105 protein-coding genes and 1 pseudogene (2 of these 106 only partly in view) are annotated in these 111,783 nt (G+C 69.3%); 59 read left to right on the plus strand and 47 right to left on the minus strand.

From position 1 onward, the window contains the following. The 5 genes from M2351_RS28420 to M2351_RS28440 all read left to right on the plus strand — a co-directional run. Positions 1-612: the 3' portion of an SDR family NAD(P)-dependent oxidoreductase gene (locus tag M2351_RS28420; RefSeq protein ID WP_264659393.1), read on the plus strand. The gene continues 168 nt to the left of window position 1, outside the view; 612 of the gene's 780 nt are visible here — the last part of the coding sequence; the start codon falls outside the window, past its left edge; it ends in the stop codon at positions 610-612. Positions 613-646: 34 nt separating this feature from the next. Then, on the plus strand, positions 647-1,843 hold the full coding sequence (locus M2351_RS28425; protein WP_264659394.1) for an acyl-CoA dehydrogenase family protein: 1,197 nt from the start codon (positions 647-649) through the stop codon (positions 1,841-1,843). Beyond that, entirely contained in the window at positions 1,840-2,883 is a 1,044-nt protein-coding gene (locus M2351_RS28430) for a phosphotransferase family protein (protein WP_264659395.1), read from the plus strand. The genes M2351_RS28425 and M2351_RS28430 overlap by 4 nt, the downstream gene beginning before the upstream one ends. After that, a complete protein-coding gene (locus tag M2351_RS28435) occupies positions 2,880-3,248 on the plus strand; it encodes a DUF6285 domain-containing protein (RefSeq protein WP_264659396.1) in 369 nt (122 codons plus the stop codon). Before M2351_RS28430 ends, M2351_RS28435 begins: the two co-directional genes overlap by 4 nt. Positions 3,249-3,355: 107 nt before the next feature. After that, a complete protein-coding gene (locus tag M2351_RS28440) occupies positions 3,356-5,539 on the plus strand; it encodes a tetratricopeptide repeat protein (RefSeq protein WP_264659397.1) in 2,184 nt (727 codons plus the stop codon). A gap of 117 nt (positions 5,540-5,656) precedes the next feature. Here M2351_RS28440 and M2351_RS28445 read toward each other — a convergent pair whose 3' ends face one another. The 6 genes from M2351_RS28445 to M2351_RS28470 form a co-directional block, all read right to left on the minus strand. Continuing rightward, entirely contained in the window at positions 5,657-6,595 is a 939-nt protein-coding gene (locus M2351_RS28445; protein WP_264659398.1) for a BKACE family enzyme, read from the minus strand. Between the two features lie 26 nt (positions 6,596-6,621). Continuing rightward, positions 6,622-7,413 carry an SDR family oxidoreductase gene (locus M2351_RS28450; RefSeq protein WP_264659399.1) on the minus strand — a complete coding sequence of 264 codons (792 nt, stop codon included), beginning with the start codon at positions 7,411-7,413 and terminating at the stop codon, positions 6,622-6,624. Positions 7,414-7,440: 27 nt separating this feature from the next. Further along, complete coding sequence (locus M2351_RS28455; RefSeq protein ID WP_264659400.1) at positions 7,441-8,382, minus strand: 3-hydroxyacyl-CoA dehydrogenase; 942 nt, start codon at positions 8,380-8,382, stop codon at positions 7,441-7,443. 25 nt (positions 8,383-8,407) lie between these two features. Next, entirely contained in the window at positions 8,408-11,047 is a 2,640-nt protein-coding gene (locus M2351_RS28460; protein WP_264659401.1) for a branched-chain amino acid ABC transporter ATP-binding protein/permease, read from the minus strand. A 10-nt stretch (positions 11,048-11,057) separates the two neighbouring features. Further along, positions 11,058-11,933 (minus strand): branched-chain amino acid ABC transporter permease, encoded by an 876-nt coding sequence (locus M2351_RS28465; RefSeq protein ID WP_264659402.1) that lies wholly within the window; start codon positions 11,931-11,933, stop codon positions 11,058-11,060. Positions 11,934-12,064: 131 nt separating this feature from the next. Next, complete coding sequence (locus M2351_RS28470) at positions 12,065-13,330, minus strand: ABC transporter substrate-binding protein (RefSeq protein WP_264659403.1); 1,266 nt, start codon at positions 13,328-13,330, stop codon at positions 12,065-12,067. Between the two features lie 216 nt (positions 13,331-13,546). Between M2351_RS28470 and M2351_RS28475 the strand changes: the two genes are divergently transcribed. Then, on the plus strand, positions 13,547-14,260 hold the full coding sequence (locus M2351_RS28475) for a GntR family transcriptional regulator (protein ID WP_264659404.1): 714 nt from the start codon (positions 13,547-13,549) through the stop codon (positions 14,258-14,260). Here the strand turns inward: M2351_RS28475 and M2351_RS28480 are convergent. Next, on the minus strand, positions 14,232-14,489 hold the full coding sequence (locus M2351_RS28480) for a tautomerase family protein (RefSeq protein WP_264659405.1): 258 nt from the start codon (positions 14,487-14,489) through the stop codon (positions 14,232-14,234). The genes M2351_RS28475 and M2351_RS28480 overlap by 29 nt on opposite strands. Positions 14,490-14,518: 29 nt before the next feature. Beyond that, positions 14,519-15,229: an SDR family NAD(P)-dependent oxidoreductase gene (locus tag M2351_RS28485; protein ID WP_264659406.1), complete on the minus strand. Its 711-nt coding sequence runs from the start codon at positions 15,227-15,229 to the stop codon at positions 14,519-14,521. 180 nt (positions 15,230-15,409) lie between these two features. Between M2351_RS28485 and gcvA the strand changes: the two genes are divergently transcribed. Then, on the plus strand, positions 15,410-16,318 hold the full coding sequence (gcvA, locus tag M2351_RS28490; RefSeq protein ID WP_264659407.1) for a transcriptional regulator GcvA: 909 nt from the start codon (positions 15,410-15,412) through the stop codon (positions 16,316-16,318). Here gcvA and M2351_RS28495 read toward each other — a convergent pair. Next, the gene (locus tag M2351_RS28495) at positions 16,315-17,535 is read right to left on the minus strand and encodes an alpha/beta hydrolase family protein (protein WP_264659408.1); all 1,221 of its coding nucleotides are present in this window, start codon (positions 17,533-17,535) and stop codon (positions 16,315-16,317) included. The genes gcvA and M2351_RS28495 overlap by 4 nt on opposite strands. 195 nt (positions 17,536-17,730) lie before the next feature. Here M2351_RS28495 and M2351_RS28500 point away from each other — a divergent pair, with 195 nt between their 5' ends. Genes M2351_RS28500 through arsB form a run of 4 tightly spaced genes read left to right on the plus strand, consistent with a single transcriptional unit; the run spans position 17,731 to position 20,177 of the window. Next, positions 17,731-18,132 (plus strand): ArsR/SmtB family transcription factor, encoded by a 402-nt coding sequence (locus M2351_RS28500; RefSeq protein WP_264659409.1) that lies wholly within the window; start codon positions 17,731-17,733, stop codon positions 18,130-18,132. After that, positions 18,098-18,601: an ArsI/CadI family heavy metal resistance metalloenzyme gene (locus tag M2351_RS28505; protein ID WP_264659410.1), complete on the plus strand. Its 504-nt coding sequence runs from the start codon at positions 18,098-18,100 to the stop codon at positions 18,599-18,601. The genes M2351_RS28500 and M2351_RS28505 overlap by 35 nt, the downstream gene beginning before the upstream one ends. A 38-nt stretch (positions 18,602-18,639) precedes the next feature. Then, complete coding sequence (gene arsC, locus M2351_RS28510) at positions 18,640-19,086, plus strand: arsenate reductase (glutaredoxin) (RefSeq protein WP_264659411.1); 447 nt, start codon at positions 18,640-18,642, stop codon at positions 19,084-19,086. 50 nt (positions 19,087-19,136) lie between these two features. Continuing rightward, positions 19,137-20,177, plus strand: coding sequence for an ACR3 family arsenite efflux transporter (arsB, locus tag M2351_RS28515; RefSeq protein ID WP_264660367.1), 1,041 nt, complete (start codon positions 19,137-19,139; stop codon positions 20,175-20,177). 31 nt (positions 20,178-20,208) lie between these two features. On the opposite strand, the gene M2351_RS28520 is transcribed toward arsB, so the two are convergent. Beyond that, the gene (locus M2351_RS28520) at positions 20,209-21,774 is read right to left on the minus strand and encodes an aldehyde dehydrogenase (NADP(+)) (RefSeq protein WP_264659412.1); all 1,566 of its coding nucleotides are present in this window, start codon (positions 21,772-21,774) and stop codon (positions 20,209-20,211) included. A gap of 31 nt (positions 21,775-21,805) precedes the next feature. Then, positions 21,806-22,432, minus strand: coding sequence for an isochorismatase family cysteine hydrolase (locus tag M2351_RS28525; RefSeq protein WP_264659413.1), 627 nt, complete (start codon positions 22,430-22,432; stop codon positions 21,806-21,808). Between the two features lie 106 nt (positions 22,433-22,538). Between M2351_RS28525 and M2351_RS28530 the strand changes: the two genes are divergently transcribed. From M2351_RS28530 to M2351_RS28590, 13 genes are all read left to right on the plus strand, one after another. Beyond that, on the plus strand, positions 22,539-23,039 hold the full coding sequence (locus M2351_RS28530; RefSeq protein ID WP_264659414.1) for a winged helix-turn-helix transcriptional regulator: 501 nt from the start codon (positions 22,539-22,541) through the stop codon (positions 23,037-23,039). Positions 23,040-23,086: 47 nt separating this feature from the next. Continuing rightward, positions 23,087-24,253, plus strand: coding sequence for a winged helix-turn-helix domain-containing protein (locus M2351_RS28535; RefSeq protein WP_264659415.1), 1,167 nt, complete (start codon positions 23,087-23,089; stop codon positions 24,251-24,253). Positions 24,254-24,438: 185 nt separating this feature from the next. After that, positions 24,439-25,476, plus strand: coding sequence for a TRAP transporter substrate-binding protein (locus M2351_RS28540; RefSeq protein ID WP_264659416.1), 1,038 nt, complete (start codon positions 24,439-24,441; stop codon positions 25,474-25,476). Positions 25,477-25,687: 211 nt separating this feature from the next. Next, positions 25,688-27,604, plus strand: a complete 1,917-nt coding sequence (locus M2351_RS28545; protein WP_264659417.1) for a TRAP transporter large permease — start codon at positions 25,688-25,690, stop codon at positions 27,602-27,604. 33 nt (positions 27,605-27,637) lie between these two features. Beyond that, positions 27,638-28,681 (plus strand): LacI family DNA-binding transcriptional regulator, encoded by a 1,044-nt coding sequence (locus M2351_RS28550; protein ID WP_264659418.1) that lies wholly within the window; start codon positions 27,638-27,640, stop codon positions 28,679-28,681. A 125-nt stretch (positions 28,682-28,806) separates the two neighbouring features. Continuing rightward, a complete protein-coding gene (locus M2351_RS28555) occupies positions 28,807-29,568 on the plus strand; it encodes an SDR family NAD(P)-dependent oxidoreductase (RefSeq protein ID WP_264659419.1) in 762 nt (253 codons plus the stop codon). Between the two features lie 104 nt (positions 29,569-29,672). Beyond that, the gene (locus M2351_RS28560) at positions 29,673-30,110 is read left to right on the plus strand and encodes an RbsD/FucU family protein (RefSeq protein ID WP_264659420.1); all 438 of its coding nucleotides are present in this window, start codon (positions 29,673-29,675) and stop codon (positions 30,108-30,110) included. 144 nt (positions 30,111-30,254) lie between these two features. Then, complete coding sequence (locus tag M2351_RS28565) at positions 30,255-30,884, plus strand: MEDS domain-containing protein (RefSeq protein ID WP_264659421.1); 630 nt, start codon at positions 30,255-30,257, stop codon at positions 30,882-30,884. Between the two features lie 90 nt (positions 30,885-30,974). Further along, positions 30,975-32,687, plus strand: a complete 1,713-nt coding sequence (locus M2351_RS28570) for a PAS domain-containing sensor histidine kinase (RefSeq protein WP_264659422.1) — start codon at positions 30,975-30,977, stop codon at positions 32,685-32,687. Beyond that, a complete protein-coding gene (locus tag M2351_RS28575) occupies positions 32,687-33,103 on the plus strand; it encodes a response regulator transcription factor (protein WP_264659423.1) in 417 nt (138 codons plus the stop codon). The genes M2351_RS28570 and M2351_RS28575 overlap by 1 nt, the downstream gene beginning before the upstream one ends. Continuing rightward, entirely contained in the window at positions 33,100-33,792 is a 693-nt protein-coding gene (locus M2351_RS28580; RefSeq protein ID WP_264659424.1) for a response regulator transcription factor, read from the plus strand. The genes M2351_RS28575 and M2351_RS28580 overlap by 4 nt, the downstream gene beginning before the upstream one ends. Positions 33,793-33,925: 133 nt before the next feature. After that, positions 33,926-34,765: an enoyl-CoA hydratase/isomerase family protein gene (locus tag M2351_RS28585; protein WP_264659425.1), complete on the plus strand. Its 840-nt coding sequence runs from the start codon at positions 33,926-33,928 to the stop codon at positions 34,763-34,765. Between the two features lie 35 nt (positions 34,766-34,800). Continuing rightward, positions 34,801-35,319, plus strand: a complete 519-nt coding sequence (locus M2351_RS28590; RefSeq protein WP_264659426.1) for a VOC family protein — start codon at positions 34,801-34,803, stop codon at positions 35,317-35,319. Positions 35,320-35,396: 77 nt separating this feature from the next. On the opposite strand, the gene M2351_RS28595 is transcribed toward M2351_RS28590, so the two are convergent. From M2351_RS28595 to M2351_RS28630, 8 genes are all read right to left on the minus strand, one after another. Beyond that, entirely contained in the window at positions 35,397-36,302 is a 906-nt protein-coding gene (locus M2351_RS28595) for an alpha/beta hydrolase (protein ID WP_264659427.1), read from the minus strand. Further along, positions 36,289-37,299 (minus strand): ABC transporter substrate-binding protein, encoded by a 1,011-nt coding sequence (locus M2351_RS28600; protein ID WP_264659428.1) that lies wholly within the window; start codon positions 37,297-37,299, stop codon positions 36,289-36,291. The genes M2351_RS28595 and M2351_RS28600 overlap by 14 nt, the downstream gene beginning before the upstream one ends. A gap of 64 nt (positions 37,300-37,363) precedes the next feature. Further along, positions 37,364-38,209, minus strand: a complete 846-nt coding sequence (locus tag M2351_RS28605) for an ABC transporter permease (RefSeq protein ID WP_264659429.1) — start codon at positions 38,207-38,209, stop codon at positions 37,364-37,366. Further along, positions 38,206-38,976 carry an ABC transporter ATP-binding protein gene (locus tag M2351_RS28610; RefSeq protein WP_264659430.1) on the minus strand — a complete coding sequence of 257 codons (771 nt, stop codon included), beginning with the start codon at positions 38,974-38,976 and terminating at the stop codon, positions 38,206-38,208. Before M2351_RS28610 ends, M2351_RS28605 begins: the two co-directional genes overlap by 4 nt. Before the next feature lie 142 nt (positions 38,977-39,118). Next, positions 39,119-39,916: an SDR family NAD(P)-dependent oxidoreductase gene (locus M2351_RS28615; RefSeq protein ID WP_264659431.1), complete on the minus strand. Its 798-nt coding sequence runs from the start codon at positions 39,914-39,916 to the stop codon at positions 39,119-39,121. Between the two features lie 9 nt (positions 39,917-39,925). Further along, positions 39,926-40,717 (minus strand): SDR family NAD(P)-dependent oxidoreductase, encoded by a 792-nt coding sequence (locus M2351_RS28620; RefSeq protein ID WP_264659432.1) that lies wholly within the window; start codon positions 40,715-40,717, stop codon positions 39,926-39,928. A 10-nt stretch (positions 40,718-40,727) separates the two neighbouring features. Next, positions 40,728-41,522 carry an SDR family oxidoreductase gene (locus M2351_RS28625; protein ID WP_264659433.1) on the minus strand — a complete coding sequence of 265 codons (795 nt, stop codon included), beginning with the start codon at positions 41,520-41,522 and terminating at the stop codon, positions 40,728-40,730. A gap of 134 nt (positions 41,523-41,656) precedes the next feature. Then, complete coding sequence (locus M2351_RS28630) at positions 41,657-42,367, minus strand: dienelactone hydrolase family protein (RefSeq protein WP_264659434.1); 711 nt, start codon at positions 42,365-42,367, stop codon at positions 41,657-41,659. A gap of 226 nt (positions 42,368-42,593) precedes the next feature. On the opposite strand from M2351_RS28630, the gene M2351_RS28635 reads away from it, so the two are divergent. The 3 genes from M2351_RS28635 (at position 42,594) to M2351_RS28645 (ending at position 47,804) form a co-directional block, all read left to right on the plus strand. Beyond that, positions 42,594-43,289 carry a GntR family transcriptional regulator gene (locus M2351_RS28635; RefSeq protein ID WP_264659435.1) on the plus strand — a complete coding sequence of 232 codons (696 nt, stop codon included), beginning with the start codon at positions 42,594-42,596 and terminating at the stop codon, positions 43,287-43,289. Between the two features lie 217 nt (positions 43,290-43,506). Then, positions 43,507-44,625 carry an efflux RND transporter periplasmic adaptor subunit gene (locus tag M2351_RS28640; RefSeq protein WP_264659436.1) on the plus strand — a complete coding sequence of 373 codons (1,119 nt, stop codon included), beginning with the start codon at positions 43,507-43,509 and terminating at the stop codon, positions 44,623-44,625. Positions 44,626-44,651: 26 nt separating this feature from the next. Further along, on the plus strand, positions 44,652-47,804 hold the full coding sequence (locus M2351_RS28645) for an efflux RND transporter permease subunit (protein ID WP_264659437.1): 3,153 nt from the start codon (positions 44,652-44,654) through the stop codon (positions 47,802-47,804). 37 nt (positions 47,805-47,841) lie between these two features. Here M2351_RS28645 and M2351_RS28650 read toward each other — a convergent pair whose 3' ends face one another. Continuing rightward, the gene (locus M2351_RS28650; protein ID WP_264659438.1) at positions 47,842-50,424 is read right to left on the minus strand and encodes a hypothetical protein; all 2,583 of its coding nucleotides are present in this window, start codon (positions 50,422-50,424) and stop codon (positions 47,842-47,844) included. A gap of 422 nt (positions 50,425-50,846) precedes the next feature. Between M2351_RS28650 and M2351_RS28655 the strand changes: the two genes are divergently transcribed. Next, a complete protein-coding gene (locus M2351_RS28655) occupies positions 50,847-50,999 on the plus strand; it encodes a hypothetical protein (RefSeq protein ID WP_264659439.1) in 153 nt (50 codons plus the stop codon). Between the two features lie 135 nt (positions 51,000-51,134). Here M2351_RS28655 and M2351_RS28660 read toward each other — a convergent pair whose 3' ends face one another. From M2351_RS28660 to M2351_RS28670, 3 genes are all read right to left on the minus strand, one after another. Beyond that, positions 51,135-51,317: a hypothetical protein gene (locus M2351_RS28660; protein WP_264659440.1), complete on the minus strand. Its 183-nt coding sequence runs from the start codon at positions 51,315-51,317 to the stop codon at positions 51,135-51,137. A gap of 131 nt (positions 51,318-51,448) precedes the next feature. Beyond that, the gene (locus M2351_RS28665) at positions 51,449-51,850 is read right to left on the minus strand and encodes a hypothetical protein (protein WP_264659441.1); all 402 of its coding nucleotides are present in this window, start codon (positions 51,848-51,850) and stop codon (positions 51,449-51,451) included. Between the two features lie 68 nt (positions 51,851-51,918). After that, on the minus strand, positions 51,919-53,040 hold the full coding sequence (locus tag M2351_RS28670; RefSeq protein ID WP_264659442.1) for a CaiB/BaiF CoA transferase family protein: 1,122 nt from the start codon (positions 53,038-53,040) through the stop codon (positions 51,919-51,921). Positions 53,041-53,267: 227 nt separating this feature from the next. On the opposite strand from M2351_RS28670, the gene M2351_RS28675 reads away from it, so the two are divergent. Next, on the plus strand, positions 53,268-53,645 hold the full coding sequence (locus tag M2351_RS28675) for a response regulator (RefSeq protein ID WP_264659443.1): 378 nt from the start codon (positions 53,268-53,270) through the stop codon (positions 53,643-53,645). Between the two features lie 9 nt (positions 53,646-53,654). On the opposite strand, the gene M2351_RS28680 is transcribed toward M2351_RS28675, so the two are convergent. Beyond that, complete coding sequence (locus tag M2351_RS28680) at positions 53,655-54,074, minus strand: hypothetical protein (RefSeq protein ID WP_264659444.1); 420 nt, start codon at positions 54,072-54,074, stop codon at positions 53,655-53,657. A 152-nt stretch (positions 54,075-54,226) separates the two neighbouring features. Between M2351_RS28680 and M2351_RS28685 the strand changes: the two genes are divergently transcribed. The 13 genes and pseudogenes from M2351_RS28685 to M2351_RS28740 all read left to right on the plus strand — a co-directional run bounded on the left by M2351_RS28685 (position 54,227) and on the right by M2351_RS28740 (position 66,455). After that, positions 54,227-55,135: a LysR family transcriptional regulator gene (locus tag M2351_RS28685; RefSeq protein WP_264659445.1), complete on the plus strand. Its 909-nt coding sequence runs from the start codon at positions 54,227-54,229 to the stop codon at positions 55,133-55,135. Between the two features lie 327 nt (positions 55,136-55,462). Further along, a pseudogene (locus M2351_RS45305) lies at positions 55,463-55,630 on the plus strand (amidase); the annotation flags it as partial. A gap of 65 nt (positions 55,631-55,695) precedes the next feature. After that, complete coding sequence (locus M2351_RS28690; protein ID WP_264659446.1) at positions 55,696-56,625, plus strand: amidase family protein; 930 nt, start codon at positions 55,696-55,698, stop codon at positions 56,623-56,625. Further along, entirely contained in the window at positions 56,622-57,815 is a 1,194-nt protein-coding gene (locus M2351_RS28695) for a CaiB/BaiF CoA transferase family protein (protein ID WP_264659447.1), read from the plus strand. The genes M2351_RS28690 and M2351_RS28695 overlap by 4 nt, the downstream gene beginning before the upstream one ends. Further along, a complete protein-coding gene (locus M2351_RS28700; protein WP_264659448.1) occupies positions 57,815-58,612 on the plus strand; it encodes an enoyl-CoA hydratase in 798 nt (265 codons plus the stop codon). The genes M2351_RS28695 and M2351_RS28700 overlap by 1 nt, the downstream gene beginning before the upstream one ends. Positions 58,613-58,663: 51 nt before the next feature. Beyond that, positions 58,664-59,656: an ABC transporter substrate-binding protein gene (locus tag M2351_RS28705; RefSeq protein WP_264659449.1), complete on the plus strand. Its 993-nt coding sequence runs from the start codon at positions 58,664-58,666 to the stop codon at positions 59,654-59,656. A gap of 88 nt (positions 59,657-59,744) precedes the next feature. Beyond that, positions 59,745-60,629, plus strand: coding sequence for an ABC transporter permease (locus M2351_RS28710; protein ID WP_264659450.1), 885 nt, complete (start codon positions 59,745-59,747; stop codon positions 60,627-60,629). Between the two features lie 14 nt (positions 60,630-60,643). Beyond that, positions 60,644-61,411: an ABC transporter ATP-binding protein gene (locus M2351_RS28715; RefSeq protein ID WP_264659451.1), complete on the plus strand. Its 768-nt coding sequence runs from the start codon at positions 60,644-60,646 to the stop codon at positions 61,409-61,411. Continuing rightward, complete coding sequence (locus M2351_RS28720) at positions 61,408-62,286, plus strand: polysaccharide deacetylase family protein (protein ID WP_264659452.1); 879 nt, start codon at positions 61,408-61,410, stop codon at positions 62,284-62,286. The genes M2351_RS28715 and M2351_RS28720 overlap by 4 nt, the downstream gene beginning before the upstream one ends. 3 nt (positions 62,287-62,289) lie before the next feature. Then, a complete protein-coding gene (locus tag M2351_RS28725; RefSeq protein WP_264659453.1) occupies positions 62,290-63,060 on the plus strand; it encodes a short-chain dehydrogenase/reductase in 771 nt (256 codons plus the stop codon). Between the two features lie 113 nt (positions 63,061-63,173). Then, on the plus strand, positions 63,174-64,568 hold the full coding sequence (locus M2351_RS28730; protein ID WP_264659454.1) for an ethanolamine ammonia-lyase subunit EutB: 1,395 nt from the start codon (positions 63,174-63,176) through the stop codon (positions 64,566-64,568). After that, positions 64,565-65,344 (plus strand): ethanolamine ammonia-lyase subunit EutC, encoded by a 780-nt coding sequence (gene eutC / locus M2351_RS28735; RefSeq protein ID WP_264659455.1) that lies wholly within the window; start codon positions 64,565-64,567, stop codon positions 65,342-65,344. The genes M2351_RS28730 and eutC overlap by 4 nt, the downstream gene beginning before the upstream one ends. Positions 65,345-65,414: 70 nt before the next feature. Next, the gene (locus tag M2351_RS28740) at positions 65,415-66,455 is read left to right on the plus strand and encodes a M29 family metallopeptidase (RefSeq protein WP_264659456.1); all 1,041 of its coding nucleotides are present in this window, start codon (positions 65,415-65,417) and stop codon (positions 66,453-66,455) included. 7 nt (positions 66,456-66,462) lie between these two features. Here M2351_RS28740 and M2351_RS28745 read toward each other — a convergent pair whose 3' ends face one another. Further along, a complete protein-coding gene (locus tag M2351_RS28745; RefSeq protein WP_264659457.1) occupies positions 66,463-67,116 on the minus strand; it encodes a TetR/AcrR family transcriptional regulator in 654 nt (217 codons plus the stop codon). A gap of 127 nt (positions 67,117-67,243) precedes the next feature. On the opposite strand from M2351_RS28745, the gene M2351_RS28750 reads away from it, so the two are divergent. Further along, positions 67,244-68,488: an NAD(P)/FAD-dependent oxidoreductase gene (locus tag M2351_RS28750; RefSeq protein WP_264659458.1), complete on the plus strand. Its 1,245-nt coding sequence runs from the start codon at positions 67,244-67,246 to the stop codon at positions 68,486-68,488. Positions 68,489-68,522: 34 nt separating this feature from the next. Then, positions 68,523-69,137 carry a flavin reductase family protein gene (locus M2351_RS28755; RefSeq protein WP_264659459.1) on the plus strand — a complete coding sequence of 205 codons (615 nt, stop codon included), beginning with the start codon at positions 68,523-68,525 and terminating at the stop codon, positions 69,135-69,137. Positions 69,138-69,208: 71 nt separating this feature from the next. Here M2351_RS28755 and M2351_RS28760 read toward each other — a convergent pair whose 3' ends face one another. From M2351_RS28760 to M2351_RS28790, 7 genes are all read right to left on the minus strand, one after another. Then, entirely contained in the window at positions 69,209-70,930 is a 1,722-nt protein-coding gene (locus M2351_RS28760) for an ABC transporter ATP-binding protein (RefSeq protein ID WP_264659460.1), read from the minus strand. Between the two features lie 5 nt (positions 70,931-70,935). After that, positions 70,936-71,769, minus strand: a complete 834-nt coding sequence (locus M2351_RS28765) for an ABC transporter permease (RefSeq protein ID WP_264659461.1) — start codon at positions 71,767-71,769, stop codon at positions 70,936-70,938. After that, positions 71,766-72,719 carry an ABC transporter permease gene (locus tag M2351_RS28770; protein WP_264659462.1) on the minus strand — a complete coding sequence of 318 codons (954 nt, stop codon included), beginning with the start codon at positions 72,717-72,719 and terminating at the stop codon, positions 71,766-71,768. Before M2351_RS28770 ends, M2351_RS28765 begins: the two co-directional genes overlap by 4 nt. A gap of 82 nt (positions 72,720-72,801) precedes the next feature. Next, on the minus strand, positions 72,802-74,397 hold the full coding sequence (locus M2351_RS28775; protein WP_264659463.1) for an ABC transporter substrate-binding protein: 1,596 nt from the start codon (positions 74,395-74,397) through the stop codon (positions 72,802-72,804). A 109-nt stretch (positions 74,398-74,506) separates the two neighbouring features. After that, positions 74,507-75,379, minus strand: coding sequence for an alpha/beta fold hydrolase (locus M2351_RS28780; RefSeq protein ID WP_264659464.1), 873 nt, complete (start codon positions 75,377-75,379; stop codon positions 74,507-74,509). 11 nt (positions 75,380-75,390) lie between these two features. After that, complete coding sequence (locus tag M2351_RS28785; protein WP_264659465.1) at positions 75,391-76,563, minus strand: aromatic ring-hydroxylating oxygenase subunit alpha; 1,173 nt, start codon at positions 76,561-76,563, stop codon at positions 75,391-75,393. Positions 76,564-76,584: 21 nt separating this feature from the next. Beyond that, entirely contained in the window at positions 76,585-77,625 is a 1,041-nt protein-coding gene (locus M2351_RS28790) for a histone deacetylase family protein (protein WP_264659466.1), read from the minus strand. A gap of 129 nt (positions 77,626-77,754) precedes the next feature. Here M2351_RS28790 and M2351_RS28795 point away from each other — a divergent pair, with 129 nt between their 5' ends. From M2351_RS28795 to M2351_RS28805, 3 genes are read left to right on the plus strand one after another with little or no spacing between them, the layout of a single operon-like run. After that, complete coding sequence (locus M2351_RS28795; RefSeq protein ID WP_264659467.1) at positions 77,755-78,717, plus strand: LysR family transcriptional regulator; 963 nt, start codon at positions 77,755-77,757, stop codon at positions 78,715-78,717. Between the two features lie 54 nt (positions 78,718-78,771). Beyond that, the gene (locus M2351_RS28800; RefSeq protein WP_264659468.1) at positions 78,772-79,083 is read left to right on the plus strand and encodes a Rieske (2Fe-2S) protein; all 312 of its coding nucleotides are present in this window, start codon (positions 78,772-78,774) and stop codon (positions 79,081-79,083) included. Positions 79,084-79,131: 48 nt separating this feature from the next. Then, positions 79,132-80,535: an FAD-binding oxidoreductase gene (locus tag M2351_RS28805; RefSeq protein ID WP_264659469.1), complete on the plus strand. Its 1,404-nt coding sequence runs from the start codon at positions 79,132-79,134 to the stop codon at positions 80,533-80,535. 70 nt (positions 80,536-80,605) lie between these two features. Here M2351_RS28805 and M2351_RS28810 read toward each other — a convergent pair whose 3' ends face one another. The 4 genes from M2351_RS28810 to M2351_RS28825 all read right to left on the minus strand — a co-directional run bounded on the left by M2351_RS28810 (position 80,606) and on the right by M2351_RS28825 (position 85,917). Beyond that, positions 80,606-80,878 carry a hypothetical protein gene (locus tag M2351_RS28810; protein ID WP_264659470.1) on the minus strand — a complete coding sequence of 91 codons (273 nt, stop codon included), beginning with the start codon at positions 80,876-80,878 and terminating at the stop codon, positions 80,606-80,608. Next, a complete protein-coding gene (locus M2351_RS28815) occupies positions 80,872-83,679 on the minus strand; it encodes an aminotransferase class I/II-fold pyridoxal phosphate-dependent enzyme (RefSeq protein WP_264659471.1) in 2,808 nt (935 codons plus the stop codon). The genes M2351_RS28810 and M2351_RS28815 overlap by 7 nt, the downstream gene beginning before the upstream one ends. Then, positions 83,679-84,596, minus strand: coding sequence for a phosphoenolpyruvate mutase (aepX, locus tag M2351_RS28820; RefSeq protein WP_264659472.1), 918 nt, complete (start codon positions 84,594-84,596; stop codon positions 83,679-83,681). The genes M2351_RS28815 and aepX overlap by 1 nt, the downstream gene beginning before the upstream one ends. Positions 84,597-84,870: 274 nt before the next feature. Next, positions 84,871-85,917 carry a maleylacetate reductase gene (locus M2351_RS28825; RefSeq protein WP_264659473.1) on the minus strand — a complete coding sequence of 349 codons (1,047 nt, stop codon included), beginning with the start codon at positions 85,915-85,917 and terminating at the stop codon, positions 84,871-84,873. Between the two features lie 129 nt (positions 85,918-86,046). On the opposite strand from M2351_RS28825, the gene M2351_RS28830 reads away from it, so the two are divergent. The 4 genes from M2351_RS28830 to M2351_RS28845 all read left to right on the plus strand — a co-directional run bounded on the left by M2351_RS28830 (position 86,047) and on the right by M2351_RS28845 (position 92,559). Then, on the plus strand, positions 86,047-86,700 hold the full coding sequence (locus M2351_RS28830; RefSeq protein ID WP_264659474.1) for a YcbK family protein: 654 nt from the start codon (positions 86,047-86,049) through the stop codon (positions 86,698-86,700). Between the two features lie 136 nt (positions 86,701-86,836). Continuing rightward, positions 86,837-89,146 (plus strand): hybrid sensor histidine kinase/response regulator, encoded by a 2,310-nt coding sequence (locus tag M2351_RS28835; protein WP_264659475.1) that lies wholly within the window; start codon positions 86,837-86,839, stop codon positions 89,144-89,146. Positions 89,147-89,390: 244 nt separating this feature from the next. Next, positions 89,391-90,884, plus strand: a complete 1,494-nt coding sequence (locus M2351_RS28840) for an ATPase domain-containing protein (protein ID WP_264659476.1) — start codon at positions 89,391-89,393, stop codon at positions 90,882-90,884. Positions 90,885-90,894: 10 nt separating this feature from the next. After that, positions 90,895-92,559, plus strand: a complete 1,665-nt coding sequence (locus tag M2351_RS28845) for a response regulator (RefSeq protein ID WP_264659477.1) — start codon at positions 90,895-90,897, stop codon at positions 92,557-92,559. Positions 92,560-92,589: 30 nt separating this feature from the next. On the opposite strand, the gene M2351_RS28850 is transcribed toward M2351_RS28845, so the two are convergent. Continuing rightward, entirely contained in the window at positions 92,590-93,054 is a 465-nt protein-coding gene (locus M2351_RS28850; protein WP_264659478.1) for a hypothetical protein, read from the minus strand. A gap of 269 nt (positions 93,055-93,323) precedes the next feature. Between M2351_RS28850 and M2351_RS28855 the strand changes: the two genes are divergently transcribed. The 3 genes from M2351_RS28855 to M2351_RS28865 all read left to right on the plus strand — a co-directional run bounded on the left by M2351_RS28855 (position 93,324) and on the right by M2351_RS28865 (position 94,324). Then, positions 93,324-93,566: a hypothetical protein gene (locus M2351_RS28855; RefSeq protein ID WP_264659479.1), complete on the plus strand. Its 243-nt coding sequence runs from the start codon at positions 93,324-93,326 to the stop codon at positions 93,564-93,566. Positions 93,567-93,626: 60 nt separating this feature from the next. Continuing rightward, on the plus strand, positions 93,627-93,812 hold the full coding sequence (locus M2351_RS28860; protein WP_264659480.1) for a hypothetical protein: 186 nt from the start codon (positions 93,627-93,629) through the stop codon (positions 93,810-93,812). Positions 93,813-93,901: 89 nt separating this feature from the next. Next, positions 93,902-94,324 carry a cupin domain-containing protein gene (locus tag M2351_RS28865; protein WP_264659481.1) on the plus strand — a complete coding sequence of 141 codons (423 nt, stop codon included), beginning with the start codon at positions 93,902-93,904 and terminating at the stop codon, positions 94,322-94,324. Between the two features lie 61 nt (positions 94,325-94,385). On the opposite strand, the gene M2351_RS28870 is transcribed toward M2351_RS28865, so the two are convergent. Then, complete coding sequence (locus M2351_RS28870) at positions 94,386-95,324, minus strand: RNA polymerase factor sigma-32 (RefSeq protein WP_264659482.1); 939 nt, start codon at positions 95,322-95,324, stop codon at positions 94,386-94,388. A 172-nt stretch (positions 95,325-95,496) separates the two neighbouring features. Continuing rightward, complete coding sequence (locus M2351_RS28875; RefSeq protein ID WP_264659483.1) at positions 95,497-96,819, minus strand: App1 family protein; 1,323 nt, start codon at positions 96,817-96,819, stop codon at positions 95,497-95,499. A gap of 176 nt (positions 96,820-96,995) precedes the next feature. On the opposite strand from M2351_RS28875, the gene M2351_RS28880 reads away from it, so the two are divergent. The 4 genes from M2351_RS28880 to M2351_RS28895 all read left to right on the plus strand — a co-directional run bounded on the left by M2351_RS28880 (position 96,996) and on the right by M2351_RS28895 (position 102,655). Further along, positions 96,996-97,493, plus strand: coding sequence for a YciE/YciF ferroxidase family protein (locus tag M2351_RS28880; RefSeq protein ID WP_264659484.1), 498 nt, complete (start codon positions 96,996-96,998; stop codon positions 97,491-97,493). Positions 97,494-97,599: 106 nt separating this feature from the next. After that, positions 97,600-99,171 carry an ABC transporter substrate-binding protein gene (locus tag M2351_RS28885; RefSeq protein ID WP_264659485.1) on the plus strand — a complete coding sequence of 524 codons (1,572 nt, stop codon included), beginning with the start codon at positions 97,600-97,602 and terminating at the stop codon, positions 99,169-99,171. 11 nt (positions 99,172-99,182) lie between these two features. After that, positions 99,183-100,130: an ABC transporter permease gene (locus M2351_RS28890; protein ID WP_264659486.1), complete on the plus strand. Its 948-nt coding sequence runs from the start codon at positions 99,183-99,185 to the stop codon at positions 100,128-100,130. Further along, positions 100,127-102,655 (plus strand): ABC transporter ATP-binding protein/permease, encoded by a 2,529-nt coding sequence (locus tag M2351_RS28895; protein ID WP_264659487.1) that lies wholly within the window; start codon positions 100,127-100,129, stop codon positions 102,653-102,655. The genes M2351_RS28890 and M2351_RS28895 overlap by 4 nt, the downstream gene beginning before the upstream one ends. Positions 102,656-102,675: 20 nt before the next feature. Here M2351_RS28895 and M2351_RS28900 read toward each other — a convergent pair whose 3' ends face one another. From M2351_RS28900 to M2351_RS28930, 7 genes are all read right to left on the minus strand, one after another. Next, entirely contained in the window at positions 102,676-103,389 is a 714-nt protein-coding gene (locus M2351_RS28900) for an SDR family NAD(P)-dependent oxidoreductase (protein WP_264659488.1), read from the minus strand. 2 nt (positions 103,390-103,391) lie between these two features. Then, positions 103,392-104,606 (minus strand): sialidase family protein, encoded by a 1,215-nt coding sequence (locus tag M2351_RS28905; protein ID WP_264659489.1) that lies wholly within the window; start codon positions 104,604-104,606, stop codon positions 103,392-103,394. 36 nt (positions 104,607-104,642) lie between these two features. Next, entirely contained in the window at positions 104,643-106,058 is a 1,416-nt protein-coding gene (locus tag M2351_RS28910) for a sodium:solute symporter family protein (protein WP_264659490.1), read from the minus strand. Between the two features lie 79 nt (positions 106,059-106,137). Further along, positions 106,138-107,025 (minus strand): dihydrodipicolinate synthase family protein, encoded by an 888-nt coding sequence (locus M2351_RS28915; protein WP_264659491.1) that lies wholly within the window; start codon positions 107,023-107,025, stop codon positions 106,138-106,140. 44 nt (positions 107,026-107,069) lie between these two features. Next, on the minus strand, positions 107,070-108,206 hold the full coding sequence (locus M2351_RS28920; RefSeq protein WP_264659492.1) for an iron-containing alcohol dehydrogenase: 1,137 nt from the start codon (positions 108,204-108,206) through the stop codon (positions 107,070-107,072). Between the two features lie 11 nt (positions 108,207-108,217). Further along, positions 108,218-109,261, minus strand: a complete 1,044-nt coding sequence (gene pdxA, locus M2351_RS28925) for a 4-hydroxythreonine-4-phosphate dehydrogenase PdxA (protein ID WP_264659493.1) — start codon at positions 109,259-109,261, stop codon at positions 108,218-108,220. Next, entirely contained in the window at positions 109,258-110,496 is a 1,239-nt protein-coding gene (locus M2351_RS28930; protein WP_264659494.1) for a four-carbon acid sugar kinase family protein, read from the minus strand. Before M2351_RS28930 ends, pdxA begins: the two co-directional genes overlap by 4 nt. 191 nt (positions 110,497-110,687) lie before the next feature. Between M2351_RS28930 and M2351_RS28935 the strand changes: the two genes are divergently transcribed. After that, on the plus strand, positions 110,688-111,461 hold the full coding sequence (locus tag M2351_RS28935; protein WP_264659495.1) for a FadR/GntR family transcriptional regulator: 774 nt from the start codon (positions 110,688-110,690) through the stop codon (positions 111,459-111,461). A 13-nt stretch (positions 111,462-111,474) separates the two neighbouring features. Here M2351_RS28935 and M2351_RS28940 read toward each other — a convergent pair whose 3' ends face one another. Then, positions 111,475-111,783: the end of a 2OG-Fe dioxygenase family protein gene (locus tag M2351_RS28940; RefSeq protein WP_264659496.1), read on the minus strand. 414 nt of this gene lie beyond the right edge of the window; the window shows 309 of its 723 coding nt (coding positions 415-723); its start codon lies off the right edge, out of view; its stop codon occupies positions 111,475-111,477.

The raw sequence follows: 111,783 nt of genomic DNA on the forward strand, positions 1-111,783 counted from the left end.
ATCGGGGTGGCGGGCGGCAGCGCCGTCACCGTCGCCATGGACGTCACCGACCCGGACTCCGTGCGCGACGGCGTCGCGGAGGCGGCCGCGGCGCTGGGCCGGATCGACATCCTGGTCAACAACGCCGGCGTCACCATCACCCGCCCCTTCCTCGACATGGAGGAGGAGGAGTGGGAGCGCGTGGTCGACACCAACCTGACCGGCTGCGCCCGCGTTGCCCGCGCCGTGGCCCGGCGCATGCGCGACGACGGAACCGGCGGGGCGATCGTCAACATCGCCTCCATCCTCGGGCTGCGGGTGGCGGGGCAGGTGTCGTCCTACATCGCGTCCAAGGGCGGGCTGGTTCAGCTGACCCGCGCAATGGCGCTGGAGCTGGCGCGCCACAACATCCGCGTCAACGCGCTGTGCCCGGGCTATCTGGAAACCGAGTTGAACTCGGACTTCTTCGCCACCGACGCCGGCAAGACCTTGATCAAGCGCATCCCGCAGCGCCGCCTCGGCCGGTTGGACGAGTTGGACGTGCCGCTCCTCCTGCTGTGCTCCGACGCCGGGTCCTACATGACCGGGTCGATGCTGACCGTGGACGGCGGGCACATGGTGTCGTCGCTGTAAGAACAAACCGCCCCCGAGAATAAAGGCACACCCCATGGACTTCACCCTGTCCCCGGAGATCGAGGATTACCGGCGCCGCGTCCGCGCCTTCGTCGAGGAGGAGATCCTTCCCGTCGAGGCCGACCGTGCCAACTGGGACGAGCACGAGAACATCACCGACGCGGCGCTGGAGACCCTCCGCGCCAAGGTGAAGGCCGCCGGGCTCTGGTCGCTTCAGGTGCCAAAGGAGCTGGGCGGGCACGGGCTGCCGATGGTCGGTGTCGCCGCCTGCTACGAGGAGATGAACCGCTCCATCTTCGGGCCGGTCTGCTTCAACGGCGCCGCTCCGGACGACGGCAACATGCGCCTGCTCAGCATGGTCGGCACGCCGGCGCAGAAGGAACGCTGGCTGATGCCGATCGTGGAGGGGCGCGTGCGCAGCGCCTTCGCGATGACGGAGCCGCACCCCGGCGGCGGCTCCGACCCCTCGATGATGAAGACGAAAGCAGAGCGCAAGGGCGACCGCTGGGTGGTCACGGGCAGGAAGTGGTTCATCACTGGGGCGGACGCGGCGCAGCACTTCATCCTGATGGCGCGCACGTCGGACGACAAGCGCAAGGGGCTGACCGCCTTCCTGTTCGACCGGGACCAGCCGGGCTGGCGCATCGAGCGCCGCATCCCGATCATGGGGCCGGAGGAGCACGGCGGCCACTGCGAACTGATCTTCGACGGGCTGGAAATCCCCGACGAGAACGTGGTGATGAACGTTGGCGACGGGCTGAAGGTCACCCAGATTCGCCTCGGCCCGGCGCGGCTGACCCACTGCATGCGCTGGACCGGGCTGGCCAAGCGCTGCCTGGAGATCGCCGGCGCCTATGTGAAGGAGCGTGAAAGCTTCGGCATCCCGCTGGCCGAGCATGAGGGCGTGCAGTGGATGCTGGGCGAGGCGGCGATGCAGATCGAGATCGGCCGGCTGCTGACCATGAAGGCCGCTCACGCGCTCGACCACGGCAGCTACGCCCGCAAGGAAGTCTCGATGGCTAAGGTGCAGGTGGCCGACACGCTGTTCAAGGCGGTGGACACGGCCATCCAGCTGTGCGGCGCGCGCGGCTATTCCAAGGACACGGTGCTGGAGTGGATCTACCGCTACGCCCGTCAGGCCAAGCTGGTCGACGGCGCGTCGGAGGTGCACAAGATGGTGCTGAGCCGCAACTACCTGGCCGAGGGCGACGGCTTCTGGAGCTGGTCGTGAGCGGCGCGTCCGGTCTTTCCGCCGAGCGCAAGGACGCCCTGGAACGGTGGCTGGCTGGGCAGGCCGATGCGCGGGGCGTGACGGTGACCGACGAGGGGCGGCTGAGCGGCGGCGCCATCTCCCTGAACCTCGCCGTCACGCTGGACATCGACGGCGGTCCGCTGGCCGGGCGCCATGCCTGCGTGCTGCGCACCGGTGCGCCGTCCGGCGTGTCGGCCAGCCTGGGCAAGGCGGAGGAGGCGGCGGTGCTGCGCGCGGTGTTCGACGCGGGCGTGGCGGTGCCGGAACCGCTGTTCGTCGGGGACGACCCGGCGATCCTCGGCGCGCCCTTCTACGTCATGCGGCGGGTCGGCGGCGTGGCCGCGGGGCACCGCATGGTGAAGAGCGAGGCGCCGCGCCGGGATCTCGCCCGCAAGCTCGGCCGGCAGCTCGGCCTGATCCACTCGGTGCGGCCGGGGCGGGCGGACCTGGGCTTCCTGCCGACGCCGGCGCCGAGCCCCGCGCTCCAGCTCGTCGCCGATTGCCGGGCCTGGATGGGGGAGCGCGCTGCCACCGATCCGGTGCTGGCGCTGGGCCTGCGCTGGCTGACACTGAACGCCCCGCCCGCCGGGGAACTGGTGCTGTGCCACCGCGACTTCCGCACCGGCAACTACATGGTCGATGGTGAGCGGCTGACCGCGATCATCGACTGGGAGTTCGCGGGCTGGTCCGATCCGATGGAGGATATCGGCTGGTTCTGCGCCGCCTGCTGGCGGTTCGGGCGCCCCGACCGCGAGGCGGGCGGCATCGCCGACCGGGCCGATTTCTACGCCGGCTATGAAGAGGTATCCGGACGCCGGGTTGATCCGACCGCCGTCGCCTATTGGGAGGCGGCGGGGATCCTGCGCTGGGCCGCGGTGGCGGTGCAGCAGGGGGAACGGCACAGTTCGGGCGCCGAGCCGTCGCTGGAACTGGCACTCACCGGCCGGATGCTGCCGGAGATCGAGATGGACCTGCTGCGGCATTTGGACGCCGTGGCGGAGGCGGGAGGCCACGCATGATCAACGACGATCCCGACGCCCGCGACCTTGTCGCCATCGCGCTCCGCACCTTCCGCGAGACGGTCCTGCCGGCGGTGCCGGCGGAGCAGCGCTTCGCCGCGCTGATGATCGCCAGCGCGCTGGGCATCGCGGAGCGGGAATTGGAGGCTGGCACAGCGAAGGAGCCGGCGCTGGCCGCCGCGGTCGGCGCGTTGCTGAATGAGCAGGGCGATTTGGCCACGCTGCTGCCGCGCCTGTGCGCGTCCATCGACGCGGGGGCCTTCGACGCGCCCGACCGGCAGGCGGCCCTGCGGCCGGTGCTGATGGAGATCACGCGGGCGCGTTTGGCGGTGAGCAACCCGAAACGGCTGGAGAGCGGCGGGTAGGCGCGGAGTAGTTCCCTCTCCCCTCCGGGGAGAGGGTTAAACAGCCGCTTGCCTTGCTTGGCGGCAGCCGATAAGAGGGGCCGTGCCTACAGGACAAGGACGGCCCGATGGCGACGGTTGAGGAAGCGCTGGCCCTTGCGCTCGACCACCATATGGCCGGGCGTTTCGCGGAAGCGGACATTCTCTATGGCCGCATCCTCGACGTCGACGCCGACAACCCGCACGCGCTTCACCTTCACGGCGTCCTGTGCGCCCAGACCGGTCGGCTGGATGAGGCCGTGCCGCTGCTGCGGCGGGCGGTCCGGCAGAATCCGTTAGTCCCCGATTTCCAGGTCAACCTCGCCAACGCCTTCCGTGCGGCCGGCCAAGGCGCGGACGCGGTGGAAGCCTATCGCCGGGCCGTCATGGTGGCGCCGGAGCGCGCCGACGCCTGGAACGGACTGGGGCTTTCCATGGCGGGGCTCGGCCGAGGGGAGGAGGCGTTGCGGCTTTATCAACGGCTTTTGTGGCTGAACTCGGACGACGTCGAGGCTTGGATTGAGCATGGCCTGCGCCTGCGGCGCGCGGCCCGGCATGCGGACAGCGCCGACGCGTTCCGCCGCGCGGCGGCACTGCGGCCGGCGCAGGTCGAGGCCCATGGCAATCTGGCGCTGGCGCTGCGCGACCTCGGCCAACCGGATGCGGCGCTGCGGCACGCCCGCGCCGCGGTGGCGCTCGCCCCGGAGCGGCCGGACGCGCTGTACAATCTGGCGGCGGCGCTGGAAACGCTCGACCGGCCGGGGGAGGCCGTGGCCGCGCTGCGTCGGGTGGTCCGCGTGGTTCCCGGCGACGCCGAGGCGTGGTCGTTCCTCGGCGGCATGCTGCGGCGGACGGGGCGCATCGCCGCGGGGCGGGACGCCTGCGACCGCGCGATGGCGCTCGACCCCGCGCTGCTCAACGCCTTGGTCAACCGCGCGATCGTCCTGCAGGATTTCGGGGCGGTGGAGGACGGCGTCCGCCAGAACCGGCGCTCCGCAGCACTCGCTCCGGCCCGCGCTGACCTGCATTCCAACCTGCTGCTGTCCCTGCAGTACAGTGACCGCGTCGGGCCCGCCGACCTCCTGGCGGAGCACCGGGCGTGGGACGCGCGGCACGGGCGGCCCTGGGCGCCGCGGCCGGGCTGGTGCCACCCCAACGCGCCCGATCCGGAGCGGCGGCTGCGGATCGGCTATGTGTCAGCCGATTTCGGCTACCATCCCGTCGGCTATTTCCTGGCGCCCGTCCTGCCGGCCCACGACCGGGCGGCGGTGGAGGTGTTCTGCTATTCCGCCAAGGCGCGCGAGGACGGGATGACGCGGCGGCTGCGCGCGGCGGCCGACCAGTGGCGGTCGATCCTCGGCATGGACGACGACGCGGCCGCGGCGCTGGTCGCCGCCGACGGCATCGACATCCTGGTCGATCTGGCCGGCCACACCAGCGGCAACCGGCTGCCGCTGTTCGCGCGCAAGCCGGCGCCGGTGCAGGCGACCTGGGCCGGCTATGTCGGCACGACCGGGCTGTCGGCCATGGACGCGCTGATCGCCTGCGCGCGCCACATGCCGCCCGGCAGCGAGGACACGGCGGTGGAACGGGTGGTGCGCCTGCCCGACGATTATGTCTGCGTCCTGCCGCGCGAGCAGGCGCCGGAGGTTGGGCCGCTGCCGGCGCTCGCCAACGGCTTCGTCACCTTCGGCTGCTTCAACAACCGGATCAAGCTGTCCGGGCCGGTGCTGGCCCTGTGGGCGCGGCTGCTCGACCGCGTTCCGCAGGCCCGCCTGCTGCTGAAGACGCACCAGTTCGACGACGCGGGAGTGCGGGCCGGCCTGCTGGCGGAGTTCGCGGCGCTGGGCGGAGACCCGGCGCGCGTGGATCTGTCGGGCAGCGCGCCGCATTTCGATTTCCCGGCCTGGTACAACCGCGTCGACGTGGCGCTCGACCCCTTCCCCTATTCCGGCGGGCTGACGACGCTGGAGGCGCTCTGGATGGGCGTGCCCGTGGTGACGCGGGGCGGCGGTGACCGGTTCTGCGCCCGGCATTCCGTTGGGCATCTGACCGCGGCGGGGCTGGCGGCGTTGATCGCGCCGACCCCGGACGCCTATCTCGACATCGCGGCGGGGCTGGCGGGCGACCTGCCCGCGCTGGCGGCGCTGCGCGCGGGGCTGCGCGGCCGGATGTCCGCCTCGCCCCTGTGCGACGGGCCGCGCTTCGCCCGTAACCTGGAGGCGGCCTATCGCGACCTGTGGCGCGACTGGTGCGCCGCTGCGCCTGCCTGAAGCGTCAAAGCGGATTACAATCCGCTTTGGACCGCGACGGCGGTCCCGGCCGCACGTGCGGCCGAAGCCCGGCCGGCAAGTGAGGCCATGTGATTCTAAAGCGAACGTTAGTTCGCTTTAGAAATTCACGTTGTGCCCACCCTTCAGGCTGAGCATGGCGCGGGCTTCCTCCGGTGTCGCGACCTCCAGTGACAGGCCTTCGATGAGGGAGCGGACGATGCGCACCTGCTCCGCGTTGGAGGTGGCGAGGCGCCCTGGGCCGGCCCACAGGCTGTCCTCCAGCCCGACGCGCACGTTGCCGCCCAGCGCCAGCGACATGGAGGCCACCGGCATCTGGTTGCGCCCGGCGCCGAGCACCGACCAGACATACTGGTCGCCGAACAGGCGGTCGGCGGTGCGCCTCATGTGCATCACATCCTCCGGATGAGGGCCGATGCCGCCGAGGATGCCGAACACCGACTGCACGAACAGCGGCGGCGTCACCAGCTTGCGATCCAGGAAGTGCGCGAGGTTGTAGAGGTGCGAGATGTCGTAGCACTCGAACTCGAAGCGCGTGCCGTTGCCGGAGCAGGTCTTCAAGATGTGCTCGATGTCCTTGAAGGTGTTCTTGAAGACCAGGTCGCGGCTGTTCTCCAGGTGCTGGCGCTCCCACTCGTGCTGGAAGGTCTGGAAGCGGTCCAGCATGGGGAACAGGCCGAAGTTCATGGAGCCCATGTTGAGCGACGCCACCTCCGGCTTGAAGTGGGAGGCGGGGCGCAGGCGCTCCTCGATGCTCATGTGCGGGCTGCCGCCGGTGGTCAGGTTGATCACCGCCGCCGTGTTCTGCTTGATGCGCGGCAGGAACTCCTGGAAGGCCGCCGGATCCTGCGTGGGCCGGCCGGTCTGCGGGTCGCGGGCGTGCAGGTGGATGACCGTGGCGCCGGCCTCCGCCGCGGCGATGGCGTTCTCCGCGATCTCGTCCGGGGTGACCGGCAGGTGCGGCGACATGGAGGGGGTGTGGATGGCGCCGGTCACCGCACAGGTGACGATGACCTTGCGGCCGCTTTTCGAAGCCATGGCTGTTTCCTTCCCTGGATTTTTCGTCAGAGCGCGACGACGTTGCCGTCGACGCTGATGGCCTGCCCGCTGATGTTTCGGCCCGCGTTGGAGCACAGGAACAGGATGGTGTTGGCGATGTCCTCGGCCGTCACCATGCGGTCGAGCGAGGCCTTGCCGCGGTATTCCGCCTCCATGGTCTCGTGGGTGACGCCCAGCGTGGCGGCGCGGGCGGCGATTACCGCTTGGATGCGCGGGCCCTGCACCACGCCCGGCAGCACCGCGTTCACCCGGATTCCGGCCGAGCCCAATTCGATGGCGAGGCTCTTCACCATGCCGACCACCGCCCACTTCGTTGCGGCGTAAGGCAGGCGGTAGGCGTAACCGAGCCGCCCGGCGATGGAGGACAGTGCGACGATGCAGCCGTCGTTCGTCGCCTTCAGCATCGGCACGGCGCGGGTCAGCGCATAGAAATGGCTGTCGAGGTTGACGGCGATGGTACGGTGCCAGTCGGGGTCGGCGATCTCCTCCACCGGGGCGGTCGGGCCGGCGATGCCGGCGTTGTTGATCAGCACGTCCAGCCCGCCCCACAGGCCGTACACCTCGTCGAACAGCGCGTCGATCGAGGCGCGGTCGGCGACGTCGGTGCGGGTGGCGCTGTGGTCCGGGTGCGTGGCGCGGAAGTCGCCCAGCGCCTCGTCGGAGATGTCGCAGACATGGACGCGCGCACCCGCGGCGATGAAGCCGTCGGCGATCGCGCGCCCGATGCCCGCCGCCCCGGCGGTGACCAGCACGCGCCGCCCGGACAGGCCGAAATCCATTCCCTGTGCTCCCAGCATCAAATTCTCCTTATTCATTCGCCGCACTCATTCGTCGTGCGCGGCGCGGTCCTTCTTGTGGGCGAGCAGGCCCATCAGGCGGCGGTCGCGCCACAGTTGGCGGGCGGTCAGCGCGTCGGTGGGCAGGGCGGCGCGGCGGTCGGCGTCGATGCGCGCCACCACCGGGTGACCCCATCCCGCGTCCGGCAGCGGTTGCGCGGCCAGCCGGTCGTAGAAGCCGCCGTAGCGGGCGGCGTAGTCGGCCACCCCCTGCGGCGCGTTGAGGTCGATGGTCTCGAACGGCCCCATGAAGGACCAGCGCAGCCCCAGCCCGTCGCGCACCGTGCGGTCCAGATCCTCCGGCGAGACGTAGCCGTGCGCGACCAGCCGCAGCGCCTCGTTCAGCAGCGCGCCTTGCAGCCGGTTCAGGACGAAGCCCTCCACCTCCCGCTCCACTGTCACGGGAACCTGCCCGACCTGCTCCATCAGCGCGCGGGCGCGCGCGACCGCCTCGTCGGAGGTCCAGGGCGTGCGGCACAGCTCCACCAGCGGCACGAGGTGCGGCGGGTTGACCGGATGCGCCACGAGGCAGCGCCCGCGCCCGGCCAGATCCTCCGTGAAGGAGGAGCCGGGAATGGCGGAGGTGGAGCTGGCGAGGATCGCGCCGGCGGGGGCCAGCCGGTCCAGCTCCGCGAAGATCGTGCGCTTGAGGTCCAGCCGCTCCGGCAGGTTCTCCTGCACGTAATCCGCCGTGCCAACCGTCTCGGCGAGGTCGGCGCCCATGGCGATGCGGCTGAGAATGCGCTCCGGCGGCTCGTCCAGCAGGCCGGCGTCGGCGAGGTCGCGCAGGCCCGTGCGGATCAGGCCGAGTGCGGCTTGCGCGGTGTCATAGCTGGTGTCGACCAGCCGGACCTCGCAACCGCCCCGCGCGAAGACGATGGCCCAGGCGCGGCCGATCAGGCCGGCGCCGACGATACCCACTCTGGTCATGAAGGCACTCCCTGCGTTTCGCGCGTCACAGCCACAGAACCTTCCGCCGCAGGTCGAAGTCCTCCAGCAGCGGGCGGCTCGGCCCGCTGTGGACGACGCGGCCACGCTCCAGCGCGTAGGTGCGGTCGGACAGGGCCAGGACAAGGTCGAGGTTGTGATCGACGATGATGATGGAAATTTCCCGGCGCAGCCGGTCGAAGACGGTGAACAGCTCCTCCGTCACGGCGGGGGACAGGCCTTCGAACGGCTCGTCGAGCAGAAGCACCCGCACGTCGCCGTGCAGCGCGCGGGCGACGGCGACCATCTGCTGCTCGCCGCCCGACAGATAATCGGCGGGGGTGTTCAGCCGCTCCCGCAGGCGGGGGAAGAAGTCGAAGATGCGTTCCTCATCCCAATGGACACCGGCCCCGGTGCGCCGTTTCAGGCGGCCGAGCATCAGGTTCTCCGCCACCGTCATGCCGGCGAACAGCCCGCGCCCCTGTGGGACGTAGCCGATGCCGAGCCGGGCGATCTGCGGCGCGCTGAGCCCGGCGAGGTCGCGCCCCTCGTAGCGCAGCGAGCCGCTGGCCGGCGGGGCCGTGCCGATGATGCCCTTCAGCAGCGTCGATTTGCCCGCCCCGTTGCGGCCAAGCAGGGCGACGATCTCCCCCTTGTGCACGTCCATGGACACGTCGTTGATGATGTGGCTCTTGCCGTAGAGGACGTTCAGCTTGTCGAGCGACAGCACCACCTCCGGCGTGGCGGCAGTCTCGCGCGGGCGCGCCGCGATGGCCGAGGTTCCGGAGCCGATGTAGACCTCCTGCACGCGGGGGTCGCTGCGCGCGTCCTCCACCGTGCCGTCGACCAGCACGCGGCCCTGGTTCATGACGGTGACGGCGTCGGCGAAGCCGAAGACGCGGTCGATGTCGTGCTCCACGATCAGCACGGGGATGTGGCCGGCGATGCGCTGGATCAGGGCGGAGATGCGCTCCCGCTCCGCCGCGGCGAGGCCGGCCAGCGGTTCGTCCAGCAGCAGGATCGACGGCTTGGAGGCCAGCGCGATGCCCATGTCGACCAGCCGCTGCCCGCCGTAAGACAGGCTGCCGGCCAGCGCCCGCTCCGTCCCGGTCAGACCCATGAAGTCGATGACCGCGCGCGTCTCCGCGTTAATGTCGGCGAAGCGGTCGGCGCTGCGCCACGCGTTGAAGCGCGAGGCGTGCCGGGCCTGCGCCGACAGGCGGATGTTCTCCTCCACGCTGAGATCCGGGAACAGGTTGGTGATCTGGAAGGAGCGAGCGAGCCCCGCCTGGCAGATGCGTGCGGGGTCGAGACCGGCGATGGTCCGGCCGTTCAGCTGCACCGTGCCCTGATTCGGCGGAAACATGCCGGAGATCAGGTTGAACACCGTGGTCTTGCCGGCCCCGTTCGGCCCGATCAGCGCGTGCAGGCTGCGGTTGCGCACCGTGAAGGTCACGCCGCCGACCGCCTGGATGCCGCCGAAATTCTTGGCGATGCCATTGCAGGCGAGTTCCGTTCCGGCGCCGGCCGCCGCCGCGGCCAGGAAGGGCGGCACGGCGGTGGGTGCGGCGGAGCGGGCGGAAACGCGGTTGGCCATCGCCGCCTCTTCAGTCGCTTCCTTCCGCACGAGGCCCAGCAGGCGCCACCCGATGCCGACCAGCCCGGTGGGGGAGAACAGGATGAAGCCGACGAACAGCAGGCCGAAATAGAGCAGCCAGTTCTCCGTCCACATCGACAGGAACTCGCGGAACAGCACGTAGAACACCACGCCCAGCGCCGGCCCCAGGAAGGTCCGCATGCCGCCGATGACGACCATCGCCAGCAGTTCGCCGGAGAAGGACACGCTGGTCGGGTCGGCTGAGGCGAAGCGGTGGTGCAGCACGAACAGCGCGCCGGCGAAGCCGGTGATGGCCGAGGAGATGACGAAGGCTACCAGCTTGTACCGGCGCGTGGCGTAGCCGACAAAGGCCGACCGCTGCTCGTTCTCGCGGATCGCCACCAGCGTGCGGCCGAGGGGGGAGCGGATCAGCGTCCAGAGCAAAGCCGTCACGCAGAAGGCCAGCACGCCGACCAGCGTGTAGAAGGCCACGCGGTTGTTGAGGTCCAGGCCCAGGATCACCGGCCGCTCGATGCCGCCGAGGCCGCTTTCACCGCCGGTCAGCGCGGTCCAGCGGAAGGCGACGGCGTAGGTCATCGCGGTGAAGGCCAGCGTCAGCAGGGAGAAATAGACTCCGCGCCGCCGCAGGAACAGGAATCCCAGCACGACCGCCATCGCCGTGACCAGGACGACGGTCCCGAGCACCGGCAGCAGAAGCCCCTTCGGCGCCCAGTTCAGCTGGATCAGCGCCGCCGCGTAGGCGCCGATGCCCAGCCACGCGCCGTGCCCGAAGGACACCAGCCCGGTGTAGCCGACCAGCAGGTTCAGCCCCAGCGCCGCGATGGCAAAGATCAGGCAGTCCGTCGCCGAGGTGATGGTCAGCCCGATCCCCTCGAACAGGAAGGGCAGGGCCAGGATGCCGGCCGTGGCGATAACCAGCGGCCAGGGGAATTGCCGTTGCGCAGCGTCGGGAACCGGACGTTGCAGCGGGCCGGCGGCACCGGCGCCCGGCGCCGTGCGCCCGCCGGGCATTGGGTGGGAGCCCTCGCGGGCGAGTTTCTTGGCGACCATCGGCCGGTCCTCACTCGAAGCGCTGGATGCGCTCGCCCAGCAGGCCGCGCGGGCGCAGCAGCAGGACGGTCAGCATCAGCAGGTACATCGACGCCTCGGCGGCCGGCGGCATGAAGTAGACCGCAAGGCCGCGTACGATGCCGACCAGCACGGCGGCGATCACCACGCCCCAGAAGCTGCCCAGCCCGCCGATGACGACGACGACAAAGGCGGCGGTGATGATCTCCGTCCCCATGGCCGGGTGCACCCCGGCGATGGGCGCCAGCAGCACGCCGGCCAGCGCCGCCAGCCCGATGCCCAGCGCCACCACCGCCGTCATGACCGGCGCCAGCGAGATGCCCAGCACCGCGACCATGTCCGGGTTCTGCACCCCGGCCTTCACCACCCGCCCGAACGATGTCTTGTTCAGCAGCAGCCACGTCCCGCCGACCGCCGCCGCGGCGACCGCCAGCATGGCCAGCCGGTATTTGGAGTAGATGAAGTCGCCGACGAAGACCTGCCCCTTGATGAAGCCGGGCATCGGGAAGGGCAGGGGGGCGGCGCCCCAAATGATGCGGATCGCCTGCTCCAGCACCATGGCGAGGCCGAAGGTCAGCAGCAGGCTGTAGATCGGGTCGGTGCGGTAGAAGCGGCGCAGCATGGTGCGCTCGATCACGATGCCGATGGCGGCCACCAGCAGCGGCGACAGGACGAAAGCGCCACCGAAGCCCAGCCGCTGCTCCAGCTCGATCGCGAAATAGGCGCCCAGCGCGTAGAAGGCGCCATGGGCGAGGTTGACGACGCCGCCCAGGCTGAAGATCAGCGACAGGCCAAGCGCGATGAGCAGGTAGTAAGCGCTGACGACGAGACCGTTCAGCACCTGCTCCAGAATGAACAGCAGTTCCACGGGCACCTCTCAGCAACGGGCCTTGAGTTTCCCTCTCCCGCCTCTCGCGCAAGCGAAGCTTGCGCTGACGGCGCCAGGCGAATGCCTTGGCATTCGCTGAGAGCCGGGGGCGGGAGAGGGTTTCAGGTAGCTCAGCTGAAGGTGCAGGCGTTCTCCTGCTTCGTGGGCTGGATGGTTTCCAGGTCTTCGTTCGGGCCGGGAACCGCGGTGCCGAGCAGCAGCATGTCCCACTTGTCCTTCTGCTCGGCCTTCGGCTTGGGCGTGATGGTGTACATCTCCGCGATCAGCTGGTGGTCCCAGTTGCGGAAATAACCCTCGCGGCCCTTCAGCACGTCGAACTTGGCCTGGGATTCCAGGTGGGCGATGATCTTGTCGCTTTCGGTCGATTTGGTCTCGGCCATCGCCTGGGCCAGCACCTTGGCCGACAGGTAGTCGCCCCAGGCCTGGTTTTCCGGCGGCTTGCCCCAGCGCTTGGTGAAGGCCTGCGTGAAGGCCTGCGCGCTGGGCGACTGCACGGTGTGGTGCCAGATGCACGGCCAGGTGCCGGTGAAGGCGTCCGGCCCGGCGCCCCAAGCTGCGGCCGTGTCGAAGCCGCCGCCGGCGATGGGGAAGGGTAGGCCGTATTCGTTGTACTGCTTGATGAAATTGGTGATCTGGTTGCCGGCGAGGTTGGAGACGACGAGGTCGGGCTTGGCCTGCCGGATCTTCAGGATGAAGGGGCTGAAGTCGCTGGCGTCGGTCGGCACCAGTTCGCTGCCGACGAAGCTGCCGCCATTGTCCTCCGCGAACTTCTTGGTGACGCGCAGCAGGTCGTGGCCGAAGGCGTAGTCGGCGGTCAGGCCGAACCACTTTTTCCCCTTCACCATGCCGTCGCGCAGCAGGGCCTGCCCGACCGCCTTGACGTAGGCGGTGTTGGACCCCTCGATGTGGAACATGTAGCGGTTGCAGGACTTCCCGCGCAGCTCATCCGAATTGCAGCCGGTCTGGATGAACAGCGTCTTGTTGCGGCCGGCCACCTGCGCGATCGATAGGCCGGAGGCGGAGCTGATCTCGCCTAGGATCGCCGCGACCTTCTCGCGCTCGATCATGCGCTCCGCCTTGGTGGCGGCGGTGGACGGGTTGACGCTGTCCTCGGCCAGCAACTCGACCTTGCGGCCCAGCACGCCGCCGGCCGCGTTGATCTCCTCCACCGCCAGGGTCACGCCCATGACGGCGTATTCGCCCAGTGGCCCGAGGAAGCCGGTGCGCGGCGTCAGGTGCCCGACGCGGATCACGTCGGATTGCGCCCGGACGATGGCCGGGGCGCCGAGCGTGCCGACGACGGCAAGGCCGGCGGTGGATGTCAGAAGGGTGCGGCGCGTGAGTCCCGTGGTGTTTGGGCCTGTTGTGGTGGTCATTGAACCTGTCTCCTCCCATGGAGTCCGTGCGGCTTCTCGTTGGAAGCCTGAATCCGCCCCGTTTCTAGGGACGGGCGGTTCCTGCCGTTTTTCCGGTTGTCTTTGTCCGGTGCAGCCGCGATATGTTATCACAGTTCCAGCCCGGCGCCGCGGCGTCAAGCCGCGCAATCGGGCGAAGGGTTACGACGATGGGCCAAGGACCATAGGCCGAGGACGATGGGCATAAGCGGAGTCGGCGCGAGCGGGACCGGGATCGGCGCCCTGGACAAGGTCGACCGGGAGACGATGGGCGCGCGGGTCTACCGCGACCTGCGCAACCTCATCATGGCCGGGCAGGTGTCGCCGGGCGACCGGCTGACCATCCGGACGCTGGCCGCCGCGCTAGGCACCAGCATGATGCCGGTGCGCGACGCCATCACCCGGCTGGCCGCGGAGCAGGCGCTGGAGGTGCTGCCGAACCGCACGGTTCGCGTGCCGATCATGACCCGCGCACGGTTCGAGGAGGTGCGGACCATCCGCCTGATGTTGGAAGGCCACGCGGTGGAGACCGCCGCTGCCATCGTCACGGACGAGGCGCTGGCGCGCATCGGCGCGCTGCACGAGGAATTCACGGCGGAGCACAACACCGGCGATCCCGACCCGGCGGCGCTGATCCGCATCAACAAGGACTTCCACTTCCGCATCTACGAGGCCGCGGCGATGCCGGCGCTGTTGCAGATCATCGAGGGGCTGTGGCTGCAGATCGGGCCGGTGCTGAACTTCGACCTGCGGTCCAAGTCGAAGCGCCTGTCGGAACGGGTGGCCCTGCACCACCACGGGGACCTGCTCGACGCGCTGGGCCGCCGTGACGGCCCGGCGGCGCGGGCGGCGCTCGCCGGGGACATCGTCAGCGCGGGCGATTTTATCCTTCGCTGCGGCTCGCTGGTTTGACCCCAGCCGCCAGCCGGCGCCGGTATTCGGCCACCGGCAGGCCGCCCTGGCCCCAGTTTTCCAGGGGAACCTCGTCGATCACGACGAAGGTCACTTCGGGGGGCTTGTTCAGCACCTCGTACAGCAGGTCGCTGACGCCCTTGATCAGGGCCGCCTTCTGCTCCGGCGTCGCGGCGGTCTGGTCGGGGGTCGCACCCTCGCGGGTGATCTGGATGTTCACGTAGGGCATCGGCGTTGTCCTGTCCGTTCGTGGCTTTTTTACCAGCGACCGGCGTGCTGGCCGCCGTCGACATGCAGCGTCTCGCCGGTGACGAAGCTCGCCGCGTCGAGGTAGAGGACCGCGTCCACGATGTCCTGGATCGAGCCCATGTGGCCGACCGGGTGCAGGGAGGACAGGAACTCGTGCGTCTCCGGGGCGTGCATCGGCGTCTTGATGATGCCGGGCGCCACGGCGTTCACGCGGATGCCCTTGCCGGCGTATTCGATGGCGAGCGACCGCACCACCGCGTCCAGGCCGCCCTTCGACAGGGAGGCGAGCGCCGCCGGCACGCCGGTCAGGGGCTGGTCGACCAGCGTGGTGGTGATGTTGACGATGTGCCCGCTGCCCTGGGTCAGCATCTGCGCGGCGGCCAGCTGCGAGACGTGGAAGAAGCCGGCCACGTTGGTAGCCATGACCGCCGCGAAATCGGCCGCGGTGTATTCGGTGAAGGGCTTGGCGACGAAGATGCCGGCGTTGTTGACCAGCGTGTCGATGCGGCCGAAGCGCTCCTGGGCCGCCGCGACGACGCGCTTGGCGGTGTCCGGGTCGGCGATGTCGCCGGCGACGGCCAGGACGCCCGGGTCGCCGCTCGGCTGGATGGAGCGCGACGTGGCGACGACGGCGAAGCCGCGCTGGCGGAAGCCCGCCACCAGACCGGCCCCGATGCCCTGCGACGCGCCGGTAATCAGCGCAACCTTCTGCGTGCTCATGATGGATCCTCGATTTGGAACAGAACGATGAACTGTTCTTGCGTTTGCGGGGGCCGCAGGACCGTCGGAACCTTGCCGCCGAAGCCTTGGAACCACCCCGCTTTCCCGTTGAAAAATGCGCCGGAACGCGTAGAACGGCAAACGAGCTTTCCTCATCGAATCGACAAGGTGGATTTGTCGATGTCACGACCTTTGCTTCCGCTCGGCGGCTTCCGCGCCTTCGAGGCCGCCGCCCGCCACCTGAGCTTCGCCCGCGCGGCGGAGGAACTGCGCGTCACCCCGGCGGCGATCAGCCACCAAGTGCGGACGCTGGAGGACTACCTCGGCGTCGCGCTGTTCCGGCGAAGCGGCCGGCGCGTGCTGCTGACGGAGGCGGGGCAGATCATGCTGCCGGACCTGCGGCGCAGCTTCGACCTGATGGAGGCGGCCATGGCGCAGGCCAAGCGGCTTGCGGCGGGCGGCATCCTGACGGTCAGCATGTCGCCATCCTTCGCGGCCAAATGGCTGATGCCGCGCATCGAGCGGTTCCGGGCGCGCCATCCGGACATCGACCTGCGCATCGACGCGGACGTGCGGCTGGTGGACTTCGCCGCGAACGAGGTCGACATCGTCATCCGCTATGGCCCCGGCCGCTATCCGGGCCTGGACAGCGTGCTGCTGTTCGAGGAGGAGCTGTTCCCGGTGTGCAGCCCGCGGCTTCTGTCCGGGCCGACGCCGTTGCGCAGCCTGGCCGACCTGAAGCAGCAGACGCTGCTGCACGACGAGACGATCAACTACGCAGGGCCGATCCCGTCATGGCGGATGTGGCTGCAACGGGTCGGGCTTGAGCAGGCCGTCGACCTCACCCGCGGCCTGCGCTTCACCGCCACGGTGACGGCGACCCAGGCCGCGGTCGACGGGCACGGGGTGCTGCTGGGGCGCAGCCTGATCGTCGCCGACGACCTCGCGGCCGGGCGGCTGGTGCGCCCCTTCGCGGAATCTTGCCCCGCGGGGTTCGGCTATTACCTGGTGCACCCGCCCCAGGTCGCGGCGCGGGCCAACCTCCGTGCCTTCGTCGACTGGATCATGGAGGAGGCGCGCGGCCGTTAGCGTCCGCGCTCAAATTTCTCGTCGAGCCAGTCGAGGACGCGGAGGTTCAGCAGGGAGCGGTTCCCCATCTCGCAATGCCCGCCGGCACCCTCGGCGGCGGCGAAGCGCATCAAGGTCTTCGGCCCGGTGAGCGCGTCGAAGAACGCGCCCGCGCCGGCCGAAAGGCTATCGTTCTCCGCCTGGGTGATCAGGGTGGGGCAGGCGATGCGATCCGCCCGCCCGCGCATGGTGAACAGCTCCGCCGAGGCGAGGTAGGCGCGCAGGTCGCTGACGCCATGAACCCAGAATCCGCGCTGCACGACCTTCCAGTTCAGCGCGCGATGGCTTCTGATGAATTCGTCCATCCGGCCGATGACGGCTTGGTCCAGGGCGCCGAGATCCGCTGCCGCGTCCGGCGGAACGCCGAACATGCGCACCGCCACGTCGCGAAAGCCGTCCGCGATGCTCCAGGTGCCGGGATCGGCGATCAGCGCCGCGATGCGTGGTTCGCCTGACGCGCCGCGCGGGGCCAGATACCCGCCGAGGCTCCAGCCGTTGAGCGCGATGCGCGCCGGATCGACGAGCGGCAGCGTTTCGGCGACGTCCACCACCGCCTTGATCACCACCTCCCAATCCGGCCGCAGGGGAACGCCGCGTTCGTAGAGCATCGCTCCCTGGCCGGGGCCGTCGAACAGAAGGCTGTGGTAGCCGCGCCGGGAGGCCGCCACCGCGGACGCGAAATACATGTCCGTGATGGTGCCGTCGTAGCCGTTGGTGAAAATGATCAGGGGGCGAACCTTGGTCGGGAAGCCCTCCGCCGGAATGAACCAGCCGGGCAAGGACGTTCCGCTGAACGGAATGGCGAGCGGGGTGGCCGGGTGGGGGCCGAGCGACAACCCCTTGTCGAGCGCCAAGGTTTCCTTGTGGAACGCGGCGATCAGGCGCGGGTCGACGGGCGCGCCGTAGATCGGGTGGAAAGACGCGCCATAGAAGGCGCTCGCCCGCAGGTAGAGGGCGCGGGCGCTGGCCGTGCGCCCCCTGGCCAGCGCCGCGTCGGCCTCTTTCCGCAGCCGGTCGCCCGCCGCGGTCCATGCGTCGTAGTAGGCGCCATCGTCGCCGTCGCCGATGGCCTCCGCCACCGCCGCGATCTCACCGAAGTCGGCACCGCCGTAGGGAATGTAGGCGACGGGCCAAGTGCCGAATTCCTGGTGCAATTCGTCGTGGAAGAGGGTGGTCAAGGCGGTCGTCCTCACTCTTGCCAGCCCCATTGTCGCTTTGCCGGTGCCAGCCCGCCACGGCGCAAAAGGCGGGGCGGGCCGATGGGCATGGCGGCCGGCGGTTGACAGGCACACTCATTTCGACTATTCCATGATCGTCAAATCATCGAAGAATGAACGGGGTCGAAAGGCCGCGTTCGTCACGGGGGCGATCCGATGGAGAAGAAGGCGGTCCTGGCCGCGTTGACCGCGCTGTCGCAGGAGACGCGGCTGGACGTGTTCCGCCTGCTGGTCCAGGCCGGTCCCGAAGGGCGCTCCGCTGGCGCCATTGCGGAGGCGCTGGGCGTCGCCCCGGCGACTCTGTCCTTCCACCTGTCCAACCTGACCAACGCCGGGTTGATCGTGCAACGGCGCGAGAGCCGTTCGCTCATCTACTCCGCCGATTACGACCGCATGAATGCGGTCCTCGGCTTCCTGTCCGAGAACTGCTGCGGCCTTCCGGCCAACGCCGCCTGCGGCCCGGTCTGCGCTCCGGCCCTGCCGGCCGCCAACACCAAGGCCGCCAACATCGAGGAAAACAGCCATGAAGCGCCTGCACGTCCACGTCGCGGTTGCTGACCTCCAGCAGTCCGTACGCTTCTACTCGACCCTGTTCGCCGCCGAGCCGACCGTCCTCAAGGACGATTACGCCAAGTGGATGCTGGAGGATCCGCGCGTGAACTTCGCCATCAGCGCGCGCGGCGCCGCGGCGGGCATCGAGCATCTCGGCATCCAGGTGGAGGACGAGGCCGAGCTGGCCGAGGTCCACGCCCGCCTGCAGCAGGCCGAAGGCCCGATCCTGGACGAGGGCGCCACCACCTGCTGCTACGCCCAATCCACCAAGGCGTGGATCGCCGACCCGACCGGCATCGCGTGGGAGACGTTCCTGACCACCGGCGAGCACACGACCTACGGCGACAGCGCCCTCATCAAGGGCGCCAATGCCGCCGCGGTCACCGCCTGCTGCGGCCCGAAGCCGGACTTCGCCGCCGTCGCCCCGGCCGCCTCAGCAGCGGCCCCAGCGGCTAAGGGCTCCTGCTGCGGCTGAGCGGTCGCGATGCAGAATTGCCCCCAGGGAGAACTCCGATGACCGCGGTCACCATCTACCACAACCCCGATTGCGGCACCTCCCGCAACACGCTGGCGCTGATCCGCAACGCCGGGGTCGAGCCGACGGTCGTGGAATACCTGAAGACGCCGCCCGGCCGCGAGCAGTTGGCCGACCTGATCCGCCGGATGGGCGTGCCGGTCCGCGCCGTGCTGCGCGAGAAGGGCACGCCCTATGCGGAGCTTGGCCTGGACGACCCGTCGCTCACCGATGACCGGCTGCTCGACGCCATGATGGCGCACCCCATCCTGATCAACCGGCCCATTGTCGTGACTCCGCTGGGGGTGCGCCTGTGCCGCCCGTCGGAAGCGGTGCTCGACATCCTGCCCGACCGGCAGCGCGGCGCCTTCGCCAAGGAAGACGGCGAGCCGGTCGTCGACGCGGCGGGAGAGCGGATCGCCAAGGACCAGGACACGGCGCCATGACCGCCGCCCCTCTTGAAGACGAAGGGGCAGCCCCGCCGGCCCGCCCGGCCATGGGCACCTTCGAGCGTTACCTGAGCGTCTGGGTGGCGCTGTGCATCGTCGCGGGCATCGCGCTGGGCCACCTGATCCCCGGCCTCTTCCGCGCCGTCGCCGCGGCCGAGCTGGCCAAGGTCAACCTTCCGGTCGCGGTGCTGATCTGGCTGATGATCGTGCCGATGCTGCTGAAGATCGACCTCGCCGCCCTGGGCCGGGTGCGGGAGCATTGGCGCGGCGTCGGCGTCACGCTGTTCATCAACTGGGCGGTCAAGCCCTTCTCCATGGCCCTGCTCGGCAGCCTGTTCATCGGCCACCTGTTTGCGCCGCTGCTGCCACCGGACCAGATCCCGTCATACATCGCCGGCCTGGTCCTGCTGGCCGCGGCACCCTGCACCGCGATGGTCTTCGTCTGGTCGAACCTGTGCGAGGGGGAGCCGCACTACACGCTGAGCCAAGTGGCGCTGAACGACCTGATCATGGTCTTCGCCTTCGCGCCGCTGGTCGGGCTTCTGCTCGGCGTCGCCTCCATCACCGTGCCGTGGGACACGCTGCTGCTGTCGGTGGTGCTCTACATCGTCATTCCCGTGGCCGCGGCCCAGCTGTGGCGCCGCCACCTGCTGGCAACGGGCGGCGAGGGTGCGTTGACGAGTACGCTGGGCGTGCTCCAGCCGGTCTCGCTGGTGGCGCTGCTCGCGACACTGGTGCTGCTGTTCGGCTTCCAGGGCGAGGCGATCCTGGGGCAGCCGCTGGTCATCCTGCTGCTGGCGGTGCCGATCCTCATCCAGGTCTACGCCAACGCCGGGCTGGCCTACTGGCTGTCGCGCCGGTTCGGCGTGGCCTGGTGCGTGGCCGCCCCGGCGGCGCTGATCGGCGCGTCGAACTTCTTCGAGCTGGCCGTCGCCGCGGCGATCAGCCTGTTCGGCCTGGGATCGGGCGCGGCGCTCGCCACCGTGGTCGGCGTGCTGGTCGAGGTGCCGGTGATGCTGTCCGTGGTGCGCATCGTCAAGGCGACGCGGCCCTGGTACGAGCAGCGGGCGCCGCACGGCGGTCGATGACCTCCATGCGGCAGCACACCGGCGTCGACGGTCACGCCCCGTCGACGATCCTTGGAACGCCGAGCGGGTTGTCCTGGCGCAGCGCCTCCGGCAGCAGCGCGTCCGGGAAGCCCTGGTAGGAGACCGGGCGCAGGAACCGGTCGATGGCGCTCATGCCGACCGAGGTGAAGCGGCTGTCCGAGGTCGCCGGGAACGGGCCGCCGTGGATCGAGGCGTGGGACACCTCCTGGGGATGGGCGAAGGCGTTCACGACGATGCGGCCGGTGCGCCGCTCCAGGATGGGCAGCAGGCGCCGCGCCAGGGCGGCGTCGGCGTCCTCCATGTGCATGGCCGCCGAAAGCTGACCGCGGAAGGACTTGGCGACGGCGATCAACTCCTCCTCGTCGCGGACCTTCACGAGCAGGGCGGCCGGGCCGAACACCTCCTCCGACAGGGTGGAGTCGGCCAGGAAGCCTGTGCCGTCGACCTCGAACAGCGCCGCGCGGCCATCGAGGTCCGCCGACGGTGAGGCGCCCTCGGTGATGCGCGCGGCGCCGCCCGCCTCCAGCCGTTCCAGGCCGGTCCGATAGGCGCCGTGGATGTCCGGCGTCAGCATGGTGCGCGCCGGGGCGGACGCGATGCGCGCCGACAGGCCTTCCCGCAGGGCGTCGAAGCCCGGGCCCTCGACCGCCAGGAGGATGGCGGGCTTCAGGCACGCCTGCCCGACGTTGACCAGCATCCGTTCAGCGAAGCCGTCGCCGATCGCGCCGCCGCGCACCGACAGGGCGTGCGGCAGGACGAAGGTGGGGTTGACGCTGGTCATCTCGGTAAAGACGGGGATCGGATCCGGCCGACGCTGGGCGCGCCGGTACAGCGCCATGCCGCCGCCTTCCGACCCGGTGAAGGTGACGGCCTTGATCAGCGGATGATCGACCAGCGCCTCGCCCACCGCGTTGCCCGCCCCGCGCACCATCGAGAACACGCCCTGGGGCAGTCCGCACTCCTGGACCACCTTGCGGATGGCGCGGGCCATGATCTCCGACGCGCCGGGGTGGGCGTTGTGCGCCTTCAGCACCACGGTGCAACCCGCCGCCAGCGCCGAGGCGGTGTCGCCGCCAGCGACGGAGTAGGAGATCGGGAAGTTGCTGGCGCCGAAGATGGCGACCGGCCCGATCGCGATCTTCTGCATGCGGTGGTCCATGCGCGGGCGGGGCTGCCGTTCGGGCTGGGCCGGATCGATGGTCGCCTGCAGGAAGCGCCCGCGGCGCACCACCTCGGCGAATTGCCGGAACTGGGTCGCCGCCTTGGCGGCCTCGACTTCCAGCTGCGCCGCGGGCAGCCCCGTTTCCAGCGCGGCGCGCCCGGCCAACTCCGCGCGCACGGCGTCGAGATTGTCGGCGATGCGCTCCAGGAACGCCGCGCGCGCCGCGAGCGTCGTGTGGCTGTAGGCGTCGAACGCCTCGTCGGCGAGGCGGGCGGCCAGATCGACCTCCGCCCGCCCGCCGAGCGTGAAGTCCGGTTCGATCTCCCGGTTGGTGGCGGGGTTGAGCGCCTTCATCGTCCCCTCGGTGGCCGCGATGTCCGCGGCGCCGATGGGAAGCATTCCGGTCAGTGTCATGTGCGTTTCGCTTTCACAAATGGCGTGCCGGTCACGCCCCGGGCAGGGCCGCGATCACCTCGTCCGTCGTCAGGATGGCGTGGGCGAAGGTGGGACCGTTCAGCGCGTGCGCGGCGTGCATCATCTCGTGCGAGAAGGCGGCCGTCGCGTCGCGCACCAGGGTGACGTGATAGCCCAGCTCCATGGCGAAGCGGGCGGTGGATTCGATGCAGGTGTTGGCCAGCAGCCCGACCAGGATCACGTGGGTGATCCCCTTCTGCTTCAGCTGGAAATCCAGGTCGGTGTTGGCGAATCCGCTCTGCGCCCAGTGCTCCTGCGCGACGATGTCGCCGGGCTTGGGCGCGAAGTCAGGGTGCCATTCCCCGCCCCATTCGCCGCGCGCGAAGTGGTGCATCTGCATGATCTTCCGGTGCGTGGGGTTGGGGTGGTCCCACTGTTCATAGTCGCCGGGCTCCCAGCGCCGGTGCGGGACGATCACGACCTGGACGCCGGCCGCCCGCACCGCGCCGTCGATCCGGCGCAGGTTGTCGAGAAGCCCGACCTCGTCAGCGATCGGCTTGATGTGGGGGTGGACCTTTCCACCCTCGGAGAGGAAATCGTTGTAGGGGTCGACGAGGAGAAGCGCGGTCCGCCCGCGCGGGTAGGTGGTTTCGGCCATTGGCCAACTCCTTCGGCCGCTACGCGGCCCTTGCGTTTGCGTCAACGGCGCCCCACACTACCTATGAAAATCATAGTGTCAAGTCCCTATGAAAAGGAAAGTGATAATGACCGGGAAAAGCCCTGCCGCCGAAACCCTGTGTCCGGTGGCCCGAACCGAGGCGGTCGTGGGCGATCGCTGGACGGTGCTGATCCTGCGTGAGCTGTTCATGGGCGGGCACCGCTTCGAGGAAATCCAGGCCCAGACCGGAGCCACGCCGCAGATGATCGCGGCGCGCCTGAAGACGCTGGAGGCCGACGGCCTTGTGGAGCGCCGCGTCTACAACAAGCGGCCGCTGCGGCACGAGTATCACCTGACGGAGAAGGGCGAAGCCTTTCACCCCGTGCTTCTGGCGCTGCGCGCCTGGGGGGAAATGTGGTGTAAATCGCCGGACGAGGGTGTTGCCGTGCACTACACCCACCGGCCTTGCGGCCAACCGGCCGGGGTCGGCACCGTGTGCGAGTCCTGCGGCCACCCCCTGCGCCGCGCGGACCTCGTCGCTGAGCCGAGCCCTGCATACCGGGCCGAACGCGAGGCGCGGTGGGAGGCGTTCAAGGGCGTCCGTTAACAATAGGGCCGGGAACAATGACGACCGGTAACGAAAGGGACAGCGACGTGAGCCTTTCCTCCTTTCCGATCACTTCCTCCTTTTCGATCACTGGGCAACAGGCGCGGGCGATCTGGCTGCGCGCGCAGCGCCTGGACGAGGCGGCGCCGTTCGGTTCCGGCGCGGAGGCGGCGCGTCGGGCGGTGGAGCATCTCGGCTATGTCCAGATCGACGCCATCAACGTCATCAAGCGCAGCCACCACCATATCCTCTTCACCCGCATCCCCGACTACCGGCCGTCGGACCTCGACCGGGCGCAGGCCGCCGACAAGACGGTGTTCGAATACTGGACCCACGCCCTGTCCTATGTCTCCGTCGGCGATTTCCGCTTCTTCCGGCCGGCGATGGCCGCGTTCCGGGCCGCGCCGCCCAAGTCCTTCGAATCCCTGGACCCGGCCGACTACGCCGCGATGCTGAGGCGGATCGAGACGGAGGGGCCGATCGCGATCCGCGACATCGATGACGATGTGCTGGTGGAGAAGACCCACCCCTGGGGCAGCCGCAAGCCGTCGCGGCGGGCGCTGCGCTACGGCTTCTTCGCCGGTGACCTGGTCGTCAGCAAGCGGACCGGCATCGAGAAGACCTACGATTTGACGGACCGCCATTTCGGCTGGCCACAATCCCCACAGACGGCCACGGAAGAGGAGGTCGCGGCCTATCTGCTGGACCGCGCCCTGCGGTCACAGGGGCTGGTCAGCCTGGACTCCGCCAGCTACGGCGTCACGCGGGCGAAGGCCGCCCTGTCCCGGATCATCGACGCCCGTGTCGCGGCGGGCGCGCTCGTCCCGGTCCATCCCGACGGGCAGGAGAAACTGCGGCACTGGACCACGCCGGAGGCTTTGGAGGACAGCCGGGACCGCACCGTCGCCCGACGCGTCCACATCCTGTCGCCCTTCGACCCGCTGGTGATCCAGCGCAAGCGCTTCAAGCTGTTCTTTGGTCACGAGCACCGCTTCGAGGCCTACGTGCCGCCCGCGCAGCGGGTCTACGGCTATTTCACCCTGCCGGTGATCGCCGGCCAGCGCCCGGTGGCGGTCCTGGACCTGAAGATGGACCGGCCGTCGAAGACCCTGCTGATCCAGAAGTGGTCGTGGCTGGTCGACCCCAGCCCATCGCTGAAGGGCCGGATCGACCGGGAACTCCAACGCTTCGAGGCGTTCCAGCGCGGCGCCTGACCGGCCACGATTCCACCTGTGGATTCCACCTGGGAGCACCCGGCTTCCGCCGCATGGCTATGCGTTCCGCCATGCCCTTCCGTCATTGGTGCAACGTTACACTAAACCGCTTTTCAAGCGCGCGGCGTTGGTGTAACGATGCACCAAATGGTTTCGCATGAATGAACCAGATCGGAGGAAGGTCCATGAAGAGCTTGTCACGCCGCCAGTTCGTCGCCACCGGAGCGACCATCGGGGCGGCCCTTGCGTTGGGTCCGGCACTGAAGACCGCGCAGGCTGCACCGGCCGTCAAGCTGCTGGTGTCGTCGTCGATGCAGAAGGACGCCCAGACGAGCGCGCACTACGCGTGGTTCGAGCGGTTCGCGTCGAACGTCCAGGCCAGCCTCGGCGACAAGGTCGAGCTGACCTACTTCCCCAACGGCCAGTTGGGCAAGGAGGCGGATGTCATCCAGCAGGTCAAGTCGGGGGGCGTCGACATGGCGGTCACCGGCTCGTCCAACTTGGCGACGATCTGTCCCGAGTTCGGCATGCTCGATTACGGCTACGTGTTCGACAGCTACCAGCATGCGGCCAAGGCCCTGGATTCCGGCGTCAGCGAGCAGCTCGGCAAAATCATCCGCGACAAGACCGGCGTGAGCGTCGTCGGCTGGGGCTTCCATTTCGGCGCGCGCAGCGTCTACACCAAGAACAAGCTGGCCACGATGGCCGAGCTGAAGGGCGTGAAGCTGCGCGTCCTCCCGGCCCCGGCCTTCCTGCAGACCTTCTCGCTGCTCGACGCCATCCCCACCCCGGTGCCGGTCAACGAACTCTACACCGCCCTGCAGACCGGCGTGGTGGATGGGTTCGAGCATGACCCGGGAACCGCCATCGACGGCAAGTTCTACGAGGTCGCCAAGAACTGCCTGCTGACCGAGCACCTGTTCAGCCCGATGTGCGCGATCATCGGCAAGCGCGCCCTGGCCAAGATCCCGGCCGACCTGCAGCCGGCCTTCCTCCAGGCGGCGCGCGACGCGACCATCGGCCAGCGCGACTACGCTGTCGGCAAGGCCAAGGAGACCCTCGACAAGCTGGCGCAGCTCGGCGTGGCGATCACGCCGGTCAGCCCGGACGAGCGCAAGGCCGCGCAGAAGGTCATCGCGGAACAGCTGTGGGCCAAGTTCGGGGAGCAGTACCCGGCCACCAAGCCCGCCTTCGCCGTCATCGACCAGACGCGCAGCATCTAAAGCGAATTTGCATTCGCTTTAGATTCAAACGGCCTCATTCGCCGGCCGGGCTTCGGTCGCACGTGCGACCGGGCCCGCCGTCGCGGTCCAAAGCGGATCTCTGTCCGCTTTGACGCTCCGGCGAACGCCGACCGACTCCGAGGCGCCCTCGGGTCGCGGATTCCGGTCCGTGCCCCGGGGGTGCGCGTGAAGCCCGCGCGAGAGGTGAGCCATGGCTCCGAGCACCCCCACCCACAACGCGTCCACGGTCGACCTCGCGACCGTGCCGCCCGCGCTATCCCTGTCCGGCCCCTTTTCCGGCAGGGCCGGCGACCTCCTGGCCAAGGTGGTCCGGGCCACGGAGCTGTTCTCCGCCGTGGCCCTCGCCGTGGACGTCGTTATCGTCTTCGTGTCCGTGGTCCTGCGCTACTTCCTTCATTCGCCGGTCAGCTGGGCGGAGGAGGTAGCGAGCGCCCTGATGGTCGTGCAGGTCTTCCTCGGCGCCGCGACGACGCTGGCGCGCGGCGGGCATTCCGGCATCGACGTCTTTCGCGGGCATTTGCCGGCCTCCTGGCAGGCCTCGATCGTGCAGCTCTGCTACTGGATCGTCCTGGCGGTCTCCGTCGGCCTGTTCCTGTCGATGGCCGACCTCACGCTCGACACCATCGAGGACACCACCCCGTTCGGGCTGTCGACCGGGATCTTCACCTACCCGGCGCTGGTCGGCAGCCTGTTCATGGCGGTCTTCGCCACGGCGAACGCGCTGGCCGGGCCGGCGCGGACGGTGTGGGCGACGCTGGCCGGGGCGGTCGTCCTCGTGGCCGGGGTGTGGGCGTGGAACGGCGCCGTCCCCGACCACGCCGTCACGCCCGGCTTCCTGCTCTGCGGCGGCTTCGTCGTCACGCTGTTGATGGGCGTGCCCATCGCCTTCGCGCTGGCCTTCGCGTCGCTGCTCTACTTCCTGACGAACCCGAGCCTGCCGATGCTGATCTACGCCCAGCAGGTGCTGTCGGGGTCGGAGCATTTCGTCCTGCTGGCCATTCCCTTCTTCGTCCTGGCCGGCTTGGCCATGGAGGTCAACGGGATGTCGCTGCGGCTCATCGAGCTGCTGCTGCGGCTGATGGGGCGGGTGCGCGGCGGGTTCAACCTGATCCTGATCATCGCGACGGCGATCTTCTCCGGCATCTCCGGGTCGAAGCTGGCGGACGTCGCGGCGGTCGGCGGCATCCTGATGCCCGCCATCCGCAAGACCCGCCAGGACCCCAACGACGCGGCCGGCCTGCTGGCCTGCACCGCGATCATGTCGGAGACGATCCCGCCCTGCGTGAACATGATCATCTTCGGCTTCGTCGCGAACATCTCGATCGGCGGGCTCTTTGCCGCCGGCCTGCTGCCCGCCGGCGTGCTGCTGGTGGCGCTGGCGGTGGTGGCGGTCTATTGCGGCAAGCGCGTCAATCCCGACGAGGCGTTCGAGGTCCGCACGCCGTGGCCGTCGCTGATCGCCGGCGCGCTGGTCGGGCTCGTCATGATCGTGATGATCGGGCGCGGCGTCATGGCTGGCATCGCCACCTCCACCGAGATTTCCGCCTTCGCCGTGGTCTACGCCCTGGTCATCGGCGGCATGGCCTTCCGTGAACTCACCTGGTCGTCGGTCGTCGCCCTGTTCGTCCGTGCGTCGTCGCTGACCGGGGCGATCCTGTTCATCGTCGCCGCGGCGTCCAGCGTCTCCTTCGCGCTGACCATCGAGCAGATCCCGCAGCAGCTGTCGGCGCACCTCGTGGCCTTCGGCGCCAGCTACGGCAAGGACGTGTTCCTGGTCGCCGCGTCGCTGATGATGATCGCCTTCGGCGCGGTGCTGGAAGGCGCGCCGGCGCTGATCATCTTCGGCCCGCTGCTGACGCCGATCGCCGCGCAGTTGGGCGTCGACCCGCTGCATTTCGGCACGATCATGGTCATTTCCATGGGCCTTGGGCTGTTCTCGCCGCCGGTGGGGCTCGGCCTGTTTGCCACCTGCACCATCACGGGGACCCAGCTGAAGGACGTCGTCCGGCCGATGGGCAAGTACCTGGCGGTGCTGTTCCTCGCCCTTTTGGTTCTGATCTTCGTGCCGACCTTCTCATTGCTTCTGCCGCGCCTGTGGGGATTCTAGAATGCGGACCGGCCGAGACGCGGAGGAAGCGCCATGAGCACCATACAGGACGTCGCCCGGCGTGCGGGGGTTTCCAACAGCACGGTGTCGAACGTGCTGAACGGCCGCACCAACCGCATGCGCGGCGACACGCTCGCCCGCATCGAGGCCGCCATCGAGGAACTCGGCTTCCAGCCGAACCGCGCGGCGCGCCTGCTGAAGACCGGGCACACGCCGCTGATCGGGCTGCTGGTGCCGTCCATCGCCAACCCCAGCTACGCCGCCCTTGGGCAGGAGGTCGAGACCGCCGCGCGCCGCCACGGCCACCGGGTGCTGATGGGCAACACCCACCGCAGCCCCGAAAACGAGATGGAGTTCTTCGCCGACCTGCTGTCGCACGGGGCGCGCGGCGTGATCGTCTTCTCGTCCCTGCTCGACGACAGCTACTTCCAGCAATATGTCGAGCGCGGGCTGGTGGTGGTGAGCTTCGACAGCCGGCCGGGGCATGACCGGACGCCGCTGGTCGATTACGTGTCGATGGACAACTTCGTGGCGGGCCGGCTCGCCGTCGATCACCTCCGCGGCTTCGGCCACAGCCGGCTGGCCTTCCTCAGCGCCAGCGGGCAGACGACCAGCCGCCGGGAGAAGATCGCCGGCTTCCTGGCTGCGGCGGAGGAGGCCGGAATCGCGGACAGCGTCCAGGTGCTGTCCGGCCGGACCTGCTCGGAATACGGCGACGCGGAAATGGCCGAGGTCGGCCGCGCCCTGGCCGCCGAGGTGATGGCGGCCGAAGCGCTTCCGACCGGCGTCGTCACCATCAACGACATGCTGGCCATCGGCTTCATCGCCGGGCTTGCCGAGCGCGGCCTGAAGGTGCCGGACGACGTCTCCGTCGTCGGCATGGACAACATCCTCCTCGCGACCCTGGTCAGCCCGCCGCTCACCTCAATCGGCGGACCGCTGACGGACATGGCGGACACCATGATCGACCGCGTGGTCCAGCGCCTTGCCGATCCCGGCATCGCACCGGCTGAATTCCTGTTCGCGCCGGCGCTGGTCCCACGCGGATCGGTCGGGCCGCCGCGCCCGGCGCGGTAACGCCCGAAGACAGCACACACAGCGGAACGGACATCCCCCGGCGCGCGCGATCGCGGCGCCGACGGGAGGCGTCTGCCCGCGGACAACGACAGAACGACTGCAAACATCATTCGAAGGAGCAAGCCATGGGTTCACTGGTTGGCAAGCGCGCTCTCGTCACGGGAGCCGGGCATGGCATCGGCAAGGCGGTCGCGGAGGGTCTCCTCCGGGCGGGCTGCGATCTGGCGATCCACTATCACTCGGGGGACGAAGGGCCGCTGGAACTTGTCGCCCTGGCGGAGTCGCTCGGCCGCCGGGCCAGCCACTTCCGGGCCAACCTGACCGATGAGACCGCGGCGGCCGCCCTGGTGAAGGATGCGGTCGGCTTCCTCGGCGGGCTCGACGTCCTCGTCAACAACGCCGGCGGCCTGGTCGAGCGGCGCCACCTGGAGCAGGTGGACCTACCGTTCTGGCAGAAGGTCATCGACATCAACATGACCACGACGATGCTGATCACGCGCGAGGCGGTGCCGCACCTCGCCGACGCGAATGGGGCCTCAATCATCAATCTCTCGTCGCTCGCCGGACGCAAGGGCGGGCACGGCGGGTCGCTCGTCTACTCCATGACCAAGGGCGCGATCCTGACCCTCACCCGCGCGTTGGCCGCCGAACTGGCGCCGCGCGGCATCCGCGTGAACGCCGTGGCACCAGGCCTCATCCTCGGCACGCGCTTCCACAACACGCACACGACCAAGGAGTCCGCCGACGAGACTGTCCGAGGGATTCCGCTGGCGCGCGCCGGCGACGTCAACGACGTCGCCCGACCGATCGTCTTCCTGGCCTCCGAATACGATGGCTTCATCACCGGCGAGACGATCGACATCAACGGCGGCGTGTACTGCGCCTGACCCCGCGATGACGGTTCGCCGCTCCCCGCCGCCTTGGGGGTTCCCAAGAGGACACCCCCGGGGCGGCGGAGAGCCATCCGGTCCCCCCTTCCACGAGTCCTCTAATGCTCAAGACCAAGCTCCTCCACCCGGAGATTCTGCGCGCACTCGCCAGTTCCGGACACTTCTCGCAGGTGTTGATCGCGGACGGGAACTACCCCGTCGCGACGCACGCCGGGCCGAACGCCGCGAAGGTGCACCTCAACTTGGCGCCGGGCCTGCTGAAGACCACCGACGTGCTGCGGGTCCTCGTCGACGCCATTCCGATCCAGGCCGCCGCGCTCATGCAGGTCCCGACCGGAGAGACGCCGGCCATCCACGGCGAATACGCCGGGATGCTGCCGGAGGGCGCCGAGGTGACCCGCCTGGAGCGCGCCGCCTTCTACGAGGCCGTCCGCTCCCCGCTGACGTCGCTCGTCATCGCGACGGGCGAGACCCGCCGCTTCGCGAACCTGCTGCTCACCGTCGGCGTGGTGAAGCTGGAGCAGAGCGAGGATTATTGAGCCCCGGTCCACGCTGGGGCGAACCGACACCAAGGTATAATGGGTAAGGGGTGCCACGGGGCGTATCCTCCTCCGCCACACAGCAATCGGCCCGCGGATCGGCCGACCGTGCCGCGGGCGCGCTCCGCACAGGAGGTGTCCTGGATGAGGAAGCCCCCGGCGCCCATTCCCTTCGCGGGATCGACGCTCGACCGGACGCGGCACGTCTGCGCGTTCTTCAACAGCGAGGACGAGGAATACCGCGTGCTCCTGCCGTTCATCAGGGACGGCTTCGCGTGCGGCGACAAGGCGGTCCACATCGTCCATCCCGGCCGACACCACGACCATCTCCGGCGCCTGACCTCCGTCGGGATCGACGTGGCGGACGCGCAGCGCCGCGACCAGCTGGAGCTGCGTACGACCGACGAGGTCTATCTCAGCGACGGCCGCTTCGACCAGGACCGCATGCTCGCCGCCTTCGAACGGATGGCCAGCGGGAACGCCGGGGGAGCCTACGGGCCCAGCCGCATCATCTGCCAGATGGAGTGGGCGACCGAGGACCGATCCCATCTCGACGACCTGGTCGAGTTCGAAGCCCGCGTGAACGGCGTGTGGAGCCGGCACGACGACGCGGTGATCTGCGTCTACGATCTGGCGAAGTTCGGCGGAGCGACGGTGATCGACATCATGCGGACCCATCCCATGATCATCATTGGCGGCATTCTCCAGGAAAATCCCTTCTTCGTGCCCCCGCAGGATTTCCTGCGCGAGATCAGGGAGCGGCGCGCCAGGTAGGCACCACCGCCCGGGACCGCCAGGACCGCCACAGGGGACCGCCACAAGGGTCCGCCACAAGGGTTCGCCACCCGGGACCGCCGTCCGACCATGGAACCGGAACAGCTTGGGGCGGAGATCCAGCGGCTCCAACTCTGCATCAACGATCTGGTCGGCATCCTCGCCCTGCCGGCGACCTGGGTCCGCGGCGAACCGCAGACGATCGTCCAGAGCCTGCTGGACTCGCTGATGCGCATGGTGGACCTCGACCTCGTCTATCTGCGGATGACGGATCCGGTCGGCGACGCGCCGTGCGAGCTGGTCCGGTTCGACCGATCGGGAAGGGACGGGCCACGGCCGCAGGAGGTCGGGCGGCTGCTCGCCCCCTGGCTGGACGCCGATCCGCAGGCGTGGCCGGCGCGGCTTGCCGTGGGAGGCACAGACCTCGCGATCCTGCCGCAGCGCCTTGGGCTCCATGGCGAGATCGGCCTGCTGGTCGCCGGCGCGACGCGCAAGGGCTTTCCGCGGGAGACGGAACGGCTGCTGGTCAGCGTCATGGCGAACCAGGCGACGGTCGGCTTGCAGGGCGCCCGGCACCTCAGCGAGCAGAAACGGGTTGCCGAGGAACTCGACCGGCGCGTCGCGCAGCGCACCGCCGAGCTTGCGGCGGCCAACTCCGAACTGCGGCGGCAGATGGCCGAGCGACGGCAGGCCGAGGAGGCGTTGGCGGCGAACGAGCGGAACCTCGACCAGACCATCAACTCGATCCCCGGGCTGGTGTGGTCGACGCGCACGGACGGAACCGCCGAGTTCTTCAACCAGCACTACCTCGACTATGTAGGCCGGCCGTCGGACGCCATGCAGGGCTGGGGCTGGATCGCCGCCGTCCATCCGAACGATCTGCCCGGCCTGATGGACGCCTGGCAATCGATCAGGGCGCAGGGATGCACCGGAGAGGCCGAGGCCCGGCTGCGCCGCGTCGACGGGACGTATCGCCGGTTCCTGCTCCGCGTCAACCCGTTCCACGACGAAGGCGGTGCCGTCGTCCGCTGGTTCGGCATCAACACCGACATCGAGGACTGGAAGGAAGCGCAGGACGAGCTGCGCGACACGCAGGCGGAACTGGCGCGCGTCACGCGCGTGATGACCATGGGGCAGCTCACCGCCTCCATTGCGCACGAGATCAACCAGCCCCTGTCGGGCATCATGACCAACGCCAGCACCTGCCTGCGCATGCTCGCCACCGATCCGCCCAACGTGGCGGGCGCTCTTGAGACCGCGCGCCGGACGATCCGGGACGGAAAGCGCGCGTCGGACGTGATCGCGCGGCTGCGGGAACTCTTCGGCAAGCGGGGCACGGCGGCCGAGGCCGTGGACCTGAACCGGGCGACGGAGGAGGTGATCGCCCTGACATCGACGGAGATTCAGCGGTGCGGCGTGAGCCTGCGGATGGAACTGGCGGGCGATCTCCCGCCGGTGACCGGGGACCGCGTCCAGCTTCAGCAGGTCATTCTGAACCTGATCCTCAACGCCACGGAGGCGATGCGCGACGTGGACGAGCGGTTGCGGGAGCTTCGGATCGCGACCGGCCGCATGGAGGCGGGCGGCGTCGGTCTGACGGTGACAGACAGCGGGGTAGGGTTCGACCCGGCCACTGTCGAAACGCTCTTCAACCCGTTCTACACCACCAAGAGCGACGGCATGGGGATCGGGCTGTCGGTCAGCCGGTCGATCGTCCAGAACCACCAGGGACGCCTCTGGGCGGAGCCCAACGAGGGGGCGGGGGCGACCTTCCGGCTGTCGCTGCCAGCGGGGCATCCGTGATGCAGGATCGCGCGTTCGTAGCCGTCGTCGACGACGACGAGTCCGTCCGGGAGGCGCTACCCGATCTGGTTCGCGAGTTCGGCTACGAGGCCGCGGCCTTCGCGTCGGCGGAGGAATTCCTGACGTCGGGCTGCCTTCCGCGGACCCGCTGCCTCCTGCTCGACATCGCCATGCTCGGCATGTCCGGGCTGGATCTGCAACGCGAACTGGTCCGCCGCGGGCAGGCGGTCCCGATCGTGTTCATCACCGCCCACGGGGATGAGAGCGTGCGCGTGCGACTGCGCGAGGGCGGCGCCGTCGAATGCCTGTTGAAGCCGTTCAGCGACACGGCCCTGCTGGAAGCGCTGGACGCGGCGGTCGGATCGGGCGCACGGGCGTCGGCCCTGCGCCCCGGAATGGGAGGGACCCAACAATGAACAACCTGGGAATCGAAGGGCTTGGAACGGACCGGCCGGACTTGGCGGTCGGCGGCGCGCGGGTTTCGGCCGTGCCGGATGCCACGCCGATCGTCTACGTCGTCGACGACGACATCTCGGTGCGGGAGTCGCTGGAAGCGCTGATCCGGCACGCGGGCTGGCATCCGGAGGTTTTCGCGTCGGCGCAGGACTTCCTGTCGCAGCCGCCGGCGCCATGCCCCAGCTGCTTGGTGCTCGACGTCACCCTGCCGGACCTCAACGGGCTCGACCTTCAGCAGCGCGTCGCCGCCGAGCGGGCCGACATGCCCATCATCTTCATCACGGGCTATGGCGACGTGCCGATGACGGTGCGGGCGATGAAGGCGGGCGCCATGGAGTTCCTGACCAAGCCGTTCGGCGACGACGTGCTGCTGGAGGCCATCCGCAGCGCGCTCGGGCGCAGCGAGGGCGCCTTCGGCCAAGTGAGCGAGCTGCGCCGGCTGCAGGACCGCTACGCCACGCTCAGCGGGCGCGAGCGGGAGGTCATGGCGCTGGTCGTCTCGGGCCTGATGAACAAGCAGGTCGGCGGCTCCCTGGGCATCAGCGAGATCACCGTGAAGGCCCACCGCGGCCGGGTCATGCGCAAGATGCAGGCCGGCTCCTTCGCCGACCTCGTCAACATCGCCGCGAAGCTGCGCATTCCGAATTAGGCAAGCGGGGACCGGCGGGCGCGGGCGACACCATGGTATCGGCGATACCTTCGTCCGATTTATGCGCGGCCGCGCCGCGCGCCAAGCTGTGCCGGCCAAACCAATGGAAAAGGTTCACAGTCCGGAGGCAAACATGCACGACCCGCAAGCCGCGCGGCAAATCCGCCTCGACCGGCGCTCGCCGCAGTATTGGCGCGTTACCTTCGATCATCCGCCCCTGAACATCTTCGGGCCGGAGACCATCCCCCAGCTGGAGGAGATCGTCACCGCGCTGGAGACCGACGCCGACGTGACGGTGGTGGTCTTCGACAGCGCCGTCGAAGGCTTCTTCCTGACGCACTACGACTTCCTCGCCGATCCGGAGGACACGACCAGCCTGCCGCCGGGGACGACGGGCCTGCCACCCTTGCCCGACATGCTGGTGCGCCTCAGCCGCGCGCCGGTGGTGTCGATCGCCTCGATCCGCGGACGAGCCACCGGCGTGGGAAGCGAGTTGGCGCTCGCCAGCGACATGCGCTTCGCCAGCCGCGAGAAGGCGATCCTTTCGCAGTGGGAGGTCGGCGCGGGGCTGGTCCCGGGCGGCGGGCCGATGGCCCGGTTGCCCCGCTTGATGGGCCGCGGCCGCGCGCTGGAGGTGCTGCTCAGCGCCGACGACATCGGCGGCGAACTCGCCGAGCTTTATGGGTATGTCAACCGCGCCCTTCCGGACGCTGAGCTGGACGGATTCGTCGACGCGTTGGCGCAACGGATCGCGTCCTTCGACAAGCAGGCCATCGCGGACACCAAGCGTCTGGTCGACGTGGCGAGCCTGCCGTCCGATTCCGAAATCGCGCCGGAGTGGGACGCCTTCATCACCTCGGTCGGCCGGCCCGCGGCGAAGGCGCGGATCAAGGCGCTGATGGAACGCGGCTTCCACAGGGCGGGCGACGTCGAGCGGCGGCTCGGCCATTACGTGGGCCAGCTCGGCCACTGACGATAGGGCGCAACCCAACGCTTGAGGAACTCGCCATGAGCACACCGGAAACCGCAAGGCCGCCGGCATCCCACCTGAAGCTTGAGGTCATCGTCATCCCGGTGTCCGACGTCGACCGTGCCAAGCGGTTCTACGAAGGATTGGGCTGGAGGCTCGACGCGGATTTCGCGACGGGCGACGGGTTCCGTGTCATCCAATTCACCCCGCCCGGTTCGCCCTGTTCGGTCATCTTCGGCCGGGGAGTCACGTCGGCCGTGCCGGGCTCGGTCCAGGGGCTCCATCTCGTCGTGACCGACATCGAGGCGGCGTGCGCCGACCTCGCCCGCCGCGGGGCCGAGGTGAGCGCGCCGTTCCACGACGCTGGCGGGGTGTTCCACCGCGCCGGCAAGGACGGCCGCGTCGACGGCCCGGACCCGGAACGGCGCAGCTACGCCTCCTTCGCCTCGTTCAGCGACCCGGACGGCAACGGCTGGGTGCTGCAGGAGGTGACCGAACGGCTGCCCGGACGGGTGGACACGGATGACGCGCCGGGAACAGCCTCCACGCGCGGGTGATTTCGCGCCGGACGAGGCGTGCGACGAGGTCGCCGCACGCATCCGTTCGTTCCTCGCCAAGCGGGGGACGACCCGCGTCACCCCGCTTCCAGGAAATTGCCAACGGTTTCCCAGAGCAGGTGGCGGCGCAGTCCCAGGGGCGTGCAGTGGGCGAGCCCGGGCAGAACGGCGATGCGCTTGTCGCCGCTGGGCAGGCGGCGGAAGAAGGCCAGCAAGTCGTCCAGCGTGGCGATGCCGTCGTGCTCGCCACGCACGATCAGGGTTGGCGCCGTGACGCGTTCCGGATCGATGAGAGGCAGGCGCGTGGTCATGTCGAGGTAGGTGCCGGTCGGGACGGAATCGCCGTAGGACAGCTGCGCGTCGGCGCAAGCCTCGATGACGGCAGGGTCGCTGGTTCCCGGCAGGTCGCGGGTGAAGATGCTGGTGATAAAGGCGCGGTCGATCGGGCGGCGGTTGTGGGTGCGGAAGTAGTCCACCCCGTCGCGCCGCTTGGCGAGCGTCGGTGATCCCTCGCCGGTCCACACGAAGGCGTCGAGCACGAGGCGGGACACCGCGTCCGGCGCCGCCTGGGCGAAGCCGGCCGCCCGCAGCGCGCCCGAGGACATGCCGTAGAGCAGGACGGAGGAGGCGCCGGTCTCGCGCCGGATCACCTCCATGGCCGCTTTGATGTCCTCCACCCCGCTGGCGATGTCGGAGTTGCCGTCGGTGACCGTCGAGCGGCCGTAGCCCTCGTGGTCCAGCGTCCACACGTCGTGGCCGCGGGCGGCCAGCCAGTCCATGAAGGAATAGTCCGGCTTGCCGGGAACCGTCAGGTCGAAGGTCGGCAGCGCCGACATGGACGAACCGTGGATCAGCAGCACCGGCGGGCGGGCGGCGTCCGCCCCGACGGGGCCGCGCTTGCGCCACAGGAACAGCGAGACCGCGCCCTTGCGGGCCCAATGCTCCTCGCCGCGCACGCTCTGGAAAGGGTTATTGTGTTGCATTGTTCGGCAGCAGCTCGTTGGTGAAGGTGGTGGCGAAGTCGACGGGCTGGCCGCCGGGCTGGAGGAAGTCGTAGACCTTCTTCGCCCCTTCCATCGTCATGCGCCCGTTCTTGCTCCAGATCTGGCTGACGAGGCGGTAGGCGCGGGCGTTGGTGTCCGGATTCATGGCCGGGAACTCCGCGGCCATGATGGCCGGCCCGCGCTTGGGATCGAGAAGGATGGCCTGCGCTTCGGAAAACACCGCGGCGACCTTGCGCGCGAGGTCCGGCTTGTCGCGGATCGTCTCGGGCAGCGTGGCGACGGTCATGAAGATCAGGTCGGTGAAGATGGGGACCTCGCCGTCCATGATGTTGACCATGATGTCGCCGACGCCCTCCTGCTGGACCATGGCGCCCGCGGGTTCGACCGGCAGGGCGGCGTCGATGACCTTGCCCTTCAGGGCGCCGATGTAGGAGGCCGGCTCGCTGCCGAGATAGACCAGCTCGATGTCGCCGGGAAGCGCCAGGCCGTAGCTCTTGGCGAGCACGCCCAGCATCTTTTCGCCCGATCCGGCGGCCGACGGAACGCCGATCCGCTTGCCCTTCAGCGCCTGCACGCGCTCCGCCAGGGTCTTGCCCTTGCTCGCCTCGACCAGCGCGTTGGACGCGACGATGTTGTTGAGCGGGCGGTCGGCGACGTTGAAGATCGCGACCATCTTCTGGCCGCGGGCCGCCGCCGTCAGGATGTGCTCGTAGCTGAGGACACCGAAATCGACGCCGCCGGTGGTGACCGCCTGCAGCGCCAGCGGACCGCCGTTGACAAAGGTGATTTCCGGCTTCAGCCCGTGCTTCTCGAACAGCTTCTCGCGGACCGCGACGTACAGGGGGCCGGAAAAATAGCCGTGCCCGATGTTGGCGATCCGCACCGCCTCCTGCGCCATGGCCGGCGCGCCGAGCGCCAGACCGGACCAGACGGCCAGAACGGCCAGACACATCGTTTTAAGGCCCATCGCTTTCATGCTGTGGTCCTCCCTCCTGTCATTTTTGGATGTTCTTTCTCTCGTCTTTCTCTCGGGCCGCCGTTCAGCGGCTGACGACCTTCCATCCCTCCAGTCGTGATTGGACGAGGTTGACCGCCTCGTTGAAGACGACCGCCAGGGCCGCGATCACGGTCAGGGCGGCGAACACGCCCGCCGTGTCGAATTCGCTGCCCGAGCGCTGGATGAGGTAGCCGAGCCCGCGGCTGGACGCGATCATCTCGCCCATGATGGTGCCGATCAGCGCGTAGGGCAGGGCGGTCTTCAGCCCGGTGAAGATCCACGAGGTCGCCGAGGGCAGCACCACCTTGGCCAGGATCTGCCGGCGCGTCGCCTTCATCAGGCGCAGCACGTCGACAAGGTCGTTGTCGACCTCCCGCACCCCGGCGAAGGTGTTCACGAACACCAGGAAGACGACCAGCGCCGCGGCGAGCGCGACCTTGGAGCCGATGCCGAGGCCGAGCCACAGGATGAACAGCGGGGCGAGCGCCACCTTCGGCAGGGCGTTGAAGGCCCAGATGTAGGGGTTGAACAGACGGCTGAGGAAGGGCGACAGGCCGAGCCACACCCCCCCGAACACGCCGAGCACCGACCCGATCGCGAAGCCGAGCAGGGTCGCCTCCACCGTCGCCCACAGGTGGGGGAAGATGCTGCCGGTGACGATCCAGCCCCACAGCCGCCCCAGGATCGCCAGCGGCGTGCTGATCAGGAACTCGCTGACCACGCGGCCGGAGAGCAGCTGCCAGAGGGCCAGGAACGCCACACCGACGGCGGCTTGGAGCAGCAGCATCACCGGCGTGCCCACGTCCTCCAGGCGCCGCCGCCGCCGCGGCTTGGCTCCGGCGGTGCCGGCGGGTTGGTCAACCCGGTCGAGCAGGTGATCGCTGTTCATGGCGTGACCTCGTCGTATTCCTGGCGCAGCCGCTCCCAGAAGGCCGTGTAGATCTCGTGGAACCGGCTGGTGAAGCGGATGGAGTCGACGTCGCGGGGCCGGGGCAGGTCGACGACCCCTTCGAAGGCGACGCGGGCCGGGCGCTTGCTGAACACCACGATGCGGTCGGCCAGCGTGATCGCCTCCATCAGGTCGTGGGTCACCAGGATGATGGTCTGGCGGTTCTCCGCCCACAGCTTCAGGAGCAGGTCGTGCATCGCGATCCGCAGCTGCGGGTCGAGCGCGGCGAACGGCTCGTCCAGCAGCAGCACTTGCGGGCCGTGCAGGAGCATGCGGGCCAGGCAGACGCGCTTGCGCATGCCGCCGGACAGTTCGCTGGAGAACTTCTGCTCGAACCCGTCGAGCCCGACATGGGCGAGCATCGCTCGCGCCGCGTCGTACCGCTTGGCGGGCGGCCACCCCGCCAGTTCCAGCGGCAGGGCGACGTTGTCGAGCACCGTCCGCCAGGGCAGCAGGTTGTCCTTCTGCGTCATGTAGCCGACGTCGGTGTTGACGTCGCCAACCGTCCGGCCGTTGTAGCGCACCCGCCCTTCGCTCGGCGGGTACAGGCCAGCGATCATGTTCAACAGCGTGGACTTCCCGCAGCCCGACGGCCCGATGAAGGCGACGACCGACTGCGGATCGACCCGCACGTTGACGTTCTGCACCGCCCGGAACGTCTGGGCGCCCTTGCTGAACGTCTTTCCGATGTCCTGCAACTCAATCAATGGACGCTCCTCTCATACGGTCGGCGGATCAACACGCCCAGTGCCTGCCGACCGTTGATCCCGACAGATCCCTTGGGCCGGCAGGACATTGCCAACGGCAATGTCCGAGAGGCCAATGCGTTGGCATTGATCGAAAGGGTGATCAGAAGATCATCCGCTGATGACCTCCATCCACGTCGATGTTGGTGCCGCACAGGTAGCTGGCGCGCTCGGACGCCAGGAAGGCGACCGCGTCCGCGATGTCCTCCGGCGTGCCCCAGCGGCCGAGCGGGACGGTGTCGCCCCAGCCGCTCTCCTGCTGTTCCAGGCTGCGCCCCAGGTAGCGCTCCTCGTCGATCACCAGATCGGCGGTCAGCGGGCTGGAGATGCGGCTGGGGCAGACGGCGTTCACCAGGATGCCGTCGCGGCCGAGATCGTCGGACAGCGACTTGACGAGCGCGTGCTGGGCGGCGTTGACCACCGCCGACCCCAGGACGGCGGCCCCCGGGACCTTGCCGGCCTGCCCGATAACCAGGATCAGGCGCCCGCCGCCCTGGCGGCGCAGGTGCGGGGCGGCGTGCCGGGCCAGCTCCCAGGGGCCGAGAACCTTGGTCCGGAAATGCGCCTCCACCTGCTCCGGCGAAAGCTCCTCGCAATGGCCGCGGAGGTGCGTCCCGGCGTTGCTGACGACGATGTCGAGCCGGCCGAAGGCCGCCACCGCCTCCTCCACCAGCCGGCCGGCTTCGGCCGGGCGGTCGACGTGGGCGAGCGTGCCGCGCACCTCCCTCTGCACTTCGCCGTCGCCGCGCAGCTCCCCGAGCGCCTCCTCCAGCCGCGCCGGCTCCCGGCCGCAGACGAACACGCGCCCCCCTTCGCGGAGGAGGCGCCGGGCGATGGCCAGCCCGATGCCGCTGGTCCCGCCCGTCACCAGGGCGACCTTGCCCTCGATGCCCAATTCCATCGTCCCCTCCTAACCGAAGACATAGCGGTTGTAGCCGCCGTCGACCGAGATCGAACTGCCGGTGACGAAGTCCGCCCGGTCCGAGACCAGGAAGGCGATGAGGTCGGCGACCTCGTCCGGCGTTCCCAGCCGCTTCAGCACGTTGGACCGCGTGAAGCCGGCCATGGCGGTCGCCCGGTCCACGCCGCGGTCCCGCATCTCCCGCGCGATCACGCCGGTGATGATGTCGGTCTCGATGTATTGCGGGCAGACGCAGTTCACGCGGATGTTCTCGCGGGCGACGGCGTCGGCGACCGACTTGCTCATCGCCATCGCCGCGGCGTTCGCGATGCCCGACGGCAGCCGGTCAGGGTGGGGATGGCGTGCCGCCTGCCCGACGACGTTGACGATCCGCCCACCGCCCTGGCGGCGCATGGTCGGCAGCACCAGGCGGATCATGCCCAGGAAACCGAACAGCTTGTCGTTGAGCTGGCGTTGCAACTGCTCCTCGGTGAGGTCGTCGAGCGAGGCACGCACATGCGTGCCCGCGCTGTTGACGAGGATGTCGACGCGACCCATGCGGTCGAGGACCGCCGCGACGAAGGCGGCCCGCGACGCGGGGTCGGCCATGTCGGCCGGCACCGCCATCACCCGGCCGCCGCCGTCGCGCAGGTCGGCCTCGGCCTCGGCGAGGCGTTCCGCGCCGCGGGCGCAGATCGCCACGCTGGCGCCTTCGACCAGCAGCCGCCGCGCCGTGGCGAGGCCGATCCCGCGCGATCCGCCGGTGACGATGGCGACCTTGCCGGCCAGTGCCAAGTCCATGGCCCGTCTCCTACCAGAGGCCCTTCAGCCGGCCGCCGTCGGTGTTCAGCGAGACGCCGGTGATGTAGCTGGCCCGTTCCGAGCACAGGAAGGCGATGGCGTTGGCCAGCTCCTCCGGCCGGCCGAAACGCCCGAGCGCGTTCTTCCGGGTGGCGAGGCGCCGGGCCTCCTCCTCGGACGAGACGCCGAGTTCCTTTTGCAGCCCCTGGGCGTTGCGGCGCCACAGGTCGGTGGCGACCCAGCCGGGGCAGACGGCGTTGACCAGCACGTTGTGGGGGGCGAACTCGGTCGACAGCGACTTCGTCATGTTGAGCAGCGCGCTGTTCGTCATGCCGGAGCCGAACATGTAGGGGTCCGGCTCCTTCCCGGCACCGCCGATCAGGCTGACGATGCGGCCCCAGCGCTTTTCGCGCATCACCGGCCACACGGCGCGGATCGCGCGCATCCAGCCGAACAGCTTGGTGTCGAGCTGGGTTTGCAGGCCTTCCTCGGTCAGCTCGTCGAAGCGACCGGAATACATGGTGCCGGCGTTGTTGACGAGGATGTCGACAGTCCCGAAGCTTTCCAGCGTGGCGTCGACCAGCCGCTGGATGTCGTCAGCCTTGGTCATGTCGGCGACGATGTGGCGCACCTCGCCGCCGGTCTGTTCGGCCAATTCCCGGCAGGTCGCCGCGACCTCGTCGCCGTTGCGCGAACAGGTCATGACCTTGCTGCCGGCTTCGAGCAGTTCGCGCACCGTCTCGCGGCCGATTCCGCGGCTGCCGCCGGAGACGATGGCGACCCGCCCTTGAATGCCGAGATCCATGCTGTTTCCTCCTGGTGGTGTTTTTTCGCGTTCTGATGGACTCCGCCCCGGATACCGATGGACACGGATCCGTTCGGCGGCTGGCGCCGGGGCGTTCGAGGCGTGGGAAGTGCGGCCGGACGGCCGTTCCCCGTTCAGGCCGGAGGTCGGTGGCGGTCCAGAAAGTCCAGCGTGATCGCCAAGGCTTTGGCGGCGCTGGGGGCGTGCCATTCCTTCCGGTGGTCGCAGTTGAAGCCGTGGTCGGCCGGGTGGCTGTGGATTTCGGCCTCCGGGTGGCGCCGCCGGATCCGCTCCCGATCCTCCGCGCCGACCCGTGGGTCGAAGTCCCCGAAATGCAGCAGCAGCGGCACCCGCGGTGTTTTGTCGATGAATTGCGCGATCTGCCCGCCGTAGTAGCCGACCGCGCCGTAAAGGCCGGTCAGCCGGGCCGCGGCGAGGAAAGCCAGCGTGCCGCCCAAGCAGAAGCCGAGCACGGCCACCGGGCCATCCACCGCGGCCGCATCGATGGCCGCCTGCACATCGCGGAGCGAGGCGTCCCAACCGATGGCGTCCCGCAGGACGCGACCGGCGGCGATGCCATCCGCGTCGTAGCCGAGTTCGACACCGGGCCGCACGCGGTCGAACAGGGCCGGCGCTACCACGCTGTAGCCATCCGCTGCGAAGCGGTCGCACACGTTGCGGATGTGCGCGGTCACGCCGAAGATTTCGTGAAGGACCACCAGCGCGCCGCTCGCCGGCTCCCGCGGGTGGACCCTGTAGGCGTTCAGCGCGTGGCCGTCGGCGGCGTGCAGGCGAATTGAGGTGCCGGCACGCTCGCTTTGGTCAGTGGGTTCGGATTCGTCCAACGGGGAATCCCCCTTTGGCTCCATGGCATCCTCCCTCTCCCATGGGCGGAAGCGACCTGTTCCCGGTCTGCTTCCGTGGGAGGCGGCGCTGCCCCGTGCGGCGATTTGCCGCGGTCGCCGGGACTTTTGCATCTTTTTTTGCCGCCAGTATTGTAGGACAATATTGCCTCCACGCTTGCGCGTCAAGCAGGAAAGTTGGATACTCTGATTGATGGGAGGGCCAACAATGCTCAGCACCGACAGCGCCGCGACGGCGGCCGACCAGCCTCGGGGCATGACCGTCGACTTCGTGGTGGAGAAGCTGCGGCAGGGCATCATGGAAGGGCGCTTCGTGCCCGGTCAGCGCCTGATCGCGCGCGACCTCACCGACGACATCGGCATCAGCCGCGGTCCGCTGCGCGAGGCCTTCCGGCGGCTGGCGGCGGAGGGGCTGGTCGATCTGATCCCGAACCGCGGCGCCACGATCCGGCGCCTGTCGCGCAAGCAGATCCGCGACTTGTTCCGCATTCGCGAGACCCTGGAAGGGCTGGCGGCCCGGCTGGCGGCGGAGCGGATCGGCGAGGGCGACCATCGCCGCGTCTTCACCGAGGTGTGGGAGCAGGTGCGCCCGACGGGCCGCGAACTGCCCTGGCGGGTCTTCATCGAACGCAACCGCCTGTACCACCGCACCATCGTGGCGATCGGCGGCAACGACCAGTTGATGGAACTCATCCAGCAGCTTCAGCTGCCCCTCGTCATGCTCCAGATCGGCCAAGCCATGCCGATGGAGAACGCCGAACTCTCCCACCAGGACCACATCCACGTGGCGGAAGCCATCCTTGCCGGCGACCCGGACCGGGCGGAGGCGGCGATGCGGACCCACCTGCGGCGTTCGCACGACTGGATCGTGACGCTGCCGGATTCGGCGTTCCGGTCGGACTGATCGGGCGGCGGACAACTCCCTCAACTAGAGCTTGAGTGACCTTACAAAGGGGTAACCCGCCCTCCCGCAAGCGGATTGGCGGATGGGCGGCGGCGCGGGTTATCCTGGCAACCATATCGCCGGGGCCATCGCCGGGGACCATCGCTGGGGGGCACCGATGGGAAACGATCCATGCGGCGCGTTAGGCTGCCATCGACCGGCGCGCCGTGCAGGGCTCGTGATCCTGGTCAGCCTCCTGCTGTTGGCCGCCTGCGGTGAAAAGAACCACTACGTCGCACCGCCGCCGGTCAAGGTCACCGTCGCGCACCCCGTCCAGCAGCCCTTCACGCGCTACCTGGAAGCGACCGGCAACGCCGCGGCCGTCAACTCCGTTGATCTGGTGGCGCGCGTCCAGGGCTTCGTCCAGGAGATTCATTACAAGGATGGCGACGTCGTCAAGCAGGGTGCGCCTCTCTTCACCATCGAGCCCGAACCCTACCAAGTGCGGGTGACTCAGGCCCAGGCAACGGAGGACGGGGCGACGGCCACGCTGAAGCAGGCCGATGCCGAGTACAAGCGGCAGGCGGAACTGGCCCTTCGCGACAACACCTCGAAATCGGCGCTCGACCAGGCGCTTGCCACCCGCGCGCTGGACCAGGCCAACCTGACCCAGGCCAAGACGAACACGCGCCTTGCCCAAATCAACCTCGGCTACACGCAGGTGACGGCGCCCTTCGACGGCATCGTCACCGCGCGGCTGGTGTCGGTCGGGGAACTCGTCGGAACCTCGCCGACGCAACTGGCGACCATCGTCCAGCTCGACCCCGTCTACGTGACCTTCAACATCAGCGAACCGGACCTGCTGCGCGTGCGCGCGCTGATGAAGCGGCGCGGCCTGACGCCGGGCGACCTGAAGAAGGTGCCGGTCGAGGTCGGTTTACAAAGCGAGACGGGCTACCCGCACAAGGGGCTGTTCGACTACGCAGCGCCCATCGTCAACGCGGCCACCGGAACGCTGCCGGTGCGCGCCGTCTTCCAGAACGCCGACCGGGCGCTGCTGCCCGGCCTCTTCCTGCGCGTGCGCGTGCCGATCGGCGAGGATGAGACGGCGCTCATGGTGCCGGACGCGGCGCTGGGGAGCGACCAGGGCAGCCGCTACGTGCTGGTCGTCAACCAGGACAACGTTGTGGAGCAGCGCAAGGTCGAGGTTGGACCGAGCGACGGCGGCTTGCGCGTCATCGACAGCGGGCTGAAGCCCGACGACCGCGTCATCGTCGCGGGTGCTGTGCGGGCGATCCCCGGCCAGAAGGTCGACCCGCAGGTGCAGACCGCAGCGGCGGCGATTCCCGTCAAATAATTCCCGTCAAACAGGAGGCGGCGGCGATGATCTCGTCCTTCTTCATCGAACGGCCGGTCCTCGCCAACGTGCTCGCCATCCTCATGCTGCTGATCGGCGGCGTCGCGCTGGTCGGGCTTCCGGTCGCGCAATACCCGAACGTGGTGCCGCCCACCGTCCAGGTCACCACCCGCTATCCGGGCGCCAGCGCCCGCACCGTCGTCGACACCGTGGCGCTGCCCATCGAGCAACGCGTGAACGGCGTCGAGGACATGATCTACATGCAGTCCTACAGCGGCGCCGACGGCACCTACAAGCTGCTGGTGACCTTCAACATCGGCACGGACCTGAACTTCGCCCAGGTGCTGGTGCAGAACCGCGTGTCATCAGCGCTGTCCTCCCTGCCGGACGCCGTGCAGGCCCAGGGCGTGACGGTCGACAAGCAGTCCACATCCGTCCTGATGTTCGTCACGCTGGGATCGCCCGACGGCCGGTACGACAGCCTGTACATGAGCAACTACGCCACCATCCGGCTGAAGGACGAGCTGGCGCGGCTGCCGGGGGTGGGCAACGTCACGGTGTTCGGCGCCGGCCAGTATTCCATGCGCCTCTGGCTCGATCCGGAGAAGCTGAAGTCGCGCGGCCTGATGGCCCAGGACGTCATCCAGGCGGTCCAGCAGCAGAGCCAGCCGGTCGCGGCCGGGCAGGTCGGGATGCCGCCGACGCCGTCCGCCCAGGCCTTCCAGTACACGGTCAACATCGCCGGGCGGCTCGCCGACCCCGCCGAGTTCGAGAACGTCATCGTCAAGAGCGGCAGCGCCGGTGACCTGACCCGGCTGCGCGACGTGGGGCGGGTCGAGCTGGGCGCCCAGACCTACAGCCAGTCCTTCACGGTGGGCGGGAAGCCGGCGGCCGGAATCGGGATCTTCCTGGCGCCCGGCGCCAACGCGCTGGACGTGCAGGCCGCGGTCAAGGCCCGCATGGCGGAGCTTGTCCGCGAGTTCCCGCCGGGGCTGAGCTACGACGTGCCCTTCGACACGACGGCTTTCGTGCGCGCGGCGGTGGACGAGGTGTACCGCACCCTGGTCGCGGCGGCGGTGCTGGTGCTGGTGGTGATCCTCGTCTTTTTGCAGGACTGGCGGGCGACGCTGGTGCCGGCGACGACGGTGCCGGTGACCATCGTCGGCGCCTTTGCCGCGATGTACGCGCTGGGCTTTTCCATCAACCTGTCCACCCTGTTCGCCATCGTGCTGGCCATCGGCATCGTGGTGGACGACGCGATCGTCGTGGTGGAGGGTGCGGCCCACCACATCGAGCGCGGCTTGGCCCCCCGTCAGGCAGCCGAGCGCGCGATGGCCGAGCTGTTCGGGCCGATCATCGGCATCACGCTGGTGCTGATGTCCGTCTTCCTGCCGGCGGCCTTCCTGCCCGGCCTGACCGGGCGCATCTACGCGCAGTTTGCGCTGGTGATCGCGGCAACGGCGCTGTTGAGCGCCATCAACGCCGCAACGCTGAAGCCGACGCAGAGCGCGCTGTGGCTGCGCCCGGCCGTGCCGCCGGAGCGGCGCAACATTGTTTACCGCGCCTTCAACACCGCCTACGCGCGGCTGGACCGCGCTTATGGCGCGCTGATCGCCCGCATGGTCGGCGCCAGCGGCCTGATGGCGGCGCTGGCGGTCCTGGCCATGGCCGCCGCCGGCTATGGCCTGACGCGCGTGCCGACCGGATTCCTGCCGATCGAGGACCAGGGCTATCTGCTGGCGGTCGTCCAACTGCCGGACGGCGCATCGCTCGCGCGCACGCAGGCCGTGCTCGACCGCGTCACCGACATCGCCGGCAAGACGCCGGGGGTGGCCAAGGTGGTGAGCGTCGCCGGGATCTCCGCGCTCGACAACAGTTCATCGCTGGCCAACGCCGGCATCGGCTACATCGTGCTGAAGGACTGGAAGCAGCGGGGCAGGGGACAGGACCTGGCCTCCCTCTTCACCAGCCTGAACCAAGCGATGGGCGCGATTGAGGAGGCGCGCGTCACCGTGCTGCCGCCGCCGCCCATCCAGGGCATCGGCAACGCCGCCGGCTTCGTCATGCAGGTGGAACTGCGCGACGCGAGCTTCGACCTCGACAAGCTCCAGGCGGTCACCGACGCCATGGTGGCGAACGGCCAGGGCCAGTCGGGCCTGCAACGCGTCGCATCCTCCTTCCGGTCCAGCGTGCCGCAGATCGCGATCGAGGTCGACCGGGCGAAGGCCGAGACGCTGCACCTGACTGTGGACCAGGTGTTCGACGCGCTCGCCTCCTACCTCGGCTCCAGCTACATCACGCAGTTCAACAAGTTCGGGCGGGTGTTCCAGATCTACGCGCAGGCCGACGCGGCCTTCCGTTTGCAGCCCCAGGACATCGGGAATTTCGCCGTGCGCAACCAGCAGGGCGAGATGGTGCCGCTGGGCACCGTCATCACCATCAGGCCCACGGTGGGGCCGTCGCTGATCAGCCTTTACAACCTCTACCCGTCCTCCACCATCATCGGCCTGCCCGCGGCGGGCTTCAGCTCCGGCGAGGCCATGGCGATGATGGAGCAGATCGCGGAGCGCACGCTGCCCAGGGGCGCCGGCTTTGAATGGAGCGCCATCTCCTACCAGGAGAAGGCGGTCGGCAACCAGATCTACGTCACCTTCGCCCTGGCGCTCCTGCTCGTCTACTTGGTGCTGGCCGGGCAGTATGAGAGCTGGTTCGCGCCGGTGTCCGTGATCCTCGCGGTGCCGCTGTCGCTGCTGGGGCCGGTGGCGGTGCTGCTCGCGCTTGGCATCGCCAACAACCTCTACATCCAGATCGGCCTGATCCTGCTGATCGCGCTGTCGGCAAAGAACGCCATCCTGATCGTCGAGGTGGCGCGGGAGCGGCGGCTGCGCGACCGCATGCCGATCCTGGACGCCGCCGTCAACGCGGCGCGGGCGCGGCTGCGCCCCATCCTGATGACCTCCTTCGCCTTCATCCTCGGCGTCCTGCCGCTGGTGCTGGCGACCGGCGCCGGCGCCAGCGCGCGCAAGTCGATCGGCATCACAGTCTTCAGCGGCATGATCGCCTCGACCTGCCTGGCCGTGGTGTTCGTGCCCACCTTCTTCGTGGTCGTGCAGCGGGTCGAAGAATGGTGGGCGGTGCGCGGCAAGGCGGCGGCGCCGGATCTGGCCTCGGCGGAATAACCCTCGCCCGCCGGAGGCGGGCGAGGGGGGACTCCCGTCAGCGCCGGTGGAAGCCGCCGAAGCCTCCTCCCATTCCGCCGCCGCCAAAGCGCTCGCCGAAGCCGCCACCGCCCATGCCACCGCCCATACCGCCGCCGGCCATGGCGCGCTGGCGCATCTCGCCGAACTGGCGGGCCTGATGGTCCTGTTCAAGCTGGCCGAGACCCTGGCCTTGGCCCCCGAACCGCTGGCCGAACCCCTCCCCGGTGCCGCCCTGGCCGAAGCGGCCGGCCGTGCTGCCCTGGCCGCCTTGGCCGAAACGCTCGCCGAAGCCGCCCCCACCGCTGCCAGTCCCGGAAGGCGATGGCTGGGCGGCGGTGCGGGCCGCGGGCTGGGGCGCGCTGGCGCCCGTTCCCGTGCCGGCTCCAGCGGTTGAGCCCGCGCTACCGCGGGTCTCGTGCGACGGCGTCTGCACCGGTTGCCAGGAGTTGTCGTTCCACTTCGACCAGCCGTCGTCGGTGCGTCGGTACACGTTGCCGTCGGCGCCGGCGTAGACGTTGCCGCTCTGCGTCTTCACAGCACCGCCCTGGTTTCCGGCAGCGCCGCGCGCACCCACCCCCTCCGCCCCGGTGGAGGAGCTGAAGGCGCCGGCCGAGCCCCGCGCGTTGCTGCCGCTTTCCGTGTTCACGGTCTGGTTCGGGCCGCTGACCGTGCTCGATCCCCAACGGCTGTACGGGTTCCAGTTCTGGTTCGTGCTCCCGGACCGGCCGGTGGTCGGGTTGGCGAAGCTGGCGTTCGCCCAGCCGGTGCCGGAATTCCAGGCGCCGCTGCCGTGCGCGTAGCCGCCTGTCTGCGGGTTGTAGGCCGACCAAGCCCCGGCGCCGCCGTAGGGGCCGTAGACGGCACCGCCCTGCGCCCAAGCCCCCGTCGCGGGATTGTAGGCCGTGCCGCCCTGCGCGACACCGCCGTAGGGGCCGTACACCGCGCCACCGCGCGCCCAGGCGCCGGTCGCGGCGTTGTAGGTGACGTTGCCGGCGTAGGTGTAGGGGTAGGGCAGGTAGACCGGCATTGGCCCCGGCAGCACCACCGGCGGGTACCAGTAGCCGGTGCCGTAGACCAGCACGCCGGAGCTGATCTGCGCGCTGAGATAGCCGGCGGTGAAGCCGAAGGTCACCGCCTCCGGCGTCGTGGAGTAGACGTTCACGTAGGTGACGTTGTGCAGCGGGTGGCTCGGCGGGATGCGGTGGATCTCCGACGGCACGCTGTCGGCCAGCGCCCAGGGGCCGGTCGGCGCCGGGGCGACGAACCATGCGCCCTGGTGGCAGCAGTAGTATTTGCCGCCGACGTCCAGCACCTCGAAGCTGGTGTTGACCGCGTAGGTGATGTTGGTCCCCGGGATCGGCTTGAACTCCGGCTTGCCGACATAGGTGACCTGAAGCGTCGCCGCGTCGCGGCGCAGCGTCGCCTGCTGCGGAATCTGCGCCTGCAACACCGCCTCCTGCGCCTGCGCCGTGCCGGGCACCGAGGACAGCACATGCCCGGCCGGGCCGTCCGGCGGGATCTGGGCGAAATCGGGCGGCAGGTTGGGGGTGGCGAAGCTCCATGGGCCTTCCAGCGACGCGGCGCTGAACCAGCGGCCGGAGACCAGATAGTAGAATTGCTTCGTGTCCTCCTGCCGGAACAGGGAGCTGTTGCTGTTGCTGACGACCTGGATCCGGGTTCCCGGAATGGCGGTGTAGGCGGGCGGACCGTCGGTGACGATGATCTCCGCCGGCTTCAAGCTGACGACGATGGTCGGTGCGGCGTCCGGGGCGAGGGGACGGCCGGGGATGGCTTTGCGGGCCTCGGCCAGGTTCGGCTCGTCCGGAAGGGAGCGCAGCGCCTGCGGCAGGGACCCCGTCGGATGCCACGGGCCGGTGGCCTTAGGCGCGGTGAACCAGCTGTCGTTGTTCAGCAGGAACCAGGCGCCGCCGCCGGCGGGATCGACGAACACGTCCCAGTTGGTGTTGACTGCGAGCGAGAGGGGGGATTTTGGAATGGGCGCCAGCACCGGCTCCCCGTCGAACACGACCAGACTGGCCGGGCGGGCGCTGTAGACGATCACCGGCGGGTCGTTGTTCACCGCCGGGGCCTCGTCGGGCGCCTTGGTCTGGTCCCGCAGGCTCAGGAGGACGGTGTCGAGGGGCACGCTGTGGCGCGCGACCTGTGGCAGCACCGTGCGGATGTGGGCGTCGAGCTGCGCCGCTTGAGCGGTGTCGAGCGACGGGAAGTGGGAAGCGACGAGGCGCGGATCCGTCAGGGTCACTGTCCGCGTCGCAAGGTCCGTGCTGGTCTGTGCGGTGAATTCCAGGGTGCCGAGCACCGGCTCCCCGCCGCTTGGGCGGGTGATCGCCACCGCGGCGCGGGCGTTCAACGTGGTCTGGCCGGGCCAGGAGATGACCTGCGGCTGATAGACGGTGGCGCTGGCCCCCTCGGCAGTGACTTGGTGCGGCCACCCGTCTGCTGTCTCGCTTGGTGCCGTCTCGCTTGGCGCGGCGGGCGGCGTCTGCCCGAGTGCCGGAAGCGGGAGGCAGAGCAGCGCCAGACCGCCGCCCAACTGGAGCACCCTCCGGCGCGGGACCGGACCGTGTGTCGCATCCATGGTCACCCACTTTCAAGTGAGGAGCTTCTTCAAGTGAGGAGCTTCGCGTGGCGCCGCAGTCGAACGAACATGTCCACGTAAGAGTGGCTAGGGAAACTATGTTACGGTCCCGCTTGGCCGTAAAGGCGTCGGAAGGACGGGGTGCGGGGCGAAAAGATCGTTCCTCCCACACCGAATTGCGCCATCGGCGCACAGACGCCGTTGCGATCGGTTGAGCGCGACGCGCGGGAACAGCGGGCAAAAATCGACGCGGATGACACGGATCAAACCGGATTTCACGGACTCGCCCGGTTCAGAGCGCATCCGTAGCGATGCGTGGCTCCTCGAACGCGGCTTGATCCGTGCAATCTGTGTCTAAATCCCTGTCTAATTTTGTTTTCATTGTTGCTTCAGACGACCACTCCGACCGGGGACGCGACCTCGTGCACAACGTGGCGGGCGATGTGGACAGCACCCGGAACTTCCAGCTCAAGGTCACGCTGAAGGAACTGGCGCCCCCCGGCGACGATGGCGCGGTGGGCAGGGCAGGGCGGGAGGCGGTTCCGACCCCTGGAGCCGGTAAGCCCTTAGACTGATCCAAGAGTTGCACTTCAGGATAGAGCCCATCTGGCCCTGCCCATAACTCCCATAAGGTTTGTTATGGAAAATGTGCATCACAAAAAGAACCGCGGAAGGCATCATCCTTCCGCGGTTCTTTCAGGGCTCCCCGATCAGTGGTCGAGCGCGGTGCCGACAGCCGCTCCGCCAAGGCCGCCAATCACGGCGCCCCGTTTGCCGCCAAGCGCATAACCGCCGGCTGCTCCACCGGCTCCGCCAAGGACCGTACCAGTGTTGCAAGCGGCCAACGTCGTAACGACGAAAAGCGCGGTCGCGATCAGACGCAGACGCTTCATGATCTGATCTCTCTACGTGGTTGCCAGTTGGGCTATTAACAGCTTGGTTGGGCGAGGGTTCCTCGCCATTCCCTTTCCAGCCCGGCCGGATAGACTTCAGGCACCACGATGCCGCGACAGGTGCGGTCACATCAACATGAGGCGGCTTCGGTTTCCCGGCTGCGCAAGCGACGGATCTCGGCCTCGATCCGCCGGACGTCGCGTGGGGTGAGTGGTCCGACCGTCGTGGCGAAGGTTCCGCGCGGCGCCGTTGCCTGGCGCCACCGCCCGAACCAGCTTCCATCCCCCGTGCGCCACGCCGTGTCGAGCCCTTGACAGAAGCCATCGCCATCCGCCGTGAAGCGGACGAGCCGGCCGCGGTCGTCGCGGCCGACGGTGAAGTGATAGGGGGCGTCATCGGACGCGGTCGGAAGCAGGTACTGCTCGTACGACAGGGGCTCGATGGAGTCCTGCAACACCCCCGTGATGGCGTCGGGCGTCAATCCGTTGGCCGATGCCCCGTTGGCCGCCCCGTGGGCCGATGTCGTCGTCACGATCGTTCCTGTCTGTCAACCCGGCGGCCATCCTGGCTCGTCTGGGTTTTTCCAGTCAAGGCAATGGGTCAGGACGGTGGGTCAAGAAGATGGTTCGCTTCGCCCAGCGCCGGATACCCGGCATCGGCCTTGTCCACGCGCAGGCTGGCCGCTATGGGCGTGGGAACCGCCGGGACGGTTCGCCCGTCCTCCACGACGAGGCCGCGCGCGAACAGGCCGCGCGCCGTGAAATGGTCGTCCGCCATGGCGTCCTGCATGGTGCTGACGATGGAACAGCACACGTCCTTGCCGGCGAACGCGGCGCGCCAATGGGCGGCGTCGCGGCTGGCTATGGCCGCGGCCACCGCCTGGAGCGTGGCGGCCGGGTCTCTGCCATCGTCCCGCAGATCCTCCGGCAGGCCGATGATCGTGCAGAAGGTTTCCCAGAACTTGTCTTCGAGCGGGGCTGCGGCGATGAAACGCCCGTCGGCCGTCCGGTAGATCTGGTAGCGCGGCGACCCTCCCGTCAGCAGTTCGCCGCCGGGGCGGGGTCCCTGCCCTTCGGCGACCGCGCTGCCGAGGGCCCAATACTGGAAGGCAAAAAGGTTTTCCGCCATCGCGATGTCGAGATGGCACCCCTTTCCGGAGCGATTGCGCTCCAGGAGGGCGAGGAGAATGTTCACCACCGCCGGGTAGGCGCCGCCGCCGATGTCCCCGACCTGCACGGCCGGCAGCACCGGTGCCCCGTCGGCTCCCGCGGCGAGCGAAAGCATGCCGGAATCGGCAACGAAGTTGAGGTCGTGCCCAGCCGCCTTCGCCTTGGGTCCCGTTTGCCCGTATCCCGTGATTGAGCAGTAGATCAGGCCCGGGTTGATGGCCGCCAACGCTTTGTACCCCAGCCCGAACCGATCCATCACGCCCGGCCGATACTGCTCGACCAGCACGTCGGTGGTGCGCAGCAGCGGCATGAGGCGCTCCACGGCGTCGGGCACCTTGAGATCCAGGGTGATGCTGCGCTTGCCGCGGTTGAGAAGGGCGAAGCCGATGCTGTCCGGGCCGGCCTTCGGCTCGTAGCTGCGCATCTCGTCACCCCGGCCGGGACGCTCGACCTTGATCACGTCCGCGCCCGCGTCGACCAGCAGCAAGGTCGCCAGCGGGCCCGGCACCAGTGTGCTGAAATCAAGCACGCGCACTCCTTCAAGCGGACGCATTCTTCACCTCCCTCATGTGGCATGATGAACATGTGGTGCGGCCCCGGACCGGAACCGGCGGAGCCCTCACGATGACAACAGGACGAGTGTGCGTCGGTGGCGGCCTTTTATTGCAAGCGCCTTGCCAACGCCGTGGTCAATTCGTACTCAAATGGTCTGATTGCGTCGCGGGTGCCCTGTTGCGCATGCTGCTCCAATCGCGCAATCCAGCGGTCGGGGCAGCCATCATGATCACGGTCCTGCTCATCGATGACGATCCTCTGATCCGTATGGCCTTGGAATGGCTTATGGCCGACTGGGGCTTTCACGTCGTTGCGGCGGGGTCGGAGGAAGAAGCGACGACGAAGCTCACCGGAAGCGTGATTCCGGCTCTGATGGTCGTCGACTGGCGGCTGCCGGGCGGCCGCACCGGCGCCGACGCGGTCGGCCGCATCCGCAGTCTGTTCCGGCGGCACATCCCCGCCATCGTCGTCACCGGCGAGCTGTCCACGCGGCCGATGCAGGCCTTCGAGGACGCCGGCTGCCCGGTGCTGCAAAAGCCGGTTTCGCCCGCGACGCTGCAAGCGGTCGTCAGGGATGTCCTCGCCAGCCCGCGGGACGCGTGATCGCCCTCCTCACCCGCCGCGGAAGCCTTTCAGTCGTTCGGCGGGCACAGCCGGAGGAAACCGGGCGGAGCGGGCCGTCTCCAGGACATCGCGCAGGAAAGACCGGTAGGGGTCCGTCCGTTCGTCGGGTGCATCACGCTGCTCGACGGGGCCGCCATAGTCGGTATCGTTTTGAAAGAACGCGTCGGACTCCGCACTGCTCAGCGTGGGGCTGACGAAGATGGAATGGGTGGTGCCCTCGACCTCGCCGACCTGCCGGTTGGCGCGCATGATCGAAAAGCTGCCGTCGCCGCCGGGAGTGGACAGGATCATCAGCCCGTGCAGCACCGTCGTTTTGTCCTGCGCGTTGAGCCGCGCATCCGCCTCGAAGTCGGCTTTCGAATAAACCTTCTCCAGGCTCGCGGGATCGTTGACGTTCGCTGTTTCCATGGCCCCCGACCTTCGGTTCTGTTGTTCCGTGTGTGGTCCTGCAACACCCCCGCGCAGTCTCAGGTTCCGCCCCGGTCGTCGCGCTCGCCCTGCCCCGCCCATGATGGCATTCTGGGGTATGCGCTGGGCTGACGGGACGAGCTGCAGGGACCATGCTTCACCACAATTTGGCGACGCTTCGGCTGTTCGTGAAAGCCTGCGAGCTGAAAAGTTTGAGCCGCGCCAGCGAGGCCCTGAACCTCGCCGTGTCCGCCGCCAGCCGGCGCATCCGGCTGCTGGAGCACGAGGCCGGCACGCCGCTGCTGATCCGGCGCCCGCACGGGATCGAACCGACGCCGGCCGGCCTGCTCGTGCTGCGCTACGCCCACGACATGGTGTATCTGGGCGCGCAGCTGGAGGCGTCGCTGGCCGAATACCGGTCGGGCGTGCGCGGCCACGTGCGCGTCTACGCGTCCTCCTCCGCGCTGGTCGAATGCCTGGCCGCCGACCTGTCGCGCTTCGCCGCCGGCAATCCAGGCATCAAGCTGGAGCTTGAGGAACGGCCCAGCGCCGACACGCTGGACGCCCTCTACCACAAGAAGGCGGACATCGGCGTCATCGTCGGCGGGCAGGAGACGGAGGGCCTGGTCCGCTATCCCTACGCCAAGGACCATTTGGCGGTGGCGCTGCCGCGCGGGCACCGCCTGGCTGAGCGGCCGAGCCTGCGCTTCGCCGAACTGCTGGACGAGGAGCATGTCGCGCTGGAAGGCGGCACCGCCGTGCACGGCCTGCTGGCGCAGCGCGCGCGGGCCGAAGGGCGCTTCATCAAGGCGCGGGTGCAGGTCCGCAGCTTCGAGGTGATGTGCCAGATGATCAGCCTGGGTCTGGGTATCGGCATCCTGCCCAAGCGGGCCGTGCAGCCCCTGTCCGACGCGCTGGGCGTCGCGCTGGTCCCCCTGGACGAGGAGTGGGCGGAGCGCAGCTTCGAGATCTGCATCCGCTCCCCAGACGAGTTGGACGCGCCCAGCCGCCGCCTGCTGGAGTTCCTGAGGGAACAGGTCCAGACCCCGACCAAGGCCTGATTTCGAATTTTGCGAAATCAGCTGTAGCGCAATTGTCATTCTGCGCGGCCGTTCGTACCCGCATCATCATCCGCAGAAACGATGCGGGTGGGCAGCATGTCCGGCACCGGTCACGACTCCGACGTTCATGATCCCCCGGTCCTCACGGACTGGAGCGCCCTGCCCCCGGCGGGGCGCGCGGCGGCCGGCGAGGCCTGCGTCGCCTGGGCTGCGGAGGTGCAGGCCCGCTTCGGCGCTTTCTCGGAATTGCAAGCCGTTGGCCTCCGGAATAATAAGGGGTCGGACAATCCCAGCCCCCTGGCCGGGCTGCCCTACGCCGCCAAGGACATGTTCGACACGTCCGACCGGGCGCCCGGCTGTGGCCTTCCCAACGCCCTGCGCCCCGCGCCGGCCGGGACGGCGGCGGTTCTGGAGCGGCTGGACGGCGCCGGGGCGCGGCTGATCGGCTTCACGACGATGACCGCGCTGGCGTACGAGCCCTCGGGCGTCGGGACGGCGCGAAACCCTTGGAACCGGGATTTCGTGACGGGGGGATCCTCCTCCGGTTCGGCCGTCGCGCGGTGGCGGCGGGCGCCGTCTTCGTGGCGCTGGGGTCGGACACGGCGGGGTCGCTGCGCATTCCGGCGCAGGCCTGCGGCGTCACCGCCTGGAAGCCCACGCACGGCGCCGTCCCGACTGCCGGCGCGATGCCGCTGGCCCCCAGCCTTGACAGCGTCGGCCTGCTGGCCCGCAGCGCCCGCGACATCCGGCTGGTCGAGCCCGTGCTGCGGGGAACCGCAGCCGCGCCGTCGCGTTCCCCGTTCCCGGCCCCGTCCCGGCTGGCCGTGCTGTCCGATGCGCTGGCCGAGGCTGAAGCGCCGGTCCGCGCGGCCTGCGCCGAGGGGGTCGAGGCCATCGCCGCCTGCGGGCCTTCCATTGACAAACGGGCGGGTCTTGCGGCGATCGACGCGCTGTCCGCCCCGCTCTTCCTCGTTCTCCAGGCGGAGGCCGCCGCCGTGAACCGTGGCCTCGACCTCGCCGCGGGCGATCCGACGCTGGCCCGACGGCTGGCCAAGGGCAACGACATCGGGCCGGAGCAATTGGCCGCGGCCCGGACGGTGCTCACCGACGCCCTGCCCTCCTTCCTGGACACCGTGTTCGGCAGTGCTGACGCCCTGCTTCTGCCGGTCATGCCGATCCGCACGCCGATGGTGGCGGAGGCGGACCCGGCGTCGCCCGCCTTCCGCGCGGCGGCGCTCTACCGGCTCAGCGCCTACACCCGCTTTGTCAACGCGCTCGGCCTGCCGGCCGTGGCCGTGCCGGTCGGCGGGGACGACCGCGGCATGCCGGTCGCCCTCCAGATCGTCGGCCGTCCGGGGACGGATGCCGGCCTGCTGGACCTCGCCGCGGCGATGCAGGCGCGCACGGGCTGGCACCGGCGCCGGCCGGCCGAACTCACCAACCTTCCCAGCCCCCTTCTTTCCAGCCCCCTTGTGGAGCGTGGCACATGACCCGACCCGAACCGTCCAAGGCCCTCTCGCACATCCGCGTCCTCGACCTGACGCGCGTGCGCGCCGGCCCGACCTGCTGCCGCGTGCTCGCCGACTTCGGGGCGGACGTGATCAAGGTGGAAGCGCCGCCGGGGGTCGACCGGAACGAGGGCATGAGCGGCCCGCGCCACGGCTACGACATGCTGAACCTCCACCGCAACAAGCGCTCCTTGTCCCTGAACCTCCGCACCCCGCGCGGGCGGGAGCTGTTCCTGGAACTGGTGCGCAAGGCCGACGTGGTGGTCGAGAATTTCCGGCCCGACGTGAAGGACCGGCTCGGCATCAGCTACGAGGCGCTGCGGGCCGTCAATCCGCGAATCATCCTGGCCTCCATTTCCGGCTACGGCCAGTCTGGGCCCTACCGCGACCGCGCCGGCTTCGACCAGATCGCCCAGGGCATGGGCGGGCTGATGAGCGTCACCGGGCTGCCCGGCCAGGGGCCGGTCCGGGCGGGTATCGCGGTGGCCGACAGCTCCGCGGGGCTGTACGCGGCCTTGGGGATTTTCGTAGCCTTGGCGGAGCGGGACCGGTCGGGGCAGGGACAGTGGGTGCAGACCTCTCTTCTGGAGGCGCAGATCGCGCTGATGGACTTCCAGGCGGCGCGCTATCTGGTGGACGGCGTGGTGCCGGAGCCAGCGGGCAACGACCATCCCTACTCCACCCCCATGGGCGTGATGGCGACCGCTGACGGCCACCTGAACATCGGCGTCGGCGGCGACGGGCAGTGGCAGGCCTTCTGCCGCGCCGTCGGGCGCGACGACCTGGGCAGCGACCCGGACTTCGCCACGCAGGAGGACCGGTTCCGCAACCGCCCCCGGCTGAAGCCGCTGCTGGAGGCGTTGTTCCTCACCCGCAGCACCGCCGAGTGGCTGGATCTTCTGGAGGCGGCGGGAGTCCCGGCCGGCCCGATCTACCGGGTGGATGAGGTCTTCGCCGACCCGCAGGTGGAGCACCTGGGCATCGCGGTCCCCACCGATCACCCGGCCCGCGGCGCCATGCGCCTAGTCGGCCAGCCGATCGGCCTGTCGCGCACCCCGGCCCGCATCGACCGCCCGGCGCCGGATGCTGGCGAGCACACGGCGGACATCCTGGGCATGATCGGGCTGTCGGCCGCCGAGGTGGCGACGCTGAAGGCGGAAGGAATCGTGTGATGCAGGACCGCGCCGAAGGATGTGTGGGCCTGGAGATATCCGGCGGAATCGCCCGTCTGACGCTCGACCAGCCGCGCCGGCTGAACGCCATGACGCTGGGCATGTGGCGGTCCATCCCCGGTCTGGTCGACCGCGCGGTGCAGGCGGCCGATGCCCGCGTCCTGTTGCTGCGCGGGGCGGGGGAGCGGGCCTTCTCCGCCGGCGCCGACATCTCGGAATTCGCGACCGTCCGCGCCGACGCGGCCCAGGCCGCCGCTTATGAGGAGGCGGTGTCCGCGGCAACCGACGCGCTGGTCCAGGCGCCGGTGCCCACGGTCGCGGCCGTCCGCGGCGTCTGCTACGGCGGCGGGCTGGAGCTGGCGCTGTGCTGCGATCTGCGGCTCGGCGACGACACGGCGCGGTTCCGCATGCCGGGCGCCCGGCTCGGGCTCGGCTACGCTTTCCCGCTGGTTCAACTGATCGTGCAACGGGTGGGGGCGACGGCGGCGGCCGACCTGCTGTTCAGCGCCCGCGTGCTGTCGGCGGCCGACGCAGCAAGCCTCGGTATCCTCCAGCGGGTCGAGCCCGCCGCGTCCTTCGACGGTGCGGTGGAGGCCTATCTGGGTGGTATCGCCGCCAACGCCCCGCTGACCCTGCGTGCCGCCAAGCGGGCGATGCTGGAAGCGGTGCGAACGGACGGCCCGCCGAACGTGGCGGGGGTCGACGCGCTCGTCGCGCGTTGCTTCGCCAGCAGGGATTACGCGGAGGGGCGTGCCGCCTTCGCGCAAAAACGAGAACCGGACTTCAGGGGAGAATAAGGACAAGAATCGTCCGGCAGGGGTGGCCAAACACGAACAGGGAGACAAGGGATGAGTTGGAAAAACTTGGGTCTCAGCGCCGTCGGCGTCTTCATCGCCGGGTGCCTTGCGTTCTCGCCGACGGTCCGCGCGGCTGATCCCGCCCCGCTGCCGAAGCCCGTGGAGCTGACGGTGGGTTATCAGAAGGTGGGCCATCTCGCCCCCGTCGTGATGATCGCCGACACGCTGAAGGCATTGGGCGTTGAGCTGAAGACGATCGAGTTCGCCCGCTACGCCGACGCGCGGACGGCGCTGCTGGCCGGGTCGCTGGACATGGCGACGGTGGGTCCGGCCGACCTCGCCATCTCGCTGGCCCAGGGGGCCACGGACATGGTCGGCATCATGGGCGTCGGCAGCTCCCCCAAATACGTGATCGGGCGCAAGGGAGTGACGCTCGACAGCTGGAACGACCTGAAGGGCAAGAAGGTCGCGATCGCGCCGGGCTCCGCCGTGTGGTTCCAGTTCGCGGCGACGCTGACCGAGAAGGGCATCCCTTACAACAGCTTCCAGGCCGTGAACATCCAGGGCGGCGGCGCCAACTTCGACCAGGCGCTGCAGCGCGGCGAGGTGGACGCCATCGTGACGTGGGAGCCGTTCGAGTCCATCCCCGTCATGGAGGGCTACGGCTACTTCGCGAAGAATCTGGAATACAGCCAGTCCAAGTCGGTCGGCTCCGAACTCGGCATGCTGGTCGCCAACCGCAAGGCGATGGCGGAGAAGCGCCCAGCCATGGAACGCTTCGTCTGGTCCTATCTTCAGGTCCAGAAGTCGCTGGCGGACTCGCCGGAGGCCTTCGCCAAGGCCTACGCCTCGCTGACCGGCCTCGACCCGAAGCTCGCCGGCGAAGCGTCGAAGGTCATCGAGCTGGGCTCCGTCGTCACGCCCGACCAGATCAAGCGGCAGGCCAAGGCGTTCAACGAGCTGGGCGTCATTCCGAAGGACGTCTCGGGCGAGATCGACAAGTACTGGGACGCCTCGTTCGTCAAGCAGGCGCAGGCACAGTGACCGGGCGCAGCGCCACCCGTCGCGAAAGCGACGGGCCCGGCCAGCGTTCCGGCAACCAGGGTTCCGGCAACCGCGGAGGACTGAGGACATGAACGACGCGCCCGCAAGAACGATGGCCGCGGCCCCGCGTCCGGCCCCGGCGAAGGTGATGGGCCGGAGCGCGGGGTTTGCCGCGGGCCGCTCCCGCGCCGCGCTCCGCGCCGTGCTGCTGCCGATCGTCATCATCGCGGCCTGGCAGCTGGCCGGCAGGAACGGCTCGCTGGCCGGCGGGGTGCTGCCCACCCCCGACCGCGTCTGGGACGCCTGGGTGATGTGGGCCTTCGGGCCGAAGGGCATGGGGCTGAACCCCTACAGCGGCACCTGGCTCGACAACGTCCTGTTCTCCGCCGGCCGGGTCGCGCAGGGCTTCCTGCTGGCCATGGTGGCCGGCATCCCGGCCGGCATCATGATCGGCTGGAGCCGGGCGGTGTCGGGGGCGGTGGACCCCACCATCCAGCTGCTCCGCCCCATCCCGATCACGGCCTGGCTGCCCTTCTCCATCGCGGTGTTCGGCATCCAGGACATGGGGGCGGTGTTCCTGATCGCGCTGGGCGGCTTCTACCCCATCGTGGTGAACGCCACGCACGGCGCCCGCGACGTGGACCGCAACTGGATCCGCGCCGCCCGCATGATGGGGGCGAGCCGCTTCGACGTGCTGCGCCGCGTGGTGCTGCCGGCGGCCCTGCCCGCCATCTTCACCGGCCTGCGCATCGGCCTCGGCATCGCCTGGACGGCGGTGATCGTGTCGGAGATGGTCGCGGTCAAGTCGGGGCTCGGCTACGTGCTGTGGGACGCCTACTACGTCGGCCGCATGGACGTGGTCATCGCCGACATGCTGTCGATCGGGGCCATGGGCCTGCTGAGCGACCGGCTGATCGTCACCGTCGAACACTGGGTCCTGCGCTGGCGCCGGCTCCAGACCGCAACGCGCTGAGGACGGGGAGCATCATGGGAACCATACGCTTCCGCGAGGTCGGCAAGACCTACCCCGGAAAGGAACCGGTCGTCGCACTGGACCGCGTCAACCTGGAGATCGGCGAGGGCGAGTTCGTGGCCCTGCTCGGCCCGTCCGGCTGCGGGAAATCGACCCTGCTGAATCTCGTCGCCGGGTTCGAGGACATGACGTCGGGGACGCTGTCCTTCAACGGCGGCGCGGTCTCCAGCCCCGGGCCGGAACGCGCCGTCGTCTTCCAGGAGGCGGCCCTGCTGCCCTGGCTGACGGTCGCGCAGAACATCGCCTTCGGGCCGAGCGTCCAGCGCAAGGCCCGCGCCGAGTATGAGCCGAAGATCCGCGAGCTTCTGCGCCTCGTCGGGCTGGAGCGGTTCGCCGACGCCCTGCCCTCGCAGCTGTCCGGCGGCATGCGCCAACGGGTGGGCATCGCCCGCGCGCTGGTCATGGATCCGAAGGCGCTGCTGATGGACGAGCCCTTCGGCGCGCTCGATGCCCAGACGCGCATGAGCATGCACCAGCTGCTGCTCGACGTCTGGCAGTCGCTGGGCACCACCGTGCTGTTCGTCACGCACGACATCGACGAGGCGATCCTGCTCGCCGACCGGATCTGCATCATGTCGGCCCGGCCGGGGCGGATCACCCACGAGATCGCCGTGGAGTTGCGGCGCCCCCGCTCCGTCGACCAGCTGACCGACCCGGCCTTCATCCGCCACAAGGCGGAGATCATGGCCGAAATGCGCGCGGCGCAAAAGGAACACGCATGAGCAATCCCCGGATTCCCTACCGCCTGTCCGACGCGCGCCCGCCGCTGCCCGACTTCCAGGGCCGGCGGATCATCGTCCACCTCGTCGTCAACGTGGAGAACTGGCGCTTCGACGAGGCGATGCCCCGCACCATCATCACGCCCCCGCACGGGCGGGAGACGGTGCCCGACGTGCCGAACTTCAGCTGGGCCGACTACGGCATGCGCGCCGGGCTGCCGCGCATCCTGCGCCTGTTCCGCGACCGCGGCCTGCCCGCCTCCACCAGCATCAACGCGGGCGTCATCGACGCCTACCCCCAGGCCGCGGAGTCCATGCTGGAAGCCGGCTGGGAGTTCATCGGCCACGGCATGCACCAGAAGGCCATCAACCACGCCGGCGAGGGGGAGGAGGCGCTGATCGAGGCGGCGCTGGACCGCATCGCGCGCTTCACCGGCACGCGCCCGCGCGGTTGGCTGAGCCCCGGCCTGCGCGAGACGGAGCGGACGCCCGACCTGCTGCGCCACCAGGGCGTGGACCATGTGTTCGACTGGGTGGTGGACGATCTGCCGAGCTGGATGCGCACCGCGCATGGGCCGCTGCTCGCCATGCCCTACAATTTGGAGATCAACGACAGCATCGTCTACGCCATCGAGAAGCACGCGACGGGCGAGATGCTGAGCCGCCTGTCCCACACGCTGCGCCTGTTCGAGCGGGAATGCGCGGCCAACCCGCGCGTGCTCGCCATCGGCCTGCACCCGCACCTGATCGGCGTGCCGCACCGCGCGCACGAGCTGGAGGCCATGCTGGACCTGCTGCAAGCCTCCCCCCATGTCGCCTTCGCGACCGGGCCCGCGATCGCGGACTGGTACGCGGCGGCGGAACCTGCTGAGGGCTGACGAATGGATCTGGAACTGGCCGGAAAACGGGCCCTGGTGACCGGGGCATCCAAGGGGATCGGGCTCGCCTGCGCGGAGGCCTTCGCGGCGGAGGGCGCCGTGCCGGTCCTCGTCGCACGCGACGCGGCGGCGCTGGAGACCGCCGCCGAGGGCATCCGCGCGCGGTACGGCGTGGCGGCCGAGGCGCTGCCCGCCGACCTGTCCGACGGCGCGGCGCGGGAACGGCTGGTCGCCAGCGTCGGCGCCATCGACGTGCTGGTCAACAACGCCGGCGCCATTCCCGGCGGCAGCATCCTCGATATGGACATGGCGTCCTGGGAGGCCGCCTGGCAACTGAAGGTCTTCGGCTACATCCACATGACGAAGCTGTTCGTGGAGGCCATGCGCGGGCGCGGCGGCGGCACGATCGTCAACGTGATCGGCATGGCCGGGATGGCGCCGCGCTGGGACTATGTCTGCGGCTCCACCGGCAACGCGGCGCTGATCGCCTTCACCCAGGCGGTGGGGGCGCGGTCGGTCGACTGGAACGTGCGCGTGTTCGGCGTCAACCCGTCGGCAACGCGGACGGACCGCGCCACGACCCTCTACCGCAAGCGGGCCGAGACGCGCTTCGGCGACGCGGAGCGTTGGGCGGAGGTGCTTGGCGACCTCCCCTTCGGCCGGATCGCCGAACCGTCGGAGGTCGCGGCGCTGGTCGCCATGCTCAGCGCGCCGCGCGTCGCCTACCTGTCGGGCACCGTGGTCGACATGGACGGCGGCGGGCGCTTCCGGTAGGCGCTGCTTTCCCCTGGGCTGGACGGGACGCACGGACACCCCTACCCTCTCTGTCGACGGCTCCGGCCCAGCGAGTCTGCCGGCGGCCGATCGACGGAGGGGGAAGGGGAGCCATGGCATTCGCCCACACGCTGGCCGGAACACGGTACGTTTTCCCCGACCTGAGGACGCTGCTGGCGCGGGCGTCGCCGCCACGGTCAGGGGACGCCCTGGCCGGACTGATCGCCGCAAGTGCGGCGGAGCGGGTGGCGGCGCAGATGGCGCTGGCCGACCTGCCGCTGCGCCATTTCCTGACCGAGGCTGTGGTCCCCTACGAGACCGACGAGGTGACGCGGCTGATCGTCGACAGCCACGACGGCGCCGCCTTCGCCCGCATCGCCCACCTGACCGTCGGCGGCTTTCGCGACTGGCTTCTGTCTGAAGAGGCGGACGCAGCAGCCCTCACGGCGCTCGCCCCCGGCCTGACGCCGGAGATGGCGGCGGCGGTGTCCAAGATCATGCGCGTGCAGGATCTGATCGCCGTCGCCGCCAAATGCCGCGTCGTCACGCGCTTCCGCAACACCATCGGACTGCCGGGCCGGCTGTCCACCCGGTTGCAGCCCAACCACCCCGTGGACGACCCGCGCGGCATCGCGGCCAGCATCCTGGACGGGCTGATGTACGGCAGCGGCGACGCCGTCATCGGCATCAACCCGGCGACCGACAGCGTGGAGTCCATGACCGCCCTGCTGGCGATGTTGGAGGAGTTGCGGCTGCGCACCGGCGCGCCGATCCAGTCCTGCGTGCTGGCCCATGTGACCACGGCGCTGAAGGCCATGGAGCGCGGGGCGCCGGTCGACCTCGTCTTCCAGTCCATCGCGGGGACGGAGGCCGCCAACCGCGCCTTCGGCGTCTCCCTGTCCGTGCTGGACGAGGCGTGGGAGGCGGGCCGGGGGCTGAAGCGCGGCACGCTTGGCGACAACCTGATGTATTTCGAGACCGGCCAGGGCAGCGAGCTGTCGTCCGGCGCGCATGAGGGGGTGGACCAGCAGACGGTCGAGGCGCGCTGCTACGCGGTGGCCCGCCGCTATCGCCCGCTGCTCGTCAACACGGTGGTGGGCTTCATCGGGCCGGAATACCTGTTCGACGGCAAGCAGATCATCCGCGCCGGGCTGGAGGATCACTTCTGCGCCAAGCTGCTCGGTCTGCCGATGGGCAGCGACGTCTGCTACACCAACCACGCCGACGCCGACCAGGACGACATGGACACGCTGCTGACCCTGCTGGGCGTGGCCGGCTGCACCTTCATCATGGGCGTGCCGGGGGCGGACGACATCATGCTGAACTACCAGAGCACCTCCTTCCACGACGCGCTGTACGTCCGCCAGGTGCTCGGCCGCCGCCCAGCACCAGAGTTCGAGGCGTGGCTGGGCGCCGCGGGCATCGCCGACACTGGGGGGAGGCTGCGCTTCGACCCCGCCGCCACCGCCCTTCCGCCCGCCTTGCCCCTGCCGCAGGAGCCGTCATGACCGAGTCTGAGCGCTTCCCCTCCCCGGCCCGGTCCGACCGCTGGGAGCATCTACGCCGCTTCACCGACGCGCGGATTGCGCTGGGCCACGCCGGCAGCGGCCTGCCGACGACGGCGCACCTCGCCTTCCAGGCGGCGCACGCTCAGGCGCGCGACGCGGTGCACACGCCACTGGACGTCGCGGCCTTGATGGCGGCTCTGAACGAGCGCGGCTGGCCGGCCGTGGCGGTCGCCAGCGCGGCGCCGGACCGGACCACCTACCTGACGCGCCCGGACCTCGGCCGCCTGCTGTCGGAGGAGTCGCAACGCTGCCTGTCGGAGCCGATTACCGCGCCCGACGTGGTGCTGGTGGTTGGCGACGGGCTGAGCGGAACCGCGGTGCAAACCAACGCCCTGCTTGTGCTGGACGCACTGGTTCCGCGGCTGCACGCGGCCGGGCTCCGCGTCGGGCCGATCGTGGTGGCCGAACAGGCGCGGGTGGCGCTGGGCGATCCAGTCGGCGCCCTGCTCCAGGCACGGGCCGCCGTCGTGCTGATCGGCGAGCGGCCGGGGCTGAGCGCCGCGGATTCGCTGGGCCTCTACCTGACTTGGGAACCGCGGCCCGGCCGGGTGGACAGCGAGCGCAACTGCATCTCCAACGTCCGCGCCGGCGGCCTCGCCCCCGCCGCCGCCGCGGAGCAGGCGGCGGCGCTGCTCACGGCGATGTTCGCGCAGCGCCGGTCGGGCATCCTGCTGAACACGACGGCTGCCGCGTCGCCTCCGGAACTGCCGGACTGAACCGCAGACGCCGCTTGCCGAGCTTTATACAGTCGTATTATATTGCGACCTCCGAGTGCAGGGAGGTCCAATGCTGATTCGCAACGATCATCGGCTGGTGCAGGCGGCCAACACGCTCGTCCGCGACCATTTCGCGGTGCAGGCTGGGGAGAGCGTGCTGCTGACGGTCGATCCGGGAACGGACTCGGCGCTGGTGGACGCGGTGTTCGCGGCGGTAGCGCAGGCCGGCGGGCGCCCGCTGGTCGCCATGATTCCGCAGCTGCCCTTCCAGGGCGCCTTGGCGGACGCCTACGTGCCCGACGCGCTGGTCGCGGCGGCGGCAGCCACCGACGTGTGGCTGGATTTCTGCTTTCCGTACATGGCCGGCTCGCGGATGCATGACGGGGCGATGAAGGCCGGACGGGCGCGCTACGCCCTGCTCGCCACCGCCGGCGCGGACAGTCTGGCGCGGCTCTACGGCGGGGCCGACTTTGCGGCGCTGATGGACTTCCAGGTGGCGGTCGCCGACTGGGTGGACCGCCAGGCCGGCAAGGAGGCGCGCTTCACCTGCCCGCTCGGCACCGACGTCACCTTCACGCTGGACAAGGTCAAGCTGAAGCGTCAGCGCGTGGCGACGTCGCCGGGCATGCACACGGTCCCCGGCGCGCAGAGCCTGTACCCGGTGATGGACTCCGTGCGCGGGCGGATCGTCCTCCAGGCCCTGTTCGACGAGATTTACCGACCGCTCCGCCGCCCGATCACCATCGAGGTTGACGGCCGGATCCAAGGCTTTTCCGGCGCCGGGGCCGAGGACCAGCCGCGGTTCGAGCGCGCCCTGCGGCGCGCCAGCAACGGCGCCTACGGCTATTTCATCCACTTCACCCTGGGCTTCCACCCCGCGACGCGGATGACCGGCCGGCACTTCATCGAGGACATCCGCGTGCCCGGCACCAACGCCATCGGCATGGGCCTGCCCTGGTGGGAAGCGGGCGGCGGGGAGAACCACCCGGACGGCGTCGTCTTCGACCAGTCGCTGTGGATCGGCGGCGAACCGATCCTCGACCAGGGCCGGCTGGTCGGCCCGACCGAGCTGCTGGGTCTTTACGAGCGGCTGACGCCCCGCTTCTACTGAGGACGCGTCACGATAGGGACTGCCGCAGGACCGGCAGGATCTGGGCGACCAGAGCCTGGGGGTCGACGGCGTCCGGCGCCAAGCTCCATTCCAGCCAAGCGCCCTTCAGCAGGGCCATGACCGCCAGGGTCACCGCCGCCGCGTCGACCGTCGCGCCGTTGGCCCTGGCCGTCTGGTCGATCAGGTCGTGGAGCTGCTGCTGGAACCGCCCGTAGATCTCCTCGTGGACGCGGCGCACCGCCTCGTTCGTGTGGGTCAGGCCCCAGAACAGGAAGCGCACCCGGATGTAGTCGCGGTCGAGGATGGGCGGGCGGAGCCCAGCCATGACCAGGGCGTGCAGTTGCTCGCCGGGCGACGGTCCGGATTCGGCGAGCGCCCTGGCCGTCTGCTCCTGCAACTGCGCCGACAGGTGCCGGTAGGTTTCCGCCAGCAGCTCGTCCTTGCTGCGGAAGTGGTGGCGCACCATGCCGAGCGACAGGCCGGCCTCGTCCGCGATGGTCCGCACGCTGGTTTCCGCCTCCCCAAAGCGGACCAGGCAGCGGAAGGTGGCGTCGATCAGCTCCTGCCGGCGGACGTCGGGCGCCTTCTTGGAGAAGCTGCGGCGCGGGGGCTGCGCAAGCTTCTGCGTGTCGTCTGTTTCTGCCCCAAACTTTTTTGCCACGAGTCCTGGTCCGCTGTTCGGTGCCGGCCACACAGGATAGGGCCATCGCTGCGGTCGGCAAAGTGCGTCGTTGCCATCACTTTATACTATCGTATAAAATTACCGCAACGGAGACGGAGGGCGGCGTATGCACCGGACCATTGCCATTGCAGGTGGGGGACACGCGGCGGGGCGCGCCGTGCGCGTGCTGCGGGACGAGGGATTCGACGGACGGATCCTCGTGGTCGGGGAGGAGCGGGACCCGCCCTACGAACGGCCCGCCCTGTCGAAGGAATTCCTGCGCGGTGACCATGGCCTGGACAAGTGCCTGATCAACGCGGCGGACGTCTATGGGGACGGGCGGACCGACCTGCTGCTGGGGTCGCGCGTGTCGGCCATCGACGCCCGCGACCGCCGCCTCATCACGGAGGGCGGGAAGGCGGTCACCTTCGACGCGCTGCTGATCGCCACCGGCACCCGCGCCCGTACGCTCGACGGCGTGCCGGTGGACGGAGAGGTCGTCCACACCCTGCGCAGCGCTGCCGACGCGCTCCGGCTGAAACCACGCCTGTTGCCGGGCACCCGCGTCGTCCTGATCGGCGGCGGCTTCATCGGGCTGGAGGTGGCGGCCAGCGCCCGGACGCTCGGTTGTGAGGTCACCGTGCTGGAGGCCGCCCCCGCCCTTCTGGCGCGGGTTGTCGGCGGGGAGGCTATCGGGCGCCACGTTGAGGCGCTGCACCGCGCCCAGGGCGTCACCATCCAGACCGGCGTACGGATCGACCGGATCGAGGTGCGGCCTGGCGGAGCGACGGTCCAGTGCGCAGACGGCCCGCGGATCGCGGCCGACGTCCTGGTCGTCGGCGTCGGCGCCGTGCCGAATGCGGAGGTCGCGGCGGCGGCCGGGCTGGAGTGCAACGACGGCATCGTCGTCGACGGGCGGGGCCGCAGCTCCGCGGAGGGGATCTATGCGGTCGGCGACGTCGCGCGCCATCCCAGCGCATTCCACGGCCGCTCCATCCGCCTGGAGACCTGGGACAACGCCGAGCGCCAGACGGCGGTCGCCTGTCGCGCAATGCTGGGCCGGGAGGAGCGGTACGACGCCGTTCCCTGGATGTGGACCGACCAGTTCGGCATGAACCTCCAGATGCTCGGCCTTCCCGGCCCCTGCGAGGTGGAGGTCGTGCGCGGCGATCCGGCGAGCGGCCGCTTCATCACCCTGGCGCTGAACGGCGGCCGGGTCACGTCCGCCGTCCTGGTCAACATGGGGCGCGAGCGCCGTCCGCTCACCGGCATCATGGAGCGCGGGGTGCTGGTGAACCCGGCCGAGCTGGCCACCCAATTGGCAGACGAGTCCGTTCCCCTGCGCAACCTGGCACAACGGGTGGCCGGCTGACGCCGCCCCCCTTCCCCGCTTCGGAGGTTCGACTGTGTTCTATCGCTGCGACGTCAACGACCACGGCCTGCCCTACAACCCCTTCAAGGCCTGCGTCATCCCGCGGCCGATCGGCTGGATCTCTACGGTCAGCGTGGGCGGCGTGCCCAACCTCAGCCCGTTCAGCTTCTTCAACGCGATCAACGAACGCCCGCCAATGGTGATGTACTGCCCCAATGGGGAGCACCGCGACGGCGGTGAGAAGGATTCCGTCAAGAACGCCCGCGACACCGGGGAATTCGTCGTCAACCTCGCCAGCTACGATCAGCGCGACGCGATGAACACCTCCGCCGCCTCGGTCCCGCGGGGCGTGGACGAGTTCGAGCTTGCCGGGTTGACCAAGGAGGCGTCGACGCTGGTCCGCGCGCCGCGGCTGAAGGAATCGCCGGTGAACCTGGAATGCGCGGTCGTGGACATCCTGGAGCTGCCCACCAGCGACGACAAGCGGTCCGGCCGCATGGTGCTCGGCCGCGTGCTGGGCATCCACATCCGCGACGAGGTCATCGTCGACGGCATGGTCCGCGCCGAACTGCTCCGCCCCCTGTCGCGCCTCGGCTACATGGATTACGCCGTGACCGATTCCGTTTTCCAACTCGAACGGCCGAAGTGAGCCGCTAAACGGCACCAAAAAGGCCCTCTCCACTCAAGGGAGAGGGCCTTCTTTCTACGTCCTGCCCGCCATCAGCCCCCCAGGCCTGACGCGACCGGCCGGTCCGCGCCGCGCCGGTGACCTGTCCGGGCGTTCGCTTGGCCCGCTTCCTGGCCCGCACCCGGGACCGTCCCGTCCAACGCGTCCGGGTCAGGCTGTTTCGCCAGTGCCTCCTCCAGCCAGCCCTCGCGGGTGGTGGGGAGGGAGGTGAACAGCAGTTCCGTGTAGGGGTGGAAGGGCGGCGACAGCACCGCGTCGCGCGCGCCGCAGTCCACCACCCGGCCGCGCCGCATCACCGCGATGTCGTGCGCGATGGCCTTCACCGTGCCAAGGTCGTGGGTGATGAAGATGTAGGACACCCCCTTCTCCTGCTGGAGGCGGCGCAGCAGCTTGATGATGCCCTCTGCCACCAGCGGGTCGAGCGCGGAGGTCACCTCGTCGCAGATGATCAGGTCCGGGTCGGCGGCGAGCGCGCGGGCGATGCACACGCGCTGCTTCTGGCCGCCCGACAGCTCCGACGGATAGCGCCGGGCGAACTCCGGCCCCAGCTCGATGTCGCGCAGCAGGTTGGCGACACGCCGTTCCACCGCGGCGCGCGGCAGACCGAAGTAGAAGGACAGCGGCCGGCCAATGATCTCCCCCACGGTCTGGCGCGGGTTCAGCGCCGTGTCCGGAATCTGGAAGATCATCTGCATGCGCCGCAGCGTGTCCTTGTCGCGCGCCTTCAGCGTGGGGCGCAGAGCCTTCCCGGCGAAGGTCAGCGTTCCCCCGGCCGCGGGGACCAGCCCGGTGACGACCTTGGCGAGCGTCGACTTGCCGCTGCCGGACTCCCCCACCACGGCCAGCGTCGTGCCGCGCCGCACGCCCAGCGTGACGTCCTCCAGCACGGGGACGGAGCCGTAGCGGGCGGACAGGCCGCGGATGGACAGCACCTCGTCCTCGGCCTCCTCCCGCACCGCAGCGGGAACCACCGCGTGGCTGACGTTGAGCAAGCGGCGCGTGTAGTCCTGCTTGGGCGTGTCGATCAGCTCCCGCGTCGTGCCCTCCTCCACCGTCTGGCCGTGGCGCAGCACCATGATGCGGTCGGAGATCTGCGACACCACGGCCAGGTCGTGGCTGATGTAGAGGGCAGCACTCCCCTCCTCCCGGATGGCCTGCTTGATCGCGGCGAGCACTTCGAGCTGCGTCGTGACGTCGAGCGCGGTGGTCGGCTCGTCAAAGACGACGATGTCCGGCTCCGGCGCCAGCGCCATGGCGGTCATGGCGCGCTGCAACTGCCCGCCGGAGACCTGGTGCGGGTAGCGGGCGCCGAAGATGTCCGGCTGCGGCAGGCCCAGCCGCCGGAACAGGTTGCGGATCGTCCGCGCGATGGGGGCGGAGGCGCCGCCGCCACGCCGCAGCGGCTCCGCAATCTGGCTTTGCAGCGTGTAGGCAGGGTTGAAGGAGGCCGCCGCCGACTGGGCGACGTAGGTGATTTTGCGCCCCCGCAGCATCCCGGCCTGACGCGGCGGCAGGCTGAACACGTCCTGGCCGCGGAACAGCACCTCCCCGCCCACGCAGGCGCAGCCGCCGCGCATGTGGCCGAGCGCCGCGAGGCCGAGCGTCGATTTTCCGGCCCCGGACTCGCCGATAAGGCCCAGCACCTCCCCTGGGTACAGGTCGAAGCTGACGCCCTTCAAGATCGGCTGGGAACCGGCCTGGACCCGCAGGTCGCGGACTTGCAGGATGGGCTGCGCGGCGTTCGTCGTTTCCATGGGTGTCATCCTTCCGCGCTGCGGGACCGGCCCCGCGTGTGAAGCAGGCTGTCGGCCACCAGGTTCACGCAGACCGCGACGATGGCGATCATGGCGGCGGGAACCAGCGGCGCCGTCAGGCCGAAGCCGACGGCGGGGGCGTTGTCGCGCACCATGCCGCCCCAGTCCGGCGCCGGCGGAGGGACGCCCAGCCCGAGGAAGCTGAGCGAGCTGAGGAACAGCAGCCCGAAGACGAAGCGGATGGCCAGTTCCGCCATCAGCGGCACCATGCCGTTGGGCAGGATCTCGCGGAACAGGATCCAGCCGATCCCCTCCCCGCGCAGCCGGGCCACCGCCACGAACTCCTGCACCGCGATCTCCATGGCCAGCGAGCGCGTCAGGCGGAAGATGCGCAGCGCCTCGAACAGCGTCAGGACGGTGACCAGCACGGGGATGGAGTTGCCCAGCACCGCAATGGCCAGCAACGCGAAGATCAGCGGCGGGAAAGCCATCAGCAGGTCAACCGCCCGCGACAGGGCGGTGTCCACCCAGCCGCCGAGGAAGGCGGCGGTCAGGCCGGCGCCGCTGCCGAACAGGAAGGCCAGCCCGGCGATCACCGCGGCGAGCGACAGGCTGGTGCGCCCGCCTTCCAGCACGCGGGCCAGCATGTCGCGGCCGAGCTGGTCGGTGCCCAGCGGGTGCGCCCAGCTCATCGGCTCCCACAGGTCGCCGACGATCTCCTCTGCGCGGTAGGGCAGGACGGCCGGGCCGACGGCGACGGCCAGCGTGATGACGATCAGAACGCCGAGCGGCAGCCAGGTCGACAGCGGAACGCCCCGCAGACTGGTGAACCGGGTCATCGCGGATGCCTCAGCTTCGGGTTGAAGAGCACGGCGACGATGTCGGCCGTCAGGTTCAGGCCGATGTAAGTCGCGCCGAAGATGAGGCCGCAAATCTGCACGACCAGGATGTCCTGCTTGCTGACCGAATCCACCATCCACTGGCCGAGGCCCGGGTAGGTGAACACCACCTCCACCACCACCACGCCGACCACGAGGTAGGCGAGGCTGAGCGCCACCACGTTGGCGACCGGCCCGATGGCGTTGACGAAGGCGTGGCGGACGATGATCTCCCGTCGGGAGCAGCCCTTCAGCTCCGCCATTTCGATGTAGGGGTTGGACAGCACGTTGATGACCGCCGCCCGCGTCATGCGCATCATGTAGGCCAGCACCAGGCAGACCAGCGTCAGCGCCGGCAACACGATCCGGTGCAGCTGCTCGCCCAGCCCCATGTCCGCGTTGATGCCCGAGAGCACCGGGAACCAGCCGAGGTTCAGGGCGAACACGACCAACAGGATGTAGCCGACGAAGAATTCCGGGAAGGAGATGGAGGCCAGCGACAGGACCGAGATGATCCGGTCCAGCCGCGTCCCGCGATACAGCGCCGATACCAGCCCCAGGATGATCGCCAGCGGCACGGCGATGGCCGCGGCCGTGGCGGCGAGGAACAGCGTGTTGGACAGCCGCGTCGCCAGCATCGGCGCGATTGGCCGGTTGGTCGTCAGCGACTTGCCGAGATCGCCGACGGCGACCCGGCTGAGCCAGCCGACGTAGCGCTCCAGCGGCGGGTCGTTCAGATGCAGCTCCGCCCGCAGGTTCTCCACCGCCACCGGCGTGGCGTCCTTGCCGAGCAGGGCCTCCGCGGCGTCGCCGGGGAGGCATTCGACGGCCAGGAAGATGAGCACCGTGACGAACCACAGCGTGACCAGGGCCCCGAAGAGCCGTTTTGCGATCAATCGGGTCAAGACCATGCGGACCACCGCCTTTGGCAAAAGATACAGGCTGCACGGCCGGGGAACGGAGGCGAACCCCGTCCCCCGGCCGGTCCGCGCGTCAGGCGAGCCAGCAACGTTCGGCGATGCGGCAGCCGGCCAGCTCCATGTTCGACGCGGTCAGGTCGCCCTTCACCGCGTCGCGCATGCCGTCCAGGAAGTTGTTGAACATCGGCACGATGGCGCCGCTGTCGTCCTGCATGATGGCCTGCATCTCGGCGTACATCTGCGTCCGCTTGGCGCTGTCCAGCTCCGTCCGCGCGGCCAGCAGCAGGGCGTCGAAGCTGTCGTTGCGCCAGTGGGTGTCGTTCCAGGCCGCCTTGGAATAGTAGGCGGTGGTGAAGATCTGGTCGGGCACCGCGCGGCCGGTCCAGTAGGAGATCATGAACTCCTTGGACCGCCAGACATTCTCCCAATAGCCGTCCTGCGGCTCGCGCACGACGTTGATGTCGATGCCGGCCTCCGCCGCCTGCATCTTCAGCAGCACCGCCATGTCGATGGCGCTGGAGAAGGCCGCGGTGGAGGTGCGCAGATCCAGCGCCCCGCTGTGCCCGGACTTCTTGAAGTGGAACTTCGCCTTGTCCAGGTCCTGCGTGCGCTGCGGCAGCTTCGCGTCAAAGAAGGGCATGCTCTTGGCGATGGGATGGTCGTTGCCGACCGTGCCGTAGCCGCGCAGCAGGCGGTCCAGCATCTGCTCGCGGTTGATCGCGTATTTCAGCGCCAGCCGCAGGTCCTTGTTGTCGAAGGGCGCGCGGTCGGCGCGCATGTTGATGACGTAGTAGGCCGTGCCGGCTGAGTTGATGATGCGCAGGCCCGGCGCCCGGCCGAGCAGGGCGACCGTCTTCGGGTCCAGGCGGTTGATGCCGTGCACCTCACCGGACTGGAGGGCGCTGAGGCGGGCCGCGTCGTCGTTGACCACAACGAATTCCACCTCGTCGACGTGGGCGCGGCCCTCCTTCCAATAGTTCGGGTTGCGCTTGGCGACGAAGCGGACGCCGGGCTCGTAGGTTTGCAGGACGTAGCCGCCGGTGCCCACGCCGTCCACGGTCGTGGTTTCCGCCGGGACGATGGCGAGGTGGTAGTCGGACAGCAGGTAGTGCAGGTCGGCGTTGCCGGTGGCGTGCTGGACGCGGACCTGATGCTTGTCCAGCTTCTCGATGGACTCGATCTCTTTCAGCAGGCCGGCGGCGCCCGACTTCGTGTCGGCACCCATGTGGCGGCGCAGCGAGTGGACGACGTCGTCCGCGGTCATCTCCTTCCCGTTATGGAAGGTGACGTCCTTGCGGATGTTGAAGACCCAGGACTTGGCGCCGGGGCCGATGTCCCAACTTTCCGCAATCTCCGGAACCGCCTGCCCGTTCGGCGCGATCTCGACCAGCGTGTTGTAGAGCGTGTAGTTGACCGTGCGCTCCACCGGGGAGCCGAAACCGCCGCGCGCCTGGTCCAGCGTGTTGGTCGTCTGGCCGCCCGCCAGGCCGAGCTTGAGCCGCCCGCCCTTCTTCGGCACGTCCGCCGCGAACGCCGAGGCGCCGGGCAGCAGGGCCGACGCCCCGATGCCGAGGCCGACCGCAGCACCCGTCTTCAAAAGCTGCCGGCGCCCGATGTCGCCGGTCAGGCCCAACCCGTCAAAACCCGTGCCGAATCCGTTCGTCTTCATTGTCCCTCCTCAGATCCCTGAAAGCCCCCGAAAACTCTTCACCCGCCCTTCCGCCGGCGGTTTTGCCGCCCTGTTGTTGTTTGCGGAGGACGGGCGCACGCACGCCAACTCACTGTTGCGCCGTCACCTCCACACCGGGACCGCGCAGAACCCCGACGTCGCCGCCCTCCAGATGCAGCGCGATGGCCTTTCCCACGACGTCCGGCCGCTCCACATGCGGGATGTGCCGGGTGTCGTCGAGCGCCAGCAGCGCGGCGCCGGGCAGGCGCGGCAGCGCCTCCACGGCACCCTGGTAGGCGACCGTGACGTCCTGCTTGCCCCAGACCAGAAGCAGCGGGACGCGCCCGTCGAGCGCCGCCAGCCGTTCAACCTGCATGTCGTCGTTGATGCCCTCGGCGTAGTAGCGGCCGATGGCGGCGAAGGACTCCGCCGCACCCCGCGAGTTGTTCATCCGCCAGGCCTCCTCGACGAAGGAGTCGCTGATCGCCGCCGGGTCGAACACGCCGTTGCGCAGGCGGGTCGCGACGCTGTCGCGGTCCATCTTGGCCAGATACTCCGACGTCCAGCGCCGGCGCTCCGGCGCCAGCGGCTGCAAGCCGACGCTGCCGATGAGGGTCAGCGTGCGAACCAGTTTCGGCGTCCGGGTGGCGAAGGCCGCCGCGAACAGACCGCCCAGGGAGGATCCGACCACGTCGATCCGCTCCTCCCCCAGCTCGGGCAGCAGGGCGGCGAACAGCTCCGCGTGGCCGGCCGCGGTGTAGGAGAACCCATCCCCCTTCTGCGACAGGCCGTGCCCCGGCAGGTCGATGGCGAAGCAGCGGCGGCCCCGCGCGGCCAGCGCCGACGCGACCGGCGCCCAGATTTCCGCGTGGGAGCCCAGCCCGTGCACGAACAGCACCGCCGGGCCTTCGCCGCCCCATTGCATCACCCGGACGCCGAAGCCCAGGGGGTGCAGCAGGTACTGGATCGGGGATGCGGCCATCGCGCCGTCCCTCACTTCACCGGGTCCGCGACGCGATCGGCGGTTTCGGCCTCCACTTGCGGGCCGTACAGACGCTCAACGCTGTGCTTGATGAAGTGCTGGACGCCCTTTTCCAGGCGCGACATCCGGCCCGGCACGAAGCGCGAGGCGCGCGTGACGTTCTGCAGCGATTCCACCATGGCGAAGTCTTCGCTCAGCACCTTGTCCAGCATGACCTTGAACTCGGACACCACGGCGTCGCGGGCCGGGCCGTCGATGGTCTCCGCCGACCACAGGATGGTGCCGGTCATCCGCATGCGGTCCACGCCGAGCGGCCAGCTGGTGTAGACGGACACGTAGTCCGGCCGCACGAAGAAGTTCAGGTTCGGCGTCAGCAGGCCGGCGGAGGAGAAGCGCGGCGACTTGCCTTCCAGCGCGGCGATGCGCTTGGCCGTCAGGTCGCCCGTCTTGGACAGCGTGCCGGCGTCGTATTCGTCGACGAACACCTGCCCGTTCGGCCGCAGGTCGTAGATCAGGTCCACGGACTTCATGAAGCGCCCGATGGAGTCCTTGTGCAGGACGCCGACGTGGTAGAAGTCCACGAAGTTCTCGACCATGAGCTTCCAGTTGCACTGAAGCTCGGAGTCGATGCGCAGGCCGATCTTCAGCGTCTCCAGGTTCAGGTAGCCGAACTTCTCGTCGAAATCCTTGATGAAGGTCTCGAAGGGCACCGGATCCTTGGCGAGCGTCACGAAGATGAATCCACCCCACTGGCCGACGTGCAGTTCGGGAAGGCGGCAGGCCTTGCGGTCGAAGCCTTCGGAGTCCCGCATGTAGCTGGCGCCCATCAGCTGGCCGTCGAGGTTGTAGAGCCAGCCGTGATAGGGACAGGTGAACTCGGTCGCGTTGCCCTCGCCCGTAGCGATCTCCACGCCGCGGTGCAGGCACATGTTGGCGTAGGCGCGGACGGCGCCGGCCTCATCCCGGCACAGGATGAGCGGCTCGTTGGCGATCCGGAAGGTCTTGTAGTCGCCGGGGTTCGGCAACTCCTCCGCGCGGGCCATGTACAGCCAGTCGCGCTTGAAGATGTTCTCGATCTCCTGCTGGAGAACCTCCGGGTCGTTGTAGAGAAGACCCGGAGCATGGCTGGCCTGCTTCACGTCCAGGAAGGTCTTCCGGAACATGGTGTCGGGTGTGTCGGACATGCTCACTCCAAGATCTGGACGTTAGGCTTGTTGCAGCTGCTCGGCTTCGAACCCGGTCAGGAAGGACGCGAGGTTCATGCCGAGGTCTTCGCAGAGGTATCCCCCTTCCTGGACCAGCACGGTCGGCAGGCGCAGCGACGACAGGACGCGCGCGATCCGTTCGAACCCGGTGGTGGTGATCTGCAGGAAGGCGAGAGGATCGTTCTTGTAGGAATCGAGGCCGAGCGCCACGACCAGCGCCTGCGGCCGGAAGTCCCGCAGATGGCTGAGGCCGATGTGCAGCGCGTCCAGATACTGGTTGTCGCCGGCGTTCCGCGGCAGGGCCAGGTTGACGTTGGCGCCCAGCCCGTCGCCGTCGCCGCGCTCCGTCTCATAGCCCCAGTAGAACGGATAGAATTCCGCGGGGTCCCCGTGCAGCGAAATCGTCATGACGTCGCCACGGTCATAGAAGATGTCCTGCGTACCGTTGCCGTGGTGGACGTCGATGTCCACGATGGCGACACGTTGGTACGTGTCGCGCAGCACCGCCGCAGCGATCGCGGCGTTGTTCAGGTAGCAGAATCCGCCCGCGAAATCGCGGCCGGCGTGGTGGCCGGGCGGGCGGCAGATGGCGTAGGCGCTGCGCGCCTCGCCGTCGCGGACCTGCAACGCCGCGGCCGTTGCCGAATGGGCGCCCCACAAGGCCGAGGTCCAGGTGTCCGGCGTGATCGGGCAGGCAAGGTCATAGAGGTGATAGCCGGCGCGCCCGACGATCGATCGCGGGTAGCCGCGGCCGGGATGACGCGGATGGACGTTCGGCACGACGTCCGAAGACGCGTCGGACAGCGCGCTCCACCGGTCATAAGCTGTTTCCAGAAAGGCTATATATTCGGCGGCGTGCACTTTTTCGATGCAAGAAATACCGAAGTCTTCCGGCTCATCGATCGAATGACCGCAAGAAGCAGCCCCCATAAGCAGGCTTTCGACACGCTCCGGCACATCCGGAATTTGGCGCAATCGGCCGGAGACCAGGAATTTTCCCGGCCTATGCCCCCTTTGCCTGGGGGAAAAGAAGATTTTCATTTCTTCTCACAGACCCCTCGCTCTCTGACGACCTGGACAAGCTTGCTGTGGTGTGACACTATAAATCAAATAGATTGTTGTTATTACCCCATAAACGGGGTTTATGCATGGAGGGGGTGAGTCATGCTGATGAGCAATCCTCTGGTTCGCTCGCTCGACTGGAATCTTCTCCGGGTTTTTCTCGTCATCGCGGAAGAGCGCAGCATTTCCAAGGCCGCGGATGCGCTTAACCGCACCCAGCCCGCCGTCAGCACGGCGTTGAAGCGCCTTGAGGAGCAACTGAACACCCAGCTCGTGTTGCGGAACGCCACGATGTTCCAGCTGACCGACAACGGAAGGTTGCTGCATCGCGAGTGCAAGGAGGTCTTCAACACCATCGGCCACATCCCGAGCCTGATCGCGGAGACCACCGAATCCCTGGCCGGAACCCTGTCGCTGACCATGGCGAGCCACATGGTGAGCGAGCTGATCGACGAGTCCTTGGCGCTGTTCCACGAGCGGCACCCCAACGTGACCGTCGACGTCTCGCTCGTCACCAGCGCCGTGGTGATCGAGCAGGTGATGAACCGCTCCATCAACGTCGGGATCTGCCTGGCCTGCAGCCATGTGCCGGGCATCGAGTACCTGCACCTGTACAAGGAGCATTTCGGCTTCTTCTGCGGCCCGCGTCATCGCTATTTCGGCCGCCGCGACCTGACACTCGCCGACTTGCAAGGGGAGCGCGCCGTCACCTTCAAGGTGTTCGCGTCGTCGGAGGTGATCCAGACCATCACTGCCATGTACCGGCAGGCGAACATGGGCATGCCTTTCTCCGGCCTGTCGGACAACCTGGAGGAACTGCGGCGCATGATCATTGCCGGCGTCGGCATCGGCGCGATGCCCATCCACGTGATGCAGCGCGACGTGCGCGACGGCCTGCTGTGGCAACTGCCGCCCTACCACCGCCCAACCCCCATCGACGTCTATCTGGTGACCAACCAGAAAGCCCAGCTGACCCGCATCGAAAACGCCTTCATCGCGCAGATGCGGGAGGTCGTGGCGGCCAAGACAATCGAGGAACGCACCTACCCCCCGTTTTTCACGGAGCCGTGACCAACGGCCTCATCCAAACCCGCAACACCCACCACCACAGACATGGAGACCAGAATGGCTTGGCACAGGGCCGCATCCACCGACGCCGTGCAGGACGGCGGCGTGATCGGCGTCGAGATCAACGGCCTGGACATCGCGCTCTACAAGCTCGACGGCGCCTTCTACGCCACCGGGAACATCTGCACGCACCAGCACGCCTACATGTCCGACGGCTATGTGGACGACGGCTGCATCGAATGCCCGCTCCACCAAGCACTTTTCGACATCCGAACCGGCGCCGTCGTGGACGGGCCGACCAAGAGCCCCCTGCCCGTCTACGCGACCATGATCGAAGGCGATGCTATCCTGGTCGACCTGCCGGACTGATCCGGCGATCCGAACTCTTGATAGTCGAGAAGTGAGACGAGACAGGGAATGGCGATGTCGAACTTTGCGGAGGAGTTGCTGGCGCGGATCGGTCCGGGCGGCGTCCGGATCGGGGCCGAGGTCGAGCCCCGGCACCGCCATGACTGGACGGTCGAGATGCCGTCCGGTGACGGCCCGCTTGCCGTGGTCTACCCCCGCAACGCCGAGGAGGTCTCGACGGTGCTGCGCCTCTGTCAGGCGCACCGGCACCCGGTCGTCGTGCAGGGCGGGCTGACCGGGTTGGCCGGCGGCGCCACCCCGGTGGACGGCTGCGTCGTGCTCTCCATGGAACGGATGCGCGGGATCGAGGAGGTCGACACCGACGCAGGCACCATGACGGTCCAGGCCGGCGTCACCCTGCAAACCGTGCAGGAGACGGCGGACACCGCGGGGCTTCTGTTCCCGCTCGACCTCGGCGCGCGCGGCTCCTGCCTGATCGGCGGCAACCTGTCGACCAACGCGGGCGGCAACCGCGTCCTGCGCTACGGCATGATGCGCGACCTCGTGCTGGGGCTCGAGGTCGTGCTGGCCGACGGCACGGTGGTGACGTCGCTCAACAAGATGATCAAGAACAACGCCGGCTACGACCTCAAGCACCTGTTCATCGGCACGGAGGGAACGCTGGGGGTCGTCACGCGCGCGGTCCTGCGCTTGCACCCGAAGCCGCGCAGCGTCTGCACCGCCCTCTGCGCGGTGGCGGACTATGCCGCCGTCCTCCGCCTGCTGCGGCTGGCGCGCGAAAGGCTCGGCGGCACGCTGTCGGCCTTCGAGGTGATGTGGCCGGAGGTCTACCGCCGGGTGGAGGCGACCTTGGGCCGCCCGGCGCCCCTGCCGCACGGGCACGGCGCCTATGTGCTGGTTGAGGCGATGGGCACCGACCAGATGCCGGACCAGGAGCGCTTCGAGGCGATCATGCAGCAGGGCTTCGAGGACGGGATCGTCACGGACGCCGTCATCGCGCAATCCGGGGAGCAGACCGCGGCCTTCTGGACCCTCCGCGACGCCTGCGGCGACTTCGGCGAGGTTCTCTGGCCCGCCGTGGGTTTCGATGTCAGCCTGCCGGTCGGCCGCATCGGGGAGTTCGTCGAGCTTTGCCAGGAACGCCTGGCGGCGCGCTGGCCGGAGGCGGAGTCGGTGTTCTTCGGCCATGTGGCCGACGGCAACATCCACATCGGCGTCAAGGTGGCGGAGGAGCCGCTGCCGGTCCACGCCATCGACGTGGTGGTCTACGACGCCGTTCGGGAGTTCCAAGGCTCCATCTCTGCGGAGCATGGCATCGGCGTGCTGAAGAAGGAGTTCCTTCCGCATTCGGTCAGCCCGGAAGCGCTCGCGCTGATGCGGACCGTCAAGGCGGCCCTCGATCCGAACGGGCTTCTCAACCCCGGCAAGGTCATCGACCCGACCATGGGCTGAAGGGCCGGAGCAAGGCGCCGCCCTGCCGACCGGGAATTCCCCGTCGGCAGGGCGGATCGGTGTGGACGGATCAGGCCGCCTTGCCGATCGGACGGCTTCCCTGGGTCAGGCGATCGACGACGGTGCGGAAGGTACCCAACTGCGGGTCGGCCTCGGCGAACGCGACACGGGCCGCCCCGGCGTCCAGGTCCCGGATGTCGAACGAGACCTGGGCGCCGTGGCGGTCCAGGCGCAGCGTGCCACGACCGGCCGCCGCCATGCCCTCCAGCCCGCCGATCTTCGCGCCGCTTGCCGAGAGGTCCAGCACCCGGGCGGCCTGCGAACGCCCGCCGATGGTCACCATGCAGGGCTCGTCCACCCGGTAGCGCGGCTGGCGACGACGGTCGGCGTCGCTGGTGGAGGTGCCACCACGCGGACCAGGACCCGCCGGAGTTCCGCGATGCTGGCCGCCACCGCGGACGAGCCCTGGCGCATCTGCACGGCCTGGGATCCGGTCTGGTCGGCGTCCTGGGACACCAGCGCGATGCGCGCCGACACTTCCCGCGCGGCGTTGGAGGTTTCCGCCACGTTGCGGCTGATCTCCTGCGTGGCCGCGGACTGTTCCTCCATCGCGACGGCGATGGCGGCCGAGATCTCGTCCATCTCTCCGATGGTCCCGCCGATCTCCGCCACGGCGGCGACGGCGGTGCGGGTCACGTCCTGAATTTCCGCGATCTGGCGGGTGATCTCGTCGGTGGAACGGGCGGTCTGGTTCGCCAGGTTCTTCACCTCCTGGGCGACGACGGCGAAGCCCTTGCCCGCCTCGCCGGCACGCGCCGCCTCGATGATCGCGTTGAGCGCCAGCAGGTTGGTCTGGTTCGCAATGTTCTGGATCAGCTGCGCCACGTCGCCGATGCGCCCGACCGCGTTCGACAGCGATTGGATGGTGTCCTGGGTGCGCCGGCCGGTGTCCACCGCGCGGCGCGCCACCGTGTTGGAATGGGCGATCTGGGACGCGATCTCGCTGATCGACGCCGCCAGTTCCTTCGCGGCGGCGGCCACGGTCTGCGCGTTCGCCAGGGCCTGTTCCGCCGCCGCGGCGACGTTCTGCGCGTTGACGCTGACGCGCTCCGCCGACCCGGCCATGCCGTTGGCGTCCTGCGCCATGGTGCCGGTGCGCAGCACCACCTGCTCCACGGCGCTGCCGGCTTCACGCTCCACCGTCTCCGCCATGCCCTGGAGGGCGTTGACCCGCTCCTCCTCGGACAGGCGCTGGCGTTCCTCGCGCTCCTGGCCGGCGTAGCCGATCTTGGCCTTCACCATCCGAATCTGCGCGCCGATGCGAATGAACTCCGCCACATCCGGGTAGGGAAGGCGCGACGTCAGGTCGCCGTTCGCGATGGCGTCCAGATGCCGCTCCACCATCCGCTGCGGCCGGCGGATCGACGCCAGGATGCCGAAGCAGGAGGCCACCGCCAAGCCGATGCAGACCAGAAGCAAGGCGGAGGCCCAGAACACCCGGCTGTGGAAGCTTTGCTCCGCCATGTCGTAGGTCTGCCGCGCCGCGTCCGCACGCCGGTCCGCGACGCGGGTCGCCACGGCCATCTCCTCGCCGGGCGCCGTCGCGGCCAGAATCGTCTGCCATTGCTCCGCGATCGACGCCCGATTGGCACGAACGGCCGCGATGCGCTGCTCCACGGCCGCCCGATCCCCGCTGCGGAGATCAAAAGACAGGAAGGTGATCTGCTGAAGGGTGTCGCGCATGGGGCCGAGGAGGCCGGCGATCCGGTTCGCGTGGATCGTGTCGTCCTCATAGACCGGCATCAGCGCCTGGTTGGAGGCGTTCATGCCGAACAGGCCGATCCCCCCGATGAGGACCATGCCGGCGATCGCCGCCGCGGACACCGCGGCAAGGCGCCCAGTGATGCTGTTGGCCAGGGTCTTCAGCCGGTTGCCGAGGCTGCGGCGCACGGTGTGCACGTCCTCGTCGGCGATGGCATAGGACAGGCGGATGCCGGTCGGGTCGCCGAAGGCGGAGCCCGGCACGACGGCCACCTTGGCCTCGCCCAGGATCCGTTCACAGAGCGCGCCGACGTTGGGGATGAGCTGCCCGCCGTGCCGCTTGCCGATGGTCGAGCGGATGTCGAGGAACAGGTAGAAGGCCCCCTCCGCCGGGGCGCAGCCGATGCCGTCCATGCGGCTGACAATGGCCAGCGCGCGGTCCAGCCGCTCATCCAGCCGCCGGTTGACGTCCGCGATGAAGGCGCTGTCCCCGCTGCGCAACGCCTCAAGCACCGCGTATTGGGCGATGCTGCAGGGGTTGGACGTCGTGTGGCCTTGCAGGTTCTCCATGGCCTTGATGACGCGGCTCGGGCCCGCGGCGTAGCCGATCCGCCAGCCGGTCAGCGCGTGGCTCTTGGAGAAGGAATTGACGATGACCGTGCGGTCCTTCACGGCCTGGCAGGCGGCGACGATGTTCGTGTGCGTGTGCCCGGGACGCACCAGTTCCGAATAGCACTCGTCGAAAATGATCCAGAGGTCGTGCCGGATCGCCAGTTTGGCGATGCCGATGATGGCGTCGCGGTTGTAGACCACGCCGGTCGGGTTGTTCGGGCTGTTGATGACGATGGCCTTGGTCCGCGGAGTCACCGCGCGTTCGATGGAGGCCACGTCCAGCCGGTAGCCGGTCTCGCGCGTGTCGACGAAGACCGGCCGGGCGCCGGCGATTTCCACCTGCGTCGGGAACGTCACCCAATAGGGCTGCGGGATGATCACCTCGTCGCCAGGGTCGAGCAGCACCATGGCCGCGTTGAACAGCGCCTGCTTGGCGCCGGCCGTCACCCCGACCTCCGCAGCCGTGTGGGGCGTGCCGCACCGCTCCGATATCTCGGCGGCGATGCGCTCGCGCAACGGCATCAGGCCGAGAGTCGGCGTGTAGACGTTCCGCTTTCCGTCGACGGCCGCCTTGGCGGCGTCCTTGATCAGGTCGCTGGTGTCCACGTCCAACTCGCCGGCGGCGAAGTTGACGACGTGGACGCCGGCCTCCTTCAGCTCGTTGGCGATGACGCGCATGCGCGACGTGCCCGGCGGGGTGATGAGCGCGGTGCGGCCGGCGAGCGGCCTCGCCGTGGTTTCGCCGCTGGTTTGTGTGGTGTTGCCGGCCATCACCGCGTCCCCGGGATGAGAGTCAGGATGTCGTTCATGGAAAGGCACTTGTCCTCCACCTCCAGCGACCGGCCGTTTCTCAGGATCTCCGTCGCCACGTCGCGCATCGCCAGATAGGAGGAGCGCAGCATGTGGTTGGCGTAGATGACGATGTTGAAGCCGGCGCGCTCCAGCTCTTCGAATGGCGTCTGGCCGTAGCTGGTCGGCACACAGACGAGCGGCACGTCGGGATGGTGCGACCGGAAGCGCTGCGCGAACTCGAACACCTCGTCCGACCGTTTTTTCCGGCTGTGGATCATGATCCCGTCGGCGCCGGCTTCGACATAGGCGAGCGAGCGCGCCAGCGCGTCCTCGATGCGGGCGTCGAGGATCAGGCTCTCGACGCGCGCGATGATCATGAAATCGTCGGTCATCTGCGCCGCCTTGCCGGTGGCGATCTTGTGGCGGAAGGCCGGGATGCTTTCCTGCTGCTGCGCGACCTCGTTGCCGAGCAGGGAATTCTTCTTGAGCCCGGTCTTGTCCTCGATGATCACCGCGGACACGCCCGTCCGTTCCAAGGTGCGGACGTTCATGGCGAAATGCTCGGGCTGGCCCCCGGTGTCGCCGTCCATGATCAGCGGCTTGGGGGTCACCTCGAAGATCTCGTTGATGTTCGGGATGCGGCTCGGGATGCCCAGCGCTTCGATGTCCGGCTTGCCGCGTTCGGTGGAGTCCGTCAACGAACTGGACCAGAATCCGTCGAACTCGACCGGATGCCCGGCCGTTCCGGAATCGAGGACCAGCGTTTCGGCCAGCAGGGCCGAGTTTGGGCTGTGTGCCTCCATGATCCGCAGGCATGACTTGCGCTGCAACAGGTGGCGCAGCGACGCGCGGCGGTTGTCGGCCGTAATTCCGCGTTTGGGAAGGACTGTCAGCATCGTAATCCCCGTGCTGGAGGCAACGGCGGCCCCGCCCGGGAATTTAGGGAATTCCCGGCTGCGCCGCGTCGTATCGCGAGAAGACCTGCCAGCAAGCAACGGCCCGTCGGGCGGACCCCGAGCGGGTGAGACGATGCGCGACGTGCAGGACACGTCAAGAATGGGGAATGGAGACGCGTTTATGCAATAATAATTTGATATTTTTCTTTTCACAAACACGACTACTCAAGCGTCCCATAGGATTGCTCAAGACAAAAGGTTGCAATCAGGCCATCTATACTTGCACACCGGCCCAGGCGCGGGCGATCAGGTCGCGGATCGCCGCCGGGTCAAGCGGGCGCGGGTTCCAGTAGGGCGTGCGCAACGCCAGATCTGCGGCGCGCGCGATCCCCTCCTGCGGCATGCCCAGGTCCCGCAAGGACTGCGGGACGCCGAGCCGCCGGGACAGGTCGGCCAGCCCCCGCGCAGCATCGTCGCTGCCCAGCGCCCTGGCGATGCGCTCCATGGCGTCGGGCGCGGCGGCGGCGTTGTAGGCGACGGCGTGCGGCAGGACGACAGCGTGCGTTTCCGCGTGCGGCAGGTCGAAGGTGCCGCCCAGCGTGTGGCACAGCTTGTGGTGCAGGGCCATGCCCACGGCGCCGAGGCAGACGCCGCACAGCCACGCGCCGTACAGCGCGTCCGATCGGGCCTCCATATCGGACGGATCAGCCAGGAGGCGCGGCAAGGCGCGCGCCAGCGCCCGGATCGCGTCCTCCGCCATCAGCGAGGTGATGGGGTTGCGGTCCTGTGCGTAGAGCGCCTCCACCGCGTGCGCGATGGCGTTCAGGCCGGAGGTCGCGGACAGACCCGGCGGCAGCGACCGGGTCAGCTCGACGTCGTAGAGCACCACCTCCGGCAGGACTTTGGGGGAACGCAGCGTGGTCTTCACGCCGCCCTCGGTCTGGCCGAGGATCGGCGTCATCTCCGAACCCGCGTAGGTGGTGGGAATGGCGATCTGCGGCAGGTCGGTGCGCAGCGCCAGCGCCTTGCCCAGCCCGATGGCGGACCCGCCGCCGACGGCCACGATGCCATCCGCCCGCAGGTCGCCCAACGCGGCCAGCGCGCGCTCCGTGATGGCCACCGGCGTGTGCATGACCGCCTCGCCGAAGACACCGGCGGCAAAGCCGCCCGCCGCCACGGTCACGCGGTCCTGCAATCGTTCGCCAACGAGAAGAAGCGCCCGGCGGCAGCCCAGCCGCTCAATCTCGCCGGCCAATTGGGCCAGCGTTCCGTGCCCGAAGATCACCCGCGCGGGAAGACCCGTGTACACGAAGCTCTGCATGGTCCCCTCCATCAACGCCGTCCGCCGCCATCGGCGGATTGTGACGCAGGAAGCCCCCCGTGGAAATCGTTTGATTACACCCAATTTGGTTGACACCACCCCCGGCCCGCCGCATGGAATGTCGCCACCATGTCCTTGATGACCTTAAAGCGTCGCGAACTTCTGGCCGGGTGCGGGGTGCTGCTGCTGGTGCCGTCCGGGGCGCTGGCCCAGGCGACGACGACCGCGCGCCGGCTCAACCTGCGCAACCAGAACACGGGGGAAAGCTTCAGCGGCCCCTACCGCGACGCCGACGGTCCGTTGCCCGACGCGATGGCCGACCTGGCGAAGTTTCTGCGCGACCACCACGCCAACAAGGAAGGCCCGGTGGACATCGGCACGCTCGACCTGCTGGCCGACCTCATGGAGGCCGTGGGGCAGAGCAAGGCGACCCTTCTCTCCGCCTTCCGCACGCCGGAGACCAACGCCAAGCTGGCGCGCGCCGGCCTGGGGGTGGCGGAGCACAGCCAGCACCTTCTGGGCAAGGCGCTCGACGTCACCTTCCCGTCGCGGCTGCCCGACGCGCACCGCAAGGCGCTGGACATGAAGCGCGGCGGCGTGGGCTGGTACCCGCGGTCCTTCTTCCTGCACATCGACACGGGGCCCGTGCGGAGCTGGGAGCTGTTCGGCCGGGACCTGAGCCACCTCTTCGCCCCGGGCGTGCGGGGCCACCTCCGCACGGTCGCCGACCGCATGAGGCTGCACCGCGCCATCGCCCGCAAGCGCCTGACGGGCTCTCCGTGACGGCGAGCCGCGCCCGCGCGCGGTCACATCACCTTGATTTTGTTCAAGATCGGCTGGAAATCCTGACGTTCCATGGCCGGGCATCGCGCGAACGCTGGCGGCACGGCCGAACAGCCGCCGCCGCTGGGGGACGGGGATGAACAGCACCGAACAGGGCCGCGTGACCGCTCCAACGGCACCCCCATCGTCCGCGCCGGCCCTGGAGTCCGCGCGCCCCTCCGGTATGCGATGGACCCAACTCCTGCGCAGCAGCCGGCCGCTGCGGCGGCTTCTGGCCGGCGGCATCCTCGCCGTCCTGGCGGTCGCGGGCGCCACGGCGCTGATCGTCGTCCAAGCCCACGACTCCACACTCCAGCGGGTCAAGAGCGAACTGGAAACGCTGGACCTTCTGCTCGCCGAAACGACGTCGCGCTCCTTCCAGACCGTTGACCTGATCCTGGCCAGCATCGTCGACCAGCTGGCGGCCGAGGGCGTGACCACCTCCGCCGAGTACGAGAGGTCACGATCCGGCTACAACACCTACGAGATGCTCAAGGCCAAGGCGACCGGCGTGCCCCAGCTCGACGCCATCACCATGATCGCGGCCGACGGCCGGCTGATCAACTTCTCACGCTATTTCCCGATCCCGCCGGTCAACGTCGCCGACCGGGACTATTACGGCGTCCTGAAGAACGACCCCGGCGGGCGCTCCTATCTCAGCACCCCGGTGCAGAACCGCGGAAACGGGGAATGGACGGTCTATCTGGCCCATCGCGTCAGCGGCCCATCGGGGGAATTCGTCGGACTCGTGCTGGGTGCGATCAGCCTCGACTACTTCCAGAACCTTTACGAATCCCTGCAAATCAGCCAGGGCAGCGCCATCAGCCTGTGGCGGCGCGACGGCACGCTGCTGGCCCGCTACCCGACGCTGCCGCTGATCGGCGAAAAGCTGCCGATCAAGACCTTCACGGAAATCCTGCGCCAATCCGACTCCGGCGTGTACGAGACGCCCGCGGCCATCGACGGCCCCGCCCGGATCGTCGCCACCCGCCTGCTGCGCGACTATCCCGTCGTCGTCAACGTGACCAGGACAAAGGGGCAGGCTCTCGACGACTGGCATCATCAGGCCTGGATCACCATCGCGGCCGGCATCCTGTGCGAACTGGCCCTTATCGCCTTTCTGTGGGGCCTTGCGCGCCAGTTCGGCGCCTATGAGGCCTTCACCACCGCCCTTGCCGAGCGCAACCAGGCCATCGAGGCCCGCCGGGAGGCCGAGGCGCGGCTGAACCAGTCGCAGAAGATGGAGACTCTGGGCCAGTTGACCGGAGGCATCGCCCACGACTTCAACAACCTGCTCCAGGCCATCGGATCGGCCCTGTACCTGATCGAGCAGAAGGTCCCGAAGGACGGCGCCCGGAACGTGCTGGCGACGTCCGTGCGGCTGGCGACGGAAGCGGTCGAGCGCGGCTCGGCGCTGACCCAGCATCTCCTGGCCTTTTCCCGGCGCCAGCACCTGGAACCGCGGCCCGTCGACGTGAACGCCCTGATCGCCGGCATGAGCGGGCTGCTGGGCCGCACCCTCGGCGGCACGGTCGCGGTCAGCACCGCCCTTCAGGACGATCTCTGGCCGGCCCTGGTCGACCCGACCCAGCTGGAAATGGCGCTTCTCAACCTGTCCGTGAACGCGCGCGACGCCATGCCCGGCGGGGGCAGCCTGTGCATCGCGACCGCCAACCTGCATGCGCCCGCGGCTGGGCCAAAATCCCCGGCGGATGCCCCGCCGGCGACGGGCGTTCCCGCCCCGCCCGGGGATCTTCCGCCGGGGGACTATGTCGGGGTGTCGGTCCGCGACAGCGGGACGGGCATGGACGAGGAGGTGGCGGCACGCGCCTTCGAGCCGTTCTTCACGACCAAGGAGATCGGCCGCGGCACCGGCCTGGGGTTGAGCATGGTGCATGGGCTGTCCGTGCAGTCGGGCGGCGGCGTGCGCCTCGACAGCCGGCCCGGGCTCGGTACGACCGTCACGATCTATCTGCCGCGTGCCGAGGCGCCCTCCAGTGCGCCCCGCAAGTCGGACAACGCGGACGATGTGACCGCCGGGACGCCGGACGTCCAGGTGCTGCTGGTGGACGACGACGTTCTCGTCCGGCAAGCCGTGACGGCGCTGCTCCTCCAGGCCGGACTGCGCGTCACCGAGGCGTCGGATACGGCGCAAGCCCTGGCCGTGCTGGCGAGCGACGCCCCCATCGACCTGATAATCTCCGACATCGCCATGCCGGGGATGAACGGCTTTCAGCTGGCCGCTTCCGCCCGCGCCCGGCGCCCGACCCTGCCGGTCCTGCTAATGTCGGGCTATGCGGAACCGTTGCTGAACGGCGCCGCACCGCTGGTGCCCGGCGCGTGCGTGCTGAGCAAGCCTTTCAAGCCCGAACAGCTTCTCGCCGAAATCCGCGCCTTGCTGCCCTGAGGCGGACGGGCTGCGGTCCATTAATAATTCCTGCCACAGGACGTGCGGCAGATCCAAGCGGCTGTCGGGAACCGTAAATCCAGGTCATGCCGGCGTCCCGCCCCGTACGGCTGCGGAACAGGGCCTCCGGCTTGGGGTTGTTCCAGGCGGTGTTGCAAGCGCTTTGCTGGGTGTTTCAACCGCGAACGAGATCGTACCGACCCGCGCGGTTGTCGCGAACGGGCCGGCCCGAGAGGAGAAATATGTGTCCGAGCCGGGGAAGACAGAGAAGATCCTGACCGGAATTCCGGAGTTCGACCTCGTTTTGAGGGGCGGCTTGCCGCGCGAGCGGCTTCATCTGCTGGAAGGCACGCCGGGAACCGGCAAGACGACGATTGCCCTGCAGTTCCTGCTGCAAGGGCGCGTCGACGGCAAGCGCGGCCTTTATGTCTCGCTCTCGGAAACCGAGGCGGAGTTGCGCGCGTCGGCCGCCAGCCACGGCTGGTCGCTGGACGCCATTGGAATTTTCGAGCTGGTGCCCCTGGAGGCCCAACTCGACCGCCAGCAGAGCGTTCTTTATCCGTCCGAGGTCGAACTCGGCGAGACGATGCGCCTGATCACCGACCGCATCGAGGCGGACAACCCCGATCTGGTGGTGATCGATTCCCTGTCGGAGCTGCGGCTGCTGGCCCAGGACCAGCTCCGCTACCGGCGGCAAATCTTGGCGCTGAAGCAATTCCTGCAAGGCCGCCGCTGCACCACGCTTGCCCTCGATGACCTCACCAGCCAGACGGGCACGATGGAGCTGCACAGCCTGATGCACGGCGTGATCTCGCTGGAGCAGATCGAGCGCACCTACGGCGCCGCGCGCCGACGCCTGCGCATCTCCAAGATGCGCGGCACGGAATACCAGAGCGGCTGGCACGATTTCGCCATCACGCCCGGCAACGTGCTGATCTTCCCGAGCCTGATCGCCGAGGAACACAAGGTCGATTTCGAACCGACGACGGTGTCGAGCGGCCTTACGGGACTGGACGAGCTGATGGGCGGCGGGCTGACCCGCGGCACGACGACCATGCTGGTCGGCCCCTCGGGCGCGGGCAAGTCGTCGCTCGCCCTGCAATATGTCATGGCGGCGGTGAAACGCGGCGAGCACGCCGCCTACTTCTCCTTCGACGAGACGTTCGAGACGCTGAAGCTGCGCAGCACCGCGCTGGGCATCGACATTGAGGAAGCGGTGCGCCAGGGCCAGATGGGGTGGGAACGGGCGAACCCGTCGCGCCTGTCGCCGGGGGAATTCGTCTGGCAGGTCCGCCGTCAGGTCGAGGACCAGAAGGCCCGCGTCGTGGTGATCGACAGCCTGAACTCCTACCTCAGCACGATGCCGGAGGAGCAGGCGCTCACCCTGCAAATGCACGAGCTGCTGACCTACCTGAACAACCAGGGTGTCGTGACCATCCTGATCCTGGCCCAGCAGGGCATCATCGCCGATGTGCAGAACCCGGTGGATCTGTCCTTCATGAGCGACGCCGTCGTCCTGCTGCGCTTCTTCGAAGCGGGCGGGGAGGTGCGCAAGGCGATTTCGGTGGTCAAGAAGCGCACCGGCATCCACGAACTGGCGATCCGGGAGTTCCGCCTGTTCCCCGACGGCATGCAGGTCGGCCCGAAGCTGCTGGATTTCCACGGCGTCCTGACCGGAGTGCCGACCTACGGCGGATCGCCCGACCCGTTGCTGCGCAACCGTGACCAAACCGGCTGACCGGAGCCCCATGGCCGCCCCATTCCTCGTGCTCTCCCCGGACGGCCGGGATGCGGAGGTGATCCGCCTCGTCCTGGACGAGGTCGGCCTGAAGTCTCGCGTCTGCCCGGACCTGCGGGCGCTGTGCCACGGCTTGGCGGAGGACGTCACGGCCGTGATCCTCTCCGAAATCGCGCTGGCGTCGGGCATGGACGAGCTGATCGCCTGCCTGGAGGCACAGCCGCCCTGGTCCGACCTGCCGGTCCTGGTCCTGACGGCGCGCGGCCAGCGTGCGGCCACCAGGACGCGATGGGCCCTGTTCCAGCGGCTCGGCAACGTGACGCTGCTGGACCGGCCCCTGCACGCCGAGACCTTGCAGAGCGCGGCGCAGTCCGCCGCGCGGACCCGCCTGCGCCAGTACCGCACCCGATCGCACCTCGCGCACATCGAGCAGGCCAACGACGAGCTGGAGCGCCGGGTCGAGGAACGGACCCGCGCCCTTCAGGCCGAGATGCTGGAACGCCAGCGGGCGGAAGAGGCGTTGCACCAGGCGCAGAAGATGGAGGCCGTGGGCCAGCTGACCGGCGGGATCGCCCATGACTTCAACAACCTGCTCCAGGTCATGCTCGGCAACCTCCACATGGTGCAGGGCAAGCTGTCCGGCGACGAAACGCTGCGGCGCTACGTCGCCATGGCCATCTCGGCCGGCGACCGCGCCGCAGCGCTCACCCGGCACCTGCTGGCCTTCGCGCGCCGCCAGCCGCTGGCCCCCCGGAACCTGGACCTGAACGCGCTGGTCACCGCCATGACCGGGCTGCTGCAACGCTCCGTCGGCGAGACGATCCAGGTGGAGACGGTGCTGGCCGCCGGCCTGTGGCGGACCTGGGCGGATGCCAACCAGGTGGAAAGCGCGCTGCTCAACCTGGCCATCAACGCCCGCGACGCCATGCCGAACGGCGGGCTTCTCCGCGTCGAGACCGGCAACGCCGTCCTGGACGAGACCTTCCCCGCCACGGACATGGACATCCTCCCCGGCCAGTACGTCATGCTGCGTGTCACCGACACCGGCATCGGCATGCCGCCGGACGTCCTGAAGCGGGCGTTCGAGCCGTTCTTCACGACGAAGCCGATCGGCAAGGGCACCGGCCTCGGCCTCAGCCAGCTCTACGGCTTCGCGCGTCAATCGGACGGGCACGCGACCATCGATTCGGAACCGGGGCGCGGCACGACCGTCAGCCTGTATCTGCCGCGGCACGACGGTACCGTCGGGGCGGGCGAGCCCGCCGCCTTCCCACAGCCGGCGCCGCCGGCCCACCATCGGAGCGATGAAACCATCCTGGTGGTCGAGGACGAGGCGCTCGTGCTGATGCTGTGGACGGAGGCGCTGGAAAGCCAGGGCTACCACGTCCTGCAAGCCGGGGAGCCCGAGGCGGCGATCGCCATTCTGGAGTCGGACACGCCGATCGACCTGCTGGTGACCGACGTGGGGCTTCCGGGAATGACAGGCCGCGAGTTGGCCAGCGTCGCCCGGACGCTTCGGCCCGGCCTGAAGGTGCTGTTCGTGACCGGCTACGCCCATTACGCCGCGCTCGAACCGGAAAGCCTTCAACTCGGCACGCGGATGCTCAGCAAGCCGGTCGGCGTGGATTCCCTGCAAAGCACGGTTCGCACGATGCTCGATGGGACCGCCCGGTGACGCACGGTGAATGGTGATCGGCGCCCTGCCCTATTGCAGGCTGCCCCAGCGGCGGGTGGCCGGTTCCGCGAGCGCCCACTGCCATTGGCCGTCCTTGCCGCGGCAGACCGTCGTCACGGTAAGATCGGGGGCGTCGTCCAGGGTGAACACGACGTCCTTGCAGGGAATCGCCGCGCCGAAGGTTCGGGCGACTTGGACAGTCCCGATCTTCCCGCTCAGCGGCAACGCCTCCTCCACGCGCCAGGGCGCCGCCTGGCCGACGTCCAGCGGGCCGGCCGCCGCGGCGACCGCGTGATGGACGTTGTCGGTGATGCGCCGCTCCACATACTTCACCCCTTGGTCGATGCCGTAGCTCGCGCCCGCGCCGGCCAGCAGGCCCAGGAAAGGATTTCCCGTGGCCGAACCGACCGTTGCGGCGACGCCCGCGGTGGTCACGCCGGTCACGGCGGACCCGACGCCGGAACAGCCGCCCAAGCCAAGGGCCCCGACGGCCATCAGGCAGAACCGCAGCGTGACGGGCAGAAGTAACGGATGAGCGGAGGACCGGGACGTCATGGCATGGCGTTTGTCGTTTTTCGTTCGCGGGATCGTAGCCCGGCACCGGCGTGCCGCCCCGTGGCCGAAGCGTGACCTTCACCGGCCGCCCGGGCAGGAGCGACCCGACAGATCCGATCCGAACGCCATACCCCGCGTGCCATAACCCCTCTGTTCGGGCACGTCTCCGGGGCGTCACCGTCGTTGGTTCACGCAGGAAACGCACGCCGATGCCCGTCGGCACGGCGTGGTGGATGGAACGGAAAGGACTTCCCCGGATGCGCCGCGACGCTCGCCAAGACCTCGACCGACTGACAGCCGCGCTGATCGTCGGCTTATTGCAGGATGTGCCGCCGGAGCGGCGCGAGCGATGGGAAGGATCGCAGATATTCGGGCGGATCATCGCCCGCGCCCGCTCCCTTTCCAGGCCGGAGGAAACCGGCGAACGGGCGGGACCGTCAGCATCGGTTTAAAAATGGGCGCTTCGGCAGTCCTGCGCTTGTCGTCCGCGGACGGGGCCCCATGGTCATTCCATGACGTTGAAACACGCGTTCGCCCTCACCGCCCTTCTGCTCGGAACGGCTTGCGCCGGCTTCCCGCCGAAGGCCGACGCGCCTTCCGACCGGAGCCTCAGCAGCACCTCCTACGAGAGCGGCTACGGCATCCGTCCCAAGGGCCCGCAGAGCGTTGGCGATAGCCAGATGGATTGGGGTCTGTAACGTCGCGCCGAAAAGGACGAAGCCGGCAATAATATTGCGAAATAGCGATCGTTGTGGCAATATAACGCCCCCCCAGAAGGGAGGGTGCCATGCGCGCAAACGTCGTGTATGCCTTGACTGCCTTCGCCTGCGTCGCTTCCCTGGCGGCCTCCGCCCAGCAGGGCGGCTTCAAACTGAACGAGGTGTTCCGATCCGGCAAGACGGCAACCGTACAGGAGCTTCAGTTTCCAACCGGCAAGGTCGAAATCGTCGCCGGGGTCGGCGAGTTCGCGACCGGGTCGGAAACGCCGATGCACAAGCATCCCTACCCCCGCCGCCTCTACATCGTCGAGGGAACCTTCACGGTCACGGAAGAGGGCAAGCCGCCGCGCACATATCCCGCGGGCAGCTTCGTCGTCGAAGCCGTCGACGTCTGGCACACCGGCGGCAACACGAGTTCCGCCCCGGCGAAAATCCTCGTGATCGATGAGGTGCCCGCCGGCATGAACAATCTTGTGCTGAAGCCAAAGTAAGACAGCCTTAGGTAATGGACGGTGCGGCGGATCACGCGAACGCCGCACCGAGCCTCCGAAATCACCGACCTCCCCCACGACCTCGCCGGTCCCGTCCCGGGCGGGGGCCGTTCTCCGGCGACGGGGCCTTGACGCGACGCTCGGCCCGGTTGGCGATGATGGCCTTCTGCACGGTCTTGAACGCCTTGGCCTCGATCTGGCCGATGCGCTGGCGCGACAGATTGAAGCGCCGGCTCAACTCGTCGGCCGGGACCGGCTCGTCGAGCAGGCGCCGGGCGATCAGAATCTGGCGGTCGCGGTCGGTCAACTTTTCAAGGCCCAGCTTGATCAACTGCCGTTGCTGGAACCGCTCTTCCGATTCGGCCAGACGAGCCTCCTGGTTGGTCCGCTCGTCGGCCAGAAGATCCTGCCATTCCGCCTCCCCATCCTCGCTCAACGGGGCGTTCAGGGACCGGTCGATGGACAGACGCCGGTTCATCTCCACAACCTCGCTTTCCGGAAGCCCCAGTTCGCCCGCGATCTCCGCCGCCGCTTCCGGCGACAGATCGCCCCCGGAAAAGTTGTCTTCCAGTTCCCGCATGCGCGCCTTCAGGCGGCGCAGGCTGAAGAACAGGGTGCGCTGGGCCACCGTCGTGCCGATCTTCACGACGGACCAGTTGTGCAGCACATATTCCTGGATGGCCGCCCTGATCCACCAGAACGCGTAGGTCGCGAAGCGGTAACCCTTGTCCGGGTCGAACTTCCGCGCGGCCTGCATGAGGCCCATGTTGCCCTCGGCGACGAGGTCGGCCAGCGGCAACCCGTAGCGCCGATGGTCCTTCGCCACCTTCACCGAAAGCCGCAGATGGCTGCCAACCAGCCGGTCGAGCGCCCGCGCGTCGCCGTCGTCGCGCCAGCGGCGGGCCAAATCCTGCTCCTCCTCCGGAGTCAGGTAATCGTATTTCCGCAGATCCTTCAAATACAAGGTCAGAGGCTCGGCGGAACGGAAATGCTCCTGCATGAGTGGCTCCTCGCCCCGGCATCGGTCCTTTGCCCTGCAAGGCTGCCGCCCGCCGCTCCGGTCAGCCGCGAAACCGGGGCAGCGACGCGCGGCCAGCGTGTGGCCCAGGGCCAGCCGTCGTTCATCAGCGATGTCGGGGACGACGCCTTATGTAGGCAGCCGCAACCTTGGATCAAGGCGCCGCGCGGCCGCCCTTCCGCGCGTCGGGATGGGGCGCGTCCCTGGGCTGAACGACGACGTTCGGGGGGGCCGATTCCGGTTCGCCCCCGATCGCGTCCCGCAGCGCGCCCCGTAAAGCGCCCTGGGCGATCGCCTCGGCGGTGCCGGCCGCGGTGGGACGTTCGACGCGCAGCGTGCCGGGCCGGGCCCCCTGTGCGCCCGCCGCGGCCATGTCGGCTTCCACCGCCGCGATGCTGGACGGAAGAACGAGGCCGAGCCGAGAGGCGTGCTCCGCCATGGCCACGCTGTCGGCGGCGAGCACCAGCGTGCTGCCCGCGCTCGCCACCGCCGCGGCCAGCCCTTCGATCTCCCGGACGCGGTCCTCCCCTCGGGACACGTTGCGGATCAGCACGGCGAGGACCCGCCCCGGATGCTCGTCGACGATCTGCCGGTAAATCTCCGGGTCATGCTGCCCGCTGTCGCCGATCAGGACGAAGGGGAGGTCGTGGTAGAGGTCCAGCATGTTGCGGATCAGGATCTGCTTGTGGTCCTCCGCCCGGCGCGGCAGCGGGCTTGTCCAGCGCAGCCCCCATTCGCGCAGGAACAAGATCGGACCGATGGGAATGCGGTGAAGCCGGAAGAACTCGTCCAGCACGTCGTAGATGCCCCACGGCGCGCGCGAGACGTAGAGCATGGGGTTGCATTCGCGCTCCGACACGCCGTCGTGCAGCGCCCGGTAGAGCGCCGCCACGCCGGGAAACGGGCTGCGGTCTTCGGCGTCCTCGACGAACAGTCGCCAGAGCATCGCGAGCTTGTTGGCGACGCCCGTGCGCATGACGGTGTCGTCAATGTCGCTGATGACCACGAAGCGGCTGCGTTCCGGCGCGATGAAAACATCCGCCTCCGCCTCGACCGGATGCGCCCCCTCCAGACGAAGATCCACGGTCAACCAGGGCCGGGCGGCGGGCGGCGGTTCCGGGAATGTCAGGTGGATGCGGAAATAGCCGTCGCGGTCGGTCGCGACGCGCTGCTCCGCCCCGTGGCACCGGGCCGTGACCTCGGCGCCGCGCACGGCACGGCGGGCGATGCGCCGGGCGATGTCGCGCAGGTGGGCGGCGAGATCCTCCCGCCCGGAAGCGCCATGCGACGCCGACTGGCGAAACACCCGCCCGATCAGGAAAGCCTCCGTCCGCGAACCATAACCGCGGTAGGGCTGAAGCACGACGCCCTCCGCCCCGTGGGCCCGCCGCACCGGCCGGGCGAACAGGTCCAGGATCCGCGCCGCCGCCCGCTTCCGCCGCGCCGCCCACCACGATATCGCTCCGCCAGGGCCCATGTCCGCCGCTCCGCCCCCGTGTCCGTTGCCCTGTCCTATCAATGGGCCGGCTCGGAAAAAGATCCTCGGATGAGGCAAGAAATCGATGCGAGGAACGGGACGGGGCCCTGTTGTCGGTGGGATGCCCGCGGTGCTTCGGCCCCGGCCACCCCTTTCCACCCGCAAGGACGTCCATCATGTCGGAACAGGCGTTGAAAGACCTCTTCATCAAGGAATTGCAGGACACCTACAGCTCTGAGACGCAGATTTTGGAAGCCCTGCCGGCGATGGCGGATGCGGCCTCCTCGCCCCAGCTCAAGCAGGCGTTCCAGACCCACCTCAAGGAGACCGACGGCCAGATCAAGCGCCTGGACCGCATCTTCCAGATGCTTAAGGCCGATCCGGGCGGCAACACCTGCGAGGCGACGCAAGGGTTGGTCGAGGAAGCCGAGGAGATCATGGAGGAAGGCCTCCCCGCCGAAGTGCTGGACGTCGCCCTGATCATGGCCGCCCAGAAGGTCGAGCATTACGAGATCGCCAGCTACGGGTCGCTCCGCACCCTGGCCGAGACCTGCGGCATGACCGACGTCGCCAAGCTGCTGGAGGAAACGCTGGAGGAGGAAAAGGCGACCGACCAGAAGCTCAACCAACTCGCCGAAGGCGAGGTCAACCAGCGCGCCTTCAAGGCCGCGTAGTCGGATGCGCGGGCTGGCCCGGGCAATCAAGGCCCGACCAGCCCGCAACCCTTTGGCACCGCCGGGCATTGAAAGCCTCGTCGCCAATCGCTGGCCGGGGATGCTGATGACCGGATTTCGACGCGCGCTTGCGGGTTTGGTCGTTGCCGCGCCGCTCGCCCTGGAGGGTGCGCCCCTTCGGGCGGATCCGGTGCCGAAGGACGTGCTCGTCGTCGGGCAGATCGCGGAGCCGGCGTCGCTCGACCCGGCGGTCAGCACCGCGACCAACGATTTTCGCATCCTGGTCAACCTGTATGAGGGGCTGGTCCGCTACAAGCCCGGAACGCTGGAGGTCGAACCCGCGCTGGCCGAGCGCTGGACGGTGTCCGACGACGGGCTGACCTATCGGTTCACGCTGCGCGACGGCGTCACCTTCCACGACGGCACGCCCTTCGACGCGCAGGCCGTGAAATTCAATTTCGACCGCCTGCTGGACAAGACCCATCCGGCGGCCGACACCGGGCCTTTCCCCCTCGCCTTCTTCTTCTCCGCCATCGACCGCGTCGAAGCGGTGGACCCGCGCACTGTCCGCATCACGTTGAAGGAGCCCTTCGCGCCCTTCCTGTCCAACCTCGCCTACCCCACGGGCCTGATGGTCTCCCCCACCGCGGTGATGAAGGAGCGCAAGGGATTCGGCCGCCAACCGGTCGGCACCGGCCCCTTCCGTTTCGTGGAGTGGCAGGCCAGCCGGCGCGTGGTCATCGAGCGGAACCCGGGCTATTGGGGCCCGCCCGCCACGCTGCGCTCGGTGATCTTCCGCCCGGTCACCGACCCGAACACCCGCGCCATGGAGATGCTGGCCGGCGGCCTGGATGTGATGGTGGAGGTTCCGGCAGACGCCCTGTCGCAGTTCCGCGACGAGGACGGGTTCCGCGTTTACGAGCAGGCCGGCCCGCATTTGTGGTTCCTGATCCTGAACACCCGGCACGGGCCGTTGAAGGACCGGCGCGTCCGGCAGGCGGTGAACCATGCCATCGACAAGCGGGCCATCGCCGACAGCATCCTGCAGGGCACGGCCATCCCGGCCCGGGGTCCCGTCGCCCCGGCCTTTGACTGGGCGGCTGACCCGGCCATTCAAGGCTATCCCTACGACCCTGACCGGGCGCGGGCGCTGTTGAAGGAGGCCGGGGCGGAGGGCGCGTCGCTGGCCTTCCTGGTGGCGGAGGGCGGGTCCGGCATGCTCGACCCGGTCGCCATGGGGACGGCCATCCAGGCGAACCTCGCCGCGGTAGGCCTCAAAGTGACCATCCAGACCTACGAGTGGAACAGCTACCTCGCGCGCGTGAACGGCGGGCTCAGCGACACGGCGGACATGGCGGAGATGGCCTGGATGACCAATGATCCCGACACCCTGCCCTACCTGACGCTGCGGTCCGACGCGCTGCCGGAAAAGGGCGGCTTCAATTCCGGCTACTACGCGAACCCGGCGCTCGACCACCTTCTGGAGCAGGCACGGCGCAGCAATGACCGGAGCGAGCGTGGTGACCTCTACCGGCGTGCGGAGTGGATCGTCGTGGAGGACGCTCCCTGGGCCTTCGTCGCGCACTGGAAGCAGAACGCGGTCACCACGGCGGCGGTGCGGGGCTTCGCCTTGCAGCCGTCCTTCTTCCTGCTGCTCGACCGCGTGTCGAAGGACTGAGGGACGCGCCCGTGGCTTCCTACATCCTCGGCCGGATCCTGGCGCTGGTGCCCGTGCTGTTCGGGCTCAGCGTCATCGTCTTCCTGATCATGGCGTTGATCCCCGGGGACCCGGCGACCGCGATCCTCGGCCCCTACGCGACGCCGGAGAACGTCGCCCGGATCAACCACGACCTGGGCCTCGACCGCAGCCTGCCGGTGCGCTACACGACTTGGCTCGGCCACGTTTTGGCCGGCGACTTGGGGCGATCTTCCAGCCTCAACCGGCCGGTGCTGGACGAGGTGGCGGAGCGCTTCTCCGCCACACTGGTGTTGGCCGGCGCGGCGCTGGTTTTGGCCTCGATCCTGGGGCTGCTGGCCGGGATTGTCTCCGCCGTGCGGCAGTTCGGGCTGGCCGACAAGCTGGTGACGCTGGCGGTGCTGGTCGGCATCTCCATGCCGACCTTCTGGCTGGGCCTGCTGCTGATCCTGGCCTTCGCCGTCCGCCTGCGCCTGCTGCCGGTGAGCGGGATGTTTTCGATCTACGGCGGCGGCGACCTGCCCGACCTGCTGCGGCATCTGGCTCTGCCCGCCGCGACGCTGGCCGTGGTGGCCGCCGGGGTGATCGCGCGGCTGACGCGGTCGGCCATGCTGGACGTGCTGCGCCAGGACTTCGTCCGCACCGCCCGCGCCAAGGGCCTGACGGAGCGCCGCGTGGTGTTCGGCCACGCGCTGCGAGCGGCCATGGTCACGGTGATCCCGGTGATCGGCATCCAGGCCGGCTTCGTGCTGGGCGGTGCGGTCTACATCGAGACGGTGTTCCAGTGGCCGGGCATCGGCCGCATGCTGGTGAACGCCATCGCCACGCGGGACGTGCTGCTGGTCCAGGGCGGGGTGCTGGTGGTCGCGGCCAGCTACGTCCTTTTCAACCTTTTGGCCGACGTCCTTCAACGCCTGCTCGACCCGAGGATCGCGCCATGAGCGCTGGTTTCGCGCTGCTGCGCCGCGTGATGCGCAACCGGCTGGCGGCGCTGGGCCTCGTGCTGCTGGCGCTGATCGTCGTGGTCGCAGTGGTGGCGCCGATTCTGCCGCTGGCCGATCCGGACGCGACCGCGCCGGCGCGGCGCCTGTTGCCGCCCTTCAGCCCGGGCGCGTGGCTCGGCACCGACACGCTGGGGCGCGACCTGCTGGCGCGGCTGGTCTGGGGCACGCGGCTGAGTTTGGCGGTGGGCGTCGCCGCTTCGGCGCTGGCGGCGCTGGTCGGGTCGGCGATCGGGCTTGTCGCCGGCTACGCGGGCGGGCGGGCGGACAGCCTGCTGATGCGCGGCGTCGACGTGCTGATGGCGTTTCCCTACTTGCTGCTGGCGCTCGCCATCGTCGCGGCGCTGGGGCCAGGGCTGCTGAACGCGCTGTACGCCGTCGTCGTCGCCAACATCCCCTTCTTCGCCCGCAACGTCCGCGGCGTCACCGCGGGTTTGCGCCACCGGGAGTTCGTGGACGCCGCGCGCCTGTCCGGCATGGGCGGGCCACGCATCCTGTTGACGGAGGTGCTGCCGAACGTCCTGCCGGTGATCGTCATCACCGCGTCCACCACGGTCGGCTGGATGATCCTGGAAACGGCCGGCCTGTCCTTCCTCGGTCTGGGGTCGCAGCCGCCGCAAGCCGACCTCGGCTCCATGCTGGGGGAAGGGCGCAAGGCGCTGATCACCGCGCCGCACGTCGCCGCCTTGCCCGGCCTCGTCGTCTTCCTGATCGTCATGAGCATGAACCTGATCGGCGACGGGTTGCGCGACGCGCTGGACCCCCGCCTGCGCTCCGGCCTGCCCGCCCGGCCGAGCGTGGCCACGCGCGTGGAGCGGCACAGCGGCGACGCGCATCCGACAGACGGCGCCCTCCTGGCCATCTCCAACCTCCGCACCGCCTTCGAAACGGACACCGGGACGGTGGACGCGGTCAAGGGCATCAGCCTGCGGGTGGCGCCCGGCGAATGCCTGGGCATCATCGGGGAGTCGGGATCGGGCAAGTCGGTCACGGCGCTGTCCATCGCGCGGCTCGTCGCCTCGCCGCCGGGCGTCGTGCGCGGCGGCGCGGTCCGCTTCGGCGGCGACGACCTGCTGGCCCTGCCGGTCGGCGCGCTGCGCCGGCTGCGCGGCGGGCGGATCGCCTACGTCTTCCAGGATCCGCTGACCACGCTCCACCCGCTGATGCGCGTCGGCGCGCAGGTGGTGGAGGCGATCCGCGCCCACCAGCCCGTGCCGGGGGCCGAGGCGTGGCGCCGCACCGTGGACCTGTTCGCCGCGGTGAAGCTGCCCGACCCCGCCGGCATCGCCCACGCCTACCCGCATGAACTCTCCGGCGGGCAGCGCCAGCGGGTGTCCATCGCCATGGCGCTCGCCAACGATCCGGAGCTGATCGTCGCGGACGAGCCGACCACCGCGCTGGACGTCACCGTGCAGGCGGAGGTGCTGGACCTGCTGGACGAGCTGCGGCAGCAGCGCAACCTCGCCATCCTCTTCATCAGCCACGATTTCGGCGTGATCGCCCGACTGTGTGACCGGGTGGCCGTGATGCACCGGGGCGTGGTCGTGGAGGAGGGCGACGCGCGCGCCGTCCTCGCCGACCCGCGGCACGACTACACCCGGCGCCTGCTCGCCGCCGTGCCGGTCCTCGGGCAGCCCCGGCGCTTGGTCCCGGCCGCGCCAACGGTCGCGGGGGCCGGGCTTGCGGTCGAGGTCCGCGCCCTGTCCAAGACCTACCCCGCGCGCCGCTCCCTGTTCGGGCGGTCGCGCCCGGCGGTGCGGGCGCTGGACTCCGTGTCGCTGCGGGTCGCTGAGGGCGAGACGCTGGGCATCGTCGGGGAATCCGGCTGCGGGAAATCGACGCTCGCCCGCTGCCTCGTCGGGCTGACGCGCCCGACCGCGGGGACCATCCGGCTGGACGGGCGGACCGCGGACGAGCTTGCCGCCGCCGGGCCGAGGACGCTGGGCCGCACGGTGCAGTACGTTTTCCAGGACCCGCTGTCGTCCCTCAACCCGCGCAAGTCCATCCGGAACGTCCTGGCGGCCCCCTTGCGCTTCCTGGCCGGTCTCGACACTGGCGCGTGGGAGGCGCGCATGGTGGAGCTGATGCGCTCGGTCGATCTCGACCCCGCCGTGCTCGACCGCTACCCGCACGAGTTCTCCGGCGGGCAGGCCCAGCGCATCGCCATCGCGCGGGCGCTCGCCGCCGGGGCCCGGATCATCGTGCTGGACGAGGCCGTGTCCGCGCTGGACGTGTCGGTGCAGGCACAAGTGCTCCGCCTGCTGGCCGAGTTGAAGGCGCGGCACGGCCTGACCTACCTGTTCATCAGCCACGACCTCGCCGTGGTGCAGGCCGTCGCCGACCGCATCGTCGTCATGGCCGCCGGCGCCATCGTCGAGGAAGGCCCGTGCGAGCGGCTGTTCGCCGCCCCGCGGCACCCCTACACGCGCGGCCTGATCGACGCGGTTCCCACCCTACCGTCCTGATGCTCATGACCGGCGTGGCTTCACAGGGACGCGCCGCCGCACACGAAGATCCGCTGCCCGGTGATGCCCGCCGCCGCGTCGGACAGGAGGAAGGCGGTCAGCGCGGCGACCTCCTCCGGCTTGATGAAGCGTCCGATCGGGGGCAACTTCGGCGGAAGGCCGGCGCGGTTGGGGTCCTTCAGCATCGGCGTGTCCGTCGCGCCCGGCGCCACCACGTTGACCGTGATGCCGCGCGGCGCCAGCTCCAGCGCCCAGGAGCGGGCGAGCGCCACCATGGCCGCCTTGGTCGCCGCGTACTGGCTGCGACCGGCGGCGCCCTCCGCGGTGCGGCTGCCGATCAGGACGATCCGCCCCGCATCGGGCATCCGGGCAGCGGCATGCTCCACCAGCTGAGTCGCCGCCTCCACGTGCAGGCGCCACATCACCCGCGCGCCCTCGGCGTCCAACTCGCCCAGCGTGCCGACCCGCATGACGCCGGCGGCGTGCACGAGGGCATCCACCGCCGGCAGTCCGGACAGGACGTCCGCCACGGCCGTAGCGTCCAGCAGGTCCACCGGCGTGACGCGCAGGTGGGGATGCGCGAAGGCGGGCGGCGTCCGGCTCATCCCCTCCACCGCCCAGCCCTCGCGCAGGAGATGCTGGGCAATGGCCGCACCGATCCCGGAACTCACCCCGGTGACCAGCGCGCGGCGGGGGAGGCCCTGGCCGTCCCCCGCGGATGGGTGATCCGCCATGCTCATGCGTCCTTGGCCGGCCAATCCAAGGGAACGCGGCTGTACTTGATCGCTTGGCGGAAGTAGGTGAAGGCGACGTGCAGGTCGCCGTCCGCCGTCTGCGTGACCGAGGGGTAGGAGAACTCCCGGTTCAGGCTGTCCTTGGAGTTGTTGGTCATGCAGTAGCCGTCCCCAACCTCCAGGTTCCGGCGCACCGGCCAGGTGATTCCGCCGTCGCTCGACAGGGCGAGCGTCAGCGGCGCGCGGGGTGCACCCCAGAAAGCCTTGCGGCCCTGCGCCTGCGCCGGGGCGGGCGCGACCGCCACCGCCGCCGCGGCGACCGGAACCGTCGCGTCGTCCTCGATCTCGTCGTACAGCGACGCGCGCCGTTCGGTCGCCTGCTCCGCGCTGGACGGGTTGCAGACGATGGCCAGCCGCCCGTCGCGGAGCGCCGTCACCTGGATGGAGGAGTTGTTGTTGGGCAACTCCGTCGGCACCGGCTTGCTCCAGCTCCGCCCGTTGTCGGTGGAGGTGCTTCGGTAGACATGGTCGGCCCACCGGCTGCGGAAGAAGGCGGCCAGGGTGCCGTCGGCTAGGGGCACAATGCTCATATGGACGCAGCCCGTGCTGTCCGGCACCGGGTGCTCCGTCCAGGTCCGGCCCTGGTCGGTGGAGATCTTCACGGCGCTGGTGTCGTTGTCGCCCACCCACTTTTCGCCCGGCGTGCCGTGGCAGAGGAAGACCGGCAGCAGCCAGTCGCCGTTCGGCAGCACGACCAACGGCTGGCGGATGAAGATGCCGTCGCCGGCCCCCGCCTCGAACAGGGTGCGGATCGGACCCCAGCTCCGCCCGTCGTCGGCCGAGGTCCGGCACCGGACGATGGCGGTATCCTGGTTGCCGGACACCTGCGCGGTGTAGAACAGCCACAGCGTGCCATCGGGGGCCAGGAACAGGACGGGGTTCTGCTCCGACCGCGACGGGTCGTCGGACAGCCGGACCGGGTCGGTCCAGCGGTCGGAGCCGGCGGCCAGCCGCGAGAAATAGATGGAGATGTCCGGAATGCCCTCCTGCGTGCCGCCGAACCAGACGCAGGCGAGGTCGCCGTTGCCGAGCACGGTGATGTTGGCGGCGTGGTTCTGGACGCAGGGCGACGGCAGGTAGCTGTCGCGGCGCTGCGGGTCGCCGGCGACGGGCGCGACGCGCCCGCGGTCGGTGGGGAGGGTGGCGGTGTCGGTCATGGCGTCACATGTCAGGAATGAGAGAAGGCTGGGCGATCAGGAGGCGTCGGCCTGCGGCGGGGCGGCCAGGACGGACGGCGCGCTCTTCCAGCGGAACAGGCGCTCCAGCCCCATCACGGCCATGGGCGTCAGCAGCGCCACGTACATGTTGTCGATGCCGTAGGGGTTGCCGAGGACGTACCAGAGGGTCGTGGTGACCGTGGCGCCCAGCAGGCCGAGCGTGGCACCCATGTTGCTGGCGAAGAAGGGCAGGAAGAAGCCGATCACGGCGATGACGGTGATGGACAGGCGTAGCGCCCGGGTGAAAAAGGACAGCTTCAGGATTTCCGGCACGAAGAAGACGAAGATCAGCGGCAGGAAGCCGATGACCAGCGACAGGATGCGGGTGGTGCGGAACTCCTGCTCCGGCGTCGGCTTCTTCCAGGGCACGTAGAAGTCGCGGACCATCAGCGAGGCGATGGCGAGGGCCACGGTGCTGACGCTGACGAAGACCGACGCGACGAGCGAGGTGGTCACCACAGCGGCCATCAGCGGGTGCATGGAGTCGAGAAATACCGGCAGAGCGTAGAGGCTCTTCATGTCCGGATGCAGGTAGTGGGCTGTCACGCCGATCAGCGCCAGCATGATGCCGAGGGGCAGGCAGAAGGCGGCGGCGTAGAAGGCGGAGTGCTGGGCCTCCTTGGCGCTGCGGTTGGAGGAGATCGCCTGGATGATGAACTGGGTGGAGAAGATGGCGCCGACGGTGCCGATGACCCAGGCGAAGACGGTCGGCAAGCCGATGGTGCCGTCCCAGGTGAAGTAGTAGCCGGGCAGCTTCTCCATCACCGGCGCGATGCCGCCGCTCGCCGACAGCGCGACGCCGAGGATCAGGGCGATGCCGACGACCTTCAGCGCGCTGTGCAGGATGGTAACGTAGGCAATCCCCTTCAGCCCGCCGAACACGTAGTAGAAGGTGCTGACCACCGCGATGATCACCATGGCCCAGGTCAGGTTCAGGTTCATCACCGTGGACAGGGCCGCGGCACCGCTGACGTAGTTGCCCACGTTCACCAGCAGGAGCGCGTACATCATGATGATCGACACCGTCCGCATGGTGGAGGTGCCGTAGTGCTTCGCGATGGCGGCGGAGATCGTGTACTCGCCGGACCCGTAGATCCGCCGAGCGAAGAACAGGCCGAACAGCAGGAAGCCGATCGACGCGCCCAGCACCGACCAGGAGGCGGCCATGCCGGAGGAGAAGGCCTCCTGCGCGGTACCGACCGTCGACTTGGCGCCGATGAACTCCGACATCAGCAGCACGCCGACGACCGCCGCCGGCATGGAGCGCGCCGCGTTCATGAATTCCCCGGTGGTCCGGCTGCGCAGCCGCACCGTCAGCCACGAGGTGAAGAGGATGTAGGCCGCGACGATCCCCAGGATCAACGCGCTTTCCGCACTGGTGAAGTGGTTCATGGACGGCTCCCTAGCGGGCGGATGGCTCCGCCTTTCTGTGTCGTTGTCGTATGGCCGGTGTCTCCGGGCCTGTGCGGCCTCACACCGCTTCGGCGTAGCGCGCGGCGATCTCCTTGATGCTCCGGTTCACGTCCTCGGCGATCAGCGTCGGGCCGCGGCTCCAGCCGACCTCCGGCATGGCGTGGCAGAGCGCGCGCTTGACCATCGCCGGCGGGAAGCCCAGGGCGTACAGCTCCTTGCGAAGCGCGCTGAAACGCGCCTGATAGGTTTCCGCCGCGTCCAGGTCGCCGCGCAGGAAGGCGGCGTGGATGGCGTTCAGCGTCACCGGGCAGAGGTTGCCGAGGCCGGAGACGCAGCCCACGGCCCCGTTGCGCAGGCCGTGCAGGACCAGCGAGTCCGGCCCGACCAGAACGTCGAAGCCGTCCCGCTCCCGCGCCACGGCCAGGAAGCCGTCCAGGCTGTCCTGCGAGCCGGCGCTGTCCTTGATGCCGATGATGTTGGGATGCTCGGCCAGCACCCGCGCGGTCTGCGGGTCCAGCGTGTTCCCGGTGCGCGCCGGGATGTTGTAGAGGTAAAGCGGCACCGTCAGCGCGTCGGCGACGCGCCGGTAATGGTCGACCAGCTCGGCCTGCGAGCAGGCGATGAAGGACGGCGTGATGGCCGACACCGCCTTGACGCCCAGCCCCTGGATGGCCTTGCCGAGTGCGATGGTTTGGTGGGTGGAGACCTCGCCGATGTGGGCCAGCACCGGGACACGGCCGGCGGCGGCCTCCACGCTGACCTCGGCGACCTGCACCTTCTCCTCGAAGGACAGGGCGTAGAACTCGCCGTTGGTGCCGGCGCAGAACACGCCGTTGCCGGCGGACGCCTGGCGCTCCACCTGGCGTCGCAGCGCTGCGACCGCAACGCGCTCGTCGCCGTCGAAGGGCGTGACGATGGCGACGAAAGGACCCGTGATCTTGCTCATGGCCTGTGCCTTTGCCCGGATTTGAAGTGTGTGGGGTCGCGCCGTCAGTAGGCGGCGCGGTACATGCCCAGGATGTCGTCGCGCCCAACGTCGCGCGGGTTGTTGTCGAGCAGGCGGCGGATGGCGTGCGCCTCGTCCGCCATGCGCGGCAGGTCGTCCTCCGGCACGCCCAGCGCCGACAGCCGCATCTCGCAGCCCAGGGCCCGGCACCATTGGTAGGCCGCGTCGAACACCGCCGCCGGCTCGGTCGCCGGGGGCAAGCCGAGGGCCGCCAGGATGGCGGCGGTGCGCTCCGGCACCACGGGGGCGTTGAAGGCCAGGACGTGCGGGAAGACCAGCGCGTTGGCCGCCCCGTGCGCGACGTGGTGGCGGGTGCCCAGCGGATAGGCGACCGCGTGCCCCGCCGCCGTGTTGACCGGCCCCAGGCAGATGCCGCCGTAATAGGAGGCCAGCGCCAAGCCGGCCCGCGCCTCCCGGTCCTCGCCGTCGGCCACGGCGCGCGGCAGGAAGCGGCCGACCAGCCGGATGCCTTCAAGCGCGTAGAGGTCGATGGACGGGTGCGCCTTGCGGTTGGTGTAGGCCTCCACGCAATGGGCCAGCGCGTCCACGCCCGTAGCGGCGGTGACGGCCCGCGGCACGCTCAGCGTCAGATCGGGATCGACCACCGCGAGGTCGGCCAGCATGTGCACGCTCTGCACCGCCAGCTTGTTCAGGGTCGCCGGGTCGGTAACCAGCGCGCGGGTGCCGGCCTCGCTGCCCGTGCCGGCGGTGGTCGGTACCTGGACCAGGGCGGCGCGCTTGGCCGCGACCTTCTCCGGCCCGACCACCTCGTGGATGGTCTGCCCACTGCCGGGCAGGACCGCCGCCAGCTTGGCGAGATCCATGGCGCTGCCGCCGCCGAAGCCGACGACCACCTGCGCCTCCGCCCGCTCCGCGACGGCGAGCAGGGCCTCCAGATTGGGGACGTCCGGTTCCGGCTTGATGTCGGCGAAGACGGTGACGGAGCCCTCCAGCGCCAGCCGATCGACCCGCTGGGCGTTGAAGGCGTCGGCGACCACCAGTGTGCGGGTGAATCCGTGCTCCCGCACCCAGCGGCCGACCTCCGCGACCGTGCCGCCGCCGAAGGCGACGCGCGGCGGGCGGAGCAGCTCGATGGGGCGGGTCAGGTCGTTCTGGATCATGTCCCTGTTCCTCAAGCCGCGGCGCTGGTCGCCGGCGCGCGGGCGGCGGCGAGCGTTTCGGCGTATTCGATGGCCTCGATCAGGCTCAGCTCGTTGGCGATGCCCTTTCCGGCGATGTCGAAGGCGGTGCCGTGGTCGACGGAGGTGCGGATGATCGGCAGGCCGAGCGTGATGTTGACGCCGCTCAGCGCGTCCCAGGTCCCGGTTTCCGGGTTGACGTTGAAGCCCAGCAGCTTCACCGGGATGTGGCCCTGGTCGTGGTACATGGCGACCACCGCGTCGAACTGGCCGGCGCGCAGCTTGACGAAGACCGTGTCGCCGGGCACGGGGCCGACCACGTCCAGCCCGTCGGCGACGCAGCGCGCGATCACCGGCTCCGTCACGTCGATGTCCTGGCGGCCGAACAGCCCGCCCTCGCCTGCGTGCGGGTTCAGCGCGGCGACCGCGATGCGACGGCGCGGCAGCCGCAGGCCGCTCAGCGTCTCGTGCGTCAGGTCGATGACGTAGCGCAGCCGCTCCGGCGTCAGGCGCTTCGGCACGTCCTCCAGCGCGATGTGGGTGGTGACGTGGCTGACGCGCATGTTGCCGTGCGCCAGCATCATCACGGAGCCGCGCGCCCCTGTCAGCTCCGCCAGCATGTCGGTGTGGCCGGCGAAATGGTAGCCGGCCTTGTTCAGCGCCTCCTTGTTCAGCGGCGCCGTGACGATGCCCTGGATGCGCCCGGCCTGGGCCAGCCGCACCGCGCGTTCCACCGCCAGATAGGCGAAGCGCCCGCCGTCCACCGACAGCACGCCCGGACGGATCGGCTCGCCCTCCGGCCCGGCCTGCAGGCAGGCCAGCGCCGGCCAGTCGCCGTCGGTCTCGCTCACCTCCGGGAAAGCGAGATCGCTGCCCAGCGCGGCGCGCGCGGCCTGGAGCGCCGGGTTGCTGCCGATGACCAGCAGGCGCAGCTTCCCGGCTTCCAGCCGGTCCTTCAGACGCGCGCAGGCCTTCACGATGATCTCCGGCCCGACGCCGGCGGGATCGCCCATGGTGATGGCCAGATGCGGTGTCATGCTTCCTCTCCCTGGTGATGATGCGGCGCGGCCCCCTGAGACTCATTGAGGCTGACCAGCCGGCGCAGAAGCGCCGGGTCGCCGAACGCGCCCGATTTTGAAACCACGCGGACGCCGTCGAAGCGCCCGCCGCGCAGGACGGAGCGCGGAACCCCCGGCCAGACATGCCCGTCCAGATCCAGCCGCTCCGCCTCCAGCGCCGCGCAGAGGCCGCGGAGCGTCTCCCCACCGGCGACCAACAGCGTGCCGGGCGGGTCGAGGCGGCGAACCAGCGTCGCGAATTCCCGCTCGATGCGGTTCGCGGCGTCGGCGCAGGACAGCCCGTCGGGCAGCGCCAGCCCAGCCAGCGCGACGCCCCGTTCCATCAGCCGTCGCGACAGCGCGGACGCACTCGCCTCGCCACCGTTCGGCAGGGCCAGCGTATGCTCCGAACAGGCGGCGAGCTGCGCCGCGGTCACGGGATGGTTTGTACCGAACAACCCAAGCACCGGCCCCGGCAGCGTGGCGTCGTCCTGGGAACCGGCGGGGCACCCGGCCTGCTGCGCCAGCGCGCCGGCCAGCCCGCCGCTGCCGCACCACAGGACCGGCCCGTCGAGCGCGCGACCCACGGCGGCGATGGCCGCGAGGTCGGCGTCCGTTTCGGCGTCCCACAGGCTGACGCCGGCGGGGACCGCATCGCCGGGGCGGCAGAGGTGGACCGCCAGCCCCTCGCGCTCCAGGTCGGCGCGCAGGTCGCTCGCCACTGGGCGCCAGCCCTCCGCCGTGCGGGCGAGCTGTACGCCGCCGCGGGTGACCCGGCCCTGATAGGGAAAGGCGGGTGCCACGATGCAATGGGTCGGCGCGACAGCGCTCATCCAGGCGCCGATCTCCGCCCCGGCATGGCCGCGCAGAAGGCTGTCCAGCTTGGCGTAGAGGATCGTGTCGGAGGTCCAGCCCAGCCCGGCGGCCAACGCGGCGACCGTTGCCCGCGCCACGTCGCGCCCCACCTCGCGGGTGCCGCTATCGATGGCGATGCTCCCGGCGACGTTGGAGCGCGGCAGGCCGCGCCAGTGAACGGGTATCGGACCGGTGGCGGCGGTCAGCTGCGCCGCGGTGTCGAGCGCCCCGGTCAGGTCGTCGGCGATCAGCCGCACGCGCAGGGCCGCCTTCGCCTGTGCGTTGGGTCCCGATGTGAGGTGCTGGACCATGCCGTCCATGGTGCGTTCCATCCCGCTGCGCCGTGACCGAAGGGCCATGACCGGGCGCTTCCTCGGCCCGATCTGGAGCCACTTCATCACAGCGCTGCAAGCATGTCAACATGTTGTCATGTTGCATACTCACAATGGGCCGCTTCAGGCGCTTTGGTCACTTTACATGTTTACAAGTTGTCAGGTCGGGGTTACAGGTTTGATGGAACGACGCACGCACAGCCCTGAGAGACGACACCATGGACAAAGGAGAGTTCGCCTCCGACGCCTTGGACACGGATGGCACCAGCTTTGAGGGCACCGTGCGTCCGCGCGCGACGCCGCTGGTCCAACGGGTCTATCAGGGACTTCTGGCGCAGATCAGCGCGGGGGCGTACCAGCCCGACCAGCGGCTGCCGGGCGAGCATGAACTGGCGGAGCAGTTCCTCGTCTCCCGCCCCGTGGTCCGCGAGGCGCTGAGCCGCCTGCGGGACGAGGGGCTGATCCATTCACGGCGCGGAGCCGGCAGTTTCGTGAAGGGCAAGCCGGCGGAAACCCGCGCGCTGGTCGGCTTCGCCCCGGTCGAGACGATCGCCGATATCCAGCGCTGCTACGAGTTCCGCCTGAGCATCGAGCCCGACTACGCCTATTACGCGGCGTTGCGCTGGAACAAGCCGGCGCTGGACGGAATCGCCGCGGCGCTCGACCTCATGCAGGCGGCGACCCAAGCGCACCGGCATCGGGAGGACGCCGACTTCGCCTTCCACTGCGCCATCGCCGAGGCGGCGAACAACCACTATTACCTGTCGTCCTACAAGGCGCTCCGCGACCACATCGCCGTCGGCATGAAGTTCCACGGCGCGTCGCTGATGGGGCCGAAGGAGGGGCTGGCCGGCGTCCTCGACGAGCATCGCGGCATCTTCGAGGCGATCCGCAGCCGCGACGCCGAGCGCGCCCGCCTGACGATGCGGCGCCATCTGGAAGGCTCCCGCGACCGGGTGTTCGAAGGCCGGATGTTGGATTTGGCTTTGTAAAGGGAACGCTCCGTCAGGGGCGCCGCATCGTCACGACCAGCACGTCCCGGAAGGCCGGACGCGCCGGGTCGATGGGTTCGACGGGCGTCACGCCGTGGAACACGCGGGCGTCGTCCACCACCGCCGATTCCAGCGGCTGGCGCAGGGTGAAGCTGCCCAGCGGCCGGCCGGCGAGATCGTGGATGTTTGTCGTGCCGCTGGAGACGTTCTCGCGCCGGACCAGCATCACCAGGACCCAGTCCACGCCGTCGCGGTGCATCCCCTCCGGGGTGGGCCGCCCGGCCTCGTCCGCACGGGCCTCGATTCGGAATTGGTGGACTTC

This window comes from Azospirillum canadense (genome assembly GCF_025961225.1).
In the GTDB taxonomy this organism is placed as follows: Bacteria; Pseudomonadota; Alphaproteobacteria; order Azospirillales; family Azospirillaceae; genus Azospirillum; species Azospirillum canadense.

What these genes read in the sequence shown, in the direction of transcription:
- M2351_RS28425 (WP_264659394.1), top strand. Translation starts at nt 647, where the DNA reads ATGGACTTCACCCTGTCCCCGGAGATCGAGGATTACCGGCGCCGCGTC.
- M2351_RS28435 (WP_264659396.1), top strand. Translation starts at nt 2,880, where the DNA reads ATGATCAACGACGATCCCGACGCCCGCGACCTTGTCGCCATCGCGCTC.
- M2351_RS28440 (WP_264659397.1), top strand. Translation starts at nt 3,356, where the DNA reads ATGGCGACGGTTGAGGAAGCGCTGGCCCTTGCGCTCGACCACCATATG.
- M2351_RS28445 (WP_264659398.1), bottom strand. Translation starts at nt 6,595, where the DNA reads ATGGCTTCGAAAAGCGGCCGCAAGGTCATCGTCACCTGTGCGGTGACC.
- M2351_RS28450 (WP_264659399.1), bottom strand. Translation starts at nt 7,413, where the DNA reads ATGCTGGGAGCACAGGGAATGGATTTCGGCCTGTCCGGGCGGCGCGTG.
- M2351_RS28455 (WP_264659400.1), bottom strand. Translation starts at nt 8,382, where the DNA reads ATGACCAGAGTGGGTATCGTCGGCGCCGGCCTGATCGGCCGCGCCTGG.
- M2351_RS28460 (WP_264659401.1), bottom strand. Translation starts at nt 11,047, where the DNA reads ATGGTCGCCAAGAAACTCGCCCGCGAGGGCTCCCACCCAATGCCCGGC.
- M2351_RS28470 (WP_264659403.1), bottom strand. Translation starts at nt 13,330, where the DNA reads ATGACCACCACAACAGGCCCAAACACCACGGGACTCACGCGCCGCACC.
- M2351_RS28475 (WP_264659404.1), top strand. Translation starts at nt 13,547, where the DNA reads ATGGGCATAAGCGGAGTCGGCGCGAGCGGGACCGGGATCGGCGCCCTG.
- M2351_RS28480 (WP_264659405.1), bottom strand. Translation starts at nt 14,489, where the DNA reads ATGCCCTACGTGAACATCCAGATCACCCGCGAGGGTGCGACCCCCGAC.
- M2351_RS28485 (WP_264659406.1), bottom strand. Translation starts at nt 15,229, where the DNA reads ATGAGCACGCAGAAGGTTGCGCTGATTACCGGCGCGTCGCAGGGCATC.
- gcvA (WP_264659407.1), top strand. Translation starts at nt 15,410, where the DNA reads ATGTCACGACCTTTGCTTCCGCTCGGCGGCTTCCGCGCCTTCGAGGCC.
- M2351_RS28500 (WP_264659409.1), top strand. Translation starts at nt 17,731, where the DNA reads ATGGAGAAGAAGGCGGTCCTGGCCGCGTTGACCGCGCTGTCGCAGGAG.
- M2351_RS28505 (WP_264659410.1), top strand. Translation starts at nt 18,098, where the DNA reads ATGAAGCGCCTGCACGTCCACGTCGCGGTTGCTGACCTCCAGCAGTCC.
- arsC (WP_264659411.1), top strand. Translation starts at nt 18,640, where the DNA reads ATGACCGCGGTCACCATCTACCACAACCCCGATTGCGGCACCTCCCGC.
- arsB (WP_264660367.1), top strand. Translation starts at nt 19,137, where the DNA reads ATGGGCACCTTCGAGCGTTACCTGAGCGTCTGGGTGGCGCTGTGCATC.
- M2351_RS28520 (WP_264659412.1), bottom strand. Translation starts at nt 21,774, where the DNA reads ATGACACTGACCGGAATGCTTCCCATCGGCGCCGCGGACATCGCGGCC.
- M2351_RS28525 (WP_264659413.1), bottom strand. Translation starts at nt 22,432, where the DNA reads ATGGCCGAAACCACCTACCCGCGCGGGCGGACCGCGCTTCTCCTCGTC.
- M2351_RS28530 (WP_264659414.1), top strand. Translation starts at nt 22,539, where the DNA reads ATGACCGGGAAAAGCCCTGCCGCCGAAACCCTGTGTCCGGTGGCCCGA.
- M2351_RS28540 (WP_264659416.1), top strand. Translation starts at nt 24,439, where the DNA reads ATGAAGAGCTTGTCACGCCGCCAGTTCGTCGCCACCGGAGCGACCATC.
- M2351_RS28545 (WP_264659417.1), top strand. Translation starts at nt 25,688, where the DNA reads ATGGCTCCGAGCACCCCCACCCACAACGCGTCCACGGTCGACCTCGCG.
- M2351_RS28550 (WP_264659418.1), top strand. Translation starts at nt 27,638, where the DNA reads ATGAGCACCATACAGGACGTCGCCCGGCGTGCGGGGGTTTCCAACAGC.
- M2351_RS28555 (WP_264659419.1), top strand. Translation starts at nt 28,807, where the DNA reads ATGGGTTCACTGGTTGGCAAGCGCGCTCTCGTCACGGGAGCCGGGCAT.
- M2351_RS28560 (WP_264659420.1), top strand. Translation starts at nt 29,673, where the DNA reads ATGCTCAAGACCAAGCTCCTCCACCCGGAGATTCTGCGCGCACTCGCC.
- M2351_RS28565 (WP_264659421.1), top strand. Translation starts at nt 30,255, where the DNA reads ATGAGGAAGCCCCCGGCGCCCATTCCCTTCGCGGGATCGACGCTCGAC.
- M2351_RS28570 (WP_264659422.1), top strand. Translation starts at nt 30,975, where the DNA reads ATGGAACCGGAACAGCTTGGGGCGGAGATCCAGCGGCTCCAACTCTGC.
- M2351_RS28575 (WP_264659423.1), top strand. Translation starts at nt 32,687, where the DNA reads ATGCAGGATCGCGCGTTCGTAGCCGTCGTCGACGACGACGAGTCCGTC.
- M2351_RS28580 (WP_264659424.1), top strand. Translation starts at nt 33,100, where the DNA reads ATGAACAACCTGGGAATCGAAGGGCTTGGAACGGACCGGCCGGACTTG.
- M2351_RS28585 (WP_264659425.1), top strand. Translation starts at nt 33,926, where the DNA reads ATGCACGACCCGCAAGCCGCGCGGCAAATCCGCCTCGACCGGCGCTCG.
- M2351_RS28590 (WP_264659426.1), top strand. Translation starts at nt 34,801, where the DNA reads ATGAGCACACCGGAAACCGCAAGGCCGCCGGCATCCCACCTGAAGCTT.
- M2351_RS28595 (WP_264659427.1), bottom strand. Translation starts at nt 36,302, where the DNA reads ATGCAACACAATAACCCTTTCCAGAGCGTGCGCGGCGAGGAGCATTGG.
- M2351_RS28600 (WP_264659428.1), bottom strand. Translation starts at nt 37,299, where the DNA reads ATGAAAGCGATGGGCCTTAAAACGATGTGTCTGGCCGTTCTGGCCGTC.
- M2351_RS28605 (WP_264659429.1), bottom strand. Translation starts at nt 38,209, where the DNA reads ATGAACAGCGATCACCTGCTCGACCGGGTTGACCAACCCGCCGGCACC.
- M2351_RS28615 (WP_264659431.1), bottom strand. Translation starts at nt 39,916, where the DNA reads ATGGAATTGGGCATCGAGGGCAAGGTCGCCCTGGTGACGGGCGGGACC.
- M2351_RS28620 (WP_264659432.1), bottom strand. Translation starts at nt 40,717, where the DNA reads ATGGACTTGGCACTGGCCGGCAAGGTCGCCATCGTCACCGGCGGATCG.
- M2351_RS28625 (WP_264659433.1), bottom strand. Translation starts at nt 41,522, where the DNA reads ATGGATCTCGGCATTCAAGGGCGGGTCGCCATCGTCTCCGGCGGCAGC.
- M2351_RS28635 (WP_264659435.1), top strand. Translation starts at nt 42,594, where the DNA reads ATGCTCAGCACCGACAGCGCCGCGACGGCGGCCGACCAGCCTCGGGGC.
- M2351_RS28645 (WP_264659437.1), top strand. Translation starts at nt 44,652, where the DNA reads ATGATCTCGTCCTTCTTCATCGAACGGCCGGTCCTCGCCAACGTGCTC.
- M2351_RS28650 (WP_264659438.1), bottom strand. Translation starts at nt 50,424, where the DNA reads ATGGATGCGACACACGGTCCGGTCCCGCGCCGGAGGGTGCTCCAGTTG.
- M2351_RS28660 (WP_264659440.1), bottom strand. Translation starts at nt 51,317, where the DNA reads ATGAAGCGTCTGCGTCTGATCGCGACCGCGCTTTTCGTCGTTACGACG.
- M2351_RS28670 (WP_264659442.1), bottom strand. Translation starts at nt 53,040, where the DNA reads ATGCGTCCGCTTGAAGGAGTGCGCGTGCTTGATTTCAGCACACTGGTG.
- M2351_RS28675 (WP_264659443.1), top strand. Translation starts at nt 53,268, where the DNA reads ATGATCACGGTCCTGCTCATCGATGACGATCCTCTGATCCGTATGGCC.
- M2351_RS28680 (WP_264659444.1), bottom strand. Translation starts at nt 54,074, where the DNA reads ATGGAAACAGCGAACGTCAACGATCCCGCGAGCCTGGAGAAGGTTTAT.
- M2351_RS28685 (WP_264659445.1), top strand. Translation starts at nt 54,227, where the DNA reads ATGCTTCACCACAATTTGGCGACGCTTCGGCTGTTCGTGAAAGCCTGC.
- M2351_RS28695 (WP_264659447.1), top strand. Translation starts at nt 56,622, where the DNA reads ATGACCCGACCCGAACCGTCCAAGGCCCTCTCGCACATCCGCGTCCTC.
- M2351_RS28700 (WP_264659448.1), top strand. Translation starts at nt 57,815, where the DNA reads ATGCAGGACCGCGCCGAAGGATGTGTGGGCCTGGAGATATCCGGCGGA.
- M2351_RS28705 (WP_264659449.1), top strand. Translation starts at nt 58,664, where the DNA reads ATGAGTTGGAAAAACTTGGGTCTCAGCGCCGTCGGCGTCTTCATCGCC.
- M2351_RS28710 (WP_264659450.1), top strand. Translation starts at nt 59,745, where the DNA reads ATGAACGACGCGCCCGCAAGAACGATGGCCGCGGCCCCGCGTCCGGCC.
- M2351_RS28715 (WP_264659451.1), top strand. Translation starts at nt 60,644, where the DNA reads ATGGGAACCATACGCTTCCGCGAGGTCGGCAAGACCTACCCCGGAAAG.
- M2351_RS28720 (WP_264659452.1), top strand. Translation starts at nt 61,408, where the DNA reads ATGAGCAATCCCCGGATTCCCTACCGCCTGTCCGACGCGCGCCCGCCG.
- M2351_RS28725 (WP_264659453.1), top strand. Translation starts at nt 62,290, where the DNA reads ATGGATCTGGAACTGGCCGGAAAACGGGCCCTGGTGACCGGGGCATCC.
- M2351_RS28730 (WP_264659454.1), top strand. Translation starts at nt 63,174, where the DNA reads ATGGCATTCGCCCACACGCTGGCCGGAACACGGTACGTTTTCCCCGAC.
- eutC (WP_264659455.1), top strand. Translation starts at nt 64,565, where the DNA reads ATGACCGAGTCTGAGCGCTTCCCCTCCCCGGCCCGGTCCGACCGCTGG.
- M2351_RS28740 (WP_264659456.1), top strand. Translation starts at nt 65,415, where the DNA reads ATGCTGATTCGCAACGATCATCGGCTGGTGCAGGCGGCCAACACGCTC.
- M2351_RS28750 (WP_264659458.1), top strand. Translation starts at nt 67,244, where the DNA reads ATGCACCGGACCATTGCCATTGCAGGTGGGGGACACGCGGCGGGGCGC.
- M2351_RS28760 (WP_264659460.1), bottom strand. Translation starts at nt 70,930, where the DNA reads ATGGAAACGACGAACGCCGCGCAGCCCATCCTGCAAGTCCGCGACCTG.
- M2351_RS28765 (WP_264659461.1), bottom strand. Translation starts at nt 71,769, where the DNA reads ATGACCCGGTTCACCAGTCTGCGGGGCGTTCCGCTGTCGACCTGGCTG.
- M2351_RS28770 (WP_264659462.1), bottom strand. Translation starts at nt 72,719, where the DNA reads ATGGTCTTGACCCGATTGATCGCAAAACGGCTCTTCGGGGCCCTGGTC.
- M2351_RS28775 (WP_264659463.1), bottom strand. Translation starts at nt 74,397, where the DNA reads ATGAAGACGAACGGATTCGGCACGGGTTTTGACGGGTTGGGCCTGACC.
- M2351_RS28780 (WP_264659464.1), bottom strand. Translation starts at nt 75,379, where the DNA reads ATGGCCGCATCCCCGATCCAGTACCTGCTGCACCCCCTGGGCTTCGGC.
- M2351_RS28785 (WP_264659465.1), bottom strand. Translation starts at nt 76,563, where the DNA reads ATGTCCGACACACCCGACACCATGTTCCGGAAGACCTTCCTGGACGTG.
- M2351_RS28790 (WP_264659466.1), bottom strand. Translation starts at nt 77,625, where the DNA reads ATGAAAATCTTCTTTTCCCCCAGGCAAAGGGGGCATAGGCCGGGAAAA.
- M2351_RS28795 (WP_264659467.1), top strand. Translation starts at nt 77,755, where the DNA reads ATGAGCAATCCTCTGGTTCGCTCGCTCGACTGGAATCTTCTCCGGGTT.
- M2351_RS28800 (WP_264659468.1), top strand. Translation starts at nt 78,772, where the DNA reads ATGGCTTGGCACAGGGCCGCATCCACCGACGCCGTGCAGGACGGCGGC.
- M2351_RS28805 (WP_264659469.1), top strand. Translation starts at nt 79,132, where the DNA reads ATGGCGATGTCGAACTTTGCGGAGGAGTTGCTGGCGCGGATCGGTCCG.
- M2351_RS28810 (WP_264659470.1), bottom strand. Translation starts at nt 80,878, where the DNA reads ATGGTGACCATCGGCGGGCGTTCGCAGGCCGCCCGGGTGCTGGACCTC.
- M2351_RS28815 (WP_264659471.1), bottom strand. Translation starts at nt 83,679, where the DNA reads ATGGCCGGCAACACCACACAAACCAGCGGCGAAACCACGGCGAGGCCG.
- aepX (WP_264659472.1), bottom strand. Translation starts at nt 84,596, where the DNA reads ATGCTGACAGTCCTTCCCAAACGCGGAATTACGGCCGACAACCGCCGC.
- M2351_RS28825 (WP_264659473.1), bottom strand. Translation starts at nt 85,917, where the DNA reads ATGCAGAGCTTCGTGTACACGGGTCTTCCCGCGCGGGTGATCTTCGGG.
- M2351_RS28830 (WP_264659474.1), top strand. Translation starts at nt 86,047, where the DNA reads ATGTCCTTGATGACCTTAAAGCGTCGCGAACTTCTGGCCGGGTGCGGG.
- M2351_RS28835 (WP_264659475.1), top strand. Translation starts at nt 86,837, where the DNA reads ATGAACAGCACCGAACAGGGCCGCGTGACCGCTCCAACGGCACCCCCA.
- M2351_RS28845 (WP_264659477.1), top strand. Translation starts at nt 90,895, where the DNA reads ATGGCCGCCCCATTCCTCGTGCTCTCCCCGGACGGCCGGGATGCGGAG.
- M2351_RS28850 (WP_264659478.1), bottom strand. Translation starts at nt 93,054, where the DNA reads ATGGCCGTCGGGGCCCTTGGCTTGGGCGGCTGTTCCGGCGTCGGGTCC.
- M2351_RS28855 (WP_264659479.1), top strand. Translation starts at nt 93,324, where the DNA reads ATGCCCGTCGGCACGGCGTGGTGGATGGAACGGAAAGGACTTCCCCGG.
- M2351_RS28860 (WP_264659480.1), top strand. Translation starts at nt 93,627, where the DNA reads ATGACGTTGAAACACGCGTTCGCCCTCACCGCCCTTCTGCTCGGAACG.
- M2351_RS28865 (WP_264659481.1), top strand. Translation starts at nt 93,902, where the DNA reads ATGCGCGCAAACGTCGTGTATGCCTTGACTGCCTTCGCCTGCGTCGCT.
- M2351_RS28870 (WP_264659482.1), bottom strand. Translation starts at nt 95,324, where the DNA reads ATGCAGGAGCATTTCCGTTCCGCCGAGCCTCTGACCTTGTATTTGAAG.
- M2351_RS28875 (WP_264659483.1), bottom strand. Translation starts at nt 96,819, where the DNA reads ATGGGCCCTGGCGGAGCGATATCGTGGTGGGCGGCGCGGCGGAAGCGG.
- M2351_RS28880 (WP_264659484.1), top strand. Translation starts at nt 96,996, where the DNA reads ATGTCGGAACAGGCGTTGAAAGACCTCTTCATCAAGGAATTGCAGGAC.
- M2351_RS28885 (WP_264659485.1), top strand. Translation starts at nt 97,600, where the DNA reads ATGACCGGATTTCGACGCGCGCTTGCGGGTTTGGTCGTTGCCGCGCCG.
- M2351_RS28895 (WP_264659487.1), top strand. Translation starts at nt 100,127, where the DNA reads ATGAGCGCTGGTTTCGCGCTGCTGCGCCGCGTGATGCGCAACCGGCTG.
- M2351_RS28900 (WP_264659488.1), bottom strand. Translation starts at nt 103,389, where the DNA reads ATGGCGGATCACCCATCCGCGGGGGACGGCCAGGGCCTCCCCCGCCGC.
- M2351_RS28905 (WP_264659489.1), bottom strand. Translation starts at nt 104,606, where the DNA reads ATGACCGACACCGCCACCCTCCCCACCGACCGCGGGCGCGTCGCGCCC.
- M2351_RS28910 (WP_264659490.1), bottom strand. Translation starts at nt 106,058, where the DNA reads ATGAACCACTTCACCAGTGCGGAAAGCGCGTTGATCCTGGGGATCGTC.
- M2351_RS28915 (WP_264659491.1), bottom strand. Translation starts at nt 107,025, where the DNA reads ATGAGCAAGATCACGGGTCCTTTCGTCGCCATCGTCACGCCCTTCGAC.
- M2351_RS28920 (WP_264659492.1), bottom strand. Translation starts at nt 108,206, where the DNA reads ATGATCCAGAACGACCTGACCCGCCCCATCGAGCTGCTCCGCCCGCCG.
- pdxA (WP_264659493.1), bottom strand. Translation starts at nt 109,261, where the DNA reads ATGACACCGCATCTGGCCATCACCATGGGCGATCCCGCCGGCGTCGGG.
- M2351_RS28930 (WP_264659494.1), bottom strand. Translation starts at nt 110,496, where the DNA reads ATGGCCCTTCGGTCACGGCGCAGCGGGATGGAACGCACCATGGACGGC.
- M2351_RS28935 (WP_264659495.1), top strand. Translation starts at nt 110,688, where the DNA reads ATGGACAAAGGAGAGTTCGCCTCCGACGCCTTGGACACGGATGGCACC.